Below are 115,343 nucleotides of genomic sequence, written 5' to 3'. Positions count from 1 at the left end.
GGTAATTTGAATGGCATCACCTTTTTCCCATTCACCATCGGCATTGTCTTTAAGCCAATTTTGTATCCATTCTAATATTTCCATTTGTGTTATAAGGTATTGAATTTGATTTGTTATTCTTGTGTCAGTTCGAGTGATTTTTCCTTTTAGAAAAACCGTATCGAGAACCTTTTGATTATTCTAGATACATTTATTTAGTCTTCATTTCACTTCGAATTACTAAACACTCAAATTGACGTTTTGGGTTTAATTATTACTTTTTAATATCCACGTTAAATGTAAAACCCAAGGCTTGCAAGATAATCTTTATCTCTTGATTTAGCGTCGTCTTGTGTAGAAGTTGAACGTATAAATCTATTATGAAGTGTTTATTTTAATAATCCTGTAAAAATAGCAAGATAATATAATCCTGTAATGATAAAAACAACACCTGCAATGCTTCGCATTACTTTTTCAATTTTGGTAATTCTGTTATAAAATACACCAATTTTTCCTGCCGTAAAGGCTAATAAATAAGTAAATAGAATAACAGGTAATCCTGTCCCAAAGGCAAATATTATGGGTAAATAAAGGCCGTCTGCAGACGCTATACTCATCGGAATAAGCATTCCGAAAAATAAAGCTCCACTATATGGGCAAAACGCTAACGCAAAAACAACACCAATTAAAAATGAACCTAATAAACCTTTGTCTTTAAATTTTTCGGAAAGGCGTTCTTGAAAATTAGAGGTTCCTAAAAAATTGAGTCTGATAATATTTAACATTATTAAACCAATTATAATTAATAATGGCCCTAAATATTTTTCGCCATTCTGATTAAAAAAACGTGCAATATGAAACTTGCTTGCTCCAAAATATAAGATTAATCCAATGGTAGTATAACTAAAACCTCTTCCTGCAGCATATAATAATCCACTCAATAAAACCTTTCTTTTACTCGAAATATTTTTAGAGATAAATGCGGTTGCTGTAATATTAGTTGCCAAAGGACACGGACTAATGGCTGTCATTAGTCCGAGTATAAAGGCTGATAAAATAGGAATATTGTAAATCTCTAAAAGTGATTTTAGATATTCCATCTAGAGCGTTTTTAATTGGGTGTCAATTTTAGATTTTAGTTCTTTAGAAAATACATCTTGATCATTTCCGTTCATAAATGCAAATTCGGTTAAATCTATTTTGGTTTCTTTTCCATTTTTAATCACGTTTAAGATTAACGCTGTACCTGAAGCTTCAAACTTTTCTGCGATTTGTTCGTTTTCTTTTTCATCAACATTAATGACTTGAAACGTAATTTTATCAGCTTTCATTTCATCTGAAAAATAAGTGTCTAACGTAAATTTTGTGTTGGCTTCAATGGCATTGCACGTCATACAACGATGTGTAGAGTGGAAGTCCATAACCTCTATTTTACTTACAGATTGATCTAAATTCTGTGCCTCACTTTTGTTTTTGCCATTGCACGCTGTTAGCATTAAACTTACTGTTAGAATTACTAATATTTTAATTGTTTGTTGCATTTGTATATTGATTTATAGTTTATAATAAGATGTTGAAGACATAGCCAGAAAGTATAATACAGAGCGTAATGACACTAAAGAATATGGCTATCAATTTTATGGACATTACTTTTTTTAGCAAAGTGGCTTCAGGAATCGATAAACCTACGGTTGCCATCATAAAAGCAATGGCAGTACCTAAAGGCACGCCTTTAGCAACAAATACTTGAATCACAGGCACAATACCTGCTGCGTTAGCATACATTGGTACAGCAACTATTACTGCAAGTGGAACCGTCCACCATTCTCCACCTCCTAAATACGCACTAAAAAAGTTTTCTGGAACATAACCATGCATAGCTGCACCAATAGCAATACCAATAATGACATATAGTAGAACGTTCTTTACAATATCCCAAGCTCCGTTTGTAATTTCTGGTAAGCGTTGGTAAAACGTTCTATGTTCTTCTTGAAATTTGGCTTGTTGCATTTTGTTTTCGAGAATCTGTTTTACCCAATCGGATAGTAAAGGTTCAAGGTTAAATTTACCGAGAAGCCAACCACCAATAGTACCTAATAAAATTCCTGAAACCACATAAATTAATGTGGCTTTTACACCAAACATACCAATAAACATGGCTACAGCCACTTCATTAACTAATGGAGAGGTGATTAAAAACGAAAAGGTAACACCTAAAGGAATGCCTCCTTGTACAAAGCCGATAAACAATGGAACCGAAGAGCAGGAACAAAAGGGTGTAATCGCTCCAAAAATAGAAGAAAAGAAATATTCTAAACCGTAAAGTTTTTTTCTGTTCAGGTAATCTTTAAGGCGTTCAATGGGAAAATAAGCATTCACAATACCCATGATAAAAACGATAACGAAAAGCAGAATCAGAATTTTAAGCGTATCGTACACAAAAAAGTTAAGTGCCACTCCTAAATGTGTTTCGGCTCCTATTTCAAAAACGGAATAGATTAACCAATCTGCGAAGTGTTGTAACCAATCAAACATCTTTTTGTGTTTTAATGGTTCCAGAAATAGAGCAAGTTAATTTGATGGTATTGTAAATTGTACCAAACTTTTCAATGTTCTTTTTTAATAAACCGACATTCAATTTGTCGTCGTTGGTATAGATGGTTAAATCATAAATGATGTTTTCCATCCGTGGCGGATTTTCTAAACGAGTTGCACTAACATTAAGCGTTGTTTTGGTGTAGCTAAATTTCATCATTGTAGAAAAACGTTCTACATTTTTAAGCATACAAGCTGCAAATGAACCTAAGAATAATTCGGCAGGATTGGGTAAAGCGTCAGCGGTTTCTGACGTTGTGCCAAAATCTATGTCTGATGTTTTGATATGAATACTAGCATCTTCATTAGAAAGCGAAGAGGCTTTGATTTGATAATTCATAACCGTTCATTTTAATTTAAAAGTTTCAATACCTCGTCTTTTGAAGGCACTCTACCTTTTATGGTAATTACATCATCGATAACCAAAGCAGGTGTGGTCATAACATTGAATTTCATAATTTCCATGATGTCCTCAACTTTATCAATAGTAGCATCGATGTTGTTTTCTGAAACCACGTCTTTAACCACATTGGTCATCGATTTACATTTTGGGCATCCAGTTCCTAATATTTTAATTACTTTACTCATAATACAGTTATTTGTTTATCGCCAATAGGCGATTGATTGTTAAAAAAAATATCAATCAAAAAAATCTTGAAATAATGATTTTGCAATCTTCCAGTTGTCTTGATTAATACAGTACTTTATTTTTGGTGGTTTTAATTCTCCTTGAATTAATCCCGCATTTTTCAATTCCTTTAAATGCTGAGATACTGTAGATTGTGCCAACGGAAATACATCAACCAAATCTCCTGTAAAACAACACGATTGACTTTCTAGATGCTTTAATATCGCAATACGTGTTGGATGGCCTAAGGCTTTAGCAAATTTAGCTAAGGCTTCGGTATTTTCTTTATATTCTATAGTTTCTAAACTTCTTTTCATATCTCTTATCGCGAATTTACGATTGGTTTTTGGGTTAAAATGTGACATTTGTCACATTAGCTTAAATGTTGGATATATTATAAAGGGAAAGTGTCTTTTGAGTTGAAAAGGTCAGTTCGAGTGATTTTTCTTTTTCGAAAAATTGTATCGAGAACCTTTAGTAAAACTAACCGGTTCTCGATACATTTAATTTTTTCCGTTACACTACAAAAACTAAACACTCGAACTGACGCACTAGGGAAGGTTTAGTGATTCCTAAATCTCAGAAACAAATTCTAAAAACACCGCTTTATGCTTTTCCAAATCCATATCTGGAGATAAGGACACACGTGCAATATAATCTTTGTCACCTTCTTTTGTGGTGCCTTGCGTTGAGGTTGCCGGAATCGTCCAATAACAGCCTTTTAATTGGCCGTAACTCACGCAATACTTGCTTTCGTTAGGGATTTCGGTAATCATTAAATTAATTAATCGATGATTCAAAGCACGTTTGTAGGTTTCTTTTTCTTCAGGAGTGTTTCCTTTTGTTGGCAAGTCTAATGAAAATACCGAAGGTGTAAATCCTTGAGCAGCTAATTCTTCAGATACAAAATTGATTTTCGCTTCTGGTAAGGTATCATGAATAAAATTCACAAACTCACGTGTGTTTTTATACGCCTCCGCAATACGCTGATTCATGGATGGCAATTGCTTCGCTAAAATCTCGTATTGAAGCGCAGTCGCCTCATTATCGCAAAGCGTGAGATGTAATGCAATTTTATCCATTAAAGCATCTACTTTAGCATTTCCTACAATATAACCCGCTGTACATTTTCCACCACTTGGGAATTTAGAACCACTCGCATAAGAAATCGTACGCATTGTAGATAATATTTCACCTTCTCCTAAAAAGTGCACATTAGGACAAAAGGTTTGGTCTAATATAAACACAGGATCAATCGCGATGTCGCCAGAAGCCGTTTTACGTTGTTCGCTTAAGGCTTCTTTTAATTTTTGTAAATCTGGAACTTCAACACGTGGGTTGGTTGGGATTTCTGCAATAATATAAGGAATGGCATCATCGTGCGCAATTTTATCTAAAACGGTATGGATACTTTGCACCATATCATTATCTCCGTCTACTGGTAAATCTACCACTTCCACATTATCTAAACAGGCAGCCACACGTCTGGCTTGGTCATTGGTGCCTCCATAACAATTTGGTGGGACCACAAATTTAATCGCCTTTCCTTTATGGTGTTCTAAGGAATAGTCCACCAAGCCCATCATAATAGCATACTGAACCGATAATCCGCTAGAACCCACTAAAGGCAGAGACGTTGTGCCATTAATCTCCTTAATGGAGTTTAAAACACTGGCTTTATTGGCATCAAAATGATGGTCTAAATTGGTAATCGGTGTATGTGCTGTTAAGGCTTTTAAAGCGACTAAACAATTTGATGGAGTCATCGCAATCGTTTCACGACGTCTCACATGCTGAATATCTGAAATATATTGATCGTTGTGACTGCCATTAACGATGAGTACACTTCCAAGGTGTCCATGAAGATTGATATAAAAATCAATATTGACATTGTCCTCAAGATGTGAAATATCTTCTTGTTGCGAGATAAAAACAGTACTGCCTTTAAACTCTAAAATAGCATCCGCACTATCCACTTTTATGACATCGAAATGATAGCCATAAACCTCCTTGATGATCTCAGCATCGAAAAATTCTGGAAGGTCGCCAGTATATACAATTTGGGTCTTTTTGTTTTCTAATAAGTTAGTTCTTAAAATAGACAACACAGGCACTGTTTGTGACGAAAAACTAATCACGTTGTCTGCTTTAATGTCGTTTAAATTCGCAATTACCCATTCTAGAATACAAGATAACGGATGCCCTAAACGAATATAATCGTAAGCGGTTGGTAATTCGCTTAATGCTGAAGGTTCTGAATTATTGTTTTTATATAGGTTCTCAAACGCATCTAAAAACTGTGTTTTAGCTAACTTTTCGTTGTAAATATCTAAACGATGTGTGGTTAGGTTTAACCAGTCTGTTGGCATGTTGCTTAGAACGTCTTTTATGTAATTTAGGGTTTTGTTGTCTTGCATGATTCTCAATTTTCAATATGCAAAAATATGGATTAATTAGATGGATGAGGAAGGTTTAACAAGACGTTTTGATATGAGGTTTTAAATGTAAATAACGTCGTATTATTGGTATTCTAAAATATGAAAATAATATAGGAGAGTTATTTAGTAAGAAATTAAAATTGTAATAGAAATATTAATTCCAATTACAAGTAATTTAATTTTCTAATAAAAGCTTTAAAAGCTCTCATTTAATTCTCTAAACATTTGGATTGTATCAATATGTCTTATATTAAATTGATTACAAACCTCAGGTATTTTTATTCTGTTTTTTCTTTCAGGTTGACTTTTTTCATAAGTAACAATAGTCCAATTATTACTCATAGCGAAAGCAATAAGCCATGGGTCAGCCAAGTCAGTCTCAAGAAATTCTTCAATCGCATTAGGTAAAAAATGATGAGACATTGAATTTGTCCAATTTACAATCGCAATATAATTTTGAAGAACATTATCTGTATTGATAAAAAAATCGTCTGGCAAATTAGAATCACACCATATTTTAAGTTCATCTTCGTGAGAAGAATTGTCGTAAATTTCTTTTTTTACTTTGTCAATACTTACTATAGTTCCATTTTGAGATAATGCATTGACTTTAACCCAAAAACTTTGAACAACATCAAGAGGGTAAATTGAACGATGAGCTTGTATGAAGAAGTTTGAATCTACAATATATTTACTCATACTTGATATAAATATTCATTAATAAACTTCTCGTAGGTGTTACCTTTTAAACTAGTTAGCTTATAAGCATCTCTATATAAAAGATTGTTTTCGTTTACTGCGTTATTAACATAACTAGCAAATCTTAAACTAATTCTCTTTTTTGCGGTCGCATAAAAATTACCACCAGAACTTTGATTCTCTTTTTTGTTTTTAAATTCAGCTATATAATTGTTGTAAAATTCAAAAAAAGCAGGTTTAGACATTAAATTTAAATCTAACGCTCTTCTTGCAATTACAATTGGACTAACTTTAAAAATTCTACTTAAATATTTTATGTTTTGATTATTATTCCATTTTTCTCTAAATAAAATCTCAGGAACTAAAAATTCAGCAGCAACTTTATCACATAGTAATTCTGTAGGGTCGTTAGCGGGAAGCATTTGTTTATTATCAAATCCAGCACTTTCGCCTAGCCAAATATGAGCGATTTCATGTATTAGAGTAAACATCTGGGCAGCTTTGGCATCTGCAGAATTTATAAATAGAAAAGGTGCTTTATTATTTACTAAAACGAAACCTCGACATTCTTCAACTAAAATTTTTCTTCTAGTATTGTTTCCGACAATTCCATTAAAATTGATAATTATTCCAATTTCCTCAATTTGTAATGTCAAATAATCTAATGCCTGTTCCCAGGTGCCAAGTTTGCTAGCCCAATTAATCGGTAATTTCAAAGTATTCCTTATATCATTTGCAATTTCTTTGTAATCAGAGCTATCGTTATATTTTCCAACAAAATCTAAATCAGGATAATCACTTTCTTTTAAATAGTTTGTCAACCAATTTTGTCTGTCTTTAATAATTTGGATGGTATGATAAACATTTAAAGAAACTTTATCTCTTGGTGCTGCTCCTGTTCTAAAAAAAGGTATTGGAATTTCCTCTTTAGGAGGTTCATTCATGAACATATAGCCAAAAGGAACGTGGACTTTATGAGTGAAGTTTTCTAATTGTTTTAAAGTAGGTTTCTTATTTCCTTCAATCCAATCTAAAACGTCAGGATTGTCCACATAAAATTCTTCTAGATTATTACCTGCTCGAGTAATTGCCCAGTTTATAATTTCAGAATTTATATTTTCTATCCTTGTTGCCATAAGACAAATATAATTTATTATTTATTATCAGCTGTTGATATAGTTAGTCTGTTTATTTCTAGATTACTTGCATCTCAATTTTATAGAAAAATCGCAATACATTAAATTTAGTTTATGTGCTTTTTTAAACGATAATTAATCATGAAAATGATTAAGCCCAATCCAAGATCCTATTCCCCAGAACCAAAAACCTTCACCCAAACCAAAACAACCTTACGCCTAATTTTAGCAGAATTCGATACCACAAAAGCAAAACCCATAGTAGTAACCAAAGCAATAAACGCAAGTGCGCCAAGTGCACCTCCATAACCATCAAAGACATGGCTTTTCGTAATGTAAATCCCAGTAAATAGTGCTCCTGCTATGGCAAGCAAGGTGTAACTTTTCAAGGTTTTAGCAGAGACCATCCCAATAAACGAGGTGCCAACAAATACAATAGGTAGGTGTTCGGTTAAATAGCCATTGAGTACGTTAGTAAAGGCATAAAAAAATAATCCTACAATGAGCGATAGTAACGCAGAGGCTTTTACAGCACCAAAGCGTAAGTATTCACTAACAAAGTGGGTGAGTGTTGCGCCTAAGATTCCGGTGATGATAAGGATACATATATTCATACCACTAACGCATACATTAGAGTTGCTGTGATGACACCTGCAAATGCCATGGTGCCTAATTTTCCGCCAACACCAAGAAATAAATTTTTAGACATCATAAAAAACAGTCCTGCAAGTGTGCCTGCAGCAAGTGCAAAACCAAGGGAAGGACTGGTTTCTACACTAGACATGCCAACAAAAGCACCACAATAAATGCTTGCTGGTAGTTGTTTTAAGTAATTCGATTTTTTATTTAAAGATGGTAAAAATGACGCTAATGTTCCCACAATGCCCATGGCTAAAATGGGGCCTAAACCACCAGGAACATTTAAGAGGTAACACAACACGGCTCCAATAGGCACCCAAATAACGACGGATATTTTTTCGTAGGCGTAATCTTCGTGATGTAAATCTAAGTAGCGATATCCAAAAACAATGGTAAGTATAATTACAAGTGCGGCTATAATTATGGCAGCGTTGGTTTCGTAATGCGCGTTTACAATCATGGTTAAAAAGGTAACCTGTGTAAATAAAACAGTAGCGACCATTAAAAATCGAATGGCTTTATGTTTTCTCATTAAGAAATTTTTGAAGTTTTGCCTTTGGCTGAGTTTAATCACTCAGTCTTAGATTTTACAAAGGTCTAAGAAAATTTTTAAGCGGCAAATTGTAGCGTGGAAATTTAGAACAGCTTATTCATTTATATCCAGATGATCATCGCTTAATCGATTGTCGTAAATTAAAAACGAACCGATTTCCATTTTTGCACAGTTTTTTAGAAAACGCGTTATTACATTTTGAGAGATTAGTTTGAATTTTGCAGTATGAAACACATCTCAAAGTTCGGAATTTTCACCTTGCTATTAGTGAGCAGTTTAACCATCATGGTTGGGACTGTTATCGCTCCGTCATTATCAAGCATCGTTGCACATAACGATTTAGGCTTTTCGCCCAGTTGGTTAATTACGCTGCCTTCCTTGGGTGTTGTGCTTTTTGCTCCTTTAATTGGTCGTTTGTTACATAAACTTGGAACGCTAAAATTACTAAGTTTAGGTCTTGTGCCTTATGCGGTTTTGGGTGTAGTCGGAGCTTTTATATCCAATGATGTGCTCTTAATTTTAGACCGCATTTTATTAGGAGCCGCAACGGTTGCTATTCAGGTTTCCGTAACGGCTTATATTGCGGAATTTTTTGTTGGTGAAGACCGTATGAAAATGATTGCCTATCAAGGTATGTCCATAGAACTTGGTGGTGTTGTCTTTTTGGCTATTGGTGGTATTTTGGGTGAATTGCATTGGCAATTTCCATTTTACATTTATTTAGTCGGGTTATTATGTTTATTGTTAGTGGCAAAAACCTTACCGAAACCAGAGAAGAAAGAGACGACGGAAGCACAGATAACTTCCGAAAATGATAAAAGCAAAACCAAGGTAAGGCTCATTTTTATAGCTTCGCTATTTGCTATGATGATGTTTTTTGTAGGATTTGTAACCTTACCATTATACTTGCCTGAAATCTTTGGTTTTAGTGAATCGCAAACCGGATATTTAATGGCGTTTATATCTTTGATTGCGATTATCACCGCGAGTCAGATGCCAAAAATGGTGAAGCTTTTGGGTGATGGGAAAACCGTTGCTCTCGGATTTCTATTTTTTATGTTGGGTTATTTGGTGCTGGCAAGTACAGCGAGTTTGCCATTCTTGGTGCTCACAGCGATTTTTATAGGCATTGGTTTTGGATTTACCATTCCGTTGTTAAACCACATGATGCTTGAAGCAAGTACCCCGCAAAACCAAGGAAAAAATTTAGGCTTGTTTTCTATGGCTGTTTTTGGTGGTCAGTTTTTATCTACGTTTATTGAGTTTATTTCTAAAAATCATATGGCTATTTATGCGATTGCCTCGGGTTTAGCTTTAGTGATTGGAATTGTACTTTATGTTCGTTTTCAAAAGTTGACTAACAATGAACTTGACTAAATTCTTCTTACTTTTGAGGGAGACCTTAAAAGACGATGCACAGAACAGATTGGAAACATAAATTTCAAATCAGTAATAATTTTGAAACTATAGAAGGAAAACTCTCTGGTAATTCCATGGGCATTTGCTTTGAGCATAAGCATGATGCTAATTTATGTATTCATTTTAAACCTTTGAATGAAACGTTTAAAGTCGATATCCATAAGCTTGAAAACGCGACCTTATTAAATTTTGAACGCGATCTTATTGATGAAGACGATATTGAGTATGCGTTGGATATTATGACGCTGTTTAATAAATTTCCACAATGTGTTGTAACGAACACGTCGGAAATTGAGCAACTAAAAAAAGTCATTCATTTACTTGAAGACGAGTACCAAAGTGATGCAGCATCGTACATTATGCTCAAAACGTTACTGAAAGTTTTGATGTTGCATCTTATCCGTTATCAAAACGATGGATTTTTAGAACAAGATTTAAATCAGAAGCGTGTCTTTCAGTTTTTAGAATTAATGGAAACACATTTTCTAAACGAAACAAATAGTAACTTTTATGCGGAAACTATAGGTGTGAGTTCGAAACGGTTGAATCAAATTTTAAAAGAAAAACTCAACTTAACAGCGAAGCAGATTATTCAACAACGCCAAATCACCGAAGCCAAAAGACGACTTATTAGAAGCGAGATATCTCCAAAAGAATTGGCTTTTGAGCTTGGTTTTGATTCCCAAAGTAGCTTTTCACGGTTTTTTAAAAAGAATGTTGGAGTTAGTCCTTCAACATTTAAGATACATCACTAATTTTTGGTGTTTAGTGTCGTTCTATTTATCTTAACACTATAAATATTATAATACCAGCAAACCAGAATCTCTCAAAATATCAATAGGTTTAGAATACCAAAACAATTCAAAATCTTCAAATTCAGTTTCAAAACTCGTTTTTAATTGCTTAAACGATTGTGGTTTATGTTGAGGAGTGATGTCTTCTAAAATATCTAAAAGCCAAAGGCCTTTCTCTTTTTCAAGTGTTATTTGAAAGCTGTCTGCTGTATCGTGAAAGGTGAATTCTAAGAAGTCTTTAGTCGTTCCTTTTTTGGTTTTTGAAAATTCAGCCACTAAAGGCATGCCGCCTAACCATACAATTTTAGCGGTTGGTTTAATGTTGAAAACAGGTTCTTGTGCTAAAGAATTATAGATGAAATCAGGATCGATTTCGGTGTCAGGAATATCAAAGTCAAACCAATCTTGTAAAGGACTATCAAACCCAATACCATGCATAAAGTTGAAAAGTGATTTCTTTAATCCGTAACTAAATTGTGAATGGTCAATACCAGTTGAATCGGTGAAATCGACATCATTATTGGCAAAACTGATGTTTTTATAATTGGGTGTAATGCCATAATCACTAGGATTTAATCCCACAGGACTGTGCGCTGTTAAGGCAAATTGATGCCAAAAGCCCGATTGTAACACGCCAACCTCGAACAACTGACGTACCATTTCTAAACTATCTACCGTTTCTTGAACCGTTTGGGTTGGGTAACCATACATTAAGTACGAATGCACCATAATATTCGCTTCGGTAAAATTGCGAGTCACTTGCGCGACTTGCTCAACGGTGACACCTTTGTCTATCAATTTTAACAAACGATCTGAAGCGACTTCCAGTCCACCAGAAACGGCAATACAACCAGACGCCTTTAATAAAATACAAAGATCTTGCGTAAAGTTTTTCTCGAATCTAATGTTGGTCCACCAAGTGACGCTGAGGTTGCGTTTTAAGATTTCGAGCGCTAAAGCTTTCATCAACGAAGGAGGAGCCGCTTCATCGACATAGTGAAACCCAGTTTCGCCAGTTTGCGCAATAAGTGTTTCCATTCGGTCGACTAAAAGCGATGCCGCAACAGGTTCATAAATTTTTATATAGTCTAAGGATATATCGCAAAAGGTACATTTTCCCCAATAACAACCGTGTGCCATGGTGAGTTTGTTCCATCTGCCATCGCTCCATAAACTGTGCATGGGGTTGGCGATTTCTATTACAGAGATATATTGGTCTAATAATAAATCTGAATAATCGGGAGTGCCAACATCGGCTTGTTTGTAATCTGGAGAGCTGCTGTTATTTTTATAAACGATGGTTCCGTTTTCGAGAACAAAGGTGCGTTTGAATGTGGTGTCGTTTTTAAGCACCGCATTGTATAATAATTCAATAGGTAATTCGCCATCATCTAAGGTGATAAAATCGAAAAATTCAAAAACTCTAATGTCTGTAACAGACCGTAATTCGGTATTTGGAAATCCGCCACCCATCGCGATTTTAATTTCAGGATAATTGACTTTTATAAATTGTGCACAACGAAAAGCACTGTATAAATTCCCAGGGAACGGTACCGAAAAGCAAATGAGTTTGGGTTGGGTATCTTTAATCCGAGCCTCTAATATTTCTAATGTGATTTGATCGATATAGGTTTCATCATCTTGCAACTGCGCATAGAGTTCGTCAAACGAATTAGCACTTTGCCCTAAACGTTCGGCATACCGACTGAATCCAAAATCGGGATCAATACATTCGACGATGAAATCGGATAAATCTTCAATATAAAGCGTTGCTAAATGTTTGGCTTTGTCTTGCATTCCCATCGCGCCAAATGCAAAATCCATATCATCTAATTGTGCAAAACGCGAGGCTTGCGGTAAAAAGTTGGTGGTGCAAATCTGTCTAGCAAAGGTTTGATTTTTGCCTTGAAGAAATAAGATAATATCATCTAAAGACCTTAAATAATGGTCTTTCAAAGCATAAATACGTTCACAGTTTTCAGTTTGAATACGATCGTTTTCAAAAGCCAGTTGAAAAATTTCTTCAAAGGTTTCTTTTTTGAACAACTCTAAAATCACTTCAATACCCAAATCCATTTGAAACGCGCCAATACCTTTGGTATTCAAAAAGCCTTTAAGATAAGCTGTTCCAGGATACGGAGTATTGAGTTGGGTAAATGGAGGTGTTATGAGTAAGAGGTCTTTCACAGGATGAAATTGAAATTGAATTTGAAAATGAAATTGAAATCGAAACAGTTTGATGCAAATATAGTTTGAAATCTACCCATTCCTCAAAATCTCAGTGACCGCTTGATGATAAGCTCTTGGATTATTCGCCTTTTTAATTTTTTTAAATGCTTTCTGCGGATTAGAAAACGACTGAGCAAAGTATTCCCAAAAGCCTTGCATTTTCATTTTTATCGGAGTTGGACCAGATAAGGCTTCATCGTATTGCTGATAAATAGTATCGTGAAATTCTCTAAAAATGTCCCATCGGTTTTCTGGATAGTCTGTCGTGTTGTTTTTAATCATGCTTGGTAAAAACGGATCTGCAATTAAGCCTCTGCCAATCATAAAATGATCGATGCTTGGAAAACGTGCCTGCATTTCTTTCAACTTTGTAACAGAAGTAATATCACCGTTGTAATACAATTTGTGTTTGGTGCTTTCTATACATTTTTCAAAAGCCTCAAGATTCACACCACCTTTATATAACTGTTTACCAATACGTGCATGAATGGCAATATTTTTAAGAGGATAAGCGTCTAGAATAGGGAAAGTGTCTAAAATTTCTTCCGGATTTTCGTAGCCCATTCGCATTTTCATAGAAACGGTAATATCAGTTTCTTTATGAACGCGCTCTAAAATATGATTGATTTTTTCAGGATCGCAAATGAGTCCAGAGCCCATCCCACGATTCGTCACCATTGGATAAGGGCAACCTAAATTCCAGTTCAACTCTTTGTATCCTAATTCTTGAATATAATCGACCACGAATAAAAACTCATCAGCGCTATTGGTCATAATTTGTGGAATGACTTCTAATGTTGAATTGTTTTCGAGCTGTAAATCGAGTTTATAAGAGTTTTTAATGATCAACTTATTATTAAACCGAATGTAAGGAGCATAAAACGTGTCAATACCACCAAAATAGTGGTTAAACGCATTCCGAAATCGGAAATCGGTAAACCCTTGTAATGGCGATGATAACAGCGTAATTGGCATTTCGTTTTAAGTATTTATGTTGATTTTTTTGCAACCGCTAAATAACAAAAAACTAATGTATTATTCTGATGAATGAGTGAGGATTGTTATTTTAAATGTTCTTTAAAAAAAGCGATGGTACGTTTCCAAGATAATGTAGCTGCAGCTTTATCATATCGTGGTGTGGTATTATTGTGAAAACCATGATTCACTTCAGGATAGATGTAAGCTGTATATTCGATGTTATTCGCTTTTAAAATTTCTTCAAACGCTGGCCATCCTGCATTCACTCTAGTGTCTAACTCACCATATTGGAGTAGAAGAGGTGCTTTAATTTTTACGGCATCTTCAGCTTCTGGTTGTCTGCCATAGTAAGGTACTGCTGCACCTAAATCAGGTAAACGAACAGCCATCATATTAGAAATCCAACCTCCAAAGCAGAACCCTACAACTCCAACATTTCCATCACAGTTCTCGTGATTTTTAAGGTGATGGTAGGCGGCAATAAAATCTTCTAACATTTCCTGTTGGTTACGCTCTTTTTGCATCGTTCTACCGTCGTCATCATTACCCGGATAACCACCAAGCGGACTCAATGCGTCAGGAGCTAATGAAATAAAACCTTCCTTCGCTGTACGTCTACCAACATCTTCTATATAAGGATTTAAACCTCTGTTTTCATGGACTACAATAACTCCAGGTAATTTGGTTTTGTTGTCCTTAGGTTGCGATAATAGCCCTTTTATGGTGCCACCTCCTTTTGGAGATTCGTAAGTAATATAATCTGAATCTAAGGTTGGATCATCTGGTTGTACTAATAAATTATCTATATAATTAGGGGATACAAAACTTAATAACGATGACACTGTTAAACCACCAACAGCATACAATGACAGCTTTTCTACAAATTGTCTTCGGTTGAGTTTGTTGTGTGCGTAATCATCGTAGAGGTCAAAAACTTCTTGTTTAATGTCTTCTTTTTTCAAGTCTTTCATGATGCCAAGTTTAAATTAAAAATGAATGCTTTAATTTACGAATTTTTGACATATCAAAAAGACGTGAGGTTAAAAGTTACTTTACACGTTTTAATGTAATTGATCCTTCACCAAACTCGGTAGGTCTTTCACTATCAAAACTCATATCAAAATTTAAAGTATCCTTATCAGTAAATTCTGCGATACCGAGAATTTTCTTCGATTCTCCAGATTCTATTTTAGTCATTGTAAAATCGACTTCAATTGGTGTGGTGTTGTAATTAATAGTATATGTCATTTTTCCTTTTTGGCCTTTCATTATAAATTCTTTGCCTCCCATGACTGTTCCGCTAATTTCAAAAGCAGCGTATCCTTCCTCGTCAAAAATCATATAACCAATTTCGTTTTGGTCTTCACCAACCCATTTGCCAACGAAATTTTCTTTCTGACTTGTTGTATTAAGTAGTAATAACGGAATAATAAAAAATGTAAATAGGTGTTTCATGATTTTGGGTTTTAAAATATTTTATTTAAAAATTGTGTAATGCTTTCTTGGTTTGCTCGTATCAATTCTTTTCGAGCAGCTTTAATATCGTTTGGTTTTTTGTCTTGAGAGAGTTTAAATTTACCCTCCCAATTGGTGATGGTGATTTCAAACATCTCAATATAATCAAGATTTTTATCTAAACGCGGATTTTCGGGTTTTAAAATATATTTGTGATCTGGTGCTTCTAAAAATTCGGTCATGGTGATTAAGGATTTTTTTAAAGCCATTTTGTCCTCTATGGCTTTAACCTTACCTTTTAAATGCACTTTTATATAGTTCCAGGTTGGTAATTGCGTAGTCGAATAAATACTTGGTGAAATATAACATTCAGGTCCTGCAAAAATTAGAGTGACATTATTATCCTTTTTTAATAGTTCGGCTTGAGGATTATAAATATCGATATGTCCTATGAGCTTCCCGTCTTCATAAATTAAAGGTAAATGCGAAATCAAAGGAGTGTTGTCTTTTACCGAAATTAGTGTCGCTAAAGGATATGTTTTAATCACTTCAATCATGTGATTAACGTCATCGTCTTGATGTTGTTGTGGTGGATAATTCATCTTTTATTACGCTGAAGTTATTTCAGTAATGTATTTCTATTTATGGTTTTAATAGCCGATTGATATAGAATCGAAAGTTAATGTGCTTTGGGTTAGTTGAATAAGTATTTTAATTTATCAGATTATTTAGGTGCTTAAATTTACAATTTTTTATCTTTAGTGCATGTCAGAGAAACCAACTTCATTTTCAATAAAAAATTGGTCGCAAGATGATCAGCCTCGAGAAAAGCTCAGAGATAAAGGAAAAGGGACTTTAAGTGATGCCGAATTGATTGCCATTTTAATAGGTTCGGGTAATAGAGAAGAAAGTGCAGTAGCCCTTTGTAAACGGATATTTGCAAGTGTAGATCATAACCTAAATGCTTTAGGGAAATTATCTATTGCACAACTCATGGAATTTAAAGGGATTGGTGAAGCCAAAGCAATAAGCATTGTTGCAGCATTAGAATTAGGCAAGCGTAGACGTTTAGAAGAAGCCATACAACTAGATAAAGTGTCATCTAGCCGTTCTGTTTTTAATGTAATGCAACCCATTTTAGGAGATTTACCACATGAAGAATTTTGGATTCTATACCTTAATAATTCCAATAAAATTATTCATAAAAATCAATTAAGCAAAGGAGGTATTACAGGGACTTTAGTCGATGTGCGCTTGGTGCTAAAAAATGCCTTAGAGGTTGGAGCTGTGGCTTTAATATTATGTCATAATCACCCATCAGGGACTTTAAAACCAAGTGAGGCCGATAAAAATATTACTCAAAAACTTAAAGTAGCTGCCCAAAGTTTGGATATTTCGGTTTTAGATCACCTTATAATTACTGAAAGTGCCTATTATAGTTTTGCGGATGAAAACATACTTTAAGGAAGTTAAAGTACCAAATGAGTTATTTCAACTTTGGAATTTGTTATTTTTAACTTTTGGAATCTACATCACAACATGCTATTAGTATATACACATAAAATTACACCTCGCGTTACGTACACGTTTAAGCATTTATGCAAACGTATTTTGGGAATTGAGGTACTTTTTACGTCTAAAGTTGAAGATTTTATTGCTCACGATAGCCTTAAGATGTCTTATGCCAAACAACCATTAAGTCATGAACTGTTTGTAAGAAGTAATACGCTGTTGTTTGAGAACGGTTTATCTGATATTGATATAAACGTCCAGCAATGGGGAAACACAAAAGGCTTTTTTGCTACAGGAGAACGAAGCGATTTACCTTTCGATATTTTTGCTGCATCCTTTTATTTGTTGAGTAGATATGAAGAGTATTTGCCACATGTTAAAGATGATTATGGTCGGTTTTTAGCCACTGAAAGTTTAGCTTTTGAACACAAGTTTCTCAATCAGCCTGTTGTAGATATTTGGGCTTATAAACTTAAGGATGTTTTACAGGAACGTTTTCCTGATTATGTTTTTCCAGAACGCAACTATCGTGTTCAACCTGTTATTGATGTACCAACAGCATATTATTTTAAGCATAAAGGTTTATTGCGAACCATAGGAGGTACTTTAAATGATCTTAGTCGTTTTAAATTTAGGCAATTATCACAGCGATATATGGTTTTAATGGGTTTTAAACGCGATCCTTATGATACTTTTAAATGGATTTTTACAAAACAAAAGCAATACAATTTTAAATTTATAGTCTTGTTTTTAATAGGTGAATATTCTACCTACGATAAAAATATAAATACCAATAAAAAAGAATTTGTTTCTTTAATTAAATCGGTTGCAGATTACTGTGATGTTGGTATTAAAGCCTCCTATTTTTCTTTAAGTAATATTGCAATTCTTAAGGCCGAAAAAACAAAAATGGAAGCTATTACACATACTAATGTAAAAGCGGTACGTCACTCATTTTCTAAATTGAATTTACCAACATCGTATCGTAATTTAGTAGAGTTAGAGATTAACCAAGATTTTACAATGGGTTATATAGATACTTTAGGGTTTAGGGCTGGTACTTGTACTCCTTTTCAGTTTTATGATTTGGATTACGAAATACAAACACCTTTACAAATTAATCCTTACCATTGTTTAGATTTTGCATTATTAAAGTACGATTCAGAACTCGATAAAACTGAACATTTACAGAAAATAATTAAAGAAGTAAAAGGGGTGAATGGTACATTTACGGCTGTATTTCATAACTATTCCTTTAGTGATTTTGACCGTTGGAAAGGTTTTAGATCGCTATTTAGTCTCATATTAGAATCAACCGAATGAACTATCACATAAAACATGTTTTTTTCGATTTAGATCACACACTTTGGGATTTTGATAAAAACTCAAGGTTAACGTTTCAGAAAATTTTTAATCTTAATAAATTAGAAGTTAATCTCGATGATTTTTTAGAAATCTACGAACCTATCAATTTAAAATATTGGAAATTGTATCGTGAAGAGAAAGTTTCAAAATCTGCATTACGATATGGAAGATTAAAAGAGGCTTTTGACGGAGTCGGAGTCGCTGTAGATGATAGCTTGATTAATAATTTGTCTGAAGCTTACATTGATCAGTTAAGTACCTTTAATAATTTATTTGATGGCACTTTTGAAATCCTAGATTATCTTAGTAGCAAATATCAATTGCATATTATTACCAACGGATTTGAAGAAGCTCAAGAAAAGAAGTTAGCGACTTCAAATATTAAACATTATTTTAAAACGGTTACCAATTCTGAAATGGTTGGAGTTAAAAAACCAAATCCTAAGATTTTTAATTTTGCTTTAGATATAGCCAAAGCAAAATCAAGCGAAAGTATAATGATTGGAGATAGTCTTGAAGCCGATATTGAAGGTGCACATAAAATAGGAATGGATACCATTCATTTTGATTATAAAGATTCAGATATCAATCACAATTTTAAACGGATTACAGCTTTAAAAATGCTAAACAATTATCTATAAAAAAAATAATATCATGCTGAAGAAAATAGTATTTACAATATCATTTATAATTCTAAGTTTTTATGGGAATGCTCAGAGAACAATTAACGATTATAAGTATATCATTATTCCGAAATCGTATGAATTTTCATCGAGTGAAGATCAATACCAATTAAATTCTCTTACCAAATTCTTATTTAATAAGTATGGCTACGAAGCTTATTTTGCAGGTGAATTACCTGAAGATTTAAAAGTAGATCGTTGTTTGGGATTAACGGCATCTGTATCCAAAGAAAAAACGGGTATGTTTAAAACGAGACTAGAAATTACGCTTAAAGACTGTTTTGATGTGGTCGTTATTACATCAAAAATTGGTGAGTCGCGATCAAAAGAATATAAGAAAGCTTACACAGCTGCCTTAAGAGATGCTTTTGAAACTTTCCAGAATTTAGATTATAAATATATTGCTAAGGACAATGTCGAAGAAAAGCAGTCTGTAAAGAAAAAAGTTAAGGTTGTAGAAGTAGAACAAGTGATTCCTGCTAAAATAAATAAAGAAGAAGTTACTGAGCAAGAAGAGATCAGTATAAAAAAAGAACTTTATTACGCACAAAAGATGTCAAATGGATTTCAATTAGAGAATTCAGAACCAAGAGTGGTCATGATTTTACTTGAAACAGCAGCGCAAAATGTATTTATTGTAAAAGGAAAAAGTGCTATCGTTTATAAAGAAGATGGCTTTTGGTACTATTCTGAAAATAATGGTGAGCTTGGAGAACAAATAACCATGAATATTAAGTTCTAAAAACTAATACCCATACTTGTCTTTCCATAGTGTTTTTAGATAATTGCGTTGGGCTTGCTCGCGAGCATTATTTCCTGGATCGTATAATTTTGTGTTTGCAACTTCTTCAGGTAGAAATTCCTGTGCAGCAAAGTTATTTGGATAACTATGCGAATATTTATACGTTTCACCATAACCCAATTCTTTCATGAGTTTTGTTGGTGCATTACGTATGGCAATAGGAACCGATAAATCTCCCGTCTCTTTTACCAATTGTTGTGCTTTATTAATGGCTTCATAAGCAGCGTTGCTTTTTGCAGAGCTAGCTAAATAAGTAGCACACTGACTTAATATAATTCGCGATTCGGGATTGCCTATAATAGAAACCGCTTGAAAAGTATTGTTTGCAATGACTAAAGCCGTTGGATTGGCATTACCTATATCTTCACTCGCTAAAATTAATAAGCGTCTAGCAATAAATTTTACATCTTCTCCACCTTCAATCATTCGGGCCAGATAATAAACTGCCGCATTTGGGTCGCTTCCTCGAATCGATTTTATAAAGGCAGAAATAATATCATAATGCTGTTCTCCTGTTTTATCATATCGTGCTGCTTTATTTTGAACTTGTTTCATCACTAAATCATTAGTAATAATAATGTCGTTACCTTCAAATGAAGCAACGAGCAATTCAAAGATGTTTAGCAATTTTCTTGCATCTCCTCCAGATAATCGAAGTAATGCTTCTGTTTCTTTTAATTCAATATTTAATTTTGAAAGTGTTGTGTCTTCCGTTATAGCACGTTGTAATAATGCTTCCAAATCGGCTTTAGTAAATGCATTCAAAGTGTAAACTTGGCAACGCGATAGTAATGCAGAAATAACTTCAAAACTTGGATTTTCTGTGGTAGCTCCTATTAAAGTGACCCAACCTTTTTCAACAGCCTCTAAAAGGGAATCTTGTTGCGATTTACTAAACCTATGAATCTCGTCAATAAATAAAATGGGGTTTTTTGTCGTAAACATACCTCCACTTTTTTTGGCTTTGTCTATAACTTCTCTAATATCTTTTACACCAGAATTAATGGCACTTAATTTAAAAAAGGGGCGATCAGATTCATTAGCAATAACATTAGCAAGTGTTGTTTTTCCAATTCCTGGAGGTCCCCAAAGTATAAGCGACGGAATTACTCCACTTTTAATTTGTTGGTACAACATACCATCTTTACCTACTAAATGCTGCTGACTTAAATAGTCATTTAGTGTGTTTGGTCGTAAACGTTCTGCTAATGGAGTATTCATATTTCAAAATTACAAAATGCATTTGTGATGTATTAATTTTATTGTCTAATTTACTCTTAAAATATGTCGTGAAGTAATTCTTGTTTCTGCCAATATTTCAGCTAAGTCACTTTTGGATATAAATTTGACTAGTTGTAATTGTCATTAAAATGATTCACTAAATTTGAATATGAGCAAAACACAACACTTTAAATACTCTAATAATATCATTATCTATCCTTTAATGATGTTGTTTACTATTTGGTTAGTGTTTTGGTATCAAGTAAGGGTAGATAGCGGAATTAAAGGTTTTGGTATTAGACCTCAAAAAGTCGAAGGTCTTATAGGTGTTTTCACAAGTCCGTTTTTACACGGAGACATTAACCATATTTATAATAATTCAATGCCATTATTTGTACTAATGGTGGCTCTATTTTATTTCTACAATAAAATTGCATGGAAAGTCATTGGCTTAGGAATCGTACTCTCAGGTTTTTTGACATGGCTTATTGCAAGCTCTGGCAATCATATTGGTGCGAGTGGTTTGGTATATGTTTTGGTCAGTTTTATGTTTTTTAAAGGCATTTTTGCGAAACATTATCGACTTATAGCGCTGTCTTTAATGGTTATTTTTCTATACGGAAGTATGATTTGGTACGTGTTTCCTATTAAGAGTGGCATGTCTTGGGAAGGTCATTTAAGTGGCTTAATTACAGGTCTTGTGTTTGCCTTAATTTTTAGGAAGCAAGTAGCAACTCCAGAACGTTATAAATGGGAAGAACCTGATTATAACGAAGAAGAAGATCCGTTTATGAAACATTTTGACGAAGATGGAAACTTTATAGAATTAGAACCTGAGCCAGAAATCGAAATTGAATCTGAAATTCAAGATCACCAAATGACATCAAGTAATCAAAGTAAAATAAATATCAGTTACACATTCAAAAAGTCTGAAGACTAATCTATGGTCAATTAGCTACGTTGTCTCACGGCTTCATATAAGAACGCACCACAAGCTACAGAAACGTTTAGAGATGCAATTTCCCCTAAGATTGGAAGTTTTGCTTGCTCATCTACAACTTTTAAAACAGAAGGATTAATTCCTCGGCCTTCAGAACCCATAATTATAGCACATGGTTCTTTAAATGACACATCATATAAAAAGTGTTCTGCTTTTTCTGTTGCCGCAATAACACGTATTCCCGAAGATTGCATATGAAAAACAGCATCTTTAATATGATCTACTTTACAAATTGGAATTTTAAAAATGGCACCAGCACTTGTTTTAATAGTATCTCCATTAATAGGAGCACCACCTTTTTTCTGAATAATAATACCATGAACACCTGTACACTCTGCAGTACGCACAATAGCGCCAAAGTTTCTAACATCACTTAATTGATCTAGTAATAAGAATAAGGGTGTCTCTTCAGATTCAAGAACACTCATCACTAACTCATCTATATCATGAAACGCTATAGGTGAAATCTGAGCCACAGCACCTTGATGATTTCCTCGCGTTAAACGATTTAATTTTTCAACAGGTACATAAGATGAATTAATACTTTGCGATCTTATTAAATGCTCTAATTCTTTAAATAATTCACCATGAAGTCCTTTTTGCATAAAGACCTTGTCTATAGTCTCGTTAGATTTTATAGCTTCTATAATTGCTCTTATGCCAAAAATTGTGGTTTCTTTTTCCATCTAAATAGTGATATATACTAAATCAAAAATAATTGCTTTAGCGGTTTAGTTCTGTGTAAAATAATAATAAGGAATCATCCATTATGGATATTCAGGTTGCAAAGGTATTGAAACAGATTTAAAAAGTAGCCGTTAAACTGATATGAACTTTAGAATCTGATAATTTAAATGGTCTATTCTCTGTTTTTCCACTAGAGTAGTTTAATCTAAATAAGCCAGCATTGGTAAGTAAGCCTAATCCAAAGCCAAAACCAAAGAGTTTTTCTTTGCTGTCTGTAAGTTTGTTTTCAAAGTAAGCGGCATCTAAAACTGAATGGACATAAATACCTGTACTTAATCTATAACGGTATTCTGTACTTAAGACTCCATATAAATTGGCAACCAAACTATTTTCTTCAAATCCACGAATAGAGTTAATACCTCCAAACCGAAATAATTCGTTATCTAAATAATCATTAGAAGCTAATGTTGCTCCGTTTATTCTGGCGTAAAAACTGTTTTTATTATTTAAGTTGAAAATCTTATAGGTATCCAAAGAAAATACACGCTGACTTTGTTTCCCAAGATCATTTATTCGATCTCCAAAGCCAGAAGAAAAGTCAAACCAAAAATTTATAGGAAATAATGGATCGCTAAACTGAGGCTTTGTGTAATTATAATTAAGAGTGAAATAACTAGAGGTGTAATCATTTAAAATATCCGTGTCATCCTCTAATAGGTTTGTAGAAGTTGTGGAAGTAATTCCGACACCAACCTTATGCTGTGCATTAATTAGATAATTAATATTGGCATATTGTTTAGCATTTAAAAATGTAGAATCTTTTCTAAAAATATTAAGACCAACTTCTAGTTCTACAGGAGAACCAAAGAGGTAAGGTAAATTAGCATCAACACTAAATGTTTGCTGGTCTATTTCGTCACTTTTATAAAATAGGTTTATCGTTTCTCCATAATTAAGGTTATTAATAAGTCTTAGGTCTACGTAACCATCAAACTCAATCTTATTAGTGTCTTCATTAGTTCCAAAACCTAGAAATCCATCAAAATTATTGGTTCTACTTTTTTCTATATATAAATAGAGTGTAGTAGAGTCTTGCGTAAAAAGTACTTCAGGATCTTTTATCTTACTAGCAAATCGTAATTCCTCTAATAATTCAATCTTTTCTTTAATGGCGTTTAAGTTGAAATATTTTCCAGTCTTTAACTTCATAAAGCGTTTGATATAAGATTTTGGAAATTTCTCGTAACCTTTAATGATTATTTTATCTATGCGTCTTTTCTGATTGGTTACAATTTTTAAATCTGCTGAAATTAAATCGGAATTCAATTTAGTGATGGCAACAAGTTGTAAGGTTGAAAAAGGATCACCCTCTTCTGCAATTCTAGAATTCAAATCTTTTAAATAACCTTCAAGCTCTGTTATCTTAAGTTCAAATGAATTATTCTTTTGAGAACGATGAATTGAATTGAGAAGTTCAACATTAAAATCAGATTCATAAGTAATTTTAATGCGATTAATTCTTTTACCTAATATAAAGTCTGCTTTAAAAAGCGTATCGTTCTGTTGTATAATGTTTTCAATTGTGGTATCTATATAACCATGCTTTGTTAATTTTTCTTTTAATGTATTAATTTCTGTTTGTAAGCTTTTATAGTCATCGTAAGTATTTGGATAACCAATAGAATCAATAATTTTTGTAGAAGATGCGTTTTCACCATTAATTTTTAAATTAATCGATTGAGAAATCCCTTGATTCCATGAAATCAGAAATAAAACAAATAAAATAATTCGGTTATAAAAAGGCATATACACGATATAGAATAACTTAGGTGTTAACGTAAAAATACGTGATATTATATGTCAATGAAATGAAAGTTTATATTTCTTTTAAAAATTAATCGCCAAGTATTTGAATTATAGATATTAATTTGTACCTTTGCAGCCCTCAAAAGTGAGGATTAATAAATTTTTATATAGAAATATATGCCAACAATTTCACAATTAGTACGAAAAGGAAGAGCCAAAATAACCAAGAAGAGTAAATCGGCTGCTTTAGATTCGTGTCCTCAAAGACGTGGTGTATGTACTCGTGTTTATACAACGACACCTAAAAAACCTAACTCAGCAATGCGTAAGGTAGCAAGGGTTCGTTTAACAAACGGAAACGAAGTAAATGCATACATTGGTGGAGAAGGTCACAATTTACAAGAGCACTCGATAGTATTGGTTAGAGGTGGAAGGGTAAAAGATTTGCCAGGAGTTAGATATCACATCGTTCGTGGTGCTTTAGATACAGCAGGTGTATCAGGAAGAACGCAACGTAGATCTAAGTATGGTGCAAAACGCCCTAAGAAGTAAAATTAAAGTTAGAAGTCTAAGTTTGAAGATTAATATCTGATAGCTAAAACTAAAAACTAAAAAACTCAAAAAGAAGACATGAGAAAAAGAGCAGCAAAAAAGAGACCGCTTTTACCAGATCCGAGATTCAATGATCAGTTAGTAACACGTTTTGTTAACATGATGATGTGGGATGGTAAGAAGTCTGTGGCTTTTAAAGTATTCTATGATGCAATTGATATTGTTGAAGAGAAAAAAAATGATGACGAAAAAACAGCTTTAGAGATTTGGAAAGAAGCTTTATCAAATGTGATGCCTCACGTAGAAGTACGTAGTCGTCGTGTTGGTGGTGCTACATTCCAGATTCCAATGCAGATTCGTCCAGATCGTAAGGTTTCAACTGCGATGAAATGGCTAATTAGCTTTTCACGTAAAAGAAACGAAAAGTCTATGGCGCAACGTTTAGCATCTGAAGTTTTAGCTGCGGCTAAAGAAGAAGGAGCAGCAGTTAAGAAAAGAACTGATACTCATAAAATGGCTGAAGCAAATAAGGCTTTCTCACACTTTAGATTTTAAGAAATGGCAAGAGATTTAAGACTTACAAGAAATATAGGTATTGCTGCGCATATTGATGCTGGTAAAACTACGACAACAGAACGAGTTCTTTATTATACAGGAGTTTCACATAAAATTGGTGAAGTTCATGATGGTGCTGCAACTATGGACTGGATGGAGCAAGAGCAGGAGAGAGGTATTACAATTACATCTGCTGCAACTACTTGTGAATGGGTTTTTCCTAAAGAAAATGCAGAGCCTACTCCGGAAGCGCAGAGCTACCATTTTAATATTATTGACACACCAGGTCACGTAGATTTTACGGTTGAAGTAAATCGTTCATTACGTGTACTTGATGGTTTAGTATTCTTATTTAGTGCAGTTGATGGTGTTGAGCCACAATCTGAAACTAACTGGAGACTTGCAGATAATTATAAAGTGCCTCGTATTGGTTTCGTTAATAAAATGGACCGTCAAGGATCTGATTTTTTAGGTGTTTGTCAACAGGTAAAAGATATGTTGAAATCTAACGCTGTACCAATAGTTTTAAACATTGGTGATGAAGAAGATTTTAAAGGTATTATAGATTTAGTTAAGAATAGAGCGATTGTTTGGCATGATGAAACTCAAGGGGCAACTTTTGATGTAATTGAAATTCCAGATAACCTTAAAGCTGAAGCTAGAAAATATAGAGCATTACTTATTGAAGAAGTAGCGGGTTACGATGAGAACTTACTAGAGAAGTTCATGGAAGATGAAGATTCTATCACAGAAGACGAAGTGCATGCTGCACTTAGAGCTGCTGTTATGGATATGGCAATCATTCCTATGATTTGTGGTTCAGCTTTTAAAAATAAAGGTGTACAGTTCTTATTAGATGCTGTTTGTCGTTATTTACCTTCTCCTATGGATAAGGATGGTATTGTGGGTGTGAATCCAGATACAGAACAAGAAGAGCTTCGTAAGCCAAGTGTTAAGGAGCCGTTTGCTGCTTTAGCATTTAAAATTGCAACGGATCCTTTCGTAGGTCGTTTAGCATTTTTTAGAGCATATTCTGGTCGTTTAGATGCAGGTTCTTATGTGTTAAATAACCGTTCTGGAAAAAAAGAACGTATTTCTCGTATCTACCAAATGCACGCTAACAAGCAAAATGCAATTGATTATATAGAAGCTGGAGATATTGGAGCTGCTGTTGGATTTAAATCTATCAAAACAGGAGATACACTTACAGATGAAAAGCATCCACTTGTTTTAGAATCTATGGACTTTCCTGATCCGGTAATTGGTATCGCGGTTGAGCCTAAGACTAAAGCAGATGTTGATAAATTAGGTATTGGCTTAGCTAAGTTAGCTGAAGAAGATCCTACATTTACAGTGCGTTCAGATGAATCTTCAGGACAGACTATTATTTCTGGAATGGGTGAGTTACACTTAGATGTAATTGTAGATCGTTTAAAAAGAGAATTTAATGTAGAGGTTAACCAAGGTCAGCCACAAGTTGAATATAAAGAAGCTATTACACAATCTGCAGATCATAGAGAAGTTTACAAAAAACAATCTGGTGGTCGTGGTAAGTTTGCTGATATCGTATTTACGATTGAGCCAGCTGATGAAGGTGTTGTAGGATTACAGTTTCAATCTGTAATTAAAGGTGGTAACGTTCCTAAAGAATTTATCCCTTCAATTGAAAAAGGATTCAAAATGGCAATGACAAATGGACCTTTAGCAGGTTTTGAAGTTGATGCAATGAAAGTGACATTGAGAGATGGATCTTATCATGATGTGGATTCGGATCAATTATCTTTCGAATTAGCAGCAAAGCTTGGATTTAAAAATTCAGCAAAAGCAGCTAAAGCTGTAATAATGGAACCTATCATGAAACTTGAGGTGATTACACCAGAAGAAAACATGGGTGATATTGTTGGAGATTTGAACAGAAGAAGAGGTATGATGGAAGGTATGGGAGACCGTGCAGGTGCTAAGACAATTAAAGCTACAGTGCCGCTTTCAGAAATGTTTGGTTATGTAACTACATTAAGAACATTATCTTCAGGTAGAGCAACATCAACAATGGAATTTTCACACTACGCTGAAACACCTGCTAATGTATCAGCAGAGGTAATTAAAGCCGCAAAAGGAGAACAATCTTAAATAGTTAAGAAAATGAGTCAAAAAATTAGAATAAAATTAAAGTCTTACGATCATAACTTAGTAGATAAGTCTGCTGACAAGATTGTGAAAACAGTAAAAAGTACAGGTGCAGTAGTAACAGGACCAATTCCATTACCAACTCACAAAAAGATTTTCACTGTATTACGTTCACCACACGTAAATAAGAAGTCTAGGGAACAATTTCAATTAAGCTCTTACAAGCGTTTATTAGATATTTACTCTTCGTCTTCTAAAACAATTGATGCTTTAATGAAACTTGAATTACCAAGTGGAGTAGAAGTTGAGATTAAAGTGTAATTACACAAATACATGTCCTAAGCTGCGAGCGAAGGAAAAACGGTAAAAATACAATTCAAGGCTGAAACGTATTTTCAGCCTTGAATTTTATATAGTAATAGCAATGAACTTGTTATTGCAAAGTTTTAAATATTAATAATAAATAAATAATAATTATGTCTGGGTTAATTGGAAAAAAAATCGGTATGACCAGCATTTTCGATGAAAATGGGAAGAACATTCCTTGTACAGTAATCGAAGCTGGACCATGTATCGTTACCCAAGTCAGAACTGAAGAAGTGGATGGTTATTCAGCCCTTCAATTAGGTTTCGATGACGCGACAGAAAAAAGCGCTACTAAAGCAGACTTAGGTCATGCTAAAAAAGCGGGTACTTCTGTAAAACGCAAAGTTGTTGAATTCAAAGGTTTTGATTCGGAGTACAAATTAGGTGATTCTATAACAGTAGAACAATTTACTGAAGGAGAGTTTGTGGATGTCGCAGGAACTTCTAAAGGTAAAGGTTTTCAAGGTGTAGTAAAACGTCACGGTTTTGGTGGTGTAGGTCAAGCTACTCACGGTCAACATAACCGTTTAAGAGCCCCAGGTTCTATTGGTGCAGCTTCTTATCCAGCGAGAGTATTCAAAGGAATGAAGATGGCCGGAAGAATGGGTGGTGAAACAGTTAAAGTTCAAAATTTAAGAGTTTATAAAGTAGTTGCTGAAAAGAACTTACTTGTGGTTAAGGGATGTGTTCCTGGTCATAAAAACTCTTATGTAATTATTCAGAAGTAATGAAGGTAGCAGTTTTAGATATAAACGGAAAAGATACAGGAAGGAAAGCTGAGCTTTCTAACGATGTATTCGCTATAGAGCCTAATAACCATGCTTTGTATTTGGATGTTAAGCAATACTTAGCAAACCAAAGACAAGGGACGCATAAGGCTAAAGAAAGAGCAGATATTTCTGGAAGTACACGTAAGATTAAAAAACAAAAAGGTACTGGTACTGCAAGAGCAGGTAGTATCAAATCTGGTGTATTCAGAGGTGGTGGACGTATGTTTGGTCCTAGACCAAGAAACTACAGTTTTAAATTAAATAAAAATTTAAAACGATTAGCACGTAAATCTGCATTAAGTATTAAAGCAAATGATAACTCAATTTTAGTGTTGGAAGACTTCAGTTTTGAAGAGCCAAAAACTAAAAACTTTATCAATGTTTTAAAGGCTTTAGAGGTAGAAAACAAAAAATCTCTTATTGTGTTGGCTGGTACAAATAATAATGTATATTTGTCCTCACGCAATTTTAAGGGTTCAGAAGTTATAACAGCTTCAGAATTAAGTACTTATAAAATCATGAATGCTAGTAAAGTTATTTTGATTGAGGGTGCTTTAGAAGGAATTGAAACGAATTTAAGTAAATAGAACAGATGAGTATCTTAAAAAAACCTATAATCACGGAAAAGGCAACCATGCAAAGTGAGTTGTTTAATGCGTATGCATTTGAAGTGAACACGAAGGCGAACAAGGTAGAAATCAAAAAAGCGGTTGAGGCTGCTTATGGAGTTTCTGTTGAAAAAGTTCGTACAATAAATGTCCGTCCAGATCGTAAGACTAAGTTTACAAAAACTGGTGTTCAACATGGTAAAACAAATGCTGTTAAAAAAGCAATTGTACAACTGGCGGAAGGTGAAACAATAGATTTATACACTAACATGTAATTTTAGACATTAATGTCAGTAAGAAAATTAAAACCGATCACATCAGGTCAGCGATTTAGAGTAGTTAATGGATTTGACGCCATTACTACTGATAAGCCGGAGAAAAGCTTGCTTGCTCCGAACAAGAGATCTGGTGGTAGAAACAGTCGAGGAAAAATGACGATGCGCCATATTGGTGGAGGTCATAAAAAGAAGTATCGTATCATGGACTTCAAACGTAACAAAACTGGAATTCCAGCGGAAGTTAAGTCAATTGAATACGATCCAAACAGAACAGCATTTATTGCTCTATTAAATTACCAAGATGGTGAGAAACGTTATGTTATCGCTCAAAATGGTTTGAAAGTAGGTCAAAATATAGTGTCTGGTGAAACAGGTATCGCTCCGGAAATCGGAAATGCAATGCCTTTAAGTGAAATACCATTAGGTACAATTATCTCTTGTATAGAGTTACGTCCTGGTCAAGGTGCTGTAATGGCTCGTAGTGCTGGTGCATTTGCTCAGTTAATGGCTAGAGGTGATAAATTCGCGACAGTGAAATTACCATCTGGTGAAACTAGATTAATTCTAGTAACATGTATGGCTACAATTGGTGTTGTTTCAAATTCAGATCATCAATTACTTGTGTCTGGTAAAGCAGGTAGAAGTAGATGGTTAGGAAGACGTCCAAGAGTTAGACCAGTAGTGATGAACCCAGTCGATCACCCAATGGGTGGTGGTGAAGGTAAATCTTCAGGTGGTCATCCAAGGTCTAGAAACGGTATTCCTGCTAAAGGATTTAGAACACGTTCTAAGACAAAAGCGAGTAATAAGTATATTGTAGAACGTAGAAAGAAATAATTAAGATAGTATGGCACGTTCATTAAAGAAAGGACCTTATATCCATTATAAATTAGAAAAGAAAGTTGCTGAAAATGTAGCTTCAAACAAAAAGACGGTGATTAAAACTTGGTCTAGAGCTTCAATGATATCTCCGGATTTCGTTGGACAGACTATAGCAGTTCACAATGGTCGTCAGTTTGTTCCAGTTTATGTTACTGAGAATATGGTAGGTCACAAATTAGGAGAATTTTCACCAACACGATCTTTTAGAGGTCATGCAGGTGCTAAGAATAAAGGTAAAAAATAAGAATCATGGGAAGTCGTAAAAAACAAATGGCGGAAGCTATTAAGGCTGAAAAAAAGCAGATTGCTTTTGCTAAGCTAAATAACTGTCCTACATCTCCAAGAAAAATGCGTTTAGTTGCGGATTTAGTAAGAGGGAAAAAGGCTGAAACAGCTCTTCAGATTCTTAGATTTAGTTCAAAAGAAGCTTCACGTCGTTTAGAAAAGTTAGTTATGTCTGCAATTGCAAATTGGCAAGCTAAAAATGAAGATGCTGATGTTGAAGAAGCTAAATTATTTATCAAGGAAATCAGAGTAGATGGTGGATCGATGTTAAAGAGATTAAGACCAGCTCCTCAAGGTAGAGCACATAGAATAAGAAAAAGATCTAATCACGTAACTGTGGTTGTAGATGCAATAAACAAAACACAAAGCTAAGACAGATATGGGACAAAAGACAAATCCAATCGGAAATCGCTTAGGAATTATCAGAGGATGGGAATCTAACTGGTACGGAGGAAACGATTATGGTGATAAACTTGCCGAAGACGATAAGATTAGAAAGTATATTCATGCTCGTCTATCAAAAGCTAGTGTAAGTAGAGTAATTATTGAGCGTACGCTTAAACTTGTAACCGTTACTATCACTACTGCTAGACCTGGTATTATTATCGGGAAAGGTGGCCAAGAGGTAGACAAGTTAAAAGAAGAGCTTAAAAAGATTACTGATAAAGAGGTTCAATTGAACATCTTTGAAATCAAAAGACCTGAACTAGATGCATTTTTAGTAGCAGCAAGTGTCGCTCGTCAAATTGAAAGTAGAATTTCTTACAGACGTGCCATTAAAATGGCCATTGCAGCAGCTATTCGTATGAATGCAGAAGGTATTAAAATTCAGATTAGTGGTCGTTTAAATGGTGCTGAAATGGCACGATCAGAACACTATAAAGAAGGTCGTATCCCTTTATCTACATTTAGAGCTGACATTGATTATGCTCTAGTAGAAGCTCACACTACTTATGGTAGATTGGGTATCAAAGTTTGGATAATGAAAGGCGAAGTTTATGGAAAAAGAGAACTTTCTCCATTAGTCGGTTTATCTAAACAACAAAAAGGTAAAGGTGGACGTGGTGGAAACAAGAACCAACCTCGTCGTAGAAAGTAATTTTTTAAAGAAAAGACAAAATGTTACAGCCTAAAAGAACAAAATTTCGTAAGCAGCAAAAAGGACGTATGAAAGGTAATGCAGGAAGAGGTCATTTGTTATCAAATGGTACTTTCGGTATTAAGTCATTAGAATCGACGTTTATAACTGCACGTCAAATAGAAGCAGCTCGTATTGCCGCTACACGTTTCATGAAGAGAGAAGGATCGTTATGGATTAAAATATTTCCAGACAAGCCTATTACAAAGAAACCTCTTGAAGTACGTATGGGTAAAGGTAAAGGTGGTGTAGAATATTGGGCAGCCGTTGTGAGACCAGGACGTATGTTATTTGAAATAAGTGGTGTGCCGTTAGAAACAGCACAAGAAGCACTTAGATTAGCAGCACAAAAACTTCCTGTAAAAACTAAGTTTATCATAGCTAGAGATTACGAAGCTTAATAGAAAGATATTATGAAGCAATCAGAAATTAAACAGCTTTCAATAGCTGAGTTACAAGAGAAACTTAGTGAATCTAAAAAGAGTTATACGGACCTGAAAATGGCTCATACTATTTCTCCTTTAGATAACCCAATTCAGTTACGCGTTGCACGTCGTACAGTAGCTCGAGTGGCAACAGAATTAACTAATAGAGACGTACAATAATCGTATTCTGCTGAAAGATGGAAAAAAGAAACTTAAGAAAAGAACGTATAGGGATCGTAACTAGTAACAAAATGGAGAAATCTATTGTAGTTGCAGAAGTTAAGAAAGTAAAGCACCCTATGTATGGAAAATTCGTGTTAAAGACAAAGAAATATGTCGCACACGATGAGACAAATGACTGCAACGAAGGAGATACAGTAAAGATCATGGAAACACGACCTTTAAGTAAATCTAAATGTTGGAGATTAGTAGAAATAATTGAAAGAGCGAAGTAATTATGTTACAACAAGAATCAAGATTAAAAGTAGCTGATAACACTGGTGCAAAGGAAGTTTTAACTATCCGTGTACTAGGTGGAACTAAAAGAAGATATGCTTCTGTAGGAGATAAGATTGTAGTAGCTGTTAAAGATGCTACACCTAATGGTGCCATTAAGAAAGGTGCTGTTTCTACTGCAGTAGTTGTACGTACAGCTAAAGAAGTAAGACGTCCTGATGGATCTTACATTAGATTTGACGATAACGCTTGTGTACTTTTAAATCCTCAAGGGGAAATGAGAGGAACTCGTGTTTTTGGACCTGTAGCTAGAGAACTTCGTGATAAACAATTCATGAAAATTGTATCATTGGCACCAGAGGTGCTTTAATTGATAAGTAAGATGACAAAGCTTAAAATAAAATCAGGAGATACTGTTAAAGTAATTGCTGGTGATCATAAAGGATCAGAAGGGAAAATACTTAAAGTATTAATAGATAAGAACAGAGCCATCGTAGAAGGTGTGAACATGGTTAAGAAACATACGAAACCAAGTGCACAAAGTCCTCAAGGTGGAATTGTAGAGAAAGAAGCATCTATTCATATTTCTAACTTATCGTTGTTAACCTCTAAAGGAGAAACAACTAGAGTAGGTTCTAAAATGGATGGTGATAATAAAGTAAGATTTTCAAAAAAATCTAATGAAGTAATTTAATTATGGCTTACGTTGCAAGATTAAAACAAGAGTACAAGGACAAAGTTGTTCCTGCTCTTACGGAAGAATTTGGATATAAAAATGTAATGCAGGTGCCTAAACTTACTAAGATAGTAATATCTAAAGGTGTTGGTGCAGCTGTTGCGGATAAGAAATTAATCGATCACGCAGTTGAAGAACTTACAAAAATATCTGGACAGAAAGCTATTCATACAATGTCTAAGAAAGATGTTGCTTCATTTAAGTTACGTAAGGGTATGCCAATTGGCGCTAAGGTAACTTTGAGAGGAGAGCAAATGTATGAATTCTTAGATCGTTTGGTAACTTCAGCTTTACCACGAGTAAGAGATTTTAACGGAATCAAAGCTACAGGTTTTGATGGTCGTGGAAATTATAACTTAGGTGTTGTAGAACAAATTATCTTTCCAGAAATTGATATTGATAAAGTTAATAAAATTTCAGGAATGGATATTACATTTGTAACTACTGCAGACACAGATAAGGAAGCAAAGTCTTTATTAACAGAATTAGGATTACCTTTTAAAAAGAATTAATTATGGCTAAAGAATCAATGAAAGCCCGTGAGGTTAAGCGTTCTAAAACGGTAGCTAAATATGCAGAAAAACGTAAAGCTTTGAAAGAAGCTGGAGATTATGAAGCATTACAGAAATTACCAAAAAATGCTTCACCAATACGTCAGCACAACCGTTGCAAACTTACAGGAAGACCTAAAGGTTACATGAGACAATTTGGAATTTCTCGTGTAATGTTTAGAGAAATGGCTAATCAAGGCTTAATTCCTGGTGTTAGAAAAGCATCTTGGTAAAATTATAAATTGGTTTCAGGTTTGGCAATAATGTCGAAAACCGCTACCGCAAATTAATATATATGAACACAGATCCAATAGCGGATTATTTAACGCGAGTTAGAAACGCAGTAAAGGCAAATCACAGAGTGGTTGAAATTCCTGCATCTAATTTAAAAAAAGAAATAACTAAGATTTTATTCGATCAAGGATTTATCTTAAGTTATAAATTTGATGACTCTTCAGTTCAAGGGACTATTAAAATAGCCTTGAAGTACAGTAAGGATACGAAAGAATCTGTTATCAAAAAAATTCAAAGAATTAGTAAACCAGGTTTACGTAAATATGCTTCTTCTAACGAAATGCCAAGAATCCTTAACGGATTAGGTATTGCTATTGTTTCAACGTCTCACGGTGTGATGACAGGTAAACAAGCGCAAAGAGAAAACGTTGGTGGTGAAGTCTTATGTTTCGTATACTAAAAACAGGAAATTATGTCAAGAATAGGTAAAAACCCAATAACAGTTCCTGAAGGTGTAACAGTTGAGATTAAAGACAACGTTATTATCGCTAAAGGTAAACTTGGTGAATTAACTCAAGAGTATTCAGAAATTACAATAAAATTAGAAGACGGTACTATTACTTTAGAGCGTTCTTCTGATAAGAAAGATTTAAGAGCAAAACATGGTCTTTATAGAGCATTAATTGCTAACATGATTGAAGGTGTTTCTAAAGGTTGGACCAAACAACTAGAGATGGTTGGTGTAGGTTATAGAGCAGCAAATCAAGGACAAAAATTAGATTTAGCCGTAGGATTTTCTCATAATATTGTTTTGGACATCGCTCCAGAAGTAACAGTAGAGACGATTTCTGAAAAAGGTAAGAATCCAATTATTAAATTAACGTCTTTTGACAAACAATTGGTTGGTCAAGTCGCAGCAAAAATCCGTGGCTTTAGAAGACCTGAACCTTACAAAGGAAAAGGTATCAAGTTTGTTGGTGAAGAAATTAGAAGAAAAGCAGGTAAATCAGCTTAATAATTAAGTTATGGCATTGACAAAGAACGAAAGAAGAATAAGAATTAAAAACAGAATCCGTAAGGTAGTATCTGGTACTCAAACAAAACCAAGATTAGCTGTTTTTAGAAGTAATAAAGAAATTTATGCTCAACTTGTAGATGATGTAACTGGTCAAACTTTAGCTGCTGCGTCTTCTAGAGATAAAGACATTACAGATTCTAAAGGAAACAAATCAGAAATAGCAACTTTAGTTGGTAAATCTGTTGCAGAAAAAGCTATGAAGGCTGGTGTTGAAACTATTTCTTTTGATAGAGGTGGTTATTTATATCATGGAAGAGTAAAATCATTAGCAGAAGGTGCTAGAGAAGCAGGACTTAAATTTTAAGACAATATGTATCAAAAATATAAAAACGCAGAGCTTGTTAAACCAAGCGGATTAGAATTAAAGGATCGCTTAGTAGGTGTGCAGCGTGTAACTAAAGTAACAAAAGGTGGTAGAGCATTTGGTTTTTCTGCGATTGTTGTTGTTGGTGATGAAACAAATGTTGTAGGACAAGGTTTAGGTAAATCTAAAGATGTTGCTACTGCAATTGCTAAAGCGATTGAAGATGCTAAGAAGAATTTAGTAAGAATTCCAATTCTTAAAGGAACTATACCACACGAACAAAAAGGTAAGTATGGTGGAGCAAGAGTTAACATTATCCCAGCAGCACCTGGTACAGGAGTTATTGCTGGTGGTGCTGTAAGAGTTGTTCTTGAAGCAGTTGGTATACATGATGTATTATCTAAGTCTCAAGGTTCTTCTAACCCTCATAATGTAGTTAAGGCAACTTTTGATGCTTTATTACAATTAAGAGATGCTAAGTCTGTAGCTAAAGAGCGTGGAATTTCACTTGAAAAAGTATTTAACGGATAATCGATAGGATAAGATGGCAAAGATTAAAGTAAAGAAAGTAAAAAGTGCAATCAATCGTACTAAGAGACAAAAGTTAACATTGTTAGCTTTAGGTTTAAAAAAGATTGGACAAGTTGTAGAGCACGACGCCACACCGAACATCCTTGGTATGGTTAAGAAAGTTGAACATTTAGTTTCTATTGAAGAAGCTTAAAAATATAACTTAAAATGAATTTAAGTAATTTAAAACCTGCAGAAGGTTCAGTAAAAAACCAAGGTAAGCGTATTGGACGTGGTCAAGGTTCTGGTAAAGGTGGTACGGCAACTCGTGGTCATAAAGGTGCAAAGTCGCGTTCAGGTTATTCTAAGAAATTAGGATTTGAAGGTGGTCAAATGCCATTACAAAGACGTGTTCCTAAATTTGGTTTCACTAACATTAACAGAGTAGAATATCAAGGTGTAAACTTAGATACGTTACAGAAGTTGGTAGACGAAAAAGTAATTAAAGATAGTGTTGATTTTGAAACGCTTTTATCTTTAGGTTTAGCTGGTAAGAATGAACTAGTGAAAATCTTAGGTAGAGGAGAGTTAAAAACTAAATTAACAGTAACTGCTCATAAATTTACTGCTACGGCAAAAGCTGCTATTGAAGCTGCTGGTGGTGAAGCTGTAACTTTATAAGATTATAGGATGAAAATAATAGAAACATTAAAAAACGTTTGGAAAATCACTGAACTTAAGGATAGAATTGTTCTAACCTTAGGTTTATTGTTAGTGTATCGTTTTGGTGCTCAGGTTGTATTACCTGGTATTAATATAGATTCACTAGGTGGTTTACAAGCTGGTATGGATGGTGGTATATTAGGATTGTTAAACGCTTTTACAGGTGGAGCTTTTGCTAATGCATCAGTTTTTGCTTTAGGTATTATGCCTTACATTTCTGCTTCCATTGTGGTTCAATTAATGGGTATAGCTATTCCTTACTTACAGAAACTTCAGAAAGAAGGTGCTAGTGGTCAGAAAAAGATTACTCAAATTACACGTTGGTTAACTATTGGTATTTGTTTAGTACAAGCACCAGGTTATTTAGCAAGTATTCCAGCATTGTCTGGAGCATCATCAATGGGTTCTATGTTGGTTCCTGGTTTTAGTGAAAATATTTTCTACTTCTCTTCAGTAATAATTTTAGTAACTGGTTGTGTATTCGCAATGTGGTTAGGTGAAAAGATTACAGATAAGGGAATTGGTAATGGTATTTCATTATTAATTATGGTTGGTATCATTGCAACATTACCACAATCATTTGTACAAAATATGTACTCTCGATTAGAAGGTGGAAATGGTGGTTTCATGATGATATTAATTGAACTTGTTATATGGTTCTTAATTATTTTGGGTGCTATTTTCTTAGTAATGGCAGTTAGAAAGATAGCTGTACAATACGCAAGAAGAACGGCTTCTGGTGGTTATGAAAAGAATGTATTTGGTTCACGTCAGTTTTTACCTTTAAAGTTAAATGCTTCAGGTGTAATGCCAATTATCTTTGCACAAGCAATTATGTTTGTTCCAAGTTTAATAGGTGGTTCAGCTTGGTTAAAAGATACAAGTACGGGATTATGGATGCAATCTAATTTCCAAGATATGTTTGGATTTTGGTACAACTTGATTTTTGCTTTATTAATAATAATATTTACATATTTTTATACAGCAATTACAGTACCAACTAATAAAATGGCAGATGATCTTAAACGTAGTGGTGGTTTTATTCCAGGTATTCGTCCAGGATCGGAAACGTCAGAGTATTTAGATAAGATAATGTCTCAAATCACTTTACCGGGTTCTATTTTCTTAGCGTTAATTGCTATATTTCCAGCATTTATTGTTAAGTTAATGAGTGTACAACAAGGTTGGGCATTATTCTTTGGTGGTACTTCACTTTTAATTATGGTCGGTGTTGCTATTGATACAATGCAACAGATTAATTCTTATTTATTGAATAAGCATTATGACGGTTTAATGAAAACTGGAAAGAACAGAAAAGCGGTTTCGCAATAATAAGATATTACTATGGCAAAACAAGCAGCAATAGAACAAGACGGAACAATTATAGAAGCATTATCCAATGCTATGTTTCGTGTTGAATTAGAAAATGGTCATATAGTGACTGCACATATCTCTGGTAAAATGCGTATGCATTACATTAAGTTGTTACCAGGAGATAAGGTGAAATTAGAAATGAGTCCTTACGATTTAACTAAGGCTCGCATAACTTATAGATACTAATACGATGAAAGTTAGAGCGTCAGTAAAGAAAAGAAGCGTAGACTGTAAACTAGTGCGCAGAAAAGGTAGACTTTACGTCATTAACAAAAAGAATCCTAGATTCAAACAAAGACAAGGGTAATTATGGCAAGAATTGCAGGTGTAGACATACCAAAACAGAAAAGAGGAGTAATCTCTTTAACTTATATCTACGGAGTAGGTAGAAGTAGATCAAAAGAAATTTTAGCAGCAGCTAAAGTTGACGAAAGTACAAAAGTACAAGATTGGACTGATGACGAAATTGGAGCAATCCGTGAAGCTGTTGGAACTTTCAAAATCGAAGGTGAATTACGTTCGGAAACTCAAATGAACATTAAGCGATTAATGGATATTGGATGTTACAGAGGTATTCGTCATAGAGTAGGTCTTCCTTTAAGAGGACAACGTACTAAGAACAACTCTCGTACCAGAAAAGGTAGACGTAAAACGGTTGCTAACAAAAAGAAAGTAACTAAATAATAAATAGTCTTTAGTCTTTAGACGTTGGAAAGAATCTGTTTGAAATTTAACGGTTTAGGATTCTAGCGACTATAAACTAATACTAAAAGCTAAAAATATAATGGCAAAGGCAAGTACAAAAAAACGTAAAGTTATAGTTGATGCAATTGGTGAAGCTCATATCACTGCTTCATTTAACAACATCATTATTTCTTTGACAAACAAAAAAGGTGACGTTATTTCTTGGTCATCAGCAGGAAAAATGGGTTTTAGAGGTTCGAAAAAGAACACACCATACGCTGCTCAATTAGCTGCAGAAGATGCTGCAGCAGTAGCTAAAGAAGCTGGTTTAAAGAAAGTAAAGGCATACGTAAAAGGTCCTGGTAACGGTAGAGAATCTGCTATCAGATCTATTCACAATGCAGGTATTGAAGTATCAGAAATTATTGATGTAACTCCATTACCACATAACGGTTGTCGTCCTCCAAAAAGACGTAGAGTTTAATCTAATTTTAATATTAGATTTCTAACTATATTTAGTTAGAAAAACTTACTCAAATTTTAAATAAACTAATATCTCGCATTTATGTGTTGGTATTAGTTTATTTTGTATAAATTTGCAAACTGAAAATTATTAACAAGTATCAACAAGAGAACAACGATTTTGAAGGATAAGATTAAGACCTTAATTCACAAATCACTCTTAAAAAACAAATTAAAATGGCAAGATATACTGGTCCTAAAACTAAAATAGCTCGTAAATTCGGACAAGCTATATTCGGAGACGATAAGGCTTTCGAAAAAAGAAATTACCCACCTGGGCAACATGGTAACACACGTCGTCGTGGTAAAAAATCTGAATACTCTGTTCAATTAATGGAGAAGCAAAAAGCTAAATATACTTACGGTATTTTAGAAAAGCAATTTAGAAACATGTTCAAAAGAGCAACTTCTGCGAAGGGAATTACAGGTGAGGTTTTACTTCAACTTTGTGAGTCTCGTTTAGATAACGTTGTCTTTAGAATGGGTATTAGCCCAACACGTAGTGGAGCTAGACAATTAGTATCACACAGACATATTACTGTAAACGGTGAAAAGGTAAATATTCCTTCATACCAATTAAAAGCAGGAGATGTTGTTGGAGTTAGAGAAAAATCAAAATCATTAGAAGCTATTCAAAATTCATTAGCTAATTCAAGCAATGTTTACGAATGGATTACTTGGAATCCAGGTTCTAAGGAAGGTACTTATGTTGCTGTTCCTGCAAGAATTCAAATTCCAGAACAAATCAACGAGCAATTGATCGTTGAACTTTACTCTAAATAATAATTAATCATATTGTAATTTGGCCAAAGGATTTATTAGTCTTCTTCATACTTCTAAATCGCGCAACTGAACAACAATTAAAACGAAGAATAATATGGCAATATTAAATTTTCAAAAACCGGATAAAGTAATCATGATTGATTCTACTGATTTCGAAGGTAAATTTGAATTCAGACCTTTAGAACCAGGATACGGATTAACAGTAGGAAATGCTTTAAGAAGAGTTTTATTATCTTCTTTAGAAGGTTTTGCTATTACATCGGTTAGAATTGAAGGTGTAGACCATGAGTTTTCTACAATTTCAGGTGTTGTTGAAGATGTTACTGAAATGATTTTGAACTTAAAGCAAGTTAACTTTAAGCGTCAAATCGAAGAAGTTGATAACGAAACTGTTACAATTTCGATTTCAGGACAAAATCAAATAACAGCAGGAGATTTTCAGAAATTTATTTCTGGATTTCAAGTGTTAAATACAGATTTAGTTATCTGTAATTTAGATCCTAAAGTTAACATCAATATGGAGTTAACTATTGAAAAAGGAAGAGGTTATGTTCCTGCTGAAGAAAATAAAAAAGCTTCTGCAGCAATTGGTACAATCTTTACAGATTCAATTTTTACACCAATAAAGAATGTTAAGTATGCAATCGAAAACTTCCGTGTTGAACAAAAGACGGATTATGAAAAATTAGTTTTCGAAATTAGAACTGATGGGTCAATTAACCCAAAAGATGCTTTAACTGAAGCCGCTAAAATATTAATTCACCACTTCATGTTATTCTCTGATGAGCGTATCACTTTAGAAGCTGATGAAATTGCACAGACTGAAACTTATGATGAAGAATCACTTCACATGAGACAGCTATTGAAAACTAAATTAGTTGATATGGATCTTTCTGTACGTGCTCTTAATTGTTTAAAAGCAGCAGAAGTAGATACTTTAGGAGACTTAGTATCATTCAATAAAAATGATTTAATGAAATTCAGAAACTTCGGTAAGAAGTCTTTAACTGAACTAGAAGAACTAGTTAATGTTAAAGGTTTAAACTTCGGAATGGATTTAAGCAAATATAAATTAGACAAAGACTAAATATAGTATGCCATTTCTATTTATATAGGAATGGCATTCATATTTAAAATTATTATTAATTAATCATATTTTGCTCCTCAAAGAAGAGTTTGGTAGCAAGATGATAAAACAAATGTCATGAGACACGGAAAAAAATTCAACCACTTAGGAAGACAAACTGCACACAGAAAGTCAATGTTAGCTAATATGGCTTGTTCATTAATTGAGCACAAGCGTATTAACACAACAGTTGCAAAAGCGAAAGCTTTAAAGCAATTTGTTGAGCCAATGATTACAAAATCAAAAACAGATACGACACACAACAGACGTATCGTTATGGCTAAACTAAGACAAAAAGACGTAGTTGCTGAATTGTTTAGAGATGTAGCACCAAAGATTGGTGATCGTCCAGGAGGTTATACACGTATCATCAAATTAGGAAACAGACTTGGTGATAACGCTGATATGGCAATGATAGAATTAGTTGATTACAACGAAATCTACAATGCTGATAAAGCACCTAAGAAAACAACTCGTAGAAGTAGAAGAGGTGGTAGCAAAGCTGTTGAAGCACCTGTTACAGAATCTAAATCTTCAAACGAAGAAGAAGAATAGAGAATATGCTAAGGAAAGTTCAAGAAGATTTTAAATTCGTTGTGAATAAAAAATTTACACTAGCTTTCGTATTATACAAATCTCGATTATCGAGTGTTAATAAGCATTAATAAATAAAAAGGATAGACTGTTTCAGTTTATCCTTTTTTTTTGGATTTTTGTAAAATATAGAAAGATAGTTTGGGCGTTACCCAATTAGTTTTTATGAAAACTAATAGCGTCAGGCTTTCCTCTATATCTCTAACTAAACAGTTAGAGGATGCCGTTTCAATCCTTAACGCGGAATTAGCATATGAGCTTTGAGGTAGGTATATATAAAATTGAAAGTGATTGTAACACTGAATTGATTTCATGTGTTTTATTATTAGAATTTATAAGTTACAGACAACACAACATTAAATAAATTAACAACGCACGCACCAATGAAATACAAACAAAGAAAAAAAGCACTCATTCTACTAGCAGACGGAACAATTTTTCATGGTAAGTCTATAGGAAAAGAAGGTTCTGCTTTTGGCGAAGTATGTTTTAATACAGGTACCACTGGTTATCAAGAAATATTTACCGACCCTTCTTATTATGGTCAGTTAATGGTGACTACCAATGCACATATTGGTAATTATGGAATTAAAAATGACGAGTCGGAATCTGATGATGTAAAAATTGCGGGTTTAATTTGTAAAAATTTTAGTTTTAATTATTCTAGACCTGCAGCAGATTCATCTTTAGAAGCATTTTTTGAGAAGAATAATACGTTAGCTATAGCTGATGTGGATACCAGAGCATTGGTTAGTTACATTAGAGATAATGGAGCTATGAATGCGGTTATAACAACAGAGGTTGATAATATTGAAGACATTAAGAAACAATTAGCGGAAATTCCTTCTATGGTAGGTTTAGAATTAGCTTCAAAAGTTTCCACTAAAGAACCTTATTTTGTTGGAGATGAAAATGCAACTTATAAAATTGCCGTTTTAGATATTGGTATAAAAAAGAACATACTTAGAAACCTAGTTAAACGTGATGCTTACGTTAAAGTATTTCCGTACAATTCTAAGTTTGAAGAATTAGAAGCCTTTAATCCCGATGGATATTTCTTATCTAATGGACCTGGTGATCCCGAACCTTTAGTGGATGCTATTAACTTGGCAAAAGAAATTATTGCGAATAATAAACCTTTATTCGGAATTTGTTTAGGACATCAAGTTATTGCATTAGCTAATGGAATTTCAACATATAAGATGCACAATGGACATAGAGGAATTAATCATCCTGTAAAAAACCTATTGATAGGTAAGGGGGAGATCACATCTCAAAATCATGGTTTTGCAATTGATAGGGAATCTACTGAAGCTAATTCTAATGTAGAAATCACACATATACATTTAAATGACAATACAGTTGCAGGTATAAAGCTGAAAGATAAAAACTGTTTCTCAGTACAGTACCATCCTGAAGCAAGTCCTGGTCCAAATGATTCATTATATCTATTTGACCAGTTCATAGAGAATATTAAACATAATTAATAGAGAAAACGCAATGAAACACCCTTTTTATTGCGTTTTTTTAGTTACGAAAACATTATAGTAAATAGTAATCATAAATATGGTTTTTGTTCTGTTTTAAGCTGTAGATTTTCGTAAATTTGGGTAACCTATAAGATGTTAATCATCGATCTAGGTTTAATTTTGTTAACTAAAATATATATATAATGAGCATTATAATCAATGTACACGCAAGACAAATTTTTGATTCTAGAGGAAATCCTACAGTAGAAGTAGACGTTACTACTGAAAATGGTGTTATAGGAAGAGCTGCTGTACCATCTGGTGCATCTACTGGCGAGCATGAAGCTGTTGAATTAAGAGATGGTGGAGATACTTACATGGGTAAAGGAGTTTTAAAAGCAGTTGAAAATGTAAATATCACTATTGCTCAAGAATTATTAGGTGTTTCTGTTTTCGAACAAAATGCTATTGATCAATTGATGATAGATTTAGATGGCACTCCAAATAAATCACAATTAGGTGCTAATGCTATTTTAGGTGTATCGCTTGCAGTTGCTAAAGCAGCAGCAAACGAATTAGGTATGCCATTATACAGATATGTTGGTGGTGTTTCTGCAAACACATTACCATTACCAATGATGAACATTATTAATGGTGGTTCTCATAGTGATGCTCCAATTGCATTTCAAGAATTTATGATTATGCCTGTAAAAGCTAAAAACTTTACACAAGCAATGCAAATGGGAACTGAAATTTTCCATAACCTTAAAAAAGTATTACATGATAGAAATTTAAGTACTGCAGTTGGTGATGAAGGTGGATTTGCTCCAAACTTACCAGGTGGAACTGAAGACGCTTTAGATACAATTAAGAAAGCAGTTGAGAAAGCTGGATACAAATTCGGTGAAGATATTATGATTGCTTTGGATTGTGCTGCGGCAGAATTTTTTGTAGATGGAAAATACGATTACAAAAAATTTGAAGGTGATTCTGGTGTTATTAGAACGAGTAAGGAGCAGGCTGAATACTTAACTGAATTAGCAGGTAAATATCCTATTATTTCTATTGAAGATGGAATGGATGAAAACGATTGGGAAGGTTTCAAATATTTAACTGAATTAATTGGAGATAAAGTACAATTAGTTGGTGATGATTTATTTGTAACCAATGTAGAGCGTTTAGAGAGAGGTATTAAAGAAGGTATTGCTAATTCTATTTTAATTAAAGTAAACCAGATTGGTACTTTAACTGAAACTATAGCAGCTGTAAACATGGCACATAATGCTGGTTATACATCTGTAATGTCTCATAGATCTGGTGAAACAGAAGATAATACTATTGCAGATTTAGCAGTAGCATTAAACTGTGGACAGATTAAAACAGGTTCTGCATCTCGTAGCGATCGTATGGCAAAATACAACCAGTTATTACGTATTGAAGAAGAATTAGCAGGTGTTGCTTATTTCCCAGGAGAGAATGCTTTTAAAATTAAAGCTTAATTTTTAACTTACTTTATAATTAAAACCATCTAAATATTTTTAGATGGTTTTTTTTATGTTCTTAATCGAAGGTGTAAACCAAACCATTTGTTAATTCATATTGTGTATTTGGAATGTTTATAATTGGGCTGGCATCAAAATTATAAGTAAAAGTGGTTTTGAATAAAAGGTTTTTTAAAACTTTGAATCCAATAGAAGTTTCATTCGAAATTCTAAAATCAGAGAATTGTTTCAATAAAGGTTGATAATACGTAGTACTCACTAAAGATAAGTTCTCTAAAGGATAAATACTACAAGAGAGATAAGTACTTCCTCTAAAATCTCTTAAAATAGCTATAGAATTATCTGAAGATTCTTCGTATTCAAACATTAAAAGTGTTCCCAAATAAAATCTGTAATCCTTGCTCTTAGACAATTTAAATCGAGGTCCTGCACCTAATAACCCTCTAAATTTTATATCTGAAATAGCATCGTATTGACTTTGTGTAAAAACTTCAAGCTTTAAACGTTCAGTGAGTTTTCTATTGTATCTAAAATGCTGAATCCCTTTATTTACAAAAGAATTGTCTTCAATCTGTTCTAGTTTTAAATCGTTTATAAAAAGATAGAGATTTTTGTCTGTATTATATTGAAGCCTAATTTTATTCGTAATCTTAAATATCGATTTTGTGTTTTTTATAAGACCAATATCTAAATTGGTAGCACCAGACCATTTTGAAGTATCAGAAACGCGTCGTAAGGATTCTACATTTACGATTTGCGCCAAAGAAAAATTGAAATTAAAAATTATTAAAATTAATATTAAGTGAAATAGTTTCATACATTTTTTGAATAAATACAAAAATACTAGGATTCTTAAGCTTTCAAATTGAAATAAACATCAATCTTATTGAATTGATAGAAATTGTTAAAACCATTATAAATGTGCTTTCGAAATCGTTTGATATTTCGTAAATTTACAATCCTTATAATTTATTAAAACTCGATAAGAAAATATGTCAGATAAAGCTACATTAGAAATTAATGGTGAGAAATACGATTTCCCTGTAATTATTGGTACAGAAAACGAAGTTGCCATTGATGTAAAAAGTTTAAGAAGTGCAACAGGTGGTGTTATTACTTTAGATCCTGGTTTTAAAAATACAGGAAGTTGTGAAAGTGCTATTACATTTCTAGATGGTGAAAAAGGCATTTTAAGATATAGAGGTTACGCTATTGAAGAGCTTGCAGAAAAAGCTGATTTTTTAGAGGTTGTTTACTTATTAATATTCGGTGAGTTACCAAATAAGCAAGAATTAGATAAGTTTCACTGCGATATAAAGTCTCATTCTGTTGTAGATGATGATTTAAAAAAGATATTAGATGCTTTTCCAAAGTCTGCACATCCAATGGGTGTTTTGTCTTCATTAACAAGTGCGCTTACAGCATTTTATCCTAGTTCAGTAGATGTTGCTTCAGAAGAGGCAATGTATAATTCTATTGTAACAATTTTAGGTAAATTTCCTGTTATAGTAGCTTGGACAATGCGTAAAAAGCAAGGTTTACCATTAGAATATGGTGATGATAAGTTAGGTTATGTGGAGAATATCTTAAAGATGATGTTTAAAAGTCCAAATAGTGACTACGAACAAAATCCTATTCTTGTAAATGCTTTAGATAAACTTTTAATCTTACATGCAGATCATGAACAAAATTGTTCTACATCAACGGTGAGAATTACAGGTTCGTCACATGCTGGATTATTTGTTTCTTTAGCTTCAGGAATATCTGCACTTTGGGGACCATTACATGGTGGTGCTAACCAAGCTGTTTTAGAAATGCTAGAAGCTATCAAAGAAGATGGTGGTGATACTAAAAAATACATGGCAAAAGCTAAAGATAAGAACGATCCGTTCCGTCTTATGGGCTTTGGTCATAGAGTTTATAAAAACTTTGATCCTAGAGCACTTATTATTAAGAAAGCGGCAGATGAAGTATTAGCAGATTTAGGTATTGAAGACCCTATTTTAGATATCGCAAAAGGTTTAGCAGAAGAAGCATTAGCAGATCCGTATTTTGTAGACAGAAAATTATATCCTAACGTAGATTTCTATTCAGGTATTATATACAGAGCTATGGGTATTCCTGTAGAAATGTTTACCGTGATGTTTGCATTAGGTCGTTTACCAGGTTGGATAGCGCAATGGAAAGAAATGAGAAGAAATCAAGAACCTATTGGTCGTCCAAGACAATTATACATAGGTGAAACTTACAGACCATTTACGTCTATCGATAAGCGATAATTAAATATTATATTTTTATAAAAGCTTCATACATATTATGAAGCTTTTTTTATTTTTCAACGTTATGAAATTAAATATACAGAACGAAACATCCCGTTTAAGAGCCGTTATTCTTGGAACCGCAGAAAGTGTTGGTCCTATTCCTGCAATAGAAGATGCTTACGATCCAAAGTCTATTCAGCATATAAAGGCAGGAACTTATCCTAAAGAGGATAATATGATAAAGGAAATGGATGCTGTAGCAGCTGTGTTTAAAAAGTATGATGTTACGGTTTATAGGCCGAAAATTATCAAGGATTATAATCAAATTTTTTCACGAGATATAGCGTTTGTTATTGAAAATAAATTAATAGAAGCAAACATATTACCAGATCGAGAGCGTGAGTATGAAGCTATTGATCATGTCCTTGAAGAAATAGGTGATGAGAATATTATTGTGCTTCCAGAGGAATGCCATGTAGAAGGTGGTGATGTAATGCCTTGGAATGATTATATATTTATTGGAACCTATTCCGGAGACGATTATTCAGATTATATTACAGCTCGAACAAATATGGATGCCGTTATTGCAATCCAAGAACTTTTTCCGGATAAAACAGTGAAATCATTCGAATTACGAAAATCGAATACAGATCCTAAAGAGAATGCGTTGCATTTAGATTGTTGTTTTCAACCTATTGGAAAGGATAAAGCGATTCTTCATAAAAATGGGTTTTTAGTTGAGAAAGAATATCAATGGTTATTAAACTTCTTTGGTAAAGAGAATGTCTTTGAAATTACTAAAGAAGAAATGTATAGTATGAATAGTAATATTTTCTCAATTTCTGAAGATGTTATTATTTCAGAAAGAAATTTTACCAGATTAAATGCGTGGTTAAGAGAAAATGGGTTTATAGTAGAAGAAGTACCTTATTCAGAGATCGCAAAACAAGAAGGATTGTTAAGGTGTTCTACAATGCCTTTAATAAGAGATTAGTTATTTACGGTATAAAAAATAATTGGTAACAAGAGCTATATATTCTTGTTTCGCTTCGTCTTTTGTACTGTCTTTTATTTGAAATAAAGCATTTGCCTTAAAAGCATTAATTATGGGCTTACGACTACTAGGAAGATCGTAATTATCTGTTGCTTTCTTAAAATACGCGTATAAGCGCAATAAAAAATCGGCAGGAAATGGCTCAGTATGGTCGTTTACACGATCTACTGCTTCTTTAAATTCTATGTCTAATTCTTTGGAAGTCATTTCATTTCTGCAATGACACTCTCGCCACCACGAACTTTTTGATTGAGTTCTACTTTAATATCTGCATCTAAAGGTAAGAATAAATCTACTCGCGACCCAAATTTTATAAATCCAGAATCAGCACCTTGTTCTGCTTTTGTGTTAACAGTTGCATAATTAACAATACGTTTCGCTAAAGCTCCGGCTATTTGTCTGTATAATACTTTTCCAAAATGAGGGTTTTCTACAACTACAGTTGTACGCTCATTTTCCTCACTTGCTTTTGGATGCCATGCGACTAGAAACTTACCAGGATGATATTTGCTAAATGTTACATTACCAGCAATTGGGTAACGCGTTACATGTACATTAATAGGCGACATAAATACAGAAACCTGAATACGTTTGTCTTTAAAAACTTCATTTTCTTCTACTTCCTCAATAACCACTACTTTACCGTCAACAGGAGATAAAGCTTGTTTATCATTTGGATGCGTATTACGTTTAGGGTTTCTAAAAAATTGTAGAATAAGAATAAAGAATGCTAATACGCAAATCATAAGACCTTTGCGTAGCCATTCATTTGTAATAAAACCATCAATTAAAAAAAATGAACCTACGACTATAACTAGTGTAATGAATATAATTTTGTGACCTTCTTTATGAAACATAAGTTGTAATTCTTAAAAATAAATATATGAATGGTGAGGCAAATATAATACTATCTAGTCGGTCTAACAGTCCTCCATGTCCAGGCATTATAACACCGCTATCTTTTACTTTGGCTTGACGCTTAAATTTAGATTCTATTAAATCTCCAATAGTACCAAAAACACTAACAATAATGGCTAAAACTAACCAAGGTGTAAATCCTAGAGTTTCTGTATATGTGGCAATAAAATAACTAGATAAACATGCAAATAACAATCCACCAAGGAAACCTTCTACAGTCTTTTTAGGAGAAATACTTGGAAACAGCTTTTGTTTACCAAAGTTTTTTCCAACTAAATATGCAGCGCTGTCATTAACCCAAATGAGTATAAATCCACCTAATAATAAAAGCGGAGTAAACTCATTATCATAATTAGAAATCAGTAACATAAATACAAAAGCACTAGACAAATAAAACGTGGTTGCTATATAACGCTTAGTTGAAAATAGTGGAATTCGTTTTGATGTAAATAAATCTTTAATTAATAATAAATTTACAAATATGGTAATAACAAGTAGAATTTGAATGGCTTCATCGCTGATGACATGTGATGAATGATAGATACTGATATACCAAAATCCTCCAAATAAAATAAGAAAAATAAGATACTGAACTATTGATTTTAACTTAATAAGTCGGCTAAGTTCTGTTAAACAGATAATACCAAAAACACTTATTAAAATAACTGTAGCTGCTTGGTTATAGAGCGATCCTATGAGAAGTATTACATATATAGCACCAGAAATGGCTCTTATTGCTAATTCTTTCATTATAGGTCTTCTAGTAAAAGTAGGTATAGGTTTTTAGAACTACTTCCGTAAGTTAGAAAGTCTTTGTCGTCTGCAGTTTTAAAATGCTTAATGGTAGTAATATTAGTTGGTATTTTTATTTTACTTTTTGCTTTAATACCTTTTAAGCCTTCTCCAATAGTTTCTACAAACTGACTTGTTGTTGCATAAATTATAAAATTATCCGGTAATTCGATTAATTTTTTTTCTGCAATTTGATTTGAAGAGATTAAGAGAGAACCATCATCAGAGATTAAATACTCACAAGTAGATAAAAAGTAAGCACTTTCTGAAAGTTTTTTTGTGCTATTTAAGTTGAAATCTTTAAATAACTCAGATAATCGTTGATCGATAAGAAAAACGTCTTCATCATGCCAATTATTTTCATCTAATATGGCGTTGAAGCTTTGCTTTACTTCGTCAATATTTTCACAATATAAAAACTTACCACCATTGGCTTTAAAGTTAATGGTAAAGCGTTCATCTACAGGTAGCTTTACTTCTGGCATATATTTGCCACGCTCATGATTTGGTATGTGTTCTTCTGTCTTTTCAGACTTTTTTCCGAAGAATTTACGAAATAAGCTCATTCAATAATTGCTATTAATCCTAATATTGGTGTGATTTCCAAATATAAAAAAACTTAAATTAACATGTCGTTAATTTAAGTTTTTTATATGATAGTTCGTACAGGAGGTTTTAGTTCTCCTCTGTTTTGATATCTCCTTTAACTTCTGTCTTCACATCAGTTATAGTCTCTTCAATAACATGAGCTTTTTCAAACGCACGTTTACCAAATATCTTCTCAAGATTATCTTTGAATATAACTTCTTTATCTAATAAGACTTCTGCTAATTCAGTAAGTTTATCTTTATTCTGTTCTAACAAAGCGATAGCACGTTGATACTGCTTTTCAATAATATCAGAAATCTCCTTATCAATTAACTCTGCTGTTTTTTCACTGTACGGTTTTGTAAAACCATATTCAGATTGTCCAGAAGAATCATAATACGTTAAATTACCTACTTTATCACTAAGACCATAAACAGTAACCATGGCTCTTGCTTGCTTTGTAACTTTTTCTAAATCACTTAAAGCACCTGTAGATATCTTATCGAAAATTACTTTCTCTGCAGCTCTACCACCTAATGCAGCACACATTTCATCTAGCATTTGTTCTGGGTGTACAATTAAGCGTTCTTCTGGTAAATACCATGCAGCACCTAAAGAACGTCCTCTTGGTACAATAGTTACTTTAACCAATGGAGCAGCATGCTCTAACATCCAACTCACGGTAGCGTGACCTGCTTCATGGAAAGCAACAGCTCTCTTTTCTGCTGGAGTAATAATTTTGTTTTTCTTTTCTAAACCACCAATAATTCTATCAACAGCATCTAAGAAATCTTGTTTGTTAACAGATTTCTTTCCTTTTCTAGCAGCAATTAAAGCAGCTTCATTACAAACGTTGGCAATATCTGCACCAGAAAAACCTGGAGTTTGTTTTGCTAAGAAATCAATATCTAAAGTTTCTTCTTTTTTAAGTGGACGTAAATGCACCTCAAAAATTTCTTGACGTTCTCTAACATCTGGAAGGTCTACATAAATCTGACGGTCAAAACGACCTGCTCTCATTAATGCACTATCTAATACATCAGCTCTGTTTGTTGCTGCTAACACAATAACGTTTGTGTTAGTACCAAATCCATCCATTTCTGTTAAGAGTTGGTTTAATGTGTTTTCACGTTCATCATTAGAACCAGACATGTTATTTTTTCCTCTTGCTCTACCAATAGCATCAATCTCATCAATAAATATAATTGAAGGAGATTTTTCTTTAGCTTGCTTAAATAAATCTCTAACACGAGACGCACCTACACCAACAAACATTTCTACGAAGTCTGAACCAGATAATGAGAAGAAAGGAACTTTAGCTTCACCTGCAACAGCTTTAGCTAATAATGTTTTACCTGTTCCTGGAGGTCCTACAAGTAAAGCTCCTTTAGGTATTTTACCACCTAAGGCAGTATATTTTTCTGGGAATTTTAAGAAGTCTACAATTTCTTGTACTTCTTCTTTAGCTCCTTCTAAACCTGCAACATCTTTAAAAGACGTTTTTGTATCAATTTTTTCATCAAAGAGTTTTGCTTTAGATTTTCCGATATTGAAAATCTGTCCACCAGCTCCTCCGCCTCCGCCTCCCGACATTCGACGCATGATAAAAATCCAAACACCAATAATTAATACAAATGGTAATAATGTTAAAAGGAAATCTCCCCAAACATTATGTTCCGTTTCATATATCAATTCTGTGTTTAGGTTATTGTCTTTAATAACTTGATTAACTTCTTTTTCGAAATTCTGAAGATCTCCAAATTCAAACTTGTAGTTTGGTGAAGGAGTCGTAGTAGGAAATATTGATTTAGAAGTGGTTTTTTTGTGTGGTGCTTGTTCTTTAGCTTCTGCAGTTAAAAATACACGCGCTTCTCTTTTATTTACAATTTCTACTTTTTCTACTTGCCCTTGATTTAAATAATCTAAGAATTGTGCAGGAGTTGTTTGTGAACCTGTAGATTCACCAAATCCTCCAGAAAAAATTTGAATTGATATAAATACAACTATAATAATTCCGTAGATCCAATAAGGATTTAATTTCGGTTTTTTGTTTAAGTTTTTATTGTCTTTAGCCATTCGTAGCGTTTCTTATTTAGTAACTCGTTTCTATTTTGGTGATTTTTGCATCTCCCCAAAGACTTTCAATGTCGTAATATTCTCTAATGTGTTTTTGAAACACATGCACAACAACATTAACGTAGTCCATTAAGATCCATTCAGCATTTTCCGTACCTTCAATATGCCAAGGCTTATCTTTAAGTGTTTTGCTAACTATTTTTTGGACAGAACCGACGATTGCGTTTACTTGTGTATTTGAAGACCCTTCACAGACAATAAAATAGTCACAAACTGTGTTCTCTATTTCTCTTAAATCTAAAATTGTAATCTTATTTCCTTTAACCTCTTCTATGCCACTTATTATATTTGTAATAAGTTGGTCTGTAGGGATTTTATCTTTCGTCATTAAATTGTATTAATTTTGTGCAAAGTTATTATTTTTTTAGTTCTTGTGAGTGCATAATGTCATAAGAAAACCATAAAATAAAAATGCTAATTCTATGTACATAATCAAACTTAGTGCCATTGACTCCACAAATACGTTTCTAAAAGAGCTTGTGGCCGTTACATTACCTGAAGATTATACTGTGGTTGTAACAGAATCACAGACTAAAGGTCGAGGGCAAATGGGATCGGTTTGGGAAGCAGAACAAGGTAAGAACCTTACAGTTAGTGTGTTTAAAAAGTTAAATAATTTTAATATTATTGAGCAATTCTATATTAGCATGGCTGTTTCTTTGGCTATTGTTAAGGCTTTAACTGTTTTTAAAATACCACAATTACGTATCAAATGGCCTAACGACATTTTGTCAGCAGACACAAAATTGTGTGGTATTTTAATTGAAAATGTCATAAAGAGCAACCTTCTCCAAGGTTCAATAATTGGATTTGGACTGAATGTAAATCAGAAAAATTTCGACAATTTACCACAAGCCTCTTCAATGAGACTATTAACAGGTGTTGTTTATAATAAGGACGATGTTCTGTCTGAAGTTCTAAAACAATTAAAATTTTATTTTGAATTATTAGAATCCAAGCAGTTTTCAGAAATAAAACAAGCTTACGAAAGTCTTCTTTTTAGAAAAGATAAGCCATCAACTTTTACATCAACATTGAGTGGTCGTTTTTCTGGAATTATACAAGGTGTTACCGAAAACGGGTTATTACAAGTATGGACAGAAGATGAAATTATTAAAACTTACGATCTTAAAGAAATTAAGCTTTTATATTAAAACGCCCAGTAGTAGTTGGTTTTGGTCTCTATACTTCCGTTTTCATATTTGTAACAAGAGTTTCAATAAATTTACCAATTGGTCCTTTTATCATCATGCCCATCATAGCATTAAATTCTCCTTCAAAATTTAATTGAACGTCACTTTTATTAGCATCAATTTCTGTGATAGTTGCAATTAAAGCAAAGTCTAATTTTCCGCCAGCTGCACCTAATACAATTTTACTATGTGGTATGGCTTCTTTTTTCTTCAATATAATTTCGGGCATTCCTTTTAATGCGAATAGAAATTTATCATTTTCTAAAACTTCAAATTTGCTAATGTTTTCAGGCATTAAGCTTTCAAAATTTTTAACATCAGATAGAAAGTTGAAAGTGGATTCTGCTGATTTATCTAGAGTAACTTTTGGTGATTCTAATTTCATGTTTTTTATATTAAGATGTTTTTACTGAAACGAGTTCAGCATAAATAGTTTGTTCGTTAAGATATTTTACGTTGTTTAAGTTTAATAAAAAATGATAAACTAAACCCATTTGCATCTTAAAGAATCTACTTTGTTATCTATCAATTAGCGTTCCATTTACTAGGATTGGCATTCCATTGTCCTAAAATGTCTTGTTGATCTTTAGTTATGTAGTAAGTATCTAGGGCTTGCTCTAATAAATTTTCGTAATTACTAAGGGTGTGTAACTCTACATTAGCGTCTTTAAAATTATTAGAAGCAATTTCAAATCCATAAGAGAAAATGGCAACCATACCTTTTACGTTAACTTGTGCGTCGTTTAAAGCACGTACAGCATTAAGGCTGCTCATTCCTGTGCTAATTAAATCTTCTACAACAACAACGGTTTGTCCTTTTTCTATATAACCTTCAATCTGATTTTGACGACCATGCTTTTTTGCTTCTGGACGTACATAAACAAAAGGTAGATTTAAATAATCTGCAACAAGAGCACCAATACCAATGGCTCCTGTAGCTACTCCTGCAATTACATCAGGTTTACCATAAAGCTCTTCTATGTTTCTAGCAATAGTTTCTCTAATGTAATTTCTAATAAGAGGAAAGGATAATACAATGCGGTTGTCGCAGTATATAGGCGATTTCCATCCTGAAGCCCATGTAAATGGATCGGTCGGTTGTAGTTTTATAGCGTTAATTTGTAATAAAACTTCCGCTGTTTTTTTGGCAGTATCTTTGTTAAGAATCATGATACAAAAATAATGAATTTTAAAGGTTAGAAAATTTTAATCTAAAATAATTTTCATTTCAAATTTTAAACTAAAATAATCAGATTTTTTGTTTTTACAGTTGCCTTTTCTCCTTTCTTGAAGTTGAAATATAAATTCATAACTCGGGCTAGGCTTTAATACTTTGCCTCAACAAAGAAAAAGATGGTCTTTAAATTTTCAAAAATCTAAGAACTTTGAGTATATATCAGAAAAAAGAATAAATTTACACTTGTAATGTTGAAACATATCAAAAATTATGTACACAATTTATGTAGGCGACAAACCTATTATTCTAACTACTGAAAATCATAAAGAAACGGATTTTAAATCCTATCTTTTAAAATCTGTAAATATTGGTAAGGTTATTAAAACCTTGAATAATACAGATTTGAAAGCTGTACATCTCGTCTATAAAAAGGAAGATAAGTTACTAAAAAAGTTTTTAAAGCTTTTGCCTAATGTGGTTGCAGGAGGTGGAAAAGTATATAATGCTAACAATGAAATCCTTTTTATTTACAGAAATGATAAATGGGATTTGCCAAAAGGTAAAACTGAACGTAAAGAAACTATTGAAGAAACTGCGATTAGAGAAGTAGAGGAGGAGACAGGGGTTGAAGGCTTAAAGATTGTAAAACCTTTACCAACGACCTATCATATTTTTAAACGTAATGGTAAGCATAAAATAAAGATTACGTATTGGTTTGAAATGAAAACGGATTTTAAAGGTGAATTGTTTCCTCAAGAAAAAGAAGGCATTACAAAAGTAGAATGGTTAGACGCAGAAGCATCTCAAAAAGCTTTAGAGAATAGTTATGCTAATATTCGAATTTTGGTTTAAGTGTATTTACCTGTTTTAGAAATCTCTTTTTTTGACTTGTATTCTTTTTGATATATATAATAAATTCTATTATAGACCTGGTTTGTTTTTCTCAAGATTAAACAAATTAACCTTTTATTACTACAAAATTAAGCTCTTAAAAATCGTGTTGAAATAATTTTAAGATATTTAAGGTCTTGAAGATGCTCTGTTTTATTCTTAAATTCATGTGGTTTTCTGAAGCAAATTTCTGATTTACTTCCATCTCAATTCCTAAATAGTGTGTTGGAAATTGTGTTCTTAAATATGTAGTGAATCCATCAGCTTTTCCTAGATAGGGATAATTAAATCTGACGTTAAGCGTGGAATCTTGGTTTTGAAGTTCACCTTTAAATTCTTTGCAAAACAATTGTTCTGTTTTTTTTGTTGAATCAAACAATAATCCAATATCACAGTTTCTAGTTTTATCATTAAGTTTTGGAGTAAAACTATGTATAGATAAATGAAGCACAGCATTATTAGTTTCAATATAATCTCTAATTTTATTTTCAACAGTAGTTCGGTATGGTAAATAGTAACTATTGATAATGTTGTCTTTCTCTATGTTAGACAAATTTGTCGTGAATTCTGAAAACAGTTGTTTATGATGTAATGAACGATTCAGTTCTACTAACATTCGAGACGTTGCACTGTAATAGGATGCATCAGATAATGGCTCTAAAGTTTCAAATAAATCTAAAGCTCCCAAATCTAAAGCACGATGCGTTTGTAAATTCGCTTTATTTTTAAAGTGTTTTTTATATGCATCAGGAATGTCATTTCCTCCGTGTTCGCAAGTTAAAACGAGTTTCATAGTAGAAACAGTTGGTTAGTTTTTAAACAGTTTTGGACTTGTCTGTAAACTGAAATAATATGATCTTCAGAGGTGTCGCTACCAATAGCTCTTAATAGTCGCGTAGCTAAAGTGCCTTCTTCTAAAATCAATTCAATAGCGTTATGATGCGATTGGTGTAACTTTGGTTTAACCATTTTATACAAATGTTTCCATACTTCATTAACGGTTGAAGATTTCTTTAAACCAAATAAATTTAAATACTCTTTATTTTCAATTTTAGAATCTTCCGCATGTTTTATAGCGTCATTTAAAATAGGAAACAAGTCTTCTTTTGTCCATTTTTTTTGAGCTTTTAACGTGCAGAAATCTTTATTAACCAAAGCTTTTAAAACTTCAATAATTAAAGCGCAAATGGCAATATCCGCTTGTGGACATTCTTGAATATCTAATAATCGGATTTCGATAGCACTACGATCAAAACGTGCAATAGCACCACGAGAATTTAGAAAATGCTGATCTAAAATATTGTTTGTATCGTAAGGTTTAATAGCGCGTTTTATCGGATTGAAAATGGTTGCATAATAATCTATTTTTGAAAACGTACGTTCAGGAATAACCAAACCAGTTAACTCAGGAATTTCTTTTTGGTTAGTTTTATAAAACTCTAATCGTGTGTCTTTAAACCCTGTGATTTTTCCTTCTAAAATTGGAGAGCTCGCAGACAATCCTGGTAATAATGGTAAAATTATACGAATGGCAGCATGTAGTTTTTCAAATTCTTTATCGTCGTAAAACGGTAAATTAATGTGTGTACTTTGTACGTTGCTCCAGCCGTGACCTTTGCAATTAAAAATGGTATTGTAAAGTGCATAGACTTCACTATAACTATGTTTCCAGAGTTGGGTGTCTGTATCTGAATTCATTAATGGATGTGATGCAGAGCCTAAAAGTTGTAGGTTTAGAGGTTGCAAGAGTGCGTCGATTTCTAGAATATTCTTGTGGAATTTCTCAGCCAAATCATCTGTGCTTTTTGTAGGACCATTGGTTTTTAATTCGATGACATGAGCAACCAATTCGTTGCTCCAAGCAATGTCTCCATTTTCTATATCTGCTTTTAATTCTCCAGCTTTTCTGGTGAGCAGTTCATCTACTTGTGGTGCTACTTTAAAGTTGTCATTTTTAACGAGCATATATTCCAATTCAATACCGTAAACTTCGAATAAATGATATTTTTTAGCCATGTCTTAGTCTAATCGATTTTTTAAAGCTGAAAGAATCTCGGTGTAAACTAAATCTCCATAATGTGCATCTTCAACACCAAAATCAATATTTGGGTTGTCGTTAATTTCAATGACCATTAATTTGCCGTCTACCACTTTAATATCAACGCCATATAGACCTAATCCCATCAGTTTGGCTGATTTTAAAGCGATATCAATCACGTTTTTCGGAACGTCTTCAATAGCTAAACAATCTGCATCACCATCTTGTTCGTTTTTGTCAGTTGCTTTCCAATTGTAAATCTGCCAGTGGCCTTTTGCCATATAATATTTGCAAGCGTAAAAAGGTTTATTATCTATGATCCCAATGCGCCAATCGTAATCTGATGGGCAGAATTCTTGTGCAATAATTAAATCAGATTCTTTTAACATTTCAGTAACCAAAACATCATATTCTTCTTGAGTTTTGGCTTTTTTTACACCAAAAGAAAAGGTAGAATCTGGCGCTTTTAAAACACAAGGCAAACCTGTTTGTTCTAAAACAGAATTTCGGTTATTGTTATGAACAATTACGGTTTTTGGTGTGCTAATGTTGGCATTGTTCATGGCTTCTGCCATATAAACTTTGTTGCAGCATTTTAAAATAGCATCAGGATAATCAATAATAGCAATTCCTTCTTGTTGTGCTTTTCTAGCAAAAGTGTAAGCTTCGTTATTTACTTCAGTGCTTTGTCTTAAAAATAGTGCATCAAAAGATGATAATCGTGATAGGTCTTTAGGCTCAATAATTTCTGCATAGATGTTCATTTTCTCGGCAATCTCTATAAACTTTTTTAAGGCTTTGGTATTGCTAGGAGGCGCAGGATCATTTGGGTTAACTAATATCGCTAAATCAAAATCGTAATTATTAACTTTTGCTGTGTCATATCGTTTTTTTGAAAAATATTGATTGGCAAATTCTTGAACACTAGATATGTGTTCTGCGGGAATTTCAGCTTCGGAAATCGCTTTAATACTTTGAATATTCCATTTAGTAGTGTGATTAAAATTGACTCGTAAAAATGGGACTTGAAAATGTTTGTAAAACAGACCACTTAAAGCTTTGTATTTCTGAGCAACGTTTTGCCCAAAATAGATGCTCAACGTAAATTGTTGCGACTTTATGTTTTTTAAACTCTGCTGCAGTACATCATCAAACTCATCGGAAACGATTCTAACGAGTTTTAAAGCTTTAAGATCTACAATGTTTTTTGTCGTTGGAATAGGTAAATGGCCTCTGGCTTCTGCCAAAAGCGACACATAATAGCCTTTAGATTGGTATGAGTAATCCTTACATAAATTAAAAATGCGTGCGTTTTTTAATAAGGAGTATTCAGGATTTGTAAGATAATCTTGAGAGGAAATTACGGTTATATTATCGATTGAAAAATTCCATTTTTCAGGTTGATTTACAACAATATATTTATTCATTTAGAGCGCGTTACGCTATTTATATTTTAAGTAAATGTATATTATTTATTGATTCGTTTAACGTTGGTTAATAAATTATTTTTTTTATTTTTTGAAATAGTTTGTTTAATGATTTCACTGATAAAAGATTCTTTCAATATTTCGATAAACTCGATATAAGTGCTTTTTATGAAGTGTTAAACGCAGTTATTAGAATGTTTTTTTGAATGTCTAGTTTTGATTAATTCTACGAATAGAGTCTTTCAAAATGAGCTATTACATGATTTTTATTTGACTCATATGTTAATTTAGTTGTATACAATCTTGTATACAATCTTGTATACAATCTTGTATGCCAATGAATGATTTTTATCATATAAAGTGAGGACCTAAATTTTTATTTTTACAGTAGAGTAAATGAAGAAGAGTATCTGATCTGGTTTATTGAACCCTTTATAATACTATTTTTAACTTAAAACACAATCTATGCGACTACAAGTAAAAGATTTTATGTCCACTCCGGTTACAACTGCAGTAGCAGAAAATAGCATTTTAGAAATTAGAGCACTCATGAAGGAAAAAGGTATTAATGCTATTCCAATTATTTCGTATTCAAAGGATGTTCCACATTATGAAATGACGATTAAAGGCATTATAACCTCCACTGATATTGGTAAAGATATTGATGATAATGCTACAGTAGAAGATGTAATGACCGCTTCTAATGTATATGTTGTTCATGTAGATTCAAGCGCTCAGGCGGCTGCAAAAATGATGTTAAAGCATAAAGTACATCATATAGTGGTGATGGATGAAGGTGAAATAAAAGGTATGATTAGCTCTTTAGATTTTGTTAAATTAGTTGCGGAATATTCATTGGAATAATAGTGGTTCTTATAATTTAGATTCTATTTCAAACGATAAACAGGATATTGCAAATGAGCTTTTTCGTAATGCTTACTCTGTTTATGCAACCAATCTAATTGAGCATACCAATTATTTGCAAAGTCATCATCATAACTGATTTTCACATTAAATTCCATTTGAAGTTTTTTGTTTCCTTTTAGAAGTTCTTCAGCCTTATCTTCCCAGACATAAGGAGAGAATCCTTCTTTTTGTTGTAAAATAGTATCGAAGAAATTCCAGTTAAAAAATGAATCTGGAGCCGTTGGTTCTAAAGTTTCCAATAAATAACGTATAGCTTTTTGATTGGTTGTTATAAGATAATCCCCTTTTCTAAAAGCTATTTTTTCATTTGATGAATTTACGTTAGTGTTATAATGTGCATAATGACCTTCGTAAGGCGATTTTCTCGTTTCGTAAGCTCCGATTTTATAGACTTCGACATTTATAATAGTATCGTTTTTAAATTGTGTATACTGCACATTATTCAATTTTAATAAATCAATAATATGGTGCCAACCTTGAGGTATTACATACGCTTTTGGAATGGTAACAGAATCTGTAGCTTTAAAATAATCGTTATAAGTAACGTCTTTTGTAAATGGCTTTGATCGGTCATATTTTAATCGTTTTGCTCCTGTAAGTTCGCTCGGAATCATTTCTCCTTTATAACCTTTAAATTTTCTTAATGATGACATGGTGGTATCTACTTCCCATGTGAAAGGGTAATTGTCACCAGCAATCCATAATTTAGCTTGTTCTTTTCTGAGTTGTGTGATTTTTTCGCCCTGTTCTTCAGTGATTTCAATCATGCTTTTCATTAATTCATAAGTGCCTTCTACACGTTGTTTGTATGGTTTTAGCATGTGTGTTTCTATCATCATTCCTAAGGTGTTAAACAAGGTTGTGTAACCTGTAGAATATCTTGGAGAATCTAAGAATTGTGTAAATCCAGAATCTGGTGTACGATTAAATACATTTACATAAGGCGTAATATCCCAAGATTTTGCTTGTAGTTTTTCCTCTAATTTTGGCATCATCTCGGTGTGAATGTAGTTGCCTAACTCACCACCTAGCTTATTATGTTGTGTAAATAAATGCGTTAAAGTATATTGGTAATCGGCTCCATTACTCACGTGATTATCTATAAAAACATCAGGCTGTAACAAATGAAAAATTTGAGTAAATGCCTTTGCATTTTTGGTATCTACTTTAATAAAATCGCGATTTAAATCGTAGTTTCTAGCATTACCTCTAAAGCCATAAGATAAAGGGCCGTTTTGGTTGGTTCTAGTTGTAGAATTTCGGTTTAAACTTCCTCCAATATTATATATAGGTATGGTTACGATAATTGTGTTTTGTGGTGCGTCTATTTTTCCTTGAGCAATATCTCGGTAAAGTAGCATTGTGGCATCAATACCATCTGATTCGCCTGGATGAATACCATTATTTATCAATAGAATTCGGTTGTTTTCTCTTAACGTTTCAAAATCATCGCCAGAACCTTTCATGTTTAAAGTGACAATATGAAGTGGTTTTCCTGAATCAGTTTCTCCAATCTCCTGAATTGAAATTTCAGGATAGCTGTCTGCCAAATCTTGATAATATGTTATGGTTTCTTGATAGGTTGCTGTTTCTAAACCTTCACTTTTTTCAAATACAGTAGTAAAGTCTAAAGTACTTATTTTATGGTCTGAATTGATTTCTTTAGGTTGGTCAGTACAAGAAGAGACTATCAATAAAAGTAAGAGGAGTTTTTTCATTATTACAAGTTTGGCCTAAATTTACTTATATTTATTCACATGAAAACACATCAGCTAAGCTTTGCTAAAATTATTATTATAAAAGATAATCTTGCAGAAGTAATAGTTGATGATGGTGTTTTAATAGATTTAAAAAAGGTAGGAGAGTATCACGAATTCTTATTAACGCATTTAAGAGCGCCTTTTTCTCTTCTTGTAAACAAAAAACATTCTTACACTTATACGTTTAAAGCTCAAACTGAAATAGCAAGTTTAAATCAAATAAAGGCAATGGCTGTTGTTGTCGAAGGATTTAATGCAAAAAAATCTACTGATTTTTTAATTTCAATGAATAACATGAGTAGAGTGTGGAATATCCAAACCTTTATGTTAAGAGAAGAGGCCTTAGTTTGGTTAGAAAAACAAGAGTGATTTTTATAGTGGATTCATTTCAAAAAATGAATAACTTTGCATCAAATTATATCAATTTATCTTTATTTAATGCAACAAACTACAAATACCATTTTAATGATTCGTCCAGTTAGTTTTAGGATGAACGAACAAACGGCTGTCAATAATTATTTTCAGGAAGCTTTAGATTTAAAAAATGCTGAAATCAATTCAAAAGCGCAAGATGAATTTGATGCTTTCGTTGAAAAATTAAAAGCAGCTGGTATTAACGTTATTGTTGAAGAGGATGATAAACTAAATGACACACCAGATTCAATCTTTCCAAATAATTGGGTAAGTTTTCATGGTAATGGCGATGTTGCAAAATATCCAATGTTTGCAGAGAACAGAAGACGAGAGCGTAGAGATGAAGTTTTTATTAGACTTGAAGAAGAAGGCTTTATAATAGAGAATATTGTAGATTATACATCTGCTGAGCATGAGGGCTTTTTTCTTGAAGGCACAGGAAGTGTTGCTTTAGATCGCGTAAATAGAAAAGCATATTGTGCATTATCGCCAAGAGCAGATGAAGAATTATTTATAGAATTCTGTGAAGATTTTGAATATACTCCCGTAATTTTTACAGCAAATCAGACAGTAGAAGGTAAGCGTTTAGCAATATACCATACAAATGTAATGATGTGTTTAGCAGAGAACTTTGCTGTTATTTGTTTAGATACAATTGATGATAAAAAGGAGCGTAAAAGTGTAGTGAAGCATTTAAAACAAGATGGTAAAGAGATTATTTCTATTACTGAAAAACAAATGCATCAGTTTGCTGGGAATATGTTACAGTTAAGAGGGACTAATGACCAGTTGTATTTAATAATGAGTGAAGCTGCATATAGCAGTTTAACTAAAACTCAAATTGATACTATAGAAAAGTATTGCCCTATTATTTCAAGTTCTTTAGAGACTATAGAAACATGTGGTGGTGGAAGTGCACGTTGCATGATGGCAGAAGTTTTTCTTCCAAGAGCTTAACTATATTGCCCTCTTTATTTTTTATAAGTAAGCGTAACTTTTTTATACTAGGTTCTAGAAGTAAAGAGGTGGTAATTTTTTTTGTAATTAAGCTTTAGATGCTGCTTTAGGAAGTTCTATAAAGAATTTACTACCAACATTTTCTGTGCTTTCTACCCAGATTTTTCCGTTGTTTAATTCTACCAAATCTTTGGCAATAGTTAAACCTAATCCAGTTCCTTTTTCGTTTTTAGTTCCTGCGGTTGTGAAGTTTTTATGTGCAGCAAATAACTTATCAATATTAATTTTAGGAATACCAACTCCTGTGTCTTCAATGCAAATTAAAGACTTACCATTCGCGTCTAGATTAGAAATGGTAATAACATCACCAGTTCTGCTAAATTTAACGGCATTGGTAATTAAATTTTGAATTACAATTTCTACCATACTACGATCTGCAAACACAAAATCGCGTTGAGATTCATCAATTAAAACGATGCGTTTATCCTCAACTTTTTGTTCTACTAATGCCATTTTAGAATGAAAGACATCTTGAATATTAAACAGTTCTGGTTTTGGTTCTAAGTTTTGCATTTGCGATTTAGACCAATTCAGTAAATTGAATAATAGTGCAGATGCATTATTAGCATTTTCACTTAATTCAGGGATTAATTCATAAAACTCCTCTTTAGAAATGCTGTCTTCGTTTAATAAATCTAGAAATGCTTTTATTGAAGAAATGGAATCTTTTAAATCATGAGAAACAATAGAGAAAAGTTTGTCTTTTACTTGGTTAACCTCTTCTAGATGATGAGTCTGTTCTAAAATGGCTTCTGTTCTTATTTTCTCTTCAGATAATTTTCTTTTCTGTTTAGTGAGTTCAGCTTTATGAAATCTAACTTTTATAAGATTAAAAAATAAAACAACGATTAGCAGAATACAAAGCATTATTAAGCCAATTGTCACATAAGACTTATTAAACCAGGAAGCCGATGCGTCGTCTGTTTGCTTATCGTTTTGTTTAATGGTGTTGACAGTGCTTGTATTAGTTTCAACTAAGTCTAAATGATCTATCTCTGTAGGAAAATCTGGTTGATTTTTTTTAGATAATGAGTCTTTAAGTTTATGATACTTGCCTTGCCAAAAGAATGCATTTTGGTAATATCCACGAGTAGAATCTAAAGCAATATGAAGTTTGTAATTTTCTAAAAGATCAGTTTTACTATCTACTTTTAACGCAATTTTATAGGCTTCATTTAATTGTTTCTCGGCTAGTTTTACTTTTCTTTTCTGTAAGTTTAAGTTTCCAATAGCATTTAATGCTCTTAAAATTCCTTCTTTGTTATTCTGCTTGCGATTATATTTTAAGCCTTCAAGTAAATGTTCTGAAGCTTTATCATATTCCTTAAAACGCAGATATTCACTACCTAATTTTGGTAAAATATCACCACGTAACTCTTGGTCGGTTTCTAGATCTAAAATATCTAAAACCCTTTCGTAATATTCAATAGCTTTACGGTGTTCTTTTAATACAGAATAAAGTTCTGCAATATTTTTTGTAGATGCTTTAATCCCATCTTGGTCATTTATTTGTTTACGTACAGCTAACGCTTTAAAATTAAATTCGATGGCTTTATCAATCTGTGCTGTTTTATAGTAAGCTTCTGCAAGGTTGTTATAAGCAGAACTTAATTCATGATTAAGGTATCGCTCTTCAAAAATATCTATTGCAGATAATGAGTTTTGTAAACCAATCTTATAATTTCCACGTTTAATTTCAATAAGTCCTATACTGTTGCTCACTTTTGCTACACCAAGGGTATCACTTATTTGAAGGTATAAATCTCTCGATTTTGTGTAGTTGTGTATGGCGTTAAAATAATCGTTACGTTCTGTGAAAATTAAAGCTCTATAGTAGCTGCTTTCAGCCAGGCCTTTTATATAATTTAGTTCTTCAGAAAGTTTAGAAGTTTCATTAACATAAAGCAGAGCCTTTGCAAAATCCTTAGTTTTATACAGTTCGTTTATAAGCATTAACGATGTATCCACTTTTGTGGAGTCTGGATTTTGAAAAGCTATTTGTACCGTAAGTTCATCTATTTTTTCGGTTTGAGAAAAAACAATAAACGATAGTAGATAAACAGCTAATGTTAGTAACTGTTTCATCTTAAAATAGCGTTAAAACGAATTGCGCTGCTTGGTGTGAAAAACTTTTATAGAGGGATACAAAAAGTAAGTTAACACTAAACAATAACAACAGAGTTAATGTTTGATTATTAAGCTTCATCAATGTTTGGGACATTTATTAATAGCCTACCAAAAATGCCAATATCATTATGAAAATGCTAATTATTAGGACTTAATACCAATATATTAGCTAAAGTGACAAATTAAATATGTTCAAAAAATTAGTTATCGATTAAAGGTAAATTAAACGGAAGTAATACGGTTTGATCGACGAAATGCATAGGTGGCTTAAGTTTTTGATGTTTAGTTTATTACAACTATTCAAATCTACAGGTAAACCTTCTTCGATAAAGGGTCTAAAAGCTAAGATTATACTTTAAGGCATCTTTAGTGGTAAGCTTTTAGTAATTATATACCCAATCCTTTAATAAATACTATTAAGGTATCATAATTATGTCTTCATAGAATCTTAATAAAACAATTAAACTTCTATCTTTGCCAACGTTTTAAAACACAAAAATAAAGCAGGATATGACCCTTCAAGAAACTTTAGAAATACATGTAAAGGCAGCGATAAAAGCGTTGTTTAACTCGGAATTAGAATCAGTAGAATTTCAAGCCACTCGTAAAGAGTTTGCTGGAGATGTTACAGTTGTTGTGTTTCCAATGTTACGTGTTGTAAAAGGTAATCCTGCTGTAATAGGCGAGCAAGTTGGACAATACCTTCTAGATAATGTAGATTTGGTAAAAGGATTCAACGTGGTTAAAGGTTTTTTAAATGTTGAAATTAGCGATAAATATTACTTAGATTTCTTTAAAAGTATTAAAGAAGATGACACGTTTGGTTTTGCTAAGCAAAAGGATGACAAAGCTGTTATGGTTGAGTATTCTTCACCAAACACAAACAAACCTTTGCATTTAGGACACGTTAGAAATGTACTTTTAGGTTATAGTGTTTCAGAAATTTTAAAAGCTTCAGGTAAAAAAGTCTACAAAACTCAAATTATTAATGATAGAGGTATTCATATATGTAAAAGTATGTTGGCTTATCAGAAATTTGGAAACGGAGAAGTGCCAACTGAAGATTTTAAAGGAGATAAATTAGTAGGTAACTATTATGTAAAGTTTGATCAAGCTTATAAGCAAGAGGTTGCAGAATTAGTAACACAAGGACAATCTGAAGAAGACGCTAAAAAGAATGCACCTTTATTACTAGAAGCCCAAGAAATGCTAATTAAATGGGAAGCTGGAGATGAAGACGTTGTGGCGCTTTGGAAAAAAATGAACGAATGGGTTTACGCAGGTTTTGATGTCACTTACAAGAATATTGGTGTAGACTTCGATGCTTATTATTATGAAAGTAATACTTATTTGTTAGGAAAAGAATTTGTTGCTGAAGGTTTAAAATCTGGTGTTTTTGAAGAAGATCCTGATGGCTCTGTTTGGTGCGATTTAACTGAAGACGGTTTAGATAGAAAAATTGTATTGCGTAGCGATGGTACTGCAGTTTACATGACGCAAGATATCGGAACGGCTATTCAACGAATTAAAGATTATCCAGATGTTGGAGGTATGGTTTATACCGTTGGAAACGAACAAGATTATCATTTTAAAGTTTTATTCTTAATCTTGAAGAAACTTGGTTTTGATTGGGCAAAAAATCTATTTCATTTAAGTTATGGTATGGTAGATTTACCAAGCGGAAAAATGAAGAGTAGAGAAGGAACGGTTGTAGATGCGGATGATTTAATTCAAGAAATGACAGATACAGCTGAAGAAATTTCTAAAGAATTAGGAAAGCTTGAAGAGTATGATGAAGATGAAAAACAAGCACTTTACAAAACCATAGGTTTAGGAGCTTTAAAATATTACATCCTAAAAGTAGATCCTAAAAAACGAATTTTATTCGATCCTAAAGAATCTATCGATTTTCAAGGAAATGCGGCACCATACATACAAATGGCTTATGCAAGAATTCAATCGATATTAAGAAAAGCGAATTCCACAAATGGAATCGTGGCTTCAGATGCTTTTAATGATGCTATTGTTTTACATGAAAAAGAAAAACAATTGATTAAGCAATTAGAGCAATTTCCAGAAATGATACAAAGTGCTGCAGAACAACATAGTCCTGCGTTAATTGCTAATTACACTTACGATTTGGTAAAGGATTTTAGTTCGTTTTATCAAAACTTACCTATAGTTTTAGGAAATGAAGATGTAAACTCTCAGAAGTTTAGAATTTCTCTATCAAAAACAGTTGGCCAAACCATTAAAAATGCATTTCAAATTTTAGGAATTGAAGTTCCTGAACGTATGTAGATTTTGTTTTAAGACAAGGTAGCTTGTTATAAGAGAGGATTTGTAGCTGAGTTTGGTTTAACTAAGTTTCTGGATTATTCAGCTTATTTAAGCATTAGTCTTTTATTTTTAAATCTAAACGATGGACGTAGCCCACGCTTAATTCCGTAAAATCTGCTTGACCAAGATTAGCATTAATATGAGCTCCGAAAAAGACATTGTGTTTTGGTGCCTTGTTAGTTGTCCATAAATAATAGTTTAATCCCATCCTTGCAGAAACGGTTCGTTTTATTTCATAATACCAATCCAATTCACCTAAAACTTCAACGGTTTCTCCGTGTTCATTTTCATAGTCATAACCCTTGTTTAGTTGCCAGTCTATTTTGTAGAATGGTTTGTAAATATTAAGTCCTAGACTAAGCTCAAAACCAAAATGATCTATAAGTAATTCTGATGTAGCAAATAGCCCAAAGTTTGTAGCATAACCAAAAGGGTTTTTTGTGTAGTGTGGAAACTGCTCAGCTATTAAAGTTTCATTGTTTTTTATGTAATCATAATAGTGCTCGTAAAACCGATAGTAAAAACCACCTCCAAATTTAAAGGTGTTATTCAGTATTTTTCCAGCCGAAGCAGAAACTGTAAAGACTTCTTTTTTTGTGTCAAATTTTTGAGATAAGACGTTTTCTCCTAAGCCAAATCTAAAAGAGAAATACGTTTGTGATTTAGTATTGAAATTTGGGCTCTTATATGTTGATTCGCTTTTTGTTTTTTTATCAATTTTAGCAGAAATACTAGCGGCTAAACTGTTTAGTCCTTGGTTGGGTAGGTTTGTGTGTCCATTAGAATGGTGTAAAAAACCTAAACCAAATCGCCAATCAGTAGTGTTGGTTTTAAAAATGTCATAGTACAGAAAAGATCGAAACGACCAATTTACTTTTGTGGTTATAGCTCTATTAAACTCATTGGTTATAACATCGTATTTAGTGTCCATATAAGAACTACCAAAACCAATTTGTAAGTTTAAACCTTTAACACGTTTGTTTAAAATAGAAAACTCTATAAATGGTAGTATACTATAAGCATGACCCACTTTTTGTGAATTACCAAAATCTGTATAACCAAAAGAAATACCTGTTCTCGGGTAGTTTAATCTGGATGCCCATTCTTTATCCGATTTAAAATTATGACGTCCAATGCTGAAAAATATATTTTTTTGAGGTTTGGTTTCAGGAAAATCAGTATTGGCCTCTAACGTTTTACCAACAAGGATTTCAGGAATAAAAAATACAGAATGGTTACTACTAGAAGCTGTAGTTTGAGAATAACCGTTTTGATAAAATATGGCAAAAGCTATTGTTATAATGAAATTTGTATAGGTTCTAGTGTGCATTGATTACTGTTGGTTGCTACTAAGAAACAACTAAAATCTGACTCTAAAACTAAGATTAGGTGTAAATTTTAAAGAGCGATTGTTGATTTCTATAATTGAATCGTCTGATTCTAAGCTATAATAGCGATTTACTGTATTGGTTTGGTTAAAGATATTCCATACAGAAGCACCAATGTCTGCTTTTACGGTATTGGAAATATTAAAATTATAAATAGCAGAAATATCAGTTCTAAAATAATCAGGTAATCTTGAATTGTTTGGAGTATTATATTCAATTATTAAATTGCTTTCATCTTGCAAAACAGAAGGTGTTGTATAAGGTCTTCCAGAGTGCCAATTCATACCAAAACCAATTTTAAAATTAGATATGCTATACGTTAAAGATGCATTGGCAACATGTTGAAGATCTAAAGTGTTAGGAAAAGAATTGCCAGCATTCAAATTTTCAAAATGATAATCGTTTTTACTAAATGAATAACTTAACCATGTACTAAAATCTTTAATACGCTTATTAATAAGGAAGTCAATGCCTTTAACAGTGTAAGAGCCAATATCGTTTGTAAATTGAAATTGGTTTTGAAATCCTTGACTTTGAGCAGTAATATTACTCACGTTTTTGTAATAACCTTCTATAGAAATTAATAAATTGTTTTGGTTGTAGCTTAACCCTGCAGACACTTGTTGACTTTTAACTAATGGAATGTTAGTGTCATTTGCCAATTGCCAACGGCGTTTTTCAATACCTAAAAAGTCTTGTTGTAAATCTATAACTTGAGTTATGGATTGGTTCTTTATTTCCCCTAAAATTTCGAGTCTAAAATAATCCGATATCTTTTGGTTAAAAGCAAAGCGAGGTTCAATAATAATTTCTTGGAGTTTATTGAAATAACTGATTCTTGCACCAAAACGTAAATAGGTGTTACGAGACTGAGAATATCTAACCACTTCACCAAATACAGCATGCGTTCTAATAATTTCCTTTATTAAGCTTCTGTGATTTGGATTGATAACAGTTTCAGAATTAGTAACACCAACTTCGTTAAATTGATAACCAAGATTTATTTTTAAACTAGGACTCACTATTTTAGAGACGTCAAAACGTAAGCCATAATCTTCAACTTTATTTTCTTGATTTAAAAGTTGTTCATCAATAATATTATTACTCTTTGCATCTAAATCGTAATTGGAATAATAAATCTCAGTAGATACGTTGAGGTCTTTTTTTAATGATTTTGAATAGCTAGTACTGGCACCAAAACTCACTTGATTGAGTTCACTTTTAGTTTCTTGAAAATCATTATTGATAGACGTAAAAACTTGATTGTATTCTAAATTATTATACATATTCACGACATTAACACGGAGTTTAGAAGACGAATCAATATTGTATAAAAATTTAGCGTTTATATCGTAAAATAAAAATCGTTCTTCTAAGGCTAATTGTGTTGTGCTATTAGAGGTATTTAATTCTGAATCTGCAAAAATTCGGTCAAAATAAGCATCATAAGTTTCAGAAACTAAAAGATCTGTGAAAGAGCGTCTTAGAGCTAATTGTAATTCTGTCTTTTTAGATAATGGGATTTTTGAAAAACCATCTACACTTAATAAATTGGTACCAAATCCACCTGTTGTTTTATGTTCTAGATTGTCTGAGTTATTTATAGACATTGTACTAGAAACGGCATTACCATATTTAGCACTTGTTCCATTTTTAGAAATACTAATATCTTCAGATAAATAAGGATTGAAAGCAGAAATTAAACCAAAAAAATGACCAGTTTGGTACATTCTAATACCTTCATACAAAATAAGATTTTGGTCGTTTGTGCCACCACGAACGTTGATATTAGAAATGCGCTCGTCTACACTAATAATTCCAGGTAAGTTTTGAACTATTTGTAAAACATCGGGTTCAATTAAACCAGGTAAAATCTGAAAAGATTTAGTGTCTACATCAATGGTTCCATTATTGGTTTTAGAGATACCTTTAGTAAGATAGTTAACTACGACAACTTCTTCTAAATGTTGCATCGAGTTTTCAGTTGCCAATACCGTTTTGGGTGTAATAGCAATAAACCGATGACTTAGAACTTTAAAATTAAGATTGGTAACCAGTTTTAGTTCACGAACAACTTGCTCTAAGGATAATTCGGGATATAAAGGAAATACTGAAATGTCTTCTATCGTTTTGGTTTCAAAAGAAAACTTTACATTGTATTGTTTTTCTAATTCTAAAAGTATTTTGGCAAGCGGTTGTTGTTCCTGTTGTTCCTGACAATGTGCGAGGTTACAATAGGTAATAGATAAAAAGCAGAAAATTATACAAAGTAATTTTTTATTCACGCTTTAGTAAAATAGATGTTCCTGATTTACTGTAGCTTAAATTTAATGGTATTGTAACAGACTTCAATGCTAAATCTAAATTATTGTGTGTAAAACTTCCTGTAAATAAACGCGATGTATCAATATTTGTTGCGTTTATTGTTTGGTTGTATTGGTTTTCAAACTCAGTAATTACATGTTTAAGAGGTACACTTTTAAAACTACTTTCGCCATTTAACCATTGTGGTTGTAAAATGTTTTCTTTTTCATTTTCAAGTTGTTTCCCATCTATAATTTGAAACGTGTGACCAGGTTTTAATGTTATCGTTTTTTTATTATGCGTTACAGCAACTAAACCTTCGTAACAGGTAGCTTCAAAATAAGATTCACGTTGTTTTACATTAAACTGTGTCCCTAAAACACTAACAATTCCATCTGCTGTAATAACATCAAATTTCTGACCTTTAGCAACTTTAAAAAATCCTTCACCTTGTAAATTCACCTCTCTTGTGTCGCTCCATTTGTTTTTATTAAAAGTGACTGTTGAGTTGGCATTTAAATCTACAGTAGAAGTGTCTGGTAGCTCTATGGTGGTTTGTTGCGCAATATCAGTTCCTATTTCTGTGTCTAAATTTGAGGTGTAATAATAAACGCTAAACCCAATAGCAAGAATAGCAGCGATTTTCAACAAAGGTTTTAACCATGAATTACTTTTAGCTGACTCAGGTTTAAGATTAGGTTTTAAATTTTGATACGTTTGATCTACAGAAAAAGTAGGTGCTTTAAAACCTTGTAAGGCTTTATCTGCCTTAATTAATTCCGTATAATCCTCAAGCTGCTCAAAAGCATTTTGCTCTTCAGTAGTTAGATTATGGTCTAGCCATTTTTTTATAAGTGCTTCTCGTTTCATGTTCTGATTTCATGTATATAACAGCTAAGGTTTAAAAACCCCTACGTCTGGTATTTAATAATTATAATTTTTAGTGTTTCGAAACTTTTAAAGTTCATCAATTTCTAATCTCAGCTTTTTTAAAGCTCCATAAATTCGTTTCTCTACAGCTTTTACAGAAATACCTAATAACTCGGCAATTTCCTTAAAACGTTTGCCTTCAACTCTGTTCAGTAAAAAGGCCACGCGCTGTGCTTCAGTGAGATTGCTTATTGCGTTTTGTAGTTTTTGATGGTATTCTTTTTCCTGAAGTACAAATTCGGGTGTTTCGTTTGTAGAATGTTTTTGAGGTTTTTGGCTATGTTTTAAAACTACTTTTTGGTGAGCCACAGCATTGAGTGTTAAATTATTGGCTGTTGTAAATAAGTAGCTTTTTGCTTTTTCTGGAGCTATTTTACTACAATTTTGCCATAATTTAATAAAAGCTTCTTGTACTTTGTCTTGAGGATTTAATTGCTCGCCAAATTTATAATACAAGAAGTCATGCAGATTTTTAGCATGCTTTTTATATAGATGTTCAAATAAGCGCGATTCGCAAATATTGTCTTGTAAAGGTTTGCCCATAGGTTAGAATAAGTGCCACAAATTATAAATAATATTTTTAATAATTGATAGTAGGACTTTTGTCTTTGAAACTGTTTTATAATAAATAGTTAAAGAAACAGCGCTATGAGAATTAAAATCAATTATCTATTTGTATTTACTCTTTTTGTCTTTTTTTCTTTTACATCTTGCCAAGATGAGGTTACTGAAATAGAAAACCCAAACGAGCAAGAAACGTTAGTGCCAAATTCTTCTTTGGTGAATTTAATGAGCAATGTTGTTGCAAATAACGGTGCTATCGATGATTTTTTGGATAACGCAAGTTGTTTCTCATTAGAATTACCAATAACCATTATAGTTAGTGATGTAACTATTATAATTGAAACTGAAGCAGATTTAGGAGAACTACAAGATTTATTAGAAGATGTTTCTGTAAATGATGATATTTTAGATTTTGTATTTCCCGTTACTATTATTTTTAGTGATTATAACCAAATTGTTATTGAGAATGAAGACCAACTTCAAAATTTTATAATTGAATGTGTAGAAGACGATAACGATATTATAGAGTGTGCAGATTTTGTGTATCCTATTTCGTTTTCTGCTTTTAATTCAGATTTTAATCTTGTTGAAACCATTGTTATTGAAAGTGACGGAGCTTTATATCTGTTTTTAGATGAATTAGAAGACGATGAAAACGCTCTAATAGTAAGTTTAAATTTTCCGGTAACTTTAGAATATAATAATGGAGATACTGTTGAAGTCACAACAAACGAAGAATTAGCAAATTCCATACAAGCTGCAGAACAGTTTTGTGAAGCAGATACTGATAATTGTGTTGAAGATGACGTGCTTGTAGGTTTATTAGAATGTCCGTGGGATTTTACAGACGGAACAGATTTTTTTGACAATTACCAATTAATCTTTAATTCTAATGGTAGTTTAGAAATATCAGAAGGTATGGCAGCATCTGCTATTGGTGGTTATTGGGACTTATCGTCTTCAGATAATGGTATTATACTAACCATTTCAGAATTAACCGCTTTTGAAGATAGTTTAGAAGGCGAGTGGTTGGTTGTGTCTTGTAATGTTGATGATTATTCTGTAAATGAACTCACGTTATCTCAAGGTAATTTAGAGCTTAATTTAGAGCAAGATTGTAACGATGATTTAGATTGTTCAGCAATAGCAATAAATTCAAATATTACTGAATGTGCTTGGAGTTTAGATACCAATTTAATTACAGATTATCCTGTAGATGTTTATATTCATTTTGGATCTGAAGGAACAGTTATGATTGAAGGTGCTGATAATTTAGAATCTCAAATAGGAACATGGGAAATCACAGCTATCGCATCAGGTGTATTCTTAGAGTATACATTACAAAGCCCTTTCGATGTATTAAACGGACAATGGCAAGTTGTAGAATGCTTGGATGGTTATTTGTATTTGCAAAATGGAAATAATAATATTGAGTTAAATGAGGCTTGCGAAATCAATAATCAGGCTCTTTTAGAGTGTTATTCTATTTATGTATTGTCGCAAGAATGCGATAATGATAATGATGGCTTAGCCACATTTGTAATAGAAACCAATAGTCAGCAAACAACAGAGTGTAATGCGCTTTATCCTTTAGCCGGAAGTTATCATCCTACTTATCAAGATGCTGTAAATACTACTAATCATTTAAATATTACATTAACAACACCAACAGAATTAGAATCTCAATTTATATTTTTTAGAGTTTTTAATCAAGATACGCACGAGTATGCTGTGCAAGAATTAGAGCTCATAGTTGAATCTTGTAATGATAGCGTCTTTAATTGCTTTAGTGATTTTGAAATTATAGAATGTAACCAGCCTAATAATGTGCCTGTTTATAATTTAAATGTTGGAACAATAGGATTGATAGATTGTACTGAAGTTTATTATCCATCATTCCATGAAACTTTAATGGATGCGCAGAATGATACAAATGCTATCGTAAATACAGAAGCATACGGAGCATTAGTGGCAGAGGTCTATTTAAGAATTGAATCTGAGAGTGGGAATTTTGAGATTTTCACTATTTATTTAAATACTGTTGATTGTAATTATTTTGAATGTTTCGAAAATGTTGTAGTCGATATTTGTGATGATGATGATATAAATGATGGTTTTGCAATAGTTACTTTAGAAGATATTTATTCAAATTGCATACAGGATGACATAATTGTAACATACCACATTTCCTTTTCGGATGCAGAAGCAAATGTTGATGCATTAGCGTCACCTTATGTAAATACAAGTAATCCACAAACATTATATGTTAGAACAGAATTAATTTCTGACTCCAACATTTATGAGATTTTTACAATAGAGCTTAATGTCATTAATTGTAATTCTGGGAATTGTACAGAAGGAGATGTAGATGGTATTTTAACAGAATGCGAATGGAATATTGCCAGCTATAATGGAAGTGATAATCTAAATGATTATAATTTTAATTTTGAAGAAAACTCAGGAGTTGTAGTGATTTATACGGATACAATTATAATTGATGCTGGTTGGTCAACATCAACAACAGAAGATGGTGTTGTTATTGAATTTTCAAATGTAGCAGGTCCAAATATTCAGGCAATAAATGGAAATTGGTTGGTTGTAGAGTGCACGGCAAATCAATTAATACTGCATAATGATACAGATAGTAATAATGAAATAGTTCTGGTTAGAACCTGTGAATAAAAAGCATTAAAGTTAGTAAAGTTAGTAAAGTTAGTTAAGTTAGTTAAAGAGAGTCGTTCGCCATGAGCGGCTCTTTTTTGTTTTTTAGACGCATATTCTCAGTTTAGTATTGTTGCTTTATAGGGTTGTCTATATTTTTTATGAAATTTCAATATCTTAGTAATACAAATGAGAGAGTAAGCAACTGACAACGACTATTACACCTTAAAACTAATTCAAAAACACATTAGTAATTCCCTCATAAATTCTTAAATTCGCAACTTATTAAAATATTGTAGACTGCTCATAGTAGACTGCAAACTGAAGACTAAAAAACATGTTCAATAATTTAAGTGATAAGTTAGATAAAGCGTTACACGTATTAAAAGGTCATGGTAGCATTACAGAAGTAAATGTTGCTGAGACACTTAAAGAAGTAAGAAGAGCGCTTTTAGATGCCGATGTTAACTTTAAAATTGCAAAAGAATTTACCGTTCGTGTAAAAGAAAAAGCACTTGGTCAAGATGTATTAACAACATTACAACCAGGTCAATTAATGGTGAAACTCGTTAAAGATGAGTTAACCGAATTGATGGGAGGCGATGTAGAAGGTATTAATCTTTCTGGAAATCCTAGTGTAATTTTAATGTCTGGTTTACAAGGATCTGGTAAAACAACCTTTTCTGGTAAATTGGCCAACTATTTAAAAAATAAAAAAACTAAGAAACCTTTATTAGTAGCTTGTGATGTTTATCGTCCTGCTGCAATAGATCAGTTACATGTTGTAGGAGATCAAATAGGTGTTGAGGTTTTTAGTGATAGAGGAAATACAGATCCTGTTGCCATTTCGCAAGCAGGTATTGCTCATGCAAAAGCTAATGGTCACAATGTTGTGATTATTGATACCGCTGGACGTTTGGCTGTAGATGAAGCGATGATGACGGAAATCTCTAACATTCATAAAGCTATTCAACCACAAGAAACGTTGTTTGTTGTCGATTCTATGACAGGTCAAGATGCTGTTAATACAGCAAAAGCCTTCAATGATATCTTAAATTTCGATGGTGTAATTCTTACCAAATTAGATGGTGATACACGAGGTGGAGCAGCAATTTCTATTAAATCTGTAGTTAATAAACCAATTAAGTTTATTGGTACAGGTGAGAAGATGGAAGCTATTGATGTGTTCTATCCATCACGTATGGCAGATCGTATTCTTGGAATGGGTGATGTTGTATCTTTAGTAGAGCGTGCTCAAGAGCAGTTTGATGAAGAAGAGGCAAGAAAACTACAGAAGAAGATTGCCAAAAACCAATTTGGGTTTGATGATTTCTTAAAACAGATTCAGCAAATCAAGAAAATGGGTAACATGAAAGATTTAGTAGGCATGATTCCTGGAGCAGGAAAAATGATGAAAGATATTGATATTGACGATGATGCTTTTAAAGGTATCGAAGCTATTATTCATTCTATGACTCCAGAAGAACGTTCTAACCCTTCAGTAATAAATGCAAGTCGTAAAAAGAGAATTGGTAAAGGTTCTGGTACATCTGTACAAGAAGTAAATCAACTCTTAAAGCAGTTTACTCAGATGAGTAAAATGATGAAGATGATGCAAGGCGGAGGCGGAAAACGCATGATGCAAGCGATGAAAGGCATGCAATAAAAGGCAACAGTCGTATTAAGTAGTCTCTTTTTAAAGACTTTTTAAATATTTAATTTATAACCAAGTAAATCTTTGCGCAAAAGCGCTTTTGCTAGAAAACAATAACCAACAGCATGACAATATTAGACGGTAAAAAAGTAAGTAACGACATTAAAAATGAAATCAAAGCGGAAGTCGATAAGATGAAAGCGAATGATGAAAAAGTACCGCATCTAGCAGCTGTTATTGTTGGTAATGATGGAGCGAGTTTAACGTATGTTGGTAGTAAAGTAAGAGCCTGCGAACGCGTTGGTTTTGAATCTACAATGGTGCGTTTGTCTAATACTACAAGCGAAGTTGAGTTGTTAGACAAAATTGAAGAGCTAAATAATAACGATAATATTGATGGCTTTATAATTCAATTACCATTACCACCACAGATTAATACGCAGAAAGTTTTAATGGCTGTGAATCCTGATAAAGATGTGGATGGGTTTCATCCTATGAACTTTGGAAAAATGGCATTAGACATGTCTACTTTTATTCCTGCAACACCTTTTGGGATCTTGGAATTATTAGATCGTTATGGAGTAGAAACCAAAGGAAAGCATACCGTTGTTATTGGTCGTTCGCATATTGTTGGTCGTCCTATGAGTATTTTAATGGGACGTAAAGGTTTTCCTGGAAACTCAACAGTAACTTTAACACACAGTCATACTAAGAATATTACACAGATTACATCTCAAGCAGATATTATTATTTCAGCTTTAGGAATTCCAAAATTCTTAAAAGCAGAAATGGTGAAAGATGATGTTGTTATTGTAGATGTAGGAATTACAAGAGTACCAGACGATTCTGATAAAGGTTACTATATAACTGGTGATGTCGATTTTGCAACTGTTAGTAAAAAAGCAAGTTATATTACTCCAGTTCCTGGTGGAGTAGGACCAATGACTATTGCAATGCTTTTAAAGAATACTTTAATAGCAAGAGATCAACATAGAAAAGCTAATAGATAATAAATAATGATGTGTTTAAGGCTTTGTGCTATCGTTTCTAATACTGTTACGATAGGCAGTCTTCAGCATATGCTGCCTATTCTTTTTGCATTCATCTTTGGGACCATTCTAATAAAATATTCTAAAAGAAACTTATCCAATTCACAACAGGTAAATATCCTTATTGGTTTAGGATGGTTTGTATCTCTTTTTATAATAAGCTTTCATGCTTATCGAATGCTTTTTGAAAACTATAATTTCAAAACTGATTTACCGCTTTTCCTTTGTAGTTTACTGGCCTTAATAATTCCCATATTTACGCATTATCGTAAGTATTGGATGTTCGAAATATTAGTCTTTTGGATAATTGGTGGCACGTTGCAGGCCGTAATTACACCAGATATTCCGGAAGGATTACCAAGTTTTGATTACTTTAGATATTGGATCGTTCATTTAGGATTATTGGTCATAATATTCTACGTTGTTTTTATTTTTAATATGAAACCAACGTTGCGTAGTGTATTAAAATCTTTTTTAGCTTTTCATGTTTATTTGGCAATTGTGGCCGTATTGAATTATGTATTAGATGCTAATTACTTTTACTTAATGGAAAAGCCGCAATCAGCAACTATAATGGATCATTTTGGAGAGTGGCCTTACTATGTAATAGCTGGTCAGTTAGTACTTATTCCTTTGTTTTTATTGGTGTATTTGCCGTTTTACCTTTCAAGTAAGTTTAAAAAATCATTTAGCAAATAACTGACTCATATCCTTGAAGGACTTAAACTCTAAGGCGTTTCCAGAAGGATCTTTAAAAAACATAGTGGCTTGTTCTCCTACAAGGTCTTCAAACCTAATATAAGGTTCAATAATAAAAGTTATGCCTTTGGATTTTAATAATTCGGCAAATTCCTGAAACACGTTCCATTCTAAAACCACACCAAAATGTGGTATAGGAACATCTTTTCCGTCGACTAAATTGGTAGCATCACCTTCAGCTTGTTTTGCTTTGTAATGAATAACTAACTGATGACCAAAAAAGTTATAATCTACCCAATGTTCACTGCTTCTTCCTTCTTCAAAATTTAAGAGGTTGGTGTAGAAATCTCTGCATTCTGATAGATTATGAACAGGAATAGCAAGATGAAAAGGAGTCAGTGCCATTTTAAAAGTTATTTGTCCTGTCTATTGTTTTTGGCTCAAACGTTTTAATAGAATCACTAATTAAGTTATTCAATGTTTTAAACTCGTCTTTAGTTAGCTCTCTATATTGACCTGAAGATATATCAAGATTTACATTCATTATCCTAACACGCTTTAAGGTTTGTACTTCGTAATTTAAGTACTCGCACATACGTCGGATTTGTCTATTGAGTCCTTGTGTTAAAATAATACTGAACGTAAATCGATCTATTTTTTTTACCACACATTCTTTAGTGCGCTTTCCTAAATCTTCAATATAAATACCTCCAGACATGCGCTCAATAAAAGTTTGAGAAATCGGAGTGTCTACAGTAACTAGGTATTCTTTTTCGTGATTGTTGCTCGCTCTTAGAATCTTATTTACAATATCTCCATCATCTGTAAGTAGAATTAAACCTTCACTTGGTTTATCTAATCTTCCAATTGGAAAAATTCGTTTAGGATAGTTAATGTAGTCAATAATATTATCCTTTTCAACACGTGTATCAGTGGTGCAAACAATACCTACAGGTTTGTTAAAAGCTAAGTAAACAAAGTCTTGTTTACGTTGACCGATAATTTCACCATCTACTTTTACAACATCTTCAGGTGTTACTTTGGTTCCCATCTCAGGTACCACATCGTTAATGGTTACTCGTCCAGCATCAATTAAGCGATCAGCTGCTCTTCGTGAGCAGTAACCAGCTTCGCTGAGGTATTTGTTTAGGCGTTTTAATTCTTCTGACATAGTGCAAAAGTACGTATAAAGATTAGTTATTTATAAACTCAATAATCTTTGGAGTCAATGATTTGTCTTTTAATCCATGACCAAAACCAGAAGTTGATATTAATTCCGAATTTTTATAAAGGCTAGCAATCAATTGTCCATCTTCATAAGGAATAATTTTATCCTTTTTATCATGAATTATTAAACCCTTGGCCTCAATAGATTTTGTGAAATTTGCGGACGAAAAATAATCGACAGGTTTACCAAAGCGTTCTAAAACGATAGAATCTAAACCATTTGAAATGCGATTGTTAAACCCCATCATTTGTTTATATCTAGAAAAGACTCCGGTGAAATGTGCTGGTGCACCTAATAGAATTAATTTCTTAATAGAAGGTAGTTTATGATTGTGCAAGCAAAACACACTTGCCATGCCGCCTACTGAATGTCCTATCAAAATTTCTGGTTGAAATTTTTTAGCGACAACATTAATAAATTCAGAATACAAAATAGCATTGAATTGTTTTCCGTCAGATCTACCATGAGCAGGTGCATCTAAAGAAACAATGTTATAATCTTGGGCTTTTAAATCCTCTAAAAGATATTCCCAACGCGATGTATTGCTTTCCCAACCATGAGCTAGTAATACGGTTTTGCCTTTGCCAACCCAACGATAAATTGCTATATCTTGGTTGTTGTGAGTTATTTCTTCGAAAAATGCTGATTCAATAATGCGTTTATTAACATCATTGTAACGTCCTTTTCTTGGTGATGAAAATAACTTCAGCGCTTTTTTAGATGCAAGTTTAGTTGAAATTAAACTGGTGACATTTAGCGCGTTCCCAATAGATTTTAAAACAAAATTACTCATACTATGCGTCTTCTCTGTTTACGGCTTCTACTGAAAATGCAGGCAAGCATATTGCTAAATATACACAAGGCTCAGTGAAAGGGTTAGAATATTGTAACCTCGTGTTTTTTTGAACTTTAATAGATTGACCAGCTTCTAAAACTATTGTTTCACCATCTATAATAAATTGCTTTTTACCTTTAATAATAAACGTATATTCATCAAATTTTGGTGTTTGAAAAGGTTCTGACCAACCAGCAGGAGCAATCATGTGTGCAATGCTTATATCTGAATTTCCGTCAGTAGCATTGCCAAAGTGTTCTTTAATAATTTTCCCGTCGTCTGTAGGAACTACAAATGGGGAATCTTGAATGGTATATTTCTTAGTTTTCTGCATATTTTTAATATTTACTACCAGTGAATCATGAAAAACTTAATCTTAGCGTTTTCTGGAATTTGAATAGGATCAATGTTTAAATCCATATCAAAACGCATACTAGCAGGAAGTTCTTTTTTATCGATAGAGAATGCTGCATTTATTTCATTTACAGAAACGACTATAGTATTAATAAGATTATCAACTTTAGAAATCTTATAGGCCGCTTTAATATCTTTAAACGTACTTAGTGTTGAAATGTTTTTTTCTGTTTTATAACGCGCATCATGAATACGAATACTCATAATCACAGAACTAGAATCAAGCACTTTTCTTGGCGACAAGTCTAAAAGTTTTTTACCACCTTTTTCATACACTTCTATAGTGTTTACAGAGCCTATAAATTTATCTCCAGCAATATAACGTACTACAGAGTCATTGCTAAAAATGGATTCGATATCTTTAACTTGTGTAGAATCGGTTAATAAACCAATATGTGTTTTAGAGACTAAAAAAGGGTTTACTGAAGCTTCTTTTGTACAGTTTGTTAAAAACAAGGCACAAATCAATGCAGCAAATAGAGTGTTTTTCATAATAGGGATTCGTTGAGATTATTTTAGCATTTTGGTTAAAATTCCCAAAACACTGCGGATTACAGTTGGGCTTGTTAAAACTTTTATAAATGGATTTTGTCTTGTGCTTTGTCTACGTGTGGTGCGTGTGTTTCTTTTGGTTTCAGCACGTTTTAAAGCTTCTTTCTCTTCTTTAGCTTTTTGTTTTGCTTCGTCTGCTTCAGCTTGCTTTATTTTTTCGTTAAGCATTTCATAAGCACTCTCTCTATCTATTTCTTGATTGTATTTTTTAGCGAGTTGAGATTGGGATACTAAACTACCAAGTTCTGCTTCGGTTAAAATATCCATTCGGCTCATTGGTGCACGTAACATTGTTGCAGCCAATGGAGTAGGAATCCCTTTTTCGTCTAAGGCGGATACTAAGGCTTCACCTATACCTAAGGATGTTAAAAGATCTGCAGTATCATAGTACTCTGAATCGGGATAGTTCTGTGCTGTAAGCTTAATGGCTTTTCTATCTTTTGCTGTAAAGGCACGTAAAGCATGTTGTACTTTTAAACCTAATTGTCCTAAAACAGCTTCTGGTACATCTGTAGGGTTTTGAGTTACAAAATATAAACCAACTCCTTTACTACGAATCAGTTTTACCATACTTTCAATTTGGTCAAGTAAGGCATCAGAAGCTTCATTAAAAATTAAATGTGCTTCGTCTATAAAAATAATAAGTTCTGGTCTGCCACTATCTCCTTGTTCAGGAAATGTAGAGTAAATTTCAGCCAATAGACTTAGCATAAATGTAGAAAACAATTTAGGCTTATCTTGAATATCAGTTAGTCTAATAATATTAATATAACCGCGACCATTTTCATCAATACGTAACAAATCTTGCGTGTCAAAAGACTTTTCTCCAAAGAATAAATCGCCTCCTTGTTGTTCTATTTCAATAAGTTTTCTAAGTATGGCTCCTGTAGAAGCAGTCGAGATTCTACCATAAGATTCCTCAAATTCTTTTTTTCCTTCACTTGTAGCATATTGTAGAATTTTCTTGAAATCTTTAAGGTCTAATAATGGTAAATGATTATCGTCACAATATTTAAAGATCACAGAAATAATACCTGCTTGTGTTTCTGTTACATTTAATATTCTTGATATTAAAACAGGTCCAAACTCACTAATTGTAGCTCTTAATCGTACACCATCTTGCTCAGATAAAGTCATGGCTTCTACCGGAAATGCTTTAGGTTCAAAAGGTAAACCTATTTTAGCGTGGCGTTCATCAATTTTGGCGTGTCCAGGACTTGGTTTTGCGAGTCCGCTTAAATCACCTTTAATATCCATAAGTAAAACAGGCACTCCTTTTTCGGATAAATTTTCTGCTAAGACTTGTAATGTTTTTGTTTTCCCTGTTCCAGTTGCACCAGCAATAAGACCATGTCTATTCATGGTTTTTAACGGAACATTTACAAACGCATTAGTTATCGTTTCTCCGTCAAGCATCGCAGAACCTAAAGTAATATAGTCTCCTTTAAACGTGTTTCCTTCGTTAATTTCTTTTTCGAAAGCTTCAGAATTTGTCATTAGTTAGAAAATTTTGATAAAAATAATGCATTTTTATTAAGATTTATACGAATTTACTTGAAGTCTGATTATTCTATTTGAAGTCTTTTTGTAATCGTATGAGAACTTCAAACTTCGTGCTTCAAACTTCCAACGAAAAAACTATCTTTGCAGCTTATGACAAGAAGAGAAAGACAAGCGTTAATAGATAAAGGTTTATTACTTCCTTTAATGGAAGAGTTTTACACCATACAAGGAGAAGGCTTTCATAAAGGAACAGCAGCATATTTTGTAAGAATTGGTGGTTGTGATGTGGGTTGCCATTGGTGCGATGTTAAAGAAAGCTGGTTAGCAGAATTACATCCTCCTACAGAAACGGAAAAGATTGTAGAAAATGCTGTAAAATACAGCAAAACAATTGTGGTTACAGGTGGCGAGCCTTTAATGTGGGATATGGGACCTTTAACAACTCAGCTTAAAGCAAAAGGAGTGCAAACGCATATTGAAACGTCTGGAGCTTATGAATTGTCAGGTACTTGGGATTGGATTTGTCTCTCTCCAAAGAAGATGAAGTTACCAACCGAAAAAGTTTATGAGAATGCACACGAACTAAAGTGTATTATTTATAATAAAGATGACTTTAAGTTTGCTGAAGAGCAAGCCGAAAAAGTGAATAAAGATTGTATTTTATATTTGCAACCAGAATGGAGTAAGCGCGATAAAATGGTACCGCAAATTGTAGATTATGTAATGGCAAATCCAAAATGGAAAGTGTCTCTGCAAACGCATAAGTATTTAAATATACCATAGAAATAAGACCTTTCAAGGCGTTTTTTATTTTTTTTGTATTTTTGAGGATCCCTAATTTAAAGTTTTATGATTCGTGATTTTTGGAAAGAAGAATGGAAAACTGTTGTTTTTGAAGATTTTGTGCACCCTGATGAACATTTTAAAATATCTAGTCATGGTCGTCTATCAAAGTTTAAAGATGATAAAGAAGTGCTTTTTCAGCCTTATAATATGCATGGTTACTTGTATTTTAAAGTTAAAAAGAATGAGAAAGGAAAATACAAAACGTACTATTTACATAAGTTAATTGCGCAGCATTTTTTAGAGCAAAATAACGGAATATATGTGATTCATTTAGATTATGATAAATTGAATAATCATATAGATAACCTCAAATGGGTTACTAAGCGCGAGAAAGAAATCCATCAGTTTACAAATCCTAGTTATAAGAAGCCCGTCAATCTTACTTCTGCTAAGTTGTCTGAAAACGATGTTAGGCGAATAAAAAAAATGCTTAATAATCCCAATAGAAGAACGAGGCTAAAAATGATAGCGAAGCAATTTGGTGTCAGCACAATGCAATTACAACGTATTAAAACTGGTGAAAATTGGGGACACGTAGAGTCGCTTTAATTTTTGCAATTGATAAGTAAAAGATAATATTTAGAATAAAAAAGCTTCGATTATAAAAATCGAAGCTTTTTAATTTTTAGCAAACAGCTAAATTAATCTTAGTTATTAAAACGTAAAAGGTACAGCAACACGCACAGTGTCCCAACCCATGTGCATTATTGTGCCAGTCTTAGATTCTTCAAAAGTAATTGAAAATGCTTCTAAAGATTCTGTTCCCTTAGTTGCAGGTACTGTAATTCTAGCCACCTCATTAGATTCTTTATAACCTCTTGTTGCCCAATTATCAACATCAGAGCTTAAAATAATAGTCCATTCCTTCTCTCCAGGAATAGTAAACAAAGAATAAGCACCAGTTTTTATTGTTTTATCTCCAAATTTCGCGTCAGATAAAAATTGAATCTGTGTAGCATCATTGGCTCCAGTTCTCCAAAGTTCACCGTAAGTTGCTAATTCTTTACCTACTGTTCTTCCTTTAAGTTGAGGTCTGCTGTAAAATACTTTAATTTTTTTATCTGCTCCTCTATTCGGAAAAGCGGCTAGATCTAAAGGACTTTTGTCTAAGCCAGAAAATTTTTGAGCATCTACATTAAATGATACAAGCATCATAAAGGCAAAAGCGATCGTTGATAATAGTCTTGATGTTTTCATAATTATTTTTATTTATTTTTTTGAATTCGATAAAGATAAATCCTATGGGTTTTAATATTATATTAAATATCCCAAATGGATGTTAAAGTTTATAGCGTCTAATAATTACTAGGCTGCTGCTAGGTTTTAATGCTATTATAAGTTTATTTAAGAGTAATTGGAAATTCAGCAATAGTAGTATCCCATCCAATTTTTAAATGTACAACGCTGTCTGAAGCTTTGTATAAAGCTATCGACAGATTTTCAATTTCTTTATTGTTTTTTGTAACAGGAACCGCTACGCTTGCAATATCTTTAGTGTCATCATAGCCGTAATTTCCCCAACCGTCAAGTTCTGTATTTAATTTAAGTGTCCATTCATTTTCAGTAGGTATAATGATAACACTATAGCGTCCTGCTTTAATGTCTTTACCACCAAAAGTTACGTCGTTCACAAATAATATTTCTGTAGATTCGTTAGCACCAACTCTCCATGCTTCTCCATATTTTAAAAGTTTACCAAAAACTTCTCTACCTTTTTTAGCAGGTCTAGAGTATGTTACTCTAATTTGTGGTTCTGATGCTTTTTTAGCTTCATCACTTTTTTCAAATGTTCTTTTCGCGGCATTTGAAGGATAGTAAGCACGATCCATGATGCTTTTGTCTAGTTTGTCAAACTTTTGTGCGTTTGCATTCATTGCTAAAAGTAGTACAATTGTAAAGCTAATTGTTGTCAGTAATTTTGATGTTCTCATGATTAGGTTTAAATTTTTGTTTGATTAAAATTAGAATGTAATAGGTCTACTCTGTCGTAATAAAATCTTAAAATTTACAAATTGATAGTTATAAGTGTCTATTTTAATAATGTTGACTCTATTTGTTATTTGATATGTGTTTTTTAGTTTCATTATGTAATCAATTAGTGATTATATGTTTATAATATGAAAGTTTAATGTCATATTTGTATCATAAATAATAATAAAAAAGATAATAGACTGAGTTTAGTCGAAGTCTAATTAAAATAAAACAATAAAATTATGTGCGGAATAGTATGTGCGTTCGATATAAAAGAGAAAGTGGATGATTTAAGACCTCAGGTTTTAGAAATGGCAAAAACAATACGTCATCGTGGTCCAGATTGGAGTGGTATTTATAGTGATGATAAGGTCATTATGGCACATGAGCGTTTAGCGATTGTAGATCCTGCATCAGGAAAACAACCTTTGTTTAGTCCAGACAACAAATTAGTATTAGCAGCAAATGGTGAAATCTATAACCATAGAGAGTTACGTGCTCAATATCCTGACTATGATTTTCAAACACAAAGTGATTGTGAAGTTATCTTAGCTTTATACCAAGAGAAAGGACATGATTTTGTAGATGATATGAATGGTATCTTCGGTTTTGCAATTTATGATACTGAAAAAGATGAGTATTTCATAGCTAGAGATCACATGGGAATTATTCCTCTTTATATAGGATGGGATAAAAACGGAACGTTTTACGTAGCTTCAGAGTTAAAAGCTTTAGAAGGTATTTGTACAAAAATCGAATTATTTCCTCCGGGACATTATATGTCTAGTAAAGATGGTGAGTTTGTAAAATGGTATAAGCGTGATTGGTCAGATTACGATGCTGTAAAAGATAACGAAACAAGTATTGCTGAAGTAAAAGAAGCTTTAGAGGCTGCTGTTCATAGACAGTTAATGAGTGATGTACCTTATGGAGTTTTGCTTTCAGGAGGTTTAGATTCTTCTGTAACGTCTGCAATTGCAAAAAAATATGCACAAAAGCGTATAGAATCCGGAGATACAACGGATGCTTGGTATCCACAATTACATTCCTTTTCTGTAGGTTTAGATGGTTCTCCAGATTTAGCAGCAGCAAAAGTGGTAGCAGATCATATTGGTACAGTGCATCATGAAATAAAATTTACGATTCAAGAAGGTTTAGATGCTATTAAAGATGTTATTTATAACATAGAAACTTATGATATAACAACAATTCGTTCATCAACACCAATGTATTTAATGGCTAGAGTTATTAAATCTATGGGAATTAAAATGGTATTATCTGGTGAAGGAGCAGATGAGTTATTTGGAGGGTATTTATATTTTCATAAAGCACCAAGTGCAGAAGAATTTCATAATGAAACCGTACGTAAATTAGATAAATTACACATGTACGATTGTTTAAGAGCTAACAAAAGTTTAGCGGCTTGGGGAATTGAAGGTCGTGTGCCATTCTTAGATAAAGAATTTATGGATGTTGCCATGCGCATCAACCCACAAGATAAAATGATTAACGGAGAACGCATGGAAAAATGGGTAGTTCGTAAAGCATTTGAAGATATGATTCCAGAAAGCGTAGCTTGGAGACAAAAAGAACAATTTTCTGATGGAGTAGGTTATAGCTGGATTGATACTTTAAAAGAATTAGTAGATAAAGAAGTCACAGATGAGCAAATACAAAATGCAGCATTCCGTTTTCCAATTAATACTCCTTTAAACAAAGAAGAGTATTATTACAGAAGTATTTTTGAAGGACATTTTCCAAGTGATGCCGCAGCATTGAGTGTACCACAAGAAGCAAGTGTAGCTTGTAGTACAGCAATTGCTTTAGAATGGGATGAAGCCTTTAAAAACATGAACGATCCTTCTGGTAGAGCGATTGCTAATGTGCATGATAAAGCTTATTAATCAGACATTATAAAGGTCGGTTTTACAAAAACCGACCTTTTAATGACTTAATAACATTGAGTAATCTCAATTTTGTAACAGCTCTTTAATAACTTAAAGAGCTGTTTTTTGTTAGCATAATTTATTTTATAATCACCTTTTGACTGAAAGTTGTATTTGTAGTTTTTACCTCAACGATATATACTCCTAATGACACCTGTTTTACCGGAATTGAAATTTCTAATTCATGGCTATTTAACTCCCAAGTGTTTATAGATTGTCCTAAAATATTAATTAATGAAACAGATGTTACTGTAGTACCTGGTTTAATATTTGTTAGGGTTATATTATCATTATTGTTGTTAAAGAAAATAGTTAAATCGCTATTTATCTCAGCGTCATCAACACTTAGATATTCTGCACTAAATCTTAACGAAAATCGGTTCTCAAATCGTCCTGCAGGAAGCATAATTTCCAATGGTGCTAATTTTATATCATGATATAATCCTGTTTGGTTATCATGTATATAAATAGGTTGGTTTTCATCAAAATATTCTGTGTCATCTAATGTGAATTTTACGATGCCTTCTTCATCGGAAATCACTTCAATAGGATATATGTTGTCTGTATTGAAATAGCCATCTCCTTGAATTACAAATTTAGAACCATCAATTGTAAAATACATGTCATTTGTGAAATCATCGAAAAGTAAAGCATCATATCCAACATCGATTCCATTTGTAGCATGCTCGTTCATGAACCCTAATAATATTTGCCTGTGCAAATTGTTAGAGGTATCAAAACCTAATCTAATTTTAGCATAATTATCATCGGTAAATTCATCTTCTTGATTATTAACAATCTCATTTTGTCTCATAAGTGTGCCAGATTGAGAATTATCTTCTTTAATAAAAGCTCTCTGGTTATTGTTGAAATTTATAGTGCCTCCAGTTGTACTTGCATTAATGAAAAATCCTTGACCAACAGGAATAAAACGGTTAGGAATCCTAGAACTTGTACCTAAGCCTACAGCTCCATTAGATACAGGACCTATACCACCTGTTAAATTTCGAGTTGAATATCCGCCTTCGTAATCTGATGAGTTATGAGATGAATTTGTTGCTGAGTGTTCCCAGAAATAAAGCGTACCATCTGTCGAACTTAAATTGTCTGAAATAAAAGTGTATGCATCTAATGCAGAAGCATAAGGATTACCCGATAAGTTGAGGTAGTTCGCCGCAATTGGGACATCAATAGAGCCATTAAACGGTTTTCCAATAAATGTATAATTTTGATCAGTACTAATAGTTCCGCTGCCTTTCATTGTAAATCCATTGGCTGGTTTTAAATCTCCTGTTTCATAAATGCGTTCCCAATTAGCATAGTTGTCGTTTAAGTTTTGGAATTTATAAATCCAACCACGTGCCAAACTGATTGGTGTGCCTGAAGCTCCATCGTAACCTCCTATCCAATTAATAGCTTTTGGATCAGTAGGATCTGTACCATCTCTTAAAACAGTTTCAACGGTGTAAGTGTTGTTGTTTGTAGTTGCATTTGGGGTTCCAACTGGTGAGGACCAATAATTATAGTTGTATAAATTTTTTGTTCCTTGTTGATCTCTTTCTAGTGATCCGCTACTTGTAGCATCAATATCACTGCCTAAAGTTTGTACAAGTTGTGATTTTCCAACCAAATCTATTTTTCCATTTAATTTTAAATAATGGGAAACTTCTATTTTAGAATCCATAGTAGCATCGAGTTGTCCGCTGTTAACAACTAAGCCTAATACCGTTTTATTTCCTCCAGTATCAATGTTATGGTTGGTTTCAACAATATTCCAATCTATAGGTGTATTATCCACTATTGATAAGCTATTAGGAAGCGTTTGCAGCATACCATTTGACCATGTCGAATTATTTGACCAACTGTTATTTGAAGCGCTTTGGTATGGTAAAGGTGCTGTTTGAGTTGCTAAAGTAGTTTTATTGGCATTTTTATAATTAATTCTCAAGTGGTTTTTATTGTCTGATTTTCCAATAAAAGAACCTCCTACAATAGAATTTAAATCGAAATAAGCATTCAGTTCGCTCCATGGAATATCTTGAACTTCATTTTTAGAAATTGATTGTGGTACTATTTTTCCGTTTGCCGTATTGTCTGAGAATTTTTCAATTTCCTGATTCATAATATAACGTATTTGGCTTACCGTTAATGCGCGGTTCCAAACAAGGACTTCATCTATGTCTCCAACAAAATAATCTGAAATAGAATTCTTATTGTAATAAACTGCTCCTACAGAAAATTTATGGTTTGTTGCCACTGGGATTGGTAAAGAACTCACTGTACTTTCAATTACCCCATCGATCAATAAAGTAGCAGTTCCTTCATTAAACGTCACAGTAATATGATGCCAATTACCATCATTTACAAGAGTACTAGAGGTCATTCTAATCACATTATTCCAAGACACTTGTATTCTATTTGAAGAATTTAATTTTAAGTCATATGCTGTTCCTTTAGCGACAAAACTTCGATTACCAGATGTATTTCCATTACGAATCCATGATGAAATAGTAAAAGAAGAATTTAAGTTAATTTTAGTATTACTTACTGAATAATCTCCACTAGTATTTTGGATTTGAAGCGAGTTTTCTATTAAACTGCTTTTAGCAAAGGTGAAATAATTTGTGCCATCGAAATCATACCAGGTTTGAAGATTTTGACCTGATACTTTTAAGGGAACTACATCTATGATATCTGTATTTGCAAAAGTATCAGTTGTAGAAACCACTAACATATATTCTTCGTCAGGGTTTAATGAAAAGCTACCAAATGCAGCAGAAGGGATGGATAAAAGTACATCACTAACATCTCCTCCTGTTTCTACTATTTTCCACTTTTTACTTGTGAGGCGTAAGTTGGTTTGGATTCCAGATCCGAGATCAATCACGCGATCCGCAGATGCTCCAGGATCATTTAAAACACCGTTGTTATTTCCCCAAATTAAAAAACTTTTATCGACTGAGAATACAGATAAATTTGCAGAATTAGTAGATTCAATAGTTCCTAATCCAATGGTAAGATCTGTGTTGTTATTAACACTCTTAGATTGTTTTTGATTTAGTAGAGAACTCGCAAGTGCATCATCTTTACCAATACCTGCGATATCAAAGTTATAGCCTGAATTGGTAGAGATATTCCATATAATATTGTTATTAGAATCTATATAGTTTTGACTAATACCATTGACACCTAAAGTGATTCCATATTTTAAGGCTAAATAAGATTCTATTTTGGCGCGCTCTGAGTCACTTTGAAGTGATGAGTAGGTGATAATTTCAGCAATTCTTCCGTTAAAATTACCTGAAGTGTCAGATTTGTTTTTCCCTAACCAATATTGTCCACCAATAATGTTATTAAAACCAGTTCCTGTCGAAGAATTGTCTATTTGAAGCGCATTATAAAAAAGCTCCATGCCATTACCAAAACTATTGTTTCTAGCATTGATAATTCCAATATTAGAATATGTTTTAGAAGTGTTCACTTCAGAAACACTATAAGAACTGTCATCACCTTGAGCGTAAGTTAAAATCTCGTTTGAAATTGCTCCAGTATAATTTCCAAATCCAATACCAGATATGTCATTAATACTTTCGGATGAAGTTTCTCCAGATAAAACAGTCATTCTAGGAGTGGTATTACTAGCAGAAGCATTTGGAATTACGACTACAAAAATATCTTGACTAAAAAATCCGGTTGAATATTTACCAAGCATTGATTTGTTTCCAGAAAAATCTAAAACCGGGTTGTAGTTGAGGTTGTCATTACTATTGTTTTTATAAATAGGGTTTTGTCCAATACTGCTTGATGCATCTGATGCTTTACCTTGGTCTATCCATGAATTAATGGCAACTCCGTCAGTATTTGTTTGTGTGCCTGTGTCTGCACGTAACCATAACCTTAAATCTTGTCTTACTCCTCCAGGACCATAGTTAGAAAGCCCATAAATATCTTCTAAGCATAAAGTAAATGTTCCACTAAGGTAAGTGGCAGCTGTGTCAACAGAAATATAATAAGTAGCCCCAGGGATTAGGTTTAGAGCTCCAATTGTAACATCATCATAATAATTAGAATAACGATCACTTTGTAATTCTGTTACTCCATCTGCTTGCCAAAGTGCTAATTGTGTAGCGCGTTGTGTTCCTTTAGAGTTTTCTGTATCAACAGTGATATTGATTTCGCCTGTTGCAGGTGCGATGAATTTGAACCAACGATTGTTATAAGGACTGTTATTGCTCCAGCTGTCACCTTTATTTCTGTCTGGTGTAGCATTTGTAGTTGTATAAATTGCATCGGGAGAACAACTGTTAATCATGTTTGTGACATCGATAGCTCCTTCATAAAAGTCATAACCCACAGTATTTTCTATGCATAAAGTAAATGTACCTTGCTGATAGTTGAGTACATCAACAGAAATGTAATAAGTAGTCCCAGGTGTTAGGTTTACGGCTTCAACAGTAAGATGATCAGCAGCAGCAGTATAGCGTTTGCTTTGTATTTCTGTCACTCCATCTGCTTGCCAAAGCGCTAATTGCGAGTATCGTTGTGTTCCTTTAGAGTCTCCTATATCAACAGTGATACTTATGTTACCTATTGCTGGTGCGGTAAATTTGAACCACCGGTTAGCTATAGGTCCGTTATTGCTCCAGTTACTACCTTTAATTCTGTCTGGTGTAGCTCCTTCAGTTGTATAAATTGCATCAGCTGAACAGCTATTTATAATGTTGGTAACATCGATAGCGCCTTCGTAAAAGTCATAATCTACAGCATCTTCTAGACATAAAGTAAATGTGCCTATAAAGCTTGAGGCGTGAGCATCTACAGATATGTAATAAGTATTCCCAGGTGTTAGGTTTACGCCGCCAATGGTGACGTCTTCGTCACCGAATGCGTATCTTTCACTCTGTACTTCTGTAATACCATCTGCTTGCCAGAGTGCTAATTGTGTAAGTTCTTGTGTTCCCTTAGAGTCTCCTCTGTCTACGGTGATATTGATTTCTCCAGTTGCAGGTGCTGTAAATTTGAACCAACGATTATATTTAGGTCCGTTATTGCTCCAGTTACTACCTTTAATTCTATCAGGTGTAGCACCTACAGTTGTATAGATGGCATCAGCTGAACAACTGTTTATAATGTTGGTAACATCGATAGCTCCTTCGTAAAAGTCATAATCTACAGTATCTTCTAGACATAATGTAAATGTACCTCTATAGTATGAGGCGTGAGTGTCTACAGATATGTAATAAATGTTCCCAGGTGTTAGGTTTGGGGCACCTAAGATTACGTCTTCATCATAGAACGCATATCTTTCACTATGTACTTCTGTAATGCCATCTGCTTGCCAGAGCGCTAATTGTGTAAGTTGCTGTGTTCCTTTAGAATCACCTCTATCAACGGTGATATTGATTTCGCCAGTTGCAGGTGCTGTAAATTTGAACCAACGGTTATATTTAGGTCCGTTATTGCTCCAATTACTACCTTCATTCTTGTCTGGAGTGGCTCCTGTAGTTGTATAGATTGCATCAGCTGAACAGCCGTTTATAATGTTAGTAACATCGATAGCTCCTTCGTAAAAGTCATAGTCCACAGTATCTTCTATACACAATGTAAATGTACCTCTATAGTTTGAGTTGTAAGTATCTACAGATATGTAATAAGTGTTCCCTGGTGTTAGGTTTGGGGCACCTAAGATTACGTCATCGTCGTTTAATACATAGCTTTCACTGTTCACTTCTGTAATGCCATTTGCTTCCCAAAGCGCTAACTGTGAATATAGTTGTGTTCCTTTAGAGCCACCTCTGTCAACGGTAATATTGATTTCGCCAGTTGCGGGTGCTGTAAATTTGAACCAACGGTTATATTTAGGTCCGTCATTGTTCCAATTACTACCTTCATTCTTATCTGCGGTAGCACCTATAGTTGTATAGATTGCATCAGTAGAGCAACTGTTAATAATGCTGGTAACATCTATAGCTCCTTCATAAAAATCATAGTCTACGGTATCTTGTAGGCATAAAGTAAATGTGCCTATATAAGCTGAGTTGTAAGAGTCTACAGATATGTAATAAGTGTTTCCAGGTGTTAGGTTTACGCCTCCAATGGTTACGTCTTCGTCACTGAATACATATCTTTCACTTTGTACTTCTGTAATGCCATCTGCTTGCCAGAGCGCTAATTGTGTAAGTTGTTGTGTTCCTTTAGAGTCACCTCTATCAACAGTGATATTGATTTCACCAGTTGCAGGTGCTGTAAATTTGAACCAACGGTTATATTTAGGTCCGTTATTGTTCCAATTACTACCTTCGTTCTTATCTGCAGTAGCACCTAAAGTTGTATATACTGCATCAGTAGAGCAACTGTTAATGATGTTGGTAACATCGATAGCACCTTCATAAAAATCATAGTCTACGGTATCCTGTAAGCATAACGTAAATGTACCAGAATAACCAGAGGACTGCGTATCTACAGAAATGTAATAAGTATTTCCAGGTGTTAGGTTTACTGCACCAATGATAACGTCTTCATCATCGTATGCATATCTCTCACTTTGTATTTCTGTAATGCCATCCGTCTGCCAAAGCGCCAATTGAGTACGCCTCAGAGTTCCTTTAGAGTCACCTCTCTCAACAGTGATATTGATTTCACCAGTTGCAGGTGCTATAAATTTGAACCAACGGTTATATTTAGGTCCGTTATTGTTCCAATTACTACCTTCGTTCTTATCTGTAGTAGCACCTATAGTTGTATATACTGCATCATTAGAACAACTGTTGATGATATTTGTAACATCAATAGCACCTTCATAAAAATCATAGTCTACGGTATCTTGTAAGCATAACGTAAATGTACCAGAATAACCTGTGGACTGTGTATCTACAGACATGTAATAAATTTGACCTGGTGAAAGGTTTACGGCACCCATAGTTACGTCTTCATCATCGTATGCATATCTCTCACTTTGTATTTCTGTAATGCCATCCGCCTGCCAAAGCGCCAATTGAGTACGTCTCAGAGTTCCTTTAGAGTCACCTCTATCAACAGTGATATTGATTTCGCCAGTTGCAGGTGCTGTAAATTTAAACCAAACATTATTTTTAGGTCCGTAGTTGTTCCAATTGCTACCTTTATTCTTATCTGGAGTAGCTCCTATAATTGTATAGATTGCATCAGCGGAGCAACTATTAATGATGTTGGTAACATCGATAGCTCCTTCATAAAAATCATAGTCTACGGTATCCTGTAGGCATAACGTAAATGAACCAGAATAACCTGTGGACTGCGTATCAACAGAAATGTAATAAGTATTTCCAGGTGTTAGGTTTACTGCACCAATGGTAACGTCTTCGTCATCGTATGCATATCTTTCACTTTGTATTTCTGTAATGCCATCCGCCTGCCAAAGCGCTAATTGAGTACGTCGTTGAGTTCCTTTAGAGTCACCTCTATCAACAGTGATATTGATTTCACCTGTTGTAGGTGCTGTAAATTTAAACCAAACATTATTTTTAGGTCCGTAGTTGTTCCAATTGCTACCTTTATTCTTATCTGGAGTAGCCCCTATAACTGTATAAGCAGCATCAGCGGAGCAACTATTAATGATGTTGGTAACATCAATAGCACCTTCATAAAAATCATAGTCTACGGTATCTTGTAAGCATAAAGTAAATGTACCAGAATAACCTGTGGACTGTGTATCTACAGAAATGTAATAAATTTGACCTGGTGAAAGGTTTACGGCACCCATGGTTACGTCTTCGTTGTCGTATGCATATCTTTCACTTTGTACTTCCGTAATGCCATCCGCCAGCCAGAGCGCTAATTGAGTACGTCGCTGAGTTCCTTTAGAGTCACCTCTATCAACAGTGATATTGATTTCACCAGTTGCAGGTGCTGTAAATTTAAACCAAACATTATTTTTAGGTCCGTAGTTGTTCCAATTACTACCTTTATTCTTATCTGGAGTAGCCCCTATAATTGTATATGCAGCATCAGCAGAACAACTGTTAATAATTGTTGTTACATCTATGGCATTTGTAAAATCATCGTTTACAGGTGTCTGCGAAAAAATAAGATTCACCATCAGAGAAAATAAAATCATAAAAACTGATTTCAATCCAAAGTTCGGTTTTCTGAAAATTATTTTCTCGAATTTAATATTTCCCATAAATTTTGTTTTCAGATTGATTAAATACAACATTTTAATTATATTTTTTATTTTTATTCAGGAAGCAAATATAAAATATAATCTGTGAAATGCAAGAATAATCGATTAAATGTAATTTGGTGAGCTATTTAGAGAAAAAACTTACATAATATCGAGATTATTATCTAAGTTCAATTAAAGGTGATTCAACTATTTTTAATTAACTTTCTTTAAGTGATTTATTAAAAAGAGGTGTTTTTAGTTATAATATTTAAATAAAGAAATCTGAAAAATAAAGCTTCTAAGAGGGTTTGTGCTTTTTTTTAAATCTGGAAGGTTAAAAAAAATAAAAAATCAATTTTAAGGTGTCTTTTAGTTGTTTTAAGCAACTTTTGAGTAATTAACAAATGTTGATAATTATCAACTTCAATTCATAAATAGGTTTTAAAATGCGTTAGAAATCTGTATATTTGTTAGTATTCTAAAATGATACATAAGTGTCATTTTTTTATGCCATAAATCGAACTAAAATTTATTCAAAATAATGAGCGATAAAAAAGAAGAGTTTAATAAGGATAATTATTCTGCAGATAGCATCCAGGCTTTAGAAGGTATGGAGCATGTGCGTATGCGTCCTTCCATGTACATTGGTGATACTGGAGTAAGAGGTTTGCACCATTTAGTATATGAGGTTGTAGATAACTCAATCGATGAAGCTTTAGCTGGTCATTGTGATAATATTACCGTAATTATTAACGAGGATAATTCTATAACCACAGAAGATGATGGTCGTGGTATTCCTGTAGATTTACATAAAAAAGAAGGAGTTTCTGCATTAGAGGTTGTAATGACTAAAATTGGTGCAGGTGGAAAGTTTGACAAAGATTCTTATAAAGTATCTGGTGGACTGCATGGTGTTGGTGTTAGTTGTGTAAATGCATTATCTGATAATTTAAAGGCAACAGTATTTAGAAAAGGTGAAATCTGGGAGCAGGAATACGAAAAAGGTAAAGCCATGTATCCTGTTAAGAAGGTTGGTGAAACGGATAAAAGAGGAACTATCGTTACTTTTAAACCAGACGCAACCATCTTTACACAAACCTTAGAATATAACTACGATACTTTAGCAAGTCGTTTACGTGAGTTAGCATACCTTAATAAAGGAATTACAATTCATTTAGTAGATAGACGTCATAAAAAAGAAGATGGTGAATTTGAAGGTGAAACATTTCATTCTGAAGAAGGTCTTAAGGAATTTATCAAGTTTTTAGATGGTAACCGTGAGCCTTTAATAAAAGAAGTTATTGCTTTTGAGGGTGAAAAGAATGGTGTACCAGTTGAGGTTGCTATGATTTATAACACCTCTTATGCTGAAAATTTACATTCTTATGTAAACAATATTAATACACATGAAGGTGGAACACACCTTTCTGGTTTCCGTAGAGGTTTAACACATACCCTTAAAAAGTATGCGGATGAATCTGGAATGTTAGACAAATTAAAGTTTGATATTGCTGGTGATGATTTCCGTGAGGGTTTAACAGCTATTATTTCTGTAAAAGTTCAGGAACCACAATTTGAAGGACAAACAAAAACAAAGTTAGGTAACCGTGAGGTTTCTGCAGCAGTAAGTCAGTCAGTTTCAGAAATGTTAACTGATTATTTGGAAGAAAATCCGGATGATGCTAAAACGATTGTTCAGAAAGTAATTCTTGCAGCTCAAGCACGTCACGCGGCTCAAAAGGCTCGTGAAATGGTTCAGCGTAAAACAGTAATGAGTATTGGTGGTTTACCTGGTAAATTATCAGATTGTTCGGAACAAGATCCTGCTAAATGTGAAGTTTACTTAGTCGAGGGAGATTCGGCAGGTGGAACGGCAAAACAAGGTCGTGACAGAATGTTTCAAGCTATTCTACCATTAAGAGGTAAGATTCTTAATGTAGAAAAAGCAATGACGCATAAGGTTTTTGAAAACGAAGAGATCAAGAATATCTTTACTGCTTTAGGTGTAACTATTGGAACGGAAGAAGATAGTAAAGCGCTTAACCTTTCAAAATTAAGATACCATAAAATAGTGATTATGTGTGATGCCGATATAGATGGTTCGCACATTGAAACTTTAATCTTAACTTTCTTCTTCCGTTATATGAAGGAGTTAATTGAAAACGGACATATTTATATTGCAACACCACCTTTATTCTTAGTGAAGAAAGGAGCGAAGAAAGAATATGCTTGGAATGATGAAGAGCGTTTAGCTTTAATGGAGCAATATGGTGATGGAGCAAAAATACAACGTTATAAAGGTCTTGGTGAGATGAATGCAGAGCAGCTTTGGGATACAACAATGAATCCTGAGTTTAGAACATTACGTCAAATCCAGATTGATAATGGAGTAGAGGCAGATCGTGTATTCTCAATGTTAATGGGAGATGAAGTGCCACCTCGTAGAGAGTTTATTGAAAAGAATGCTATTTATGCAAATATTGATGCATAATATATAATCTTTATATTTTACATGAAAAGCACTCAGAAATGAGTGCTTTTTTTATGTTTTCATAGTTTATCAAAAATGTTAGTTTTATGTTATGATTTCTGATGGTTACGACTCTAATAATTCATAAAGTGTAAATACAGACGATGACAGCGTTTGGTCTATGTATAGTCTTGGTTTGTATCAAAAAAATCCGTACGTCTTTTATGTTAGATCTTTTTGTCTTGATGTTTCTTGAACAGAATGGGTTGGTCCAAAAAATGTGACCATTAATTAATTTATTAGATTTAATTCTAATATCATTGAAAGCACAAGATTTACTCTTGTGCTTTCTTCGTTAACAGCATTTTTATTTGTAAATTTACGTTCATATGTAGTACTTAAATGTTACTCATAAAACATCAATAATTTTGAAGTGAGCTTAAAGTCTATTTTTGATTGAAAAGAATGGTTTTAAGCACGTTACATTAGAGAAGAATTAAAAATAATTAAATAATAAAACAAATGAAAGTAACCGTAGTTGGCGCTGGTGCAGTTGGCGCAAGTTGTGCAGAGTATATAGCAATTAAAAACTTTGCTTCAGAAGTTGTAATCCTTGATATTAAAGAAGGCTATGCCGAAGGTAAAGCAATGGACTTAATGCAGTGTGCATCCTTAAATGGTTTTGATACTAAAATTACAGGAAGTACAAACGATTATTCTAAAACAGCAAATAGTGATATATGTGTGATTACTTCAGGTATTCCTCGTAAGCCAGGTATGACGCGTGAAGAGTTAATTGGTATTAATGCAGGTATTGTAAAAATGGTATCTACAAGTTTAGTAGAGCATTCTCCAAATACAATTTTAATTGTAGTGAGTAATCCTATGGATACTATGACTTATTTAGCTCATAAAGTTACAGGTTTACCAAAGCATAGAATTATTGGAATGGGTGGAGCATTAGACTCGGCACGTTTTAAATACAGATTAGCAGAAGCTTTAGAAGCTCCTATTAGTGATGTAGACGGAATGGTAATTGGTGGACATAGCGATAAAGGTATGGTGCCATTAATATCTCATGCGACAAGAAACAGTATCAAAGTTTCAGAATTTATATCTTCTGAACGTTTAGAGCAAGTAGCTGCAGATACTAAAGTAGGTGGTGCAACATTAACAGGATTATTAGGAACTTCAGCTTGGTATGCTCCAGGTGCTGCCGTAAGTGGATTAGTACAAGCGATTGCATGCGATCAAAAGAAAATCTTCCCATGTTCTACATTATTAGATGGAGAATACGGTTTAAGTGACTTATGTATTGGTGTACCCGTAATTTTAGGTAGAAATGGGATCGAGAAGATTGTGAATGTACCTTTAAGTGATGCAGAAAAAGCACACATGATAGAAAGTGCAGAAGGTGTTAAAAAGACTAATGGACTTTTAGAATTATAATCCATATTTTTAAAAATAACGTTTAAAAAACCTTACTAACATATTTTGTTGGTAAGGTTTTTGTCTAATAAGAATTAAATAAAAAAAAATCGAAAAATGAAAAAATTATTATTATTCACATTTGCATTATTACTAAGTGCAGGTGCAATCGCTCAAGATCAAATTAATGAAGGTATTCTTATCGCTAAACAAACGATGGCTAGTGATAATGCACAGATGAATTCTCAACTACAAGCTATTGGAGATACAAAAGCTATAACTTACTTTAAAGGTGATAAATCACGTAGTGAAACAAGTAGTCCAATGACGGGAGATATGATTATCGTTGTAGATGGTGTTGAAAAACAAATGCTAATGTTAGTAGACCAACCAGGTATGGGTAAGAAATTTGTGTTACAATCTTTTGTGCCTAGCGAAGAGGATTTAAAAAGTGTTGTAGTAAAAAAAGGAGACGGAACTAAAACAGTATTAGGTTATGTGTGTCAAGAATATTTTATCAATATGAAACAAAATGGTCAAGATGTAGAAATGCAAATGTTTACTACTAATAAAATCTCGGCATTTAGTCATAATACTACAGCAATGGGAGGAAAAGTAGAAGGTTACCCATTATATTTTAAAATGACATTAAAGCAAGTAGGAGCTAATATTATAGTAACATCAGAAATTACAGAAATTAAAGAAGAATCTGTTTCAGATGATAAATTAAGCCTAATTGCACCAGAAGGGTATTCAAAAATGGAGGGTATGTAATAAAACCACATATTAGATTTACAATTTAAGATAAGACTGTAGAAATACAGTCTTTATTTTTTGTCTATATTTGGCGCATGAAAACCAAACTTCATTTTGGGATAATAGTTGTACTCTTGGCGTTTTTAGGAACGTTTTTAGAGCAACCAACAGTTCCAAATCAGCAGATTGTTATTCAGTTTTCAGACCAAGCAATTACACTTCAGGATACTGAAAATGCTATTGATAAGATTCAAGATAAACTACAAAGCATTGGTGTTACTCAAATTCAAATAGGACAATATCAAGGTGGTCAACTAAGAATTACGTATCACAGTGATACAGATGTTGCACACATTCAGAATATACTTTTTAAAGCTGAAGATTTTGATATTGCATACAATGCTACTCAAGAGCAATCAAATAATTTTCCAGAAAAGCGACACTTAAAAGACTACGAACTTAATATTTCTGAAATTTCATCGAGTTCTGATTTTAATTGGGATTTTGAAGGAACTCAAGTTACTGAGGTTAATCAAAAGACAGATCATTCTAATACGCTTAAAGTTAGTTATTCGGGTGGCAATATCCTGAAAAAACAATACAGCAGTGCAATTAATACGGCTGTTTTTGTTAATAATACCATTGCGATTGCAATAAATCATTTAGCCTATAAAATTCCTGAAGTTAGGGCAGGACCAATAGCTTAAGGAATTATATAATTTAGAGTAATTCCCACTTCACATAATGTCTTTAGAATCAATCAAAAGACTAAAATTCAATTTATAAATAAAAACATTGTCGGATTATAGTGTAAACTCTATATTTGCGCGTTAAAAAATAACGACAATTAATAAACAATTACAATGCAAAACAAAGGAATAATTAAGCTTTTTGCGCTTTTATTTGGTTTGGTAAGTATCTATCAATTATCATTTACTTTTAAAGCCAATCAAATTGAAGATACTGCTAAAGAAGCAGCAATTGCAAAATATGCAGACACAGAAGAGGATTATCAAACAAAAAGAAACCTTGAAGTAGCGAGGTATTTAGATTCTTTAAAAACTTCTAAAATAAAAGTAGGAGATAAGTTTGAGTCTTTAGACGTTTATAACTTAGGTGTCGCACAATATTCTTACGCTGAGGTTGAAAATAATGCCATGAATTTAGGTTTAGACCTTAAAGGTGGTATTAATGTTATACTTCAAATTTCTGTAAGAGATATCTTAAAAGGTTTAGCTAACAATAGTAAAGATCCAATCTTTAATAAAGCTTTAGATGATGCAGATGAATTACAAAAAGATTCACAAGATTCATATTTACAATCTTTCTTTACAGCATTTGATGCTATTAAAGGAGATACTAAATTAGCTTCTCCAGATATTTTTGCAAATCGTACGTTGAGTGATGTCATTAAATTCGATATGTCAGATAACGAAGTTAAAGGGATTATTGAAACAAAAATTGACGAATCTATCGTTTCAGCTTTCGAAGTATTACGTAAGCGTATTGATAAATTTGGTGTAACATCTCCAAACATTCAACGTCTTGGAAACTCTGGTCGTATTCTTTTAGAATTACCTGGAGCTAAAGATATTGAACGTGTTAAGGATTTGGTAACTAAAACAGCACAATTGCAGTTTTGGGAAACTTATAAAACTCAAGAGGTTTTACCTTATTTATTAGAGGTTAACCAAAAATTAGTTGAAGCTAATGAGAAAGAAGCATCTAAAGCTGAAGCTAACGATGCGGTTACAGATGCAGCTGACGATCAAAATGCAACTTCAAATGCTATTGATGATTTAACAGGTCAGATAGAAACAGATTCTACTAATGTAGCAGATGTAAACCCATTAGGTATTCAAGGATACGGAAATGGTGGATCTGTAGTAGGGATGTTCTTAGCTAAGGATAGAGAAAAAGTGATGAATATTTTAAATGCATCAAAAAACAGATCTTCTTTATCTGCAGAAATGCGTTACGTGAAATTTGTTTGGGGAATTCAAGATGAAGATTCTGAATTTTCTGAGTTGTATGCAATTAAAGGTAATAGAGATGGTGTACCAAAATTAAGTGGTGCAGTTATTACAGATGCAAATCAAGATTATGACCAAGTAAGTAGACCAGCAGTAAGCATGCAGATGAATACTAAAGGTGCTAAAGTTTGGGAAGAAATGACTAAAACAGCCTACGAAACACAAGGTTTTATTGCTATTGTTTTAGATAACACGGTGTATTCTGCACCAAGTGTATCTTCAGGACCAATTGCTGGTGGTAGATCTCAAATATCTGGATCGTTCTCATTAACAGAAGCTGTCGATTTAGCAAACGTTTTAAGAGCTGGTAAATTACCTGCTTCTGCTCATATTGAACAATCTGATGAAGTTGGACCTTCTTTAGGACAAGAAGCTATAGATAGTGGAATGCGATCTTTTATGATTGCATTAGCTTTTGTATTACTTTGGATGGTATTTTACTACGGAAAAGCTGGTGGATTTGCAGATATCGCTTTACTATTAAACATCTTATTAATCTTTGGTGTATTAGCGAGTTTAGGAGCTGTATTAACATTACCTGGTATTGCTGGTATTGTATTAACGATAGGTATTTCGGTCGATGCGAACGTACTTATCTTTGAGAGGATCAAGGAAGAAATAGCCAAAGGTAAATCACAAAAAGAAGCTGTAAAAGATGGTTTCTCTAACGCTTTATCTTCAATATTAGATGCCAATATTACAACGGGTTTAACCGCTTTAATCTTATTTGTATTTGGTACAGGACCAATTAAAGGTTTCGCTACAACATTAATCATTGGTATTTTAACTTCTTTATTTACGGCGATTTTCATCACACGTTTATTAGTAGATTGGTATGTAAATAGAGGAGGTAACTTACAATTCTCTACAGGCATAACTAAGAACTTATTTACAAATGTAAATATCGATTTCTTAAAGAAACGTAAGATTGCTTACATCATTTCTGGAGCTTTAATTTTAGCGAGTTTAGGGTCTTTATTTACTACTGGATTAGATCAAGGTATTGATTTTGTTGGAGGTAGAACTTACCAAGTCCGTTTTGATCAAGATATGAGTGTAGAGGAAGTTAAAAATGACCTTCATGCCGTGTTTGAAAGTGCAGAAGTAAAAACAATTGGTGGAGCAAATCAATTAAAAATTTCTACAAAATATTTAGTTGAAGATAATTCTACTGAAGCTGATGAAGAAGTACAATCTAAATTATTCACAACACTTCAAAAGTACCTTCCAGAAGGCATGACTTATGCGGAGTTCTTAGATGGTTCTGGAGATAAGAAAATTGGTAAAATGTTATCAAGTAAAGTAAGTCCAACTATTGCAGATGATATTCAAAAATCATCAATTTGGGCAATCTTAGGATCTTTAGTTGTTGTTTTCTTATATATCTTATTAAGATTTAAGAAATGGCAATTCTCTCTTGGTGCCGTTGCAGCAGTTTTTCATGATGTATTAATTGTGTTAGGTATTTATTCTTTAACATGGAGATTTATGCCATTTAGCATGGAGATTGACCAAACGTTTATTGCGGCAATCTTAACTGTAATTGGTTACTCACTGAATGATACGGTTGTTGTATTTGATAGAATTAGAGAGTACTTTAATGAGAATTTAGGGTGGAACTTTGATACTACGATCAACAGATCTATTAACAGTACTATTAGTAGAACTTTAAATACATCTTTAACAACATTAGTAGTGTTATTAGCCATGTTCTTATTTGGTGCAGATTCACTTAAAGATTTATTATTTGCATTAATAGTAGGTGTAATTGTTGGTACATACTCTTCGGTATTTATCGCAACACCAATAATGTATGATACTGCTAAAAAAGGTGATGCAACTCAAGCGCTTAAGAATAAAGTAAAAGAAGATGTAGAAGAAGCTTAAGCTTTTAAAATAAATAATAATCTGAAATTATTTCAGAGTCTAAAATGCCTTTCTTAATTGAAAGGCATTTTTTTTATTTTATAACTTTTACGCAACTTTTTAACACTTTATGTATCTTTAAAGAAATAAGTATATCTAACTATCACTAATAAAATCAACCTTCATGAAAAAAAATCTACTTTTATTCTTTTTTATAATCTCTTACTTGAGTTATGGACAAGATATACTCATGCAAAATGGAACGTTTACAGCGAGCTCTGGGATACTTTATGATTCTGGAGGTGAGTTTTCTAATTACGCTAACAACGAGAGTTTCATTATAACGATTTGTCCTGAGGAAATAGGGCAACGTGCACGATTGGATTTTCAACAGTTTGATACACAGTTGAATGCTGATATTCTTACGGTCTACGATGGCAATGACGTATCTGCTCCATCTCTTGGCGTATATTCAGGTGTTTATTCACCAGGTTCAGTAATTGCTACATTCGATAATCCAACAGGTTGCTTAACTGTTCAGTTTATATCTAATGATCTTGTAAATGCCATAGGTTGGGCTGCAGAAATATCATCTACAACACCATGTCAAGACATTACGGCACAATTAGATTCAACGTTTCCTGTAGCTAATCCGGAAGGTGTTATTGAAGTCTGTGTTGGAGATAACATAAACATAAGTGGTAGTGGGATTTTCGAGACTAATGGATCAGGTGCAAATTATACTTGGGATTTAGGAGATGGAAATATAGCTTATGGTCAAACGGTTAACGTATCTTATGATATGCCTGGTGTGTATTTAGTAAACTTAGATATTAGAGATACAAATACAGATAATATCATTCAGGGTTGCCCAAATACAAATTCAATTAATTTGGTGATTCGTGTTTCTGGAGAACCAGATTTTTCAGGAACAGAAGCCGTAGATCATGTTTTGTGTTTTGGGGAATCTACGACTTTAGAAGGTGTGGTAAGCCCATTAACTTTAGTTTATAATTGTCCTCCACCTGAAAGCGAAGTTACCTTTTTACCTGATGGTAATGGTGCGGCGTATAGTACATCTATAAATGTAACATGTTTTGGAGATGAACAAGTCTTAACTGATGTGAGTCAAATTGAAAGTATCTGTTTAAACATGGAACATTCATACATAGGAGATTTAGATATTGAAATTGTTTCTCCAAACGGACAAGTAGTAAGGTTGCACGATCAAGGTGGTGGTTCTGCTAATTTTGGAATACCATGGGCAACAGGAACTGTCGACGGAAACAGTGCAGATACAACACCAGGAGTTGGATTTGATTATTGTTTTGTGCCAAATGGAGGATTCCCAACATTAGTAGATGGTATTGAAGATGATGGTAGTTTTCCTAATGGTGATGATGCAGCGACTTATTTAGATTATTTTGTTCCAGCAGGGAATTATAGTTCAGTAAACCCATTAGATGGTTTATTAGGTTCTCCGTTAAATGGTAATTGGACAATTCGTGTTGTGGATAATATCTCGGCAGATAACGGGTATATGTTTTCTTGGGAACTAAATTTTGATCCTAGTTTACAACTACAAGATTTTGATTACGTACCCTCAATAGTGTCTCAAGTATGGGATCTAGATGCTACCATTACCGAAGTAAATGGAAACATAATTACAGTTACGCCAGATGCTGCAGGTGAATTCTGTTATACTTTTAGAACTTTAGATGCGTTTGGATGCGAGCATACCAAAACGGTTTGCGTTAATGTAGCAGAAGAAGGTGCTACAATGCTAACCTATTATGAAGATAGTGATGACGATGGTTATGGAGATACAAACAGTAGTATAACTGTTAGTTGTAATGATAATACGGGTCGTCCTATAGGTTATGTTTTAAATAATTTAGATTGTAATGATTTAGATGAAGACATAAATCCTGACGCTACTGATGATGAAGGTAATAATGTAGATGAAAATTGTGATGGTGTTGATGGTTATTTGCTTAGTATAACAGATATAGATGTTAATGATATAAATATTTTTCCAAATCCATTTAAGGATCACGTTACCTTAAATGTGCCAACCATTTTGTTGGGTACCGAATTAAGTATTAATATTTATGATTTGAAAGGCCGTTTAGTGTATAAAAATACAAAGACAAGTGCTAGCAACGAGATTACTATTGGTAACCTTGAGGTATTAGAGAGAGCAACTTATTTTTTAGAGCTATATAATGAAGACCTTGGTTTTAAAGTTGTAAAAAAACTAATTAGATTATAAGCTTAAAATGATTTAAAGATCTAAATGCCTTTCAGTAATGAAAGGCATTTTTTTTTGATATTTCAAAAGGAAAAATATAAGATAGAAATATGAAGAAATTTAATTTTCACGCATGTTTGTCTAGCCACGCATGCGTCATTTTCCATAACGAATCTTTAAATTGATTTCTAAAAAATCCAAAATGACCAACGTTTGAAATTCCTAAATTTTCAGGAATTATATGTCGTCGGTCTACTTTAGCATTGCAAAATTGATTTGCTAACCAATCTACTGAAGCTTTCGAGGCAAATTTATCATTAGAAAAACTCAATGCTAATAGGCTTTTGTTAAAATTTTTGAATTGAAGGTCTTCAACATTAAATTCACTTAACATATAATCTTTATGCTTTCCCCAGCGACTCCATTGATAAACCATGTGCTTAGGTAGGTTTTCAAAAAGCCCGAATTTCTTCGAAGGAAAATAACCAAATATAGGAGTCAGTATAGGAATCAGTACATGCCAAAATGTAAACATTTTAAAACGTTCAAAACCTTTCCAAAGTTTCCAATAGCCACTTTGTGAGGCAACAGTAATTATAGCGTCAATTTGAGAATTATGCTTATTGAAAGCTAAAATTTGTCCGCCAATACTATGCGTAATTACAATGAGTTTATCTTTTGGGTTTTGTGTTTTTGCGTAGCCTACAATTGTAGTTTGGTCGTTTTCTCCCCAAGCTTTTAAGTCTACTGTGTTTTGTTTTAATTCAGTAGTATTTATGTTGGATTTACCTATGCCAGAATAATCAAAGGTATAAACAGTGTAACCTAACTCTGAGAAATAAGTTGCGAACTTGTAATAATAATGTTGTAAAACTCCAGTAGCAGAAGAAATAATAATGCTTTTATGAATTGAAGTTTCAGGTTTAAAAATAGTAAGACCTAATTGATGTCCTTGAGGCGTATTTATCTTTAGGTCTAAAGGCTTATTCATTAATAGGAGTAAAACTTATCTTATCTCCAATAGCAAGTTGCCATTCGTCTGAAAGCCCTCCATTAATTTCTAAAACATATTTTGCAGGAGCTTCAGACGGAAGTGAAGTTTCATCTAGTGGCTTAGCGTTCTTTTGAAAACTAACAATGGCTAAATCTTCATCAATGTAAATAATATCTAACGGTATTTTTGTGTTTTTCATATAGAAACTTCGCATTTGCACATTAGGAAAGATAAATAACATGCCCTGATTAGTTTCAAGCGTTGTCCTATACATTAAACCTGTTTGGGTGGTGTATTCGTCGTCTGCAATTTCAATATCTAAAGTTTTAATAATAGAATCTGTCTCCGCTTTTTTTAGCATTAATGTTCCTTCTTTTTTAAAGCTAACTACCACTTTGTCTTCAGATTTAGCGGTCTTTTCTTCTTTACAAGATGAAAGCATTGTAAGAGCTAAAATGATAAGTACAGATTTTAAAAACAGTCGAAATTGCATTAGCTCAGTTTTGTTTTTGGTTTATAAATAAACATAAAATACAACCCAATGAGTACAAAAGGAATACTTAAAAGCTGACCTGTGTTTAGTGCCCAATCTGCTCGTTCTACATTTTGTGCTTCTTTTACAAACTCTACAAAGAATCTTACGGTCCAAAGTAAAACTAAAAATAAGCCAAATAAGAAACCTTGTTGTTCAGATTTGTTTGTTTTCCAATAGAAATAAAAGAGTGCTAAAAAGACAAAGACATAGCAGAAGGCTTCGTACAATTGTGCAGGATGTCTTGGCGCAGTTTCACCTAATTGTTTAAAGACAACACCAAAATCGCTACCTGTATATTTTCCTATAATTTCAGAATTGATAAAATTTCCTATTCTAACAAATACAGCGCCAAGTGCCACAGGAATAACTACACGGTCTAATATCCAAAGTACCGTTTTATGTAATACTTTTTTATTGTAGATATACATGGAGATAATCATCGCAATAGCAGCACCATGACTCGCCAAACCTTGGAATCCGGTAAATTCAAAACCTCCTTTAAATTTAAAAGGTAAAAAGATGCTGAAAAAATCTTCGGTAATTAACTCAGATTGATAGAAAATAACGTGTCCCAATCTTGCTCCAAGCATAATGCCTATTACAGAATAAATAAATAATGAATCTAGAGATTCTTCAGATTGTCCTTCATTTTTGTAAATACGTTTTGTGATTTGAAAGCCCAAGATAAAGGCTGTAATCCACATAAGGCTGTAAAAATGTAGCTTAAAAAATCCTAAATCAATAAACTTAATAGGATTCCAATCAATCTGTAATAAAAACATAGATATTCTATTTATGAGGTAAAGGTAATATTTTGAATGGTATTGAAAATGAGATTAACGTAATATTAATGGTCTTTAGGAGGAACAGGGTCAAAACCTTTGCCTCCTAAAGGATGACAACTAAAAATTCGTTTAATCGCTAACCAACCTCCTTTAAAAAAGCCGTGAACTTCTAATGCTTCTTTAGCATAGTGAGAGCATGTAGGCTGATACCTGCAAGTTGCAGGCTTCATTGGAGAAATAAATGTTTGATAGAACTTAATCAGTAATAAAAATGGATATATTAAGATCTTTTTCACGATTAGTTAGTCGTAAAAGTTGTGCCTTCTCTGCTATCATTTAGTTGAATTCCTGCTTCTGCTAATTCATCTCTAATTTTATCAGACATGGCAAAATCTTTATTTAATCTAGCTTCCTTTCTAAGGTTAATCAAAATTTCTACCGCTCCAGCTAGTTTATCACTTCCTGAATTTTCCTTAGAAATATTAACCAAGCCTAAAACATCAAAGACAAAAGTTTCAATTGTTTCTTTTAAAATTGACAAATCTTCAGAAGTTACAGTTGCACTTCCATCTTTTATTTGATTGATATATTTTACACCTTCAAAAAGCGTTGCAATTAAAATAGGTGTATTAAAATCGTCATTCATGGCATCGTAGCATTTCTGCTTCCAATCGGTAACATTAAATGACGATGTTTTTCCTGTTTTTAAATGATCAATTAAACCAATAGCATCCATTAATCTTTGAAATCCTTTTTCTGAAGCCGCTAAACCAGCATCCGTTAAATCCAAAATACTTCTGTAAGAGGCTTGCATCATAAAAAAGCGAATCACACTTGGATTGTAAGCTTTAGACATAATATCATTGTCTCCAGAAAGTAATTCAGCCGGATTAATATAATTCCCAGTGGACTTACTCATACGAGCACCATTAAGTTCTAACATGTTGGCATGCATCCAATATTTTACAGGATCTTGGCCTTTTGCCGCTTGGTTTTGTGCAATTTCACATTCGTGATGTGGGAATTTTAAATCCATTCCACCACCATGAATATCAAAATACTCACCCAAATATTTAGTGCTCATTGCTGTACATTCTAAATGCCAGCCAGGAAAACCATCACTCCAAGGTGAAGGCCAACGCATAATATGTGTCGGTTCTGCTTTTTTCCAAAGCGCAAAATCTTGAGGATTTTTCTTATCACTTTGCCCATCAAGTGCACGTGTATTATGGATTAAATCTTCTAACTTACGTTTACTTAAAATACCGTATTCGTTAGATTCATTGTATTTATGAACATCAAAATAAACAGAGCCATTAACAACGTATGCAAATCCATTATCTATTATAGATTGAATTAAATCAATTTGTTCTATAATATGTCCTGTTGCTGTAGGCTCAATACTCGGCGGTAAGAAATTAAAGGTATTTAAAACATTATGAAAATCTACAGTATAGCGCTGAACAATTTCCATAGGTTCAATAGCTTCTAATCGTGCTTTTTTAGTGATTTTATCTTCACCAACATCAGCATCATTTTCTAAATGACCTGCATCTGTAATATTACGGACATAACGCACTTTATAACCTAAATGTTTAAGGTAGCGAAAAATCATATCGAAAGACATAAATGTTCTCACATTACCTAAATGCACATTACTATATACGGTTGGTCCACAAACATACATTCCAACGTAGCCATCGGTTATAGGTTGAAAAATTTCTTTTTCTCCAGAAAGTGTATTGTAAACTTTTAATTGATGTGAAAGATGTAATGACATGATGCTATTTTGAAAATTGAATCAATAAAATGAATTAATTAGTCTAGAAATAAAATTAAAACTGTGTATCTAATTGAATGTAATCTAACAGTTCTCTTCGTACAGCATGTTCTTTAAACTTACCTCCATATTCTGAAGTAACAGTACTACTTTCAATATCTCTAATACCTCTAGAATTTACGCAAAGATGTTTAGCGTCAATAATACAAGCCACATCATCAGTGCCTAAAACCTCTTGTAGTTCCTTAACAATCTGAATGGTTAGTCGTTCTTGAACTTGTGGTCTTTTGGCATAATAATCTACAACTCTATTCATTTTAGATAAACCAACCACAGTGCCATTAGAAATATAGGCGATATGTGCTCTACCAACAATAGGTAATAAATGGTGCTCACAAGTAGAGTAAACAGTAATATTCTTTTCTACAAGCATTTCTCCATATTTGTATTTATTATCAAATGTAGATGCTTTTGGTTTCTTGTTAGGATCTAGGCCTCCAAAAATCTCGTTTACAAACATTTTGGCAACTCTATTTGGTGTGCCTTTAAGGCTATCGTCAGTTAAATCTAAACCTAACGTTTCTAGAATATGCTTAACATCTGCTTTGATGCTTTCTATCTTTTCAGTACTTGAAAGCTCAAAAGCGTCAGGTCTCAAAGGGGTATCGCTTGAAGATCCTATGTGGTCATCTCCAAATGGATCAGTGTCATTAAAATCACTTTCAATTTTCATTGTAAAATAATTGGTTATCAATTTTTTTTAATACTAACGGCAAAGATAAACAATAAAAATAGTTTCTAAGGTAGGGGTTTTATATTTGAAGCTGTTATATATGTAAAACCGTTAAAACACCAATATCCTTGATGAATTAACAGTTCATTCGTTTAAATTTTCTTACTTTTCGAAATTCTAATTTTCTTATTTATTCTATGAAAAAAGTACTATTTATTTTAGCATTGATACTCATGCCTTTAAGTATGTTTAGTCAACAATCAACACAAAAACAGCCATTACCTTTAGCTAAATTTAACGACAATGTTAATTTACCGTTAACGGCTAATGAACGTGCTCAAATTATTGAAGCTTATGGAGAATCTGCTGATAAACTTGTTTTTAATAATGCACATAGATTAAAAAGTATAAAACATATTCTAAGAAATAGGGTGGTTATTAAATTGATTACAGATGAGAAAAATAAGAAGCCTTGCCCTAAATTATCTGATGTCACTAAATTTTCTACTGAAGGCTCTGATTTAAAAAATAATCAAGTATTTAATCCTGCTAATTTTAATCCTTTGCTGTATGTTTTTGAATTTTACTCAAGAGCGTCAGCGATGTATCAAGTAGATAATACTAATTATTACATTATTATAAAGTCTCAATACCAATAAAGATTAAAGGAATGAAATACACATGTTAAAATCATTTTACTAAAGGAAATGATGTATTGCGATTAACATGTCATAAAAATAATAAAAGTAAACCCATGAAATACTTATTTACAATAATCCCTCTATTATTTTCATCACTTTTGATGGCCCAAGATGTTAATATGCAAACTGCAACTGTTAGTCAATGTGGTGGCGTTTTTTACGATTCTGGTGGTGAATTTGGTAATTATGGGAACGATGAAGATTTTGTTCTAACAATTTGCCCTGAGACTCCAGGGCAAAGAGTGCAAATAGATTTTTCAACATTCACATTGAATTTAGGTGCAAATCCAGATATAATATCCATTTTTAATGGAGATAGTGTTGCGTCACCAACTTTTGGTGATTTTTCTGGGATAACTAGTCCTGGATTAGTTCAAGCAACTGAAGATAATACAACGGGTTGTATTACCATTCAATTCGTCTCTGGTGATTCAGGAAATTCAGACGGTTGGATTGCAAGTTTATCTTGTTTAACGCCTTGTCAAACCATTAATTCTCAAATAAATTCTACATCTCCTGCACCAAATGGGGATGGGTATATTAGAGTTTGCCCTAATGAAGAAATTACTTTAAATGGTAGTGGTACATTTTCTATTGATGGAACTGGTGCTACTTACGAATGGGATTTAGGAGATGGTAATACAGCATCGGGACAATCAGCTACATTTTCTTATCCAAATCCAGGTGTTTACATTGTTAATCTTAATATACGAGATGCAAATACTTCAGTGGATCCATTGGGTTGTAATAATGATAATTTGATTAATCAAGTCATTCAAGTGGCTACAGAAGCAGATTTTATTGGCACTCAAGCTTCAAACATGACGCTTTGTTTTGGTGAAAGTACAGATATAACTGGAGTAGTAGAGGCTGTAGAATATATTAATGATTGTACTCCTCCTGTTAGTGGGCTTACGTTTTTACCAGATGGTAGTGGTGCAGAATACACGACTTCTATTACTGTAGATTGTTACGAATCAGATCAGACGCTTACCGATATAAGTCAATTAATAAGTATTTGTTTAACAATGGAGCATTCTTACTTAGGTGATTTAGATATTGAAATTATTTCACCTAGTGGTGTGGTAGTAAGGATGCACGATCAAGGTGGTGGTTCTACAAATTTAGGAATACCTTGGGCAACAGGAACAGTTGATGGTAGTGGCAATACTACTCCAGGAACAGGTAGTCGCTATTGTTTTGTGCCTAGTGGAGCGTCTACTACATTGGCAGGTGGTGCAGTTTCAGGTGGTACTTTTCCTAATGGAGATGGTCCAGCTACTTACACTGATGACTATGTTCCTGCGGGGAATTATAACTCTATAAACCCTCTAAATGCTCTTATAGGTTCTCCTTTAAATGGAAATTGGACGATTAGAATTGTTGATAATATTTCTGCAGATAATGGTAATATTTTCGCTTGGGGTATTGAGTTTGATCCAAATCTTCAGCCTCCAGAATTGTCTTTTACTCCCGTAATTACTTCTGAAGCTTGGGATGCTGATCCTACTATAACAAATACAGCTGGTAATGTAATTACGGTTCAACCAACAACTTCAGGTCAGTTTTGCTATACTTATAGAGCTACAGATGATTTTGGTTGTGATTATGACCAAGTGGTGTGTATTGATGTATTGCCTGAGTTTATTACAGAGGCACCAAATGATTTATTTATTTGCGATACAGGTATTCCGCCTTATATTTTTGATTTGGAATTAAATACAGCTGTTGTTCTTGCGAGTGCAACTAATTCTACAGATTTGGTAGTAACATATCATAATTCACTTGCTGATGCAGAAGCTGATACCGCTGCAATTGCGGGATCAGGGAGTTATTCTGGTACAGATGGTGAAACTATATATGTTAGGATAGAATATTTAGATTCTGATTGTTTTGACACATATTCTTTTACGTTAAATGTTTCAGGTCAACCTACGATCAACCCCGTCTCAGATTTAGAAGTTTGTGATGACGATAGTAATGATGGATTAGCATCGTTTGATTTAAGTGAACA

At 33.1% G+C, this 115,343-nt stretch carries 117 protein-coding genes (1 of these 117 running past the window's edge); 64 read left to right on the top strand and 53 right to left on the bottom strand.

Going from position 1 to position 115,343, the window contains the following annotated elements:
- The 12 genes from HM981_RS16710 to HM981_RS16655 form a co-directional block, all read right to left on the bottom strand.
- A protein-coding gene (locus tag HM981_RS16710) for an immunity 53 family protein (protein WP_179339943.1) crosses the window boundary here: on the bottom strand, positions 1-84 show its start. Its footprint begins 219 nt before the window's first position; the window shows 84 of its 303 coding nt (coding positions 1-84); its start codon is at positions 82-84; the stop codon falls past the left edge of the window.
- A gap of 284 nt (positions 85-368) precedes the next feature.
- Positions 369-1,079, bottom strand: coding sequence for an aromatic aminobenezylarsenical efflux permease ArsG family transporter (locus tag HM981_RS16705; protein WP_179339942.1), 711 nt, complete (start codon positions 1,077-1,079; stop codon positions 369-371).
- Positions 1,080-1,520, bottom strand: coding sequence for a nitrophenyl compound nitroreductase subunit ArsF family protein (locus HM981_RS16700; protein WP_179339941.1), 441 nt, complete (start codon positions 1,518-1,520; stop codon positions 1,080-1,082).
- Positions 1,521-1,539: 19 nt separating this feature from the next.
- Positions 1,540-2,514, bottom strand: a complete 975-nt coding sequence (locus tag HM981_RS16695; protein ID WP_179339940.1) for a permease — start codon at positions 2,512-2,514, stop codon at positions 1,540-1,542.
- Positions 2,507-2,914, bottom strand: a complete 408-nt coding sequence (locus HM981_RS16690) for an OsmC family protein (protein ID WP_179339939.1) — start codon at positions 2,912-2,914, stop codon at positions 2,507-2,509. The genes HM981_RS16695 and HM981_RS16690 overlap by 8 nt, the downstream gene beginning before the upstream one ends.
- Positions 2,915-2,925: 11 nt before the next feature.
- Positions 2,926-3,162: a thioredoxin family protein gene (locus HM981_RS16685; protein ID WP_179339938.1), complete on the bottom strand. Its 237-nt coding sequence runs from the start codon at positions 3,160-3,162 to the stop codon at positions 2,926-2,928.
- A gap of 51 nt (positions 3,163-3,213) precedes the next feature.
- Positions 3,214-3,519, bottom strand: a complete 306-nt coding sequence (locus tag HM981_RS16680) for an ArsR/SmtB family transcription factor (protein WP_179340008.1) — start codon at positions 3,517-3,519, stop codon at positions 3,214-3,216.
- Positions 3,520-3,774: 255 nt separating this feature from the next.
- Entirely contained in the window at positions 3,775-5,619 is a 1,845-nt protein-coding gene (locus tag HM981_RS16675) for a PLP-dependent aminotransferase family protein (protein WP_179339937.1), read from the bottom strand.
- A gap of 216 nt (positions 5,620-5,835) precedes the next feature.
- A complete protein-coding gene (locus HM981_RS16670) occupies positions 5,836-6,339 on the bottom strand; it encodes a DUF4411 family protein (RefSeq protein ID WP_179339936.1) in 504 nt (167 codons plus the stop codon).
- Positions 6,336-7,475 (bottom strand): ImmA/IrrE family metallo-endopeptidase, encoded by a 1,140-nt coding sequence (locus HM981_RS16665; protein ID WP_179339935.1) that lies wholly within the window; start codon positions 7,473-7,475, stop codon positions 6,336-6,338. Before HM981_RS16665 ends, HM981_RS16670 begins: the two co-directional genes overlap by 4 nt.
- A gap of 170 nt (positions 7,476-7,645) precedes the next feature.
- Positions 7,646-7,864, bottom strand: coding sequence for a hypothetical protein (locus HM981_RS17520; protein WP_246286340.1), 219 nt, complete (start codon positions 7,862-7,864; stop codon positions 7,646-7,648).
- 221 nt (positions 7,865-8,085) lie between these two features.
- Positions 8,086-8,646, bottom strand: a complete 561-nt coding sequence (locus HM981_RS16655) for a hypothetical protein (protein ID WP_179339933.1) — start codon at positions 8,644-8,646, stop codon at positions 8,086-8,088.
- Between the two features lie 246 nt (positions 8,647-8,892).
- On the opposite strand from HM981_RS16655, the gene HM981_RS16650 reads away from it, so the two are divergent.
- Both HM981_RS16650 and HM981_RS16645 read left to right on the top strand, forming a co-directional pair.
- Positions 8,893-10,044, top strand: coding sequence for an MFS transporter (locus HM981_RS16650; protein ID WP_179339932.1), 1,152 nt, complete (start codon positions 8,893-8,895; stop codon positions 10,042-10,044).
- A gap of 35 nt (positions 10,045-10,079) precedes the next feature.
- Positions 10,080-10,841, top strand: coding sequence for a helix-turn-helix domain-containing protein (locus tag HM981_RS16645; protein WP_179339931.1), 762 nt, complete (start codon positions 10,080-10,082; stop codon positions 10,839-10,841).
- Between the two features lie 45 nt (positions 10,842-10,886).
- Here the strand turns inward: HM981_RS16645 and HM981_RS16640 are convergent, their stop codons facing one another.
- From HM981_RS16640 to HM981_RS16620, 5 genes are all read right to left on the bottom strand, one after another.
- On the bottom strand, positions 10,887-13,067 hold the full coding sequence (locus HM981_RS16640) for a B12-binding domain-containing radical SAM protein (RefSeq protein ID WP_179339930.1): 2,181 nt from the start codon (positions 13,065-13,067) through the stop codon (positions 10,887-10,889).
- 72 nt (positions 13,068-13,139) lie between these two features.
- A complete protein-coding gene (locus HM981_RS16635; protein WP_179339929.1) occupies positions 13,140-14,084 on the bottom strand; it encodes a tRNA dihydrouridine synthase in 945 nt (314 codons plus the stop codon).
- An 86-nt stretch (positions 14,085-14,170) separates the two neighbouring features.
- Entirely contained in the window at positions 14,171-15,058 is an 888-nt protein-coding gene (locus HM981_RS16630) for a dienelactone hydrolase family protein (RefSeq protein ID WP_179339928.1), read from the bottom strand.
- Positions 15,059-15,134: 76 nt separating this feature from the next.
- Positions 15,135-15,542: a hypothetical protein gene (locus HM981_RS16625; protein WP_179339927.1), complete on the bottom strand. Its 408-nt coding sequence runs from the start codon at positions 15,540-15,542 to the stop codon at positions 15,135-15,137.
- 11 nt (positions 15,543-15,553) lie between these two features.
- Positions 15,554-16,144, bottom strand: coding sequence for an FMN-binding negative transcriptional regulator (locus HM981_RS16620; RefSeq protein WP_179339926.1), 591 nt, complete (start codon positions 16,142-16,144; stop codon positions 15,554-15,556).
- Between the two features lie 163 nt (positions 16,145-16,307).
- Between HM981_RS16620 and radC the strand changes: the two genes are divergently transcribed.
- The 4 genes from radC (at position 16,308) to HM981_RS16600 (ending at position 19,844) form a co-directional block, all read left to right on the top strand.
- Positions 16,308-17,006 (top strand): RadC family protein, encoded by a 699-nt coding sequence (gene radC / locus HM981_RS16615; protein ID WP_179339925.1) that lies wholly within the window; start codon positions 16,308-16,310, stop codon positions 17,004-17,006.
- 75 nt (positions 17,007-17,081) lie between these two features.
- Positions 17,082-18,377: a polysaccharide deacetylase family protein gene (locus HM981_RS16610; protein WP_179339924.1), complete on the top strand. Its 1,296-nt coding sequence runs from the start codon at positions 17,082-17,084 to the stop codon at positions 18,375-18,377.
- Positions 18,374-19,060 (top strand): YjjG family noncanonical pyrimidine nucleotidase, encoded by a 687-nt coding sequence (locus tag HM981_RS16605; RefSeq protein WP_179339923.1) that lies wholly within the window; start codon positions 18,374-18,376, stop codon positions 19,058-19,060. Before HM981_RS16610 ends, HM981_RS16605 begins: the two co-directional genes overlap by 4 nt.
- A gap of 13 nt (positions 19,061-19,073) precedes the next feature.
- Positions 19,074-19,844: a hypothetical protein gene (locus HM981_RS16600; RefSeq protein ID WP_179339922.1), complete on the top strand. Its 771-nt coding sequence runs from the start codon at positions 19,074-19,076 to the stop codon at positions 19,842-19,844.
- 3 nt (positions 19,845-19,847) lie between these two features.
- Here HM981_RS16600 and HM981_RS16595 read toward each other — a convergent pair whose 3' ends face one another.
- Positions 19,848-21,125, bottom strand: coding sequence for a replication-associated recombination protein A (locus HM981_RS16595; protein ID WP_179339921.1), 1,278 nt, complete (start codon positions 21,123-21,125; stop codon positions 19,848-19,850).
- Between the two features lie 169 nt (positions 21,126-21,294).
- Here HM981_RS16595 and HM981_RS16590 point away from each other — a divergent pair, with 169 nt between their 5' ends.
- Positions 21,295-22,065: a rhomboid family intramembrane serine protease gene (locus HM981_RS16590; RefSeq protein ID WP_179339920.1), complete on the top strand. Its 771-nt coding sequence runs from the start codon at positions 21,295-21,297 to the stop codon at positions 22,063-22,065.
- An 11-nt stretch (positions 22,066-22,076) separates the two neighbouring features.
- Here the strand turns inward: HM981_RS16590 and rlmB are convergent, their stop codons facing one another.
- On the bottom strand, positions 22,077-22,811 hold the full coding sequence (rlmB, locus tag HM981_RS16585) for a 23S rRNA (guanosine(2251)-2'-O)-methyltransferase RlmB (RefSeq protein WP_179339919.1): 735 nt from the start codon (positions 22,809-22,811) through the stop codon (positions 22,077-22,079).
- 118 nt (positions 22,812-22,929) lie between these two features.
- A complete protein-coding gene (locus tag HM981_RS16580) occupies positions 22,930-24,618 on the bottom strand; it encodes a POTRA domain-containing protein (protein ID WP_218846481.1) in 1,689 nt (562 codons plus the stop codon).
- Positions 24,619-24,795: 177 nt separating this feature from the next.
- On the opposite strand from HM981_RS16580, the gene rpsL reads away from it, so the two are divergent.
- From rpsL to eno, 34 genes are all read left to right on the top strand, one after another.
- Positions 24,796-25,170, top strand: coding sequence for a 30S ribosomal protein S12 (gene rpsL / locus HM981_RS16575; protein WP_019386263.1), 375 nt, complete (start codon positions 24,796-24,798; stop codon positions 25,168-25,170).
- Between the two features lie 78 nt (positions 25,171-25,248).
- Entirely contained in the window at positions 25,249-25,725 is a 477-nt protein-coding gene (gene rpsG / locus HM981_RS16570) for a 30S ribosomal protein S7 (protein WP_179339918.1), read from the top strand.
- A gap of 3 nt (positions 25,726-25,728) precedes the next feature.
- Positions 25,729-27,855, top strand: coding sequence for an elongation factor G (gene fusA / locus HM981_RS16565; RefSeq protein WP_179339917.1), 2,127 nt, complete (start codon positions 25,729-25,731; stop codon positions 27,853-27,855).
- Between the two features lie 12 nt (positions 27,856-27,867).
- A complete protein-coding gene (rpsJ, locus tag HM981_RS16560) occupies positions 27,868-28,173 on the top strand; it encodes a 30S ribosomal protein S10 (RefSeq protein ID WP_007650482.1) in 306 nt (101 codons plus the stop codon).
- Positions 28,174-28,328: 155 nt separating this feature from the next.
- Complete coding sequence (gene rplC / locus HM981_RS16555) at positions 28,329-28,946, top strand: 50S ribosomal protein L3 (protein ID WP_179339916.1); 618 nt, start codon at positions 28,329-28,331, stop codon at positions 28,944-28,946.
- Positions 28,946-29,575, top strand: coding sequence for a 50S ribosomal protein L4 (gene rplD, locus HM981_RS16550; RefSeq protein ID WP_179339915.1), 630 nt, complete (start codon positions 28,946-28,948; stop codon positions 29,573-29,575). Before rplC ends, rplD begins: the two co-directional genes overlap by 1 nt.
- A 5-nt stretch (positions 29,576-29,580) precedes the next feature.
- Positions 29,581-29,871: a 50S ribosomal protein L23 gene (rplW, locus tag HM981_RS16545; protein ID WP_179339914.1), complete on the top strand. Its 291-nt coding sequence runs from the start codon at positions 29,581-29,583 to the stop codon at positions 29,869-29,871.
- Between the two features lie 12 nt (positions 29,872-29,883).
- Positions 29,884-30,711, top strand: a complete 828-nt coding sequence (gene rplB, locus HM981_RS16540) for a 50S ribosomal protein L2 (RefSeq protein ID WP_179339913.1) — start codon at positions 29,884-29,886, stop codon at positions 30,709-30,711.
- Positions 30,712-30,721: 10 nt separating this feature from the next.
- Positions 30,722-31,000 carry a 30S ribosomal protein S19 gene (gene rpsS, locus HM981_RS16535; RefSeq protein WP_008269180.1) on the top strand — a complete coding sequence of 93 codons (279 nt, stop codon included), beginning with the start codon at positions 30,722-30,724 and terminating at the stop codon, positions 30,998-31,000.
- A 5-nt stretch (positions 31,001-31,005) separates the two neighbouring features.
- Positions 31,006-31,413 carry a 50S ribosomal protein L22 gene (rplV, locus tag HM981_RS16530; protein ID WP_179339912.1) on the top strand — a complete coding sequence of 136 codons (408 nt, stop codon included), beginning with the start codon at positions 31,006-31,008 and terminating at the stop codon, positions 31,411-31,413.
- 7 nt (positions 31,414-31,420) lie between these two features.
- On the top strand, positions 31,421-32,140 hold the full coding sequence (gene rpsC / locus HM981_RS16525) for a 30S ribosomal protein S3 (RefSeq protein WP_179339911.1): 720 nt from the start codon (positions 31,421-31,423) through the stop codon (positions 32,138-32,140).
- Positions 32,141-32,160: 20 nt separating this feature from the next.
- A complete protein-coding gene (gene rplP / locus HM981_RS16520) occupies positions 32,161-32,580 on the top strand; it encodes a 50S ribosomal protein L16 (RefSeq protein ID WP_179339910.1) in 420 nt (139 codons plus the stop codon).
- Positions 32,581-32,592: 12 nt separating this feature from the next.
- On the top strand, positions 32,593-32,784 hold the full coding sequence (gene rpmC, locus HM981_RS16515) for a 50S ribosomal protein L29 (RefSeq protein ID WP_020897648.1): 192 nt from the start codon (positions 32,593-32,595) through the stop codon (positions 32,782-32,784).
- Positions 32,785-32,801: 17 nt separating this feature from the next.
- Complete coding sequence (gene rpsQ, locus HM981_RS16510) at positions 32,802-33,059, top strand: 30S ribosomal protein S17 (RefSeq protein WP_092469501.1); 258 nt, start codon at positions 32,802-32,804, stop codon at positions 33,057-33,059.
- A 2-nt stretch (positions 33,060-33,061) separates the two neighbouring features.
- A complete protein-coding gene (gene rplN, locus HM981_RS16505; protein WP_115818548.1) occupies positions 33,062-33,430 on the top strand; it encodes a 50S ribosomal protein L14 in 369 nt (122 codons plus the stop codon).
- A gap of 12 nt (positions 33,431-33,442) precedes the next feature.
- Positions 33,443-33,754, top strand: coding sequence for a 50S ribosomal protein L24 (gene rplX / locus HM981_RS16500; protein ID WP_179339909.1), 312 nt, complete (start codon positions 33,443-33,445; stop codon positions 33,752-33,754).
- A 2-nt stretch (positions 33,755-33,756) separates the two neighbouring features.
- A complete protein-coding gene (rplE, locus tag HM981_RS16495; RefSeq protein WP_179339908.1) occupies positions 33,757-34,308 on the top strand; it encodes a 50S ribosomal protein L5 in 552 nt (183 codons plus the stop codon).
- 2 nt (positions 34,309-34,310) lie between these two features.
- A complete protein-coding gene (gene rpsN / locus HM981_RS16490) occupies positions 34,311-34,580 on the top strand; it encodes a 30S ribosomal protein S14 (protein WP_020897643.1) in 270 nt (89 codons plus the stop codon).
- A 62-nt stretch (positions 34,581-34,642) separates the two neighbouring features.
- Positions 34,643-35,041, top strand: a complete 399-nt coding sequence (gene rpsH, locus HM981_RS16485; protein WP_179339907.1) for a 30S ribosomal protein S8 — start codon at positions 34,643-34,645, stop codon at positions 35,039-35,041.
- Positions 35,042-35,053: 12 nt separating this feature from the next.
- The gene (gene rplF, locus HM981_RS16480; protein WP_179339906.1) at positions 35,054-35,596 is read left to right on the top strand and encodes a 50S ribosomal protein L6; all 543 of its coding nucleotides are present in this window, start codon (positions 35,054-35,056) and stop codon (positions 35,594-35,596) included.
- Between the two features lie 10 nt (positions 35,597-35,606).
- The gene (gene rplR, locus HM981_RS16475) at positions 35,607-35,963 is read left to right on the top strand and encodes a 50S ribosomal protein L18 (RefSeq protein WP_179339905.1); all 357 of its coding nucleotides are present in this window, start codon (positions 35,607-35,609) and stop codon (positions 35,961-35,963) included.
- A gap of 6 nt (positions 35,964-35,969) precedes the next feature.
- On the top strand, positions 35,970-36,494 hold the full coding sequence (rpsE, locus tag HM981_RS16470; protein ID WP_092469515.1) for a 30S ribosomal protein S5: 525 nt from the start codon (positions 35,970-35,972) through the stop codon (positions 36,492-36,494).
- 13 nt (positions 36,495-36,507) lie between these two features.
- Positions 36,508-36,687, top strand: coding sequence for a 50S ribosomal protein L30 (gene rpmD, locus HM981_RS16465; RefSeq protein WP_179339904.1), 180 nt, complete (start codon positions 36,508-36,510; stop codon positions 36,685-36,687).
- Between the two features lie 14 nt (positions 36,688-36,701).
- On the top strand, positions 36,702-37,154 hold the full coding sequence (gene rplO, locus HM981_RS16460; RefSeq protein ID WP_179339903.1) for a 50S ribosomal protein L15: 453 nt from the start codon (positions 36,702-36,704) through the stop codon (positions 37,152-37,154).
- A 9-nt stretch (positions 37,155-37,163) separates the two neighbouring features.
- A complete protein-coding gene (gene secY, locus HM981_RS16455; protein WP_179339902.1) occupies positions 37,164-38,528 on the top strand; it encodes a preprotein translocase subunit SecY in 1,365 nt (454 codons plus the stop codon).
- Between the two features lie 12 nt (positions 38,529-38,540).
- Complete coding sequence (infA, locus tag HM981_RS16450; protein WP_007094967.1) at positions 38,541-38,756, top strand: translation initiation factor IF-1; 216 nt, start codon at positions 38,541-38,543, stop codon at positions 38,754-38,756.
- Positions 38,757-38,760: 4 nt separating this feature from the next.
- On the top strand, positions 38,761-38,877 hold the full coding sequence (ykgO, locus tag HM981_RS16445) for a type B 50S ribosomal protein L36 (protein WP_081988313.1): 117 nt from the start codon (positions 38,761-38,763) through the stop codon (positions 38,875-38,877).
- A 2-nt stretch (positions 38,878-38,879) separates the two neighbouring features.
- Positions 38,880-39,254: a 30S ribosomal protein S13 gene (gene rpsM / locus HM981_RS16440; protein ID WP_179339901.1), complete on the top strand. Its 375-nt coding sequence runs from the start codon at positions 38,880-38,882 to the stop codon at positions 39,252-39,254.
- A gap of 100 nt (positions 39,255-39,354) precedes the next feature.
- Positions 39,355-39,738, top strand: coding sequence for a 30S ribosomal protein S11 (rpsK, locus tag HM981_RS16435; RefSeq protein WP_114310892.1), 384 nt, complete (start codon positions 39,355-39,357; stop codon positions 39,736-39,738).
- Positions 39,739-39,953: 215 nt separating this feature from the next.
- On the top strand, positions 39,954-40,559 hold the full coding sequence (gene rpsD, locus HM981_RS16430) for a 30S ribosomal protein S4 (RefSeq protein WP_179339900.1): 606 nt from the start codon (positions 39,954-39,956) through the stop codon (positions 40,557-40,559).
- A gap of 94 nt (positions 40,560-40,653) precedes the next feature.
- Entirely contained in the window at positions 40,654-41,646 is a 993-nt protein-coding gene (locus tag HM981_RS16425) for a DNA-directed RNA polymerase subunit alpha (protein ID WP_179339899.1), read from the top strand.
- 117 nt (positions 41,647-41,763) lie between these two features.
- Entirely contained in the window at positions 41,764-42,240 is a 477-nt protein-coding gene (rplQ, locus tag HM981_RS16420) for a 50S ribosomal protein L17 (protein ID WP_179339898.1), read from the top strand.
- Between the two features lie 422 nt (positions 42,241-42,662).
- On the top strand, positions 42,663-43,766 hold the full coding sequence (gene carA / locus HM981_RS16415; RefSeq protein ID WP_179339897.1) for a glutamine-hydrolyzing carbamoyl-phosphate synthase small subunit: 1,104 nt from the start codon (positions 42,663-42,665) through the stop codon (positions 43,764-43,766).
- 185 nt (positions 43,767-43,951) lie between these two features.
- Positions 43,952-45,247 carry a phosphopyruvate hydratase gene (eno, locus tag HM981_RS16410; RefSeq protein WP_179339896.1) on the top strand — a complete coding sequence of 432 codons (1,296 nt, stop codon included), beginning with the start codon at positions 43,952-43,954 and terminating at the stop codon, positions 45,245-45,247.
- A 61-nt stretch (positions 45,248-45,308) separates the two neighbouring features.
- Here the strand turns inward: eno and HM981_RS16405 are convergent, their stop codons facing one another.
- The gene (locus tag HM981_RS16405; protein WP_179339895.1) at positions 45,309-46,067 is read right to left on the bottom strand and encodes a DUF481 domain-containing protein; all 759 of its coding nucleotides are present in this window, start codon (positions 46,065-46,067) and stop codon (positions 45,309-45,311) included.
- Between the two features lie 175 nt (positions 46,068-46,242).
- On the opposite strand from HM981_RS16405, the gene HM981_RS16400 reads away from it, so the two are divergent.
- A complete protein-coding gene (locus HM981_RS16400; RefSeq protein ID WP_179339894.1) occupies positions 46,243-47,529 on the top strand; it encodes a citrate synthase in 1,287 nt (428 codons plus the stop codon).
- Positions 47,530-47,593: 64 nt separating this feature from the next.
- Entirely contained in the window at positions 47,594-48,505 is a 912-nt protein-coding gene (locus HM981_RS16395) for a dimethylarginine dimethylaminohydrolase family protein (protein ID WP_246286338.1), read from the top strand.
- On the opposite strand, the gene HM981_RS16390 is transcribed toward HM981_RS16395, so the two are convergent.
- The 6 genes from HM981_RS16390 to rsfS form a co-directional block, all read right to left on the bottom strand.
- A complete protein-coding gene (locus tag HM981_RS16390) occupies positions 48,506-48,772 on the bottom strand; it encodes an acyl-CoA-binding protein (RefSeq protein ID WP_179339892.1) in 267 nt (88 codons plus the stop codon).
- Positions 48,769-49,422, bottom strand: a complete 654-nt coding sequence (locus tag HM981_RS16385) for a phosphatidylserine decarboxylase family protein (RefSeq protein ID WP_179339891.1) — start codon at positions 49,420-49,422, stop codon at positions 48,769-48,771. Before HM981_RS16385 ends, HM981_RS16390 begins: the two co-directional genes overlap by 4 nt.
- Positions 49,412-50,233, bottom strand: a complete 822-nt coding sequence (locus HM981_RS16380) for a phosphatidate cytidylyltransferase (protein ID WP_179339890.1) — start codon at positions 50,231-50,233, stop codon at positions 49,412-49,414. Before HM981_RS16380 ends, HM981_RS16385 begins: the two co-directional genes overlap by 11 nt.
- Positions 50,233-50,841, bottom strand: a complete 609-nt coding sequence (locus HM981_RS16375) for an LUD domain-containing protein (RefSeq protein ID WP_179339889.1) — start codon at positions 50,839-50,841, stop codon at positions 50,233-50,235. The genes HM981_RS16380 and HM981_RS16375 overlap by 1 nt, the downstream gene beginning before the upstream one ends.
- 109 nt (positions 50,842-50,950) lie before the next feature.
- Positions 50,951-52,939 carry an ATP-dependent zinc metalloprotease FtsH gene (gene ftsH / locus HM981_RS16370; protein WP_179339888.1) on the bottom strand — a complete coding sequence of 663 codons (1,989 nt, stop codon included), beginning with the start codon at positions 52,937-52,939 and terminating at the stop codon, positions 50,951-50,953.
- A gap of 16 nt (positions 52,940-52,955) precedes the next feature.
- Positions 52,956-53,327 (bottom strand): ribosome silencing factor, encoded by a 372-nt coding sequence (gene rsfS, locus HM981_RS16365; protein WP_179339887.1) that lies wholly within the window; start codon positions 53,325-53,327, stop codon positions 52,956-52,958.
- A 94-nt stretch (positions 53,328-53,421) separates the two neighbouring features.
- Between rsfS and HM981_RS16360 the strand changes: the two genes are divergently transcribed.
- Positions 53,422-54,153, top strand: coding sequence for a biotin--[acetyl-CoA-carboxylase] ligase (locus tag HM981_RS16360; protein WP_179339886.1), 732 nt, complete (start codon positions 53,422-53,424; stop codon positions 54,151-54,153).
- 28 nt (positions 54,154-54,181) lie between these two features.
- Here the strand turns inward: HM981_RS16360 and HM981_RS16355 are convergent, their stop codons facing one another.
- Positions 54,182-54,577, bottom strand: a complete 396-nt coding sequence (locus HM981_RS16355; RefSeq protein WP_179339885.1) for an SRPBCC family protein — start codon at positions 54,575-54,577, stop codon at positions 54,182-54,184.
- A gap of 140 nt (positions 54,578-54,717) precedes the next feature.
- Positions 54,718-55,362, bottom strand: coding sequence for an orotate phosphoribosyltransferase (gene pyrE, locus HM981_RS16350; protein ID WP_179339884.1), 645 nt, complete (start codon positions 55,360-55,362; stop codon positions 54,718-54,720).
- 277 nt (positions 55,363-55,639) lie between these two features.
- Here pyrE and HM981_RS16345 point away from each other — a divergent pair, with 277 nt between their 5' ends.
- The gene (locus tag HM981_RS16345; protein WP_179339883.1) at positions 55,640-56,221 is read left to right on the top strand and encodes an NUDIX hydrolase; all 582 of its coding nucleotides are present in this window, start codon (positions 55,640-55,642) and stop codon (positions 56,219-56,221) included.
- Positions 56,222-56,357: 136 nt separating this feature from the next.
- Here the strand turns inward: HM981_RS16345 and HM981_RS16340 are convergent, their stop codons facing one another.
- Genes HM981_RS16340 through HM981_RS16330 form a run of 3 tightly spaced genes read right to left on the bottom strand, consistent with a single transcriptional unit; the run spans position 56,358 to position 59,725 of the window.
- Complete coding sequence (locus HM981_RS16340; protein ID WP_179339882.1) at positions 56,358-57,053, bottom strand: N-formylglutamate amidohydrolase; 696 nt, start codon at positions 57,051-57,053, stop codon at positions 56,358-56,360.
- Positions 57,050-58,276 carry a glutamate-cysteine ligase family protein gene (locus tag HM981_RS16335; protein ID WP_179339881.1) on the bottom strand — a complete coding sequence of 409 codons (1,227 nt, stop codon included), beginning with the start codon at positions 58,274-58,276 and terminating at the stop codon, positions 57,050-57,052. The genes HM981_RS16340 and HM981_RS16335 overlap by 4 nt, the downstream gene beginning before the upstream one ends.
- Before the next feature lie 3 nt (positions 58,277-58,279).
- Positions 58,280-59,725: a RimK family protein gene (locus tag HM981_RS16330; protein ID WP_179339880.1), complete on the bottom strand. Its 1,446-nt coding sequence runs from the start codon at positions 59,723-59,725 to the stop codon at positions 58,280-58,282.
- A gap of 465 nt (positions 59,726-60,190) precedes the next feature.
- On the opposite strand from HM981_RS16330, the gene HM981_RS16325 reads away from it, so the two are divergent.
- A complete protein-coding gene (locus HM981_RS16325; RefSeq protein ID WP_179339879.1) occupies positions 60,191-60,589 on the top strand; it encodes a CBS domain-containing protein in 399 nt (132 codons plus the stop codon).
- A 23-nt stretch (positions 60,590-60,612) separates the two neighbouring features.
- On the opposite strand, the gene HM981_RS16320 is transcribed toward HM981_RS16325, so the two are convergent.
- A complete protein-coding gene (locus tag HM981_RS16320) occupies positions 60,613-62,370 on the bottom strand; it encodes a M14 family metallopeptidase (RefSeq protein WP_179339878.1) in 1,758 nt (585 codons plus the stop codon).
- 39 nt (positions 62,371-62,409) lie between these two features.
- Here HM981_RS16320 and HM981_RS16315 point away from each other — a divergent pair, with 39 nt between their 5' ends.
- On the top strand, positions 62,410-62,781 hold the full coding sequence (locus HM981_RS16315) for a hypothetical protein (protein ID WP_179339877.1): 372 nt from the start codon (positions 62,410-62,412) through the stop codon (positions 62,779-62,781).
- A 69-nt stretch (positions 62,782-62,850) separates the two neighbouring features.
- Positions 62,851-63,783 carry a citrulline utilization hydrolase CtlX gene (ctlX, locus tag HM981_RS16310; RefSeq protein ID WP_179339876.1) on the top strand — a complete coding sequence of 311 codons (933 nt, stop codon included), beginning with the start codon at positions 62,851-62,853 and terminating at the stop codon, positions 63,781-63,783.
- Between the two features lie 87 nt (positions 63,784-63,870).
- Here ctlX and HM981_RS16305 read toward each other — a convergent pair whose 3' ends face one another.
- A complete protein-coding gene (locus HM981_RS16305) occupies positions 63,871-65,928 on the bottom strand; it encodes a tetratricopeptide repeat-containing sensor histidine kinase (protein ID WP_179339875.1) in 2,058 nt (685 codons plus the stop codon).
- 552 nt (positions 65,929-66,480) lie between these two features.
- Between HM981_RS16305 and argS the strand changes: the two genes are divergently transcribed.
- The gene (argS, locus tag HM981_RS16300; RefSeq protein ID WP_179339874.1) at positions 66,481-68,271 is read left to right on the top strand and encodes an arginine--tRNA ligase; all 1,791 of its coding nucleotides are present in this window, start codon (positions 66,481-66,483) and stop codon (positions 68,269-68,271) included.
- A gap of 94 nt (positions 68,272-68,365) precedes the next feature.
- On the opposite strand, the gene HM981_RS16295 is transcribed toward argS, so the two are convergent.
- The 4 genes from HM981_RS16295 to HM981_RS16280 all read right to left on the bottom strand — a co-directional run bounded on the left by HM981_RS16295 (position 68,366) and on the right by HM981_RS16280 (position 73,475).
- The gene (locus tag HM981_RS16295; RefSeq protein WP_179339873.1) at positions 68,366-69,640 is read right to left on the bottom strand and encodes an acyloxyacyl hydrolase; all 1,275 of its coding nucleotides are present in this window, start codon (positions 69,638-69,640) and stop codon (positions 68,366-68,368) included.
- Positions 69,641-69,670: 30 nt separating this feature from the next.
- Positions 69,671-71,983, bottom strand: coding sequence for a TonB-dependent receptor domain-containing protein (locus HM981_RS16290; RefSeq protein WP_179339872.1), 2,313 nt, complete (start codon positions 71,981-71,983; stop codon positions 69,671-69,673).
- Positions 71,976-72,872, bottom strand: coding sequence for a FecR family protein (locus tag HM981_RS16285; RefSeq protein WP_179339871.1), 897 nt, complete (start codon positions 72,870-72,872; stop codon positions 71,976-71,978). The genes HM981_RS16290 and HM981_RS16285 overlap by 8 nt, the downstream gene beginning before the upstream one ends.
- Before the next feature lie 87 nt (positions 72,873-72,959).
- Complete coding sequence (locus tag HM981_RS16280; protein ID WP_179339870.1) at positions 72,960-73,475, bottom strand: RNA polymerase sigma factor; 516 nt, start codon at positions 73,473-73,475, stop codon at positions 72,960-72,962.
- Positions 73,476-73,580: 105 nt separating this feature from the next.
- Here HM981_RS16280 and HM981_RS16275 point away from each other — a divergent pair, with 105 nt between their 5' ends.
- The 4 genes from HM981_RS16275 (at position 73,581) to HM981_RS16260 (ending at position 79,559) form a co-directional block, all read left to right on the top strand.
- A complete protein-coding gene (locus tag HM981_RS16275) occupies positions 73,581-76,178 on the top strand; it encodes a hypothetical protein (RefSeq protein ID WP_179339869.1) in 2,598 nt (865 codons plus the stop codon).
- Between the two features lie 316 nt (positions 76,179-76,494).
- The gene (gene ffh, locus HM981_RS16270) at positions 76,495-77,823 is read left to right on the top strand and encodes a signal recognition particle protein (protein WP_179339868.1); all 1,329 of its coding nucleotides are present in this window, start codon (positions 76,495-76,497) and stop codon (positions 77,821-77,823) included.
- A gap of 113 nt (positions 77,824-77,936) precedes the next feature.
- On the top strand, positions 77,937-78,821 hold the full coding sequence (locus tag HM981_RS16265) for a bifunctional 5,10-methylenetetrahydrofolate dehydrogenase/5,10-methenyltetrahydrofolate cyclohydrolase (RefSeq protein ID WP_179339867.1): 885 nt from the start codon (positions 77,937-77,939) through the stop codon (positions 78,819-78,821).
- A 6-nt stretch (positions 78,822-78,827) separates the two neighbouring features.
- The gene (locus HM981_RS16260) at positions 78,828-79,559 is read left to right on the top strand and encodes a YwaF family protein (protein ID WP_246286336.1); all 732 of its coding nucleotides are present in this window, start codon (positions 78,828-78,830) and stop codon (positions 79,557-79,559) included.
- On the opposite strand, the gene HM981_RS16255 is transcribed toward HM981_RS16260, so the two are convergent.
- Genes HM981_RS16255 through HM981_RS16230 form a run of 6 tightly spaced genes read right to left on the bottom strand, consistent with a single transcriptional unit; the run spans position 79,545 to position 84,085 of the window.
- A complete protein-coding gene (locus HM981_RS16255) occupies positions 79,545-79,964 on the bottom strand; it encodes a VOC family protein (RefSeq protein ID WP_179339866.1) in 420 nt (139 codons plus the stop codon). The genes HM981_RS16260 and HM981_RS16255 overlap by 15 nt on opposite strands.
- Position 79,965: 1 nt before the next feature.
- Positions 79,966-80,730 carry a pseudouridine synthase gene (locus HM981_RS16250; RefSeq protein WP_179339865.1) on the bottom strand — a complete coding sequence of 255 codons (765 nt, stop codon included), beginning with the start codon at positions 80,728-80,730 and terminating at the stop codon, positions 79,966-79,968.
- A 22-nt stretch (positions 80,731-80,752) separates the two neighbouring features.
- Positions 80,753-81,580: an alpha/beta fold hydrolase gene (locus HM981_RS16245; RefSeq protein ID WP_179339864.1), complete on the bottom strand. Its 828-nt coding sequence runs from the start codon at positions 81,578-81,580 to the stop codon at positions 80,753-80,755.
- A 1-nt stretch (position 81,581) separates the two neighbouring features.
- The gene (locus tag HM981_RS16240) at positions 81,582-81,956 is read right to left on the bottom strand and encodes a cupin domain-containing protein (protein WP_179339863.1); all 375 of its coding nucleotides are present in this window, start codon (positions 81,954-81,956) and stop codon (positions 81,582-81,584) included.
- 14 nt (positions 81,957-81,970) lie between these two features.
- Complete coding sequence (locus HM981_RS16235) at positions 81,971-82,528, bottom strand: hypothetical protein (protein WP_179339862.1); 558 nt, start codon at positions 82,526-82,528, stop codon at positions 81,971-81,973.
- Between the two features lie 18 nt (positions 82,529-82,546).
- Entirely contained in the window at positions 82,547-84,085 is a 1,539-nt protein-coding gene (locus HM981_RS16230) for a helicase HerA-like domain-containing protein (protein ID WP_179339861.1), read from the bottom strand.
- A 156-nt stretch (positions 84,086-84,241) separates the two neighbouring features.
- Between HM981_RS16230 and HM981_RS16225 the strand changes: the two genes are divergently transcribed.
- Complete coding sequence (locus HM981_RS16225) at positions 84,242-84,874, top strand: 7-carboxy-7-deazaguanine synthase QueE (protein WP_179339860.1); 633 nt, start codon at positions 84,242-84,244, stop codon at positions 84,872-84,874.
- Positions 84,875-84,940: 66 nt separating this feature from the next.
- Positions 84,941-85,486 carry an HNH endonuclease gene (locus HM981_RS16220; RefSeq protein ID WP_179339859.1) on the top strand — a complete coding sequence of 182 codons (546 nt, stop codon included), beginning with the start codon at positions 84,941-84,943 and terminating at the stop codon, positions 85,484-85,486.
- 105 nt (positions 85,487-85,591) lie between these two features.
- Here the strand turns inward: HM981_RS16220 and HM981_RS16215 are convergent, their stop codons facing one another.
- Both HM981_RS16215 and HM981_RS16210 read right to left on the bottom strand, forming a co-directional pair.
- Complete coding sequence (locus HM981_RS16215; RefSeq protein WP_179339858.1) at positions 85,592-86,134, bottom strand: DUF2911 domain-containing protein; 543 nt, start codon at positions 86,132-86,134, stop codon at positions 85,592-85,594.
- Positions 86,135-86,277: 143 nt separating this feature from the next.
- Positions 86,278-86,868, bottom strand: coding sequence for a DUF2911 domain-containing protein (locus HM981_RS16210; RefSeq protein WP_179339857.1), 591 nt, complete (start codon positions 86,866-86,868; stop codon positions 86,278-86,280).
- A gap of 282 nt (positions 86,869-87,150) precedes the next feature.
- On the opposite strand from HM981_RS16210, the gene asnB reads away from it, so the two are divergent.
- Positions 87,151-88,812 carry an asparagine synthase B gene (gene asnB / locus HM981_RS16205; protein ID WP_179339856.1) on the top strand — a complete coding sequence of 554 codons (1,662 nt, stop codon included), beginning with the start codon at positions 87,151-87,153 and terminating at the stop codon, positions 88,810-88,812.
- A 121-nt stretch (positions 88,813-88,933) separates the two neighbouring features.
- Here the strand turns inward: asnB and HM981_RS16200 are convergent, their stop codons facing one another.
- A complete protein-coding gene (locus tag HM981_RS16200) occupies positions 88,934-96,949 on the bottom strand; it encodes a LamG-like jellyroll fold domain-containing protein (protein ID WP_179339855.1) in 8,016 nt (2,671 codons plus the stop codon).
- Positions 96,950-97,538: 589 nt separating this feature from the next.
- Here HM981_RS16200 and gyrB point away from each other — a divergent pair.
- The 6 genes from gyrB to HM981_RS16170 all read left to right on the top strand — a co-directional run bounded on the left by gyrB (position 97,539) and on the right by HM981_RS16170 (position 107,822).
- Positions 97,539-99,488, top strand: a complete 1,950-nt coding sequence (gene gyrB, locus HM981_RS16195) for a DNA topoisomerase (ATP-hydrolyzing) subunit B (protein ID WP_179339854.1) — start codon at positions 97,539-97,541, stop codon at positions 99,486-99,488.
- A 501-nt stretch (positions 99,489-99,989) separates the two neighbouring features.
- Positions 99,990-100,916 carry a malate dehydrogenase gene (mdh, locus tag HM981_RS16190; protein WP_179339853.1) on the top strand — a complete coding sequence of 309 codons (927 nt, stop codon included), beginning with the start codon at positions 99,990-99,992 and terminating at the stop codon, positions 100,914-100,916.
- 96 nt (positions 100,917-101,012) lie between these two features.
- Positions 101,013-101,669: a DUF4412 domain-containing protein gene (locus HM981_RS16185; protein WP_179339852.1), complete on the top strand. Its 657-nt coding sequence runs from the start codon at positions 101,013-101,015 to the stop codon at positions 101,667-101,669.
- A 77-nt stretch (positions 101,670-101,746) separates the two neighbouring features.
- Positions 101,747-102,358, top strand: coding sequence for a hypothetical protein (locus tag HM981_RS16180; protein ID WP_179339851.1), 612 nt, complete (start codon positions 101,747-101,749; stop codon positions 102,356-102,358).
- A gap of 156 nt (positions 102,359-102,514) precedes the next feature.
- Positions 102,515-105,571 carry a protein translocase subunit SecDF gene (gene secDF, locus HM981_RS16175; RefSeq protein ID WP_179339850.1) on the top strand — a complete coding sequence of 1,019 codons (3,057 nt, stop codon included), beginning with the start codon at positions 102,515-102,517 and terminating at the stop codon, positions 105,569-105,571.
- 163 nt (positions 105,572-105,734) lie between these two features.
- Positions 105,735-107,822, top strand: a complete 2,088-nt coding sequence (locus tag HM981_RS16170; protein ID WP_179339849.1) for a PKD domain-containing protein — start codon at positions 105,735-105,737, stop codon at positions 107,820-107,822.
- A 106-nt stretch (positions 107,823-107,928) separates the two neighbouring features.
- Here the strand turns inward: HM981_RS16170 and HM981_RS16165 are convergent, their stop codons facing one another.
- From HM981_RS16165 to folE, 6 genes are all read right to left on the bottom strand, one after another.
- A complete protein-coding gene (locus tag HM981_RS16165; protein ID WP_179339848.1) occupies positions 107,929-108,792 on the bottom strand; it encodes an alpha/beta hydrolase family protein in 864 nt (287 codons plus the stop codon).
- Positions 108,785-109,288, bottom strand: a complete 504-nt coding sequence (locus HM981_RS16160) for a DUF192 domain-containing protein (protein ID WP_179339847.1) — start codon at positions 109,286-109,288, stop codon at positions 108,785-108,787. Before HM981_RS16160 ends, HM981_RS16165 begins: the two co-directional genes overlap by 8 nt.
- Positions 109,288-110,112: a prolipoprotein diacylglyceryl transferase gene (lgt, locus tag HM981_RS16155; protein ID WP_179339846.1), complete on the bottom strand. Its 825-nt coding sequence runs from the start codon at positions 110,110-110,112 to the stop codon at positions 109,288-109,290. The genes HM981_RS16160 and lgt overlap by 1 nt, the downstream gene beginning before the upstream one ends.
- Before the next feature lie 65 nt (positions 110,113-110,177).
- On the bottom strand, positions 110,178-110,411 hold the full coding sequence (gene yidD / locus HM981_RS16150; protein ID WP_179339845.1) for a membrane protein insertion efficiency factor YidD: 234 nt from the start codon (positions 110,409-110,411) through the stop codon (positions 110,178-110,180).
- Positions 110,412-110,413: 2 nt separating this feature from the next.
- Complete coding sequence (gene cysS, locus HM981_RS16145) at positions 110,414-111,895, bottom strand: cysteine--tRNA ligase (protein WP_179339844.1); 1,482 nt, start codon at positions 111,893-111,895, stop codon at positions 110,414-110,416.
- A 55-nt stretch (positions 111,896-111,950) separates the two neighbouring features.
- Positions 111,951-112,628 carry a GTP cyclohydrolase I FolE gene (folE, locus tag HM981_RS16140; RefSeq protein WP_179339843.1) on the bottom strand — a complete coding sequence of 226 codons (678 nt, stop codon included), beginning with the start codon at positions 112,626-112,628 and terminating at the stop codon, positions 111,951-111,953.
- A gap of 197 nt (positions 112,629-112,825) precedes the next feature.
- Here folE and HM981_RS16135 point away from each other — a divergent pair, with 197 nt between their 5' ends.
- Both HM981_RS16135 and HM981_RS16130 read left to right on the top strand, forming a co-directional pair.
- A complete protein-coding gene (locus HM981_RS16135; protein WP_179339842.1) occupies positions 112,826-113,287 on the top strand; it encodes a hypothetical protein in 462 nt (153 codons plus the stop codon).
- A gap of 95 nt (positions 113,288-113,382) precedes the next feature.
- Positions 113,383-115,343: PKD domain-containing protein (locus tag HM981_RS16130; RefSeq protein ID WP_179339841.1), on the top strand; the 1,961-nt coding region annotated here is incomplete at its 3' end.

Origin of the sequence: Winogradskyella ludwigii, assembly GCF_013403985.1 — a bacterium.
Lineage (GTDB): Bacteria > Bacteroidota > Bacteroidia > Flavobacteriales > Flavobacteriaceae > Winogradskyella > Winogradskyella ludwigii.
The sequence above is the reverse complement of the archived record's forward strand: the minus strand, read 5'-3'. Positions and strand labels throughout refer to the sequence as shown.

What these genes read in the sequence shown, in the direction of transcription:
- HM981_RS16705 (WP_179339942.1), bottom strand. Translation starts at nt 1,079, where the DNA reads ATGGAATATCTAAAATCACTTTTAGAGATTTACAATATTCCTATTTTA.
- HM981_RS16700 (WP_179339941.1), bottom strand. Translation starts at nt 1,520, where the DNA reads ATGCAACAAACAATTAAAATATTAGTAATTCTAACAGTAAGTTTAATG.
- HM981_RS16695 (WP_179339940.1), bottom strand. Translation starts at nt 2,514, where the DNA reads ATGTTTGATTGGTTACAACACTTCGCAGATTGGTTAATCTATTCCGTT.
- HM981_RS16690 (WP_179339939.1), bottom strand. Translation starts at nt 2,914, where the DNA reads ATGAATTATCAAATCAAAGCCTCTTCGCTTTCTAATGAAGATGCTAGT.
- HM981_RS16685 (WP_179339938.1), bottom strand. Translation starts at nt 3,162, where the DNA reads ATGAGTAAAGTAATTAAAATATTAGGAACTGGATGCCCAAAATGTAAA.
- HM981_RS16680 (WP_179340008.1), bottom strand. Translation starts at nt 3,519, where the DNA reads ATGAAAAGAAGTTTAGAAACTATAGAATATAAAGAAAATACCGAAGCC.
- HM981_RS16675 (WP_179339937.1), bottom strand. Translation starts at nt 5,619, where the DNA reads ATGCAAGACAACAAAACCCTAAATTACATAAAAGACGTTCTAAGCAAC.
- HM981_RS16670 (WP_179339936.1), bottom strand. Translation starts at nt 6,339, where the DNA reads ATGAGTAAATATATTGTAGATTCAAACTTCTTCATACAAGCTCATCGT.
- HM981_RS16665 (WP_179339935.1), bottom strand. Translation starts at nt 7,475, where the DNA reads ATGGCAACAAGGATAGAAAATATAAATTCTGAAATTATAAACTGGGCA.
- HM981_RS16655 (WP_179339933.1), bottom strand. Translation starts at nt 8,646, where the DNA reads ATGAGAAAACATAAAGCCATTCGATTTTTAATGGTCGCTACTGTTTTA.
- HM981_RS16650 (WP_179339932.1), top strand. Translation starts at nt 8,893, where the DNA reads ATGAAACACATCTCAAAGTTCGGAATTTTCACCTTGCTATTAGTGAGC.
- HM981_RS16645 (WP_179339931.1), top strand. Translation starts at nt 10,080, where the DNA reads ATGCACAGAACAGATTGGAAACATAAATTTCAAATCAGTAATAATTTT.
- HM981_RS16635 (WP_179339929.1), bottom strand. Translation starts at nt 14,084, where the DNA reads ATGCCAATTACGCTGTTATCATCGCCATTACAAGGGTTTACCGATTTC.
- HM981_RS16630 (WP_179339928.1), bottom strand. Translation starts at nt 15,058, where the DNA reads ATGAAAGACTTGAAAAAAGAAGACATTAAACAAGAAGTTTTTGACCTC.
- HM981_RS16625 (WP_179339927.1), bottom strand. Translation starts at nt 15,542, where the DNA reads ATGAAACACCTATTTACATTTTTTATTATTCCGTTATTACTACTTAAT.
- HM981_RS16620 (WP_179339926.1), bottom strand. Translation starts at nt 16,144, where the DNA reads ATGAATTATCCACCACAACAACATCAAGACGATGACGTTAATCACATG.
- radC (WP_179339925.1), top strand. Translation starts at nt 16,308, where the DNA reads ATGTCAGAGAAACCAACTTCATTTTCAATAAAAAATTGGTCGCAAGAT.
- HM981_RS16610 (WP_179339924.1), top strand. Translation starts at nt 17,082, where the DNA reads ATGCTATTAGTATATACACATAAAATTACACCTCGCGTTACGTACACG.
- HM981_RS16605 (WP_179339923.1), top strand. Translation starts at nt 18,374, where the DNA reads ATGAACTATCACATAAAACATGTTTTTTTCGATTTAGATCACACACTT.
- HM981_RS16600 (WP_179339922.1), top strand. Translation starts at nt 19,074, where the DNA reads ATGCTGAAGAAAATAGTATTTACAATATCATTTATAATTCTAAGTTTT.
- HM981_RS16595 (WP_179339921.1), bottom strand. Translation starts at nt 21,125, where the DNA reads ATGAATACTCCATTAGCAGAACGTTTACGACCAAACACACTAAATGAC.
- HM981_RS16590 (WP_179339920.1), top strand. Translation starts at nt 21,295, where the DNA reads ATGAGCAAAACACAACACTTTAAATACTCTAATAATATCATTATCTAT.
- rlmB (WP_179339919.1), bottom strand. Translation starts at nt 22,811, where the DNA reads ATGGAAAAAGAAACCACAATTTTTGGCATAAGAGCAATTATAGAAGCT.
- HM981_RS16580 (WP_218846481.1), bottom strand. Translation starts at nt 24,618, where the DNA reads ATGCCTTTTTATAACCGAATTATTTTATTTGTTTTATTTCTGATTTCA.
- rpsL (WP_019386263.1), top strand. Translation starts at nt 24,796, where the DNA reads ATGCCAACAATTTCACAATTAGTACGAAAAGGAAGAGCCAAAATAACC.
- rpsG (WP_179339918.1), top strand. Translation starts at nt 25,249, where the DNA reads ATGAGAAAAAGAGCAGCAAAAAAGAGACCGCTTTTACCAGATCCGAGA.
- fusA (WP_179339917.1), top strand. Translation starts at nt 25,729, where the DNA reads ATGGCAAGAGATTTAAGACTTACAAGAAATATAGGTATTGCTGCGCAT.
- rpsJ (WP_007650482.1), top strand. Translation starts at nt 27,868, where the DNA reads ATGAGTCAAAAAATTAGAATAAAATTAAAGTCTTACGATCATAACTTA.
- rplC (WP_179339916.1), top strand. Translation starts at nt 28,329, where the DNA reads ATGTCTGGGTTAATTGGAAAAAAAATCGGTATGACCAGCATTTTCGAT.
- rplD (WP_179339915.1), top strand. Translation starts at nt 28,946, where the DNA reads ATGAAGGTAGCAGTTTTAGATATAAACGGAAAAGATACAGGAAGGAAA.
- rplW (WP_179339914.1), top strand. Translation starts at nt 29,581, where the DNA reads ATGAGTATCTTAAAAAAACCTATAATCACGGAAAAGGCAACCATGCAA.
- rplB (WP_179339913.1), top strand. Translation starts at nt 29,884, where the DNA reads ATGTCAGTAAGAAAATTAAAACCGATCACATCAGGTCAGCGATTTAGA.
- rpsS (WP_008269180.1), top strand. Translation starts at nt 30,722, where the DNA reads ATGGCACGTTCATTAAAGAAAGGACCTTATATCCATTATAAATTAGAA.
- rplV (WP_179339912.1), top strand. Translation starts at nt 31,006, where the DNA reads ATGGGAAGTCGTAAAAAACAAATGGCGGAAGCTATTAAGGCTGAAAAA.
- rpsC (WP_179339911.1), top strand. Translation starts at nt 31,421, where the DNA reads ATGGGACAAAAGACAAATCCAATCGGAAATCGCTTAGGAATTATCAGA.
- rplP (WP_179339910.1), top strand. Translation starts at nt 32,161, where the DNA reads ATGTTACAGCCTAAAAGAACAAAATTTCGTAAGCAGCAAAAAGGACGT.
- rpmC (WP_020897648.1), top strand. Translation starts at nt 32,593, where the DNA reads ATGAAGCAATCAGAAATTAAACAGCTTTCAATAGCTGAGTTACAAGAG.
- rpsQ (WP_092469501.1), top strand. Translation starts at nt 32,802, where the DNA reads ATGGAAAAAAGAAACTTAAGAAAAGAACGTATAGGGATCGTAACTAGT.
- rplN (WP_115818548.1), top strand. Translation starts at nt 33,062, where the DNA reads ATGTTACAACAAGAATCAAGATTAAAAGTAGCTGATAACACTGGTGCA.
- rplX (WP_179339909.1), top strand. Translation starts at nt 33,443, where the DNA reads ATGACAAAGCTTAAAATAAAATCAGGAGATACTGTTAAAGTAATTGCT.
- rplE (WP_179339908.1), top strand. Translation starts at nt 33,757, where the DNA reads ATGGCTTACGTTGCAAGATTAAAACAAGAGTACAAGGACAAAGTTGTT.
- rpsN (WP_020897643.1), top strand. Translation starts at nt 34,311, where the DNA reads ATGGCTAAAGAATCAATGAAAGCCCGTGAGGTTAAGCGTTCTAAAACG.
- rpsH (WP_179339907.1), top strand. Translation starts at nt 34,643, where the DNA reads ATGAACACAGATCCAATAGCGGATTATTTAACGCGAGTTAGAAACGCA.
- rplF (WP_179339906.1), top strand. Translation starts at nt 35,054, where the DNA reads ATGTCAAGAATAGGTAAAAACCCAATAACAGTTCCTGAAGGTGTAACA.
- rplR (WP_179339905.1), top strand. Translation starts at nt 35,607, where the DNA reads ATGGCATTGACAAAGAACGAAAGAAGAATAAGAATTAAAAACAGAATC.
- rpsE (WP_092469515.1), top strand. Translation starts at nt 35,970, where the DNA reads ATGTATCAAAAATATAAAAACGCAGAGCTTGTTAAACCAAGCGGATTA.
- rpmD (WP_179339904.1), top strand. Translation starts at nt 36,508, where the DNA reads ATGGCAAAGATTAAAGTAAAGAAAGTAAAAAGTGCAATCAATCGTACT.
- rplO (WP_179339903.1), top strand. Translation starts at nt 36,702, where the DNA reads ATGAATTTAAGTAATTTAAAACCTGCAGAAGGTTCAGTAAAAAACCAA.
- secY (WP_179339902.1), top strand. Translation starts at nt 37,164, where the DNA reads ATGAAAATAATAGAAACATTAAAAAACGTTTGGAAAATCACTGAACTT.
- infA (WP_007094967.1), top strand. Translation starts at nt 38,541, where the DNA reads ATGGCAAAACAAGCAGCAATAGAACAAGACGGAACAATTATAGAAGCA.
- ykgO (WP_081988313.1), top strand. Translation starts at nt 38,761, where the DNA reads ATGAAAGTTAGAGCGTCAGTAAAGAAAAGAAGCGTAGACTGTAAACTA.
- rpsM (WP_179339901.1), top strand. Translation starts at nt 38,880, where the DNA reads ATGGCAAGAATTGCAGGTGTAGACATACCAAAACAGAAAAGAGGAGTA.
- rpsK (WP_114310892.1), top strand. Translation starts at nt 39,355, where the DNA reads ATGGCAAAGGCAAGTACAAAAAAACGTAAAGTTATAGTTGATGCAATT.
- rpsD (WP_179339900.1), top strand. Translation starts at nt 39,954, where the DNA reads ATGGCAAGATATACTGGTCCTAAAACTAAAATAGCTCGTAAATTCGGA.
- HM981_RS16425 (WP_179339899.1), top strand. Translation starts at nt 40,654, where the DNA reads ATGGCAATATTAAATTTTCAAAAACCGGATAAAGTAATCATGATTGAT.
- rplQ (WP_179339898.1), top strand. Translation starts at nt 41,764, where the DNA reads ATGAGACACGGAAAAAAATTCAACCACTTAGGAAGACAAACTGCACAC.
- carA (WP_179339897.1), top strand. Translation starts at nt 42,663, where the DNA reads ATGAAATACAAACAAAGAAAAAAAGCACTCATTCTACTAGCAGACGGA.
- eno (WP_179339896.1), top strand. Translation starts at nt 43,952, where the DNA reads ATGAGCATTATAATCAATGTACACGCAAGACAAATTTTTGATTCTAGA.
- HM981_RS16405 (WP_179339895.1), bottom strand. Translation starts at nt 46,067, where the DNA reads ATGAAACTATTTCACTTAATATTAATTTTAATAATTTTTAATTTCAAT.
- HM981_RS16400 (WP_179339894.1), top strand. Translation starts at nt 46,243, where the DNA reads ATGTCAGATAAAGCTACATTAGAAATTAATGGTGAGAAATACGATTTC.
- HM981_RS16395 (WP_246286338.1), top strand. Translation starts at nt 47,594, where the DNA reads ATGAAATTAAATATACAGAACGAAACATCCCGTTTAAGAGCCGTTATT.
- HM981_RS16390 (WP_179339892.1), bottom strand. Translation starts at nt 48,772, where the DNA reads ATGACTTCCAAAGAATTAGACATAGAATTTAAAGAAGCAGTAGATCGT.
- HM981_RS16385 (WP_179339891.1), bottom strand. Translation starts at nt 49,422, where the DNA reads ATGTTTCATAAAGAAGGTCACAAAATTATATTCATTACACTAGTTATA.
- HM981_RS16380 (WP_179339890.1), bottom strand. Translation starts at nt 50,233, where the DNA reads ATGAAAGAATTAGCAATAAGAGCCATTTCTGGTGCTATATATGTAATA.
- HM981_RS16375 (WP_179339889.1), bottom strand. Translation starts at nt 50,841, where the DNA reads ATGAGCTTATTTCGTAAATTCTTCGGAAAAAAGTCTGAAAAGACAGAA.
- ftsH (WP_179339888.1), bottom strand. Translation starts at nt 52,939, where the DNA reads ATGGCTAAAGACAATAAAAACTTAAACAAAAAACCGAAATTAAATCCT.
- rsfS (WP_179339887.1), bottom strand. Translation starts at nt 53,327, where the DNA reads ATGACGAAAGATAAAATCCCTACAGACCAACTTATTACAAATATAATA.
- HM981_RS16360 (WP_179339886.1), top strand. Translation starts at nt 53,422, where the DNA reads ATGTACATAATCAAACTTAGTGCCATTGACTCCACAAATACGTTTCTA.
- HM981_RS16355 (WP_179339885.1), bottom strand. Translation starts at nt 54,577, where the DNA reads ATGAAATTAGAATCACCAAAAGTTACTCTAGATAAATCAGCAGAATCC.
- pyrE (WP_179339884.1), bottom strand. Translation starts at nt 55,362, where the DNA reads ATGATTCTTAACAAAGATACTGCCAAAAAAACAGCGGAAGTTTTATTA.
- HM981_RS16345 (WP_179339883.1), top strand. Translation starts at nt 55,640, where the DNA reads ATGTACACAATTTATGTAGGCGACAAACCTATTATTCTAACTACTGAA.
- HM981_RS16340 (WP_179339882.1), bottom strand. Translation starts at nt 57,053, where the DNA reads ATGAAACTCGTTTTAACTTGCGAACACGGAGGAAATGACATTCCTGAT.
- HM981_RS16335 (WP_179339881.1), bottom strand. Translation starts at nt 58,276, where the DNA reads ATGGCTAAAAAATATCATTTATTCGAAGTTTACGGTATTGAATTGGAA.
- HM981_RS16330 (WP_179339880.1), bottom strand. Translation starts at nt 59,725, where the DNA reads ATGAATAAATATATTGTTGTAAATCAACCTGAAAAATGGAATTTTTCA.
- HM981_RS16325 (WP_179339879.1), top strand. Translation starts at nt 60,191, where the DNA reads ATGCGACTACAAGTAAAAGATTTTATGTCCACTCCGGTTACAACTGCA.
- HM981_RS16320 (WP_179339878.1), bottom strand. Translation starts at nt 62,370, where the DNA reads ATGAAAAAACTCCTCTTACTTTTATTGATAGTCTCTTCTTGTACTGAC.
- HM981_RS16315 (WP_179339877.1), top strand. Translation starts at nt 62,410, where the DNA reads ATGAAAACACATCAGCTAAGCTTTGCTAAAATTATTATTATAAAAGAT.
- ctlX (WP_179339876.1), top strand. Translation starts at nt 62,851, where the DNA reads ATGCAACAAACTACAAATACCATTTTAATGATTCGTCCAGTTAGTTTT.
- HM981_RS16305 (WP_179339875.1), bottom strand. Translation starts at nt 65,928, where the DNA reads ATGAAACAGTTACTAACATTAGCTGTTTATCTACTATCGTTTATTGTT.
- argS (WP_179339874.1), top strand. Translation starts at nt 66,481, where the DNA reads ATGACCCTTCAAGAAACTTTAGAAATACATGTAAAGGCAGCGATAAAA.
- HM981_RS16295 (WP_179339873.1), bottom strand. Translation starts at nt 69,640, where the DNA reads ATGCACACTAGAACCTATACAAATTTCATTATAACAATAGCTTTTGCC.
- HM981_RS16285 (WP_179339871.1), bottom strand. Translation starts at nt 72,872, where the DNA reads ATGAAACGAGAAGCACTTATAAAAAAATGGCTAGACCATAATCTAACT.
- HM981_RS16280 (WP_179339870.1), bottom strand. Translation starts at nt 73,475, where the DNA reads ATGGGCAAACCTTTACAAGACAATATTTGCGAATCGCGCTTATTTGAA.
- HM981_RS16275 (WP_179339869.1), top strand. Translation starts at nt 73,581, where the DNA reads ATGAGAATTAAAATCAATTATCTATTTGTATTTACTCTTTTTGTCTTT.
- ffh (WP_179339868.1), top strand. Translation starts at nt 76,495, where the DNA reads ATGTTCAATAATTTAAGTGATAAGTTAGATAAAGCGTTACACGTATTA.
- HM981_RS16265 (WP_179339867.1), top strand. Translation starts at nt 77,937, where the DNA reads ATGACAATATTAGACGGTAAAAAAGTAAGTAACGACATTAAAAATGAA.
- HM981_RS16260 (WP_246286336.1), top strand. Translation starts at nt 78,828, where the DNA reads ATGATGTGTTTAAGGCTTTGTGCTATCGTTTCTAATACTGTTACGATA.
- HM981_RS16255 (WP_179339866.1), bottom strand. Translation starts at nt 79,964, where the DNA reads ATGGCACTGACTCCTTTTCATCTTGCTATTCCTGTTCATAATCTATCA.
- HM981_RS16250 (WP_179339865.1), bottom strand. Translation starts at nt 80,730, where the DNA reads ATGTCAGAAGAATTAAAACGCCTAAACAAATACCTCAGCGAAGCTGGT.
- HM981_RS16245 (WP_179339864.1), bottom strand. Translation starts at nt 81,580, where the DNA reads ATGAGTAATTTTGTTTTAAAATCTATTGGGAACGCGCTAAATGTCACC.
- HM981_RS16240 (WP_179339863.1), bottom strand. Translation starts at nt 81,956, where the DNA reads ATGCAGAAAACTAAGAAATATACCATTCAAGATTCCCCATTTGTAGTT.
- HM981_RS16235 (WP_179339862.1), bottom strand. Translation starts at nt 82,528, where the DNA reads ATGAAAAACACTCTATTTGCTGCATTGATTTGTGCCTTGTTTTTAACA.
- HM981_RS16230 (WP_179339861.1), bottom strand. Translation starts at nt 84,085, where the DNA reads ATGACAAATTCTGAAGCTTTCGAAAAAGAAATTAACGAAGGAAACACG.
- HM981_RS16225 (WP_179339860.1), top strand. Translation starts at nt 84,242, where the DNA reads ATGACAAGAAGAGAAAGACAAGCGTTAATAGATAAAGGTTTATTACTT.
- HM981_RS16220 (WP_179339859.1), top strand. Translation starts at nt 84,941, where the DNA reads ATGATTCGTGATTTTTGGAAAGAAGAATGGAAAACTGTTGTTTTTGAA.
- HM981_RS16215 (WP_179339858.1), bottom strand. Translation starts at nt 86,134, where the DNA reads ATGAAAACATCAAGACTATTATCAACGATCGCTTTTGCCTTTATGATG.
- HM981_RS16210 (WP_179339857.1), bottom strand. Translation starts at nt 86,868, where the DNA reads ATGAGAACATCAAAATTACTGACAACAATTAGCTTTACAATTGTACTA.
- asnB (WP_179339856.1), top strand. Translation starts at nt 87,151, where the DNA reads ATGTGCGGAATAGTATGTGCGTTCGATATAAAAGAGAAAGTGGATGAT.
- HM981_RS16200 (WP_179339855.1), bottom strand. Translation starts at nt 96,949, where the DNA reads ATGATTTTATTTTCTCTGATGGTGAATCTTATTTTTTCGCAGACACCT.
- gyrB (WP_179339854.1), top strand. Translation starts at nt 97,539, where the DNA reads ATGAGCGATAAAAAAGAAGAGTTTAATAAGGATAATTATTCTGCAGAT.
- mdh (WP_179339853.1), top strand. Translation starts at nt 99,990, where the DNA reads ATGAAAGTAACCGTAGTTGGCGCTGGTGCAGTTGGCGCAAGTTGTGCA.
- HM981_RS16185 (WP_179339852.1), top strand. Translation starts at nt 101,013, where the DNA reads ATGAAAAAATTATTATTATTCACATTTGCATTATTACTAAGTGCAGGT.
- HM981_RS16180 (WP_179339851.1), top strand. Translation starts at nt 101,747, where the DNA reads ATGAAAACCAAACTTCATTTTGGGATAATAGTTGTACTCTTGGCGTTT.
- secDF (WP_179339850.1), top strand. Translation starts at nt 102,515, where the DNA reads ATGCAAAACAAAGGAATAATTAAGCTTTTTGCGCTTTTATTTGGTTTG.
- HM981_RS16170 (WP_179339849.1), top strand. Translation starts at nt 105,735, where the DNA reads ATGAAAAAAAATCTACTTTTATTCTTTTTTATAATCTCTTACTTGAGT.
- HM981_RS16165 (WP_179339848.1), bottom strand. Translation starts at nt 108,792, where the DNA reads ATGAATAAGCCTTTAGACCTAAAGATAAATACGCCTCAAGGACATCAA.
- HM981_RS16160 (WP_179339847.1), bottom strand. Translation starts at nt 109,288, where the DNA reads ATGCAATTTCGACTGTTTTTAAAATCTGTACTTATCATTTTAGCTCTT.
- lgt (WP_179339846.1), bottom strand. Translation starts at nt 110,112, where the DNA reads ATGTTTTTATTACAGATTGATTGGAATCCTATTAAGTTTATTGATTTA.
- cysS (WP_179339844.1), bottom strand. Translation starts at nt 111,895, where the DNA reads ATGTCATTACATCTTTCACATCAATTAAAAGTTTACAATACACTTTCT.
- folE (WP_179339843.1), bottom strand. Translation starts at nt 112,628, where the DNA reads ATGAAAATTGAAAGTGATTTTAATGACACTGATCCATTTGGAGATGAC.
- HM981_RS16135 (WP_179339842.1), top strand. Translation starts at nt 112,826, where the DNA reads ATGAAAAAAGTACTATTTATTTTAGCATTGATACTCATGCCTTTAAGT.